113 protein-coding genes and 1 pseudogene (2 of these 114 only partly in view) are annotated in these 112,758 nt (G+C 64.2%); 54 read left to right on the forward strand and 60 right to left on the reverse strand.

Annotated elements, in window-relative coordinates; all coding sequences use genetic code 11:
* Positions 1-146: the 5' portion of a PadR family transcriptional regulator gene (locus ACR65K_RS00275; RefSeq protein WP_440150856.1), read on the reverse strand. It extends 199 nt beyond the left edge of the window; the window shows 146 of its 345 coding nt (coding positions 1-146); the start codon lies at positions 144-146; its stop codon lies beyond the left edge, outside the window.
* Positions 147-343: 197 nt separating this feature from the next.
* Here ACR65K_RS00275 and ACR65K_RS00280 point away from each other — a divergent pair, with 197 nt between their 5' ends.
* The 8 genes from ACR65K_RS00280 to ACR65K_RS00315 are packed head-to-tail and all read left to right on the forward strand — an operon-like array spanning position 344 to position 7,856.
* Positions 344-700 (forward strand): SPW repeat domain-containing protein, encoded by a 357-nt coding sequence (locus ACR65K_RS00280; protein WP_440150857.1) that lies wholly within the window; start codon positions 344-346, stop codon positions 698-700.
* Between the two features lie 14 nt (positions 701-714).
* Positions 715-846, forward strand: coding sequence for a hypothetical protein (locus tag ACR65K_RS00285; protein WP_440150858.1), 132 nt, complete (start codon positions 715-717; stop codon positions 844-846).
* Between the two features lie 5 nt (positions 847-851).
* Positions 852-2,192 carry a phosphoribosyltransferase family protein gene (locus ACR65K_RS00290; RefSeq protein WP_440150859.1) on the forward strand — a complete coding sequence of 447 codons (1,341 nt, stop codon included), beginning with the start codon at positions 852-854 and terminating at the stop codon, positions 2,190-2,192.
* Complete coding sequence (gene acsA / locus ACR65K_RS00295) at positions 2,189-4,039, forward strand: acetate--CoA ligase (protein ID WP_440150861.1); 1,851 nt, start codon at positions 2,189-2,191, stop codon at positions 4,037-4,039. Before ACR65K_RS00290 ends, acsA begins: the two co-directional genes overlap by 4 nt.
* A complete protein-coding gene (gene pdhA, locus ACR65K_RS00300) occupies positions 4,036-5,091 on the forward strand; it encodes a pyruvate dehydrogenase (acetyl-transferring) E1 component subunit alpha (RefSeq protein ID WP_440150862.1) in 1,056 nt (351 codons plus the stop codon). Before acsA ends, pdhA begins: the two co-directional genes overlap by 4 nt.
* On the forward strand, positions 5,088-6,080 hold the full coding sequence (locus tag ACR65K_RS00305; protein ID WP_056328992.1) for an alpha-ketoacid dehydrogenase subunit beta: 993 nt from the start codon (positions 5,088-5,090) through the stop codon (positions 6,078-6,080). The genes pdhA and ACR65K_RS00305 overlap by 4 nt, the downstream gene beginning before the upstream one ends.
* A complete protein-coding gene (locus ACR65K_RS00310; RefSeq protein ID WP_440150863.1) occupies positions 6,073-7,584 on the forward strand; it encodes a dihydrolipoamide acetyltransferase family protein in 1,512 nt (503 codons plus the stop codon). The genes ACR65K_RS00305 and ACR65K_RS00310 overlap by 8 nt, the downstream gene beginning before the upstream one ends.
* A 29-nt stretch (positions 7,585-7,613) precedes the next feature.
* Positions 7,614-7,856, forward strand: coding sequence for an acyl carrier protein (locus tag ACR65K_RS00315; RefSeq protein WP_440150864.1), 243 nt, complete (start codon positions 7,614-7,616; stop codon positions 7,854-7,856).
* 9 nt (positions 7,857-7,865) lie between these two features.
* Here the strand turns inward: ACR65K_RS00315 and ACR65K_RS00320 are convergent, their stop codons facing one another.
* The 7 genes from ACR65K_RS00320 to ACR65K_RS00350 form a co-directional block, all read right to left on the reverse strand.
* Positions 7,866-9,155, reverse strand: a complete 1,290-nt coding sequence (locus ACR65K_RS00320; RefSeq protein WP_440150866.1) for an MFS transporter — start codon at positions 9,153-9,155, stop codon at positions 7,866-7,868.
* Between the two features lie 142 nt (positions 9,156-9,297).
* On the reverse strand, positions 9,298-10,698 hold the full coding sequence (locus ACR65K_RS00325; RefSeq protein ID WP_440150867.1) for an MBL fold metallo-hydrolase: 1,401 nt from the start codon (positions 10,696-10,698) through the stop codon (positions 9,298-9,300).
* A gap of 111 nt (positions 10,699-10,809) precedes the next feature.
* Complete coding sequence (gene trxA / locus ACR65K_RS00330; protein WP_440150868.1) at positions 10,810-11,172, reverse strand: thioredoxin; 363 nt, start codon at positions 11,170-11,172, stop codon at positions 10,810-10,812.
* A gap of 42 nt (positions 11,173-11,214) precedes the next feature.
* Positions 11,215-11,511 (reverse strand): rhodanese-like domain-containing protein, encoded by a 297-nt coding sequence (locus ACR65K_RS00335; protein WP_440150869.1) that lies wholly within the window; start codon positions 11,509-11,511, stop codon positions 11,215-11,217.
* Positions 11,512-11,558: 47 nt separating this feature from the next.
* Entirely contained in the window at positions 11,559-11,900 is a 342-nt protein-coding gene (locus tag ACR65K_RS00340) for a rhodanese-like domain-containing protein (RefSeq protein ID WP_440150870.1), read from the reverse strand.
* 21 nt (positions 11,901-11,921) lie between these two features.
* The gene (locus ACR65K_RS00345; protein WP_440150871.1) at positions 11,922-12,680 is read right to left on the reverse strand and encodes a sulfite exporter TauE/SafE family protein; all 759 of its coding nucleotides are present in this window, start codon (positions 12,678-12,680) and stop codon (positions 11,922-11,924) included.
* The gene (locus tag ACR65K_RS00350; RefSeq protein ID WP_440150872.1) at positions 12,677-13,294 is read right to left on the reverse strand and encodes a rhodanese-like domain-containing protein; all 618 of its coding nucleotides are present in this window, start codon (positions 13,292-13,294) and stop codon (positions 12,677-12,679) included. The genes ACR65K_RS00345 and ACR65K_RS00350 overlap by 4 nt, the downstream gene beginning before the upstream one ends.
* A gap of 125 nt (positions 13,295-13,419) precedes the next feature.
* Here ACR65K_RS00350 and ACR65K_RS00355 point away from each other — a divergent pair, with 125 nt between their 5' ends.
* The 5 genes from ACR65K_RS00355 (at position 13,420) to ACR65K_RS00375 (ending at position 16,445) form a co-directional block, all read left to right on the forward strand.
* Positions 13,420-13,677 carry a metal-sensitive transcriptional regulator gene (locus tag ACR65K_RS00355; protein WP_306630159.1) on the forward strand — a complete coding sequence of 86 codons (258 nt, stop codon included), beginning with the start codon at positions 13,420-13,422 and terminating at the stop codon, positions 13,675-13,677.
* Positions 13,678-13,722: 45 nt separating this feature from the next.
* Positions 13,723-14,139, forward strand: coding sequence for a DUF302 domain-containing protein (locus tag ACR65K_RS00360; protein WP_440150873.1), 417 nt, complete (start codon positions 13,723-13,725; stop codon positions 14,137-14,139).
* 112 nt (positions 14,140-14,251) lie between these two features.
* Entirely contained in the window at positions 14,252-14,860 is a 609-nt protein-coding gene (locus tag ACR65K_RS00365; RefSeq protein ID WP_440150874.1) for a flavodoxin family protein, read from the forward strand.
* A 37-nt stretch (positions 14,861-14,897) separates the two neighbouring features.
* Positions 14,898-15,572 (forward strand): haloacid dehalogenase type II, encoded by a 675-nt coding sequence (locus ACR65K_RS00370; protein WP_440150875.1) that lies wholly within the window; start codon positions 14,898-14,900, stop codon positions 15,570-15,572.
* A 45-nt stretch (positions 15,573-15,617) separates the two neighbouring features.
* Complete coding sequence (locus tag ACR65K_RS00375; RefSeq protein ID WP_440150876.1) at positions 15,618-16,445, forward strand: alpha/beta fold hydrolase; 828 nt, start codon at positions 15,618-15,620, stop codon at positions 16,443-16,445.
* Here ACR65K_RS00375 and ACR65K_RS00380 read toward each other — a convergent pair.
* Complete coding sequence (locus ACR65K_RS00380) at positions 16,432-17,175, reverse strand: CDP-alcohol phosphatidyltransferase family protein (RefSeq protein ID WP_440150877.1); 744 nt, start codon at positions 17,173-17,175, stop codon at positions 16,432-16,434. The genes ACR65K_RS00375 and ACR65K_RS00380 overlap by 14 nt on opposite strands.
* A 42-nt stretch (positions 17,176-17,217) precedes the next feature.
* Positions 17,218-17,646: a hypothetical protein gene (locus ACR65K_RS00385; protein ID WP_440150878.1), complete on the reverse strand. Its 429-nt coding sequence runs from the start codon at positions 17,644-17,646 to the stop codon at positions 17,218-17,220.
* Between the two features lie 146 nt (positions 17,647-17,792).
* Here ACR65K_RS00385 and ACR65K_RS00390 point away from each other — a divergent pair, with 146 nt between their 5' ends.
* Positions 17,793-18,338 carry a YceI family protein gene (locus ACR65K_RS00390; protein ID WP_056329028.1) on the forward strand — a complete coding sequence of 182 codons (546 nt, stop codon included), beginning with the start codon at positions 17,793-17,795 and terminating at the stop codon, positions 18,336-18,338.
* 21 nt (positions 18,339-18,359) lie between these two features.
* Positions 18,360-19,721 carry a phenylacetate--CoA ligase family protein gene (locus tag ACR65K_RS00395; RefSeq protein ID WP_440150879.1) on the forward strand — a complete coding sequence of 454 codons (1,362 nt, stop codon included), beginning with the start codon at positions 18,360-18,362 and terminating at the stop codon, positions 19,719-19,721.
* Between the two features lie 9 nt (positions 19,722-19,730).
* Here ACR65K_RS00395 and ACR65K_RS00400 read toward each other — a convergent pair whose 3' ends face one another.
* The 5 genes from ACR65K_RS00400 to ACR65K_RS00420 all read right to left on the reverse strand — a co-directional run bounded on the left by ACR65K_RS00400 (position 19,731) and on the right by ACR65K_RS00420 (position 25,204).
* Complete coding sequence (locus ACR65K_RS00400) at positions 19,731-20,945, reverse strand: sensor histidine kinase (RefSeq protein ID WP_440150880.1); 1,215 nt, start codon at positions 20,943-20,945, stop codon at positions 19,731-19,733.
* A gap of 140 nt (positions 20,946-21,085) precedes the next feature.
* A complete protein-coding gene (locus ACR65K_RS00405; protein WP_440150881.1) occupies positions 21,086-22,198 on the reverse strand; it encodes an FAD-dependent monooxygenase in 1,113 nt (370 codons plus the stop codon).
* Between the two features lie 66 nt (positions 22,199-22,264).
* Positions 22,265-22,957 carry a potassium channel family protein gene (locus ACR65K_RS00410; protein ID WP_440150882.1) on the reverse strand — a complete coding sequence of 231 codons (693 nt, stop codon included), beginning with the start codon at positions 22,955-22,957 and terminating at the stop codon, positions 22,265-22,267.
* The gene (locus ACR65K_RS00415) at positions 22,950-24,326 is read right to left on the reverse strand and encodes a TrkH family potassium uptake protein (protein WP_440151450.1); all 1,377 of its coding nucleotides are present in this window, start codon (positions 24,324-24,326) and stop codon (positions 22,950-22,952) included. Before ACR65K_RS00415 ends, ACR65K_RS00410 begins: the two co-directional genes overlap by 8 nt.
* A 131-nt stretch (positions 24,327-24,457) precedes the next feature.
* Complete coding sequence (locus ACR65K_RS00420; protein ID WP_440150884.1) at positions 24,458-25,204, reverse strand: ABC transporter permease; 747 nt, start codon at positions 25,202-25,204, stop codon at positions 24,458-24,460.
* Positions 25,205-25,374: 170 nt separating this feature from the next.
* On the opposite strand from ACR65K_RS00420, the gene ACR65K_RS00425 reads away from it, so the two are divergent.
* Positions 25,375-25,944: a hypothetical protein gene (locus ACR65K_RS00425; RefSeq protein WP_440150885.1), complete on the forward strand. Its 570-nt coding sequence runs from the start codon at positions 25,375-25,377 to the stop codon at positions 25,942-25,944.
* Positions 25,945-26,031: 87 nt separating this feature from the next.
* Here the strand turns inward: ACR65K_RS00425 and ACR65K_RS00430 are convergent, their stop codons facing one another.
* Positions 26,032-26,232: a DUF2795 domain-containing protein gene (locus ACR65K_RS00430; protein WP_440150886.1), complete on the reverse strand. Its 201-nt coding sequence runs from the start codon at positions 26,230-26,232 to the stop codon at positions 26,032-26,034.
* A 144-nt stretch (positions 26,233-26,376) separates the two neighbouring features.
* Here ACR65K_RS00430 and ACR65K_RS00435 point away from each other — a divergent pair, with 144 nt between their 5' ends.
* From ACR65K_RS00435 to ACR65K_RS00445, 3 genes are all read left to right on the forward strand, one after another.
* On the forward strand, positions 26,377-28,950 hold the full coding sequence (locus ACR65K_RS00435; RefSeq protein WP_440150887.1) for a DUF4118 domain-containing protein: 2,574 nt from the start codon (positions 26,377-26,379) through the stop codon (positions 28,948-28,950).
* Positions 28,947-29,630 carry a response regulator gene (locus ACR65K_RS00440; protein WP_440150888.1) on the forward strand — a complete coding sequence of 228 codons (684 nt, stop codon included), beginning with the start codon at positions 28,947-28,949 and terminating at the stop codon, positions 29,628-29,630. Before ACR65K_RS00435 ends, ACR65K_RS00440 begins: the two co-directional genes overlap by 4 nt.
* A 141-nt stretch (positions 29,631-29,771) precedes the next feature.
* Positions 29,772-31,748: an APC family permease gene (locus tag ACR65K_RS00445; protein WP_440150889.1), complete on the forward strand. Its 1,977-nt coding sequence runs from the start codon at positions 29,772-29,774 to the stop codon at positions 31,746-31,748.
* On the opposite strand, the gene ACR65K_RS00450 is transcribed toward ACR65K_RS00445, so the two are convergent.
* Positions 31,717-32,157 (reverse strand): hypothetical protein, encoded by a 441-nt coding sequence (locus tag ACR65K_RS00450; protein ID WP_440150890.1) that lies wholly within the window; start codon positions 32,155-32,157, stop codon positions 31,717-31,719. The two genes, ACR65K_RS00445 and ACR65K_RS00450, sit on opposite strands and share 32 nt — an antisense overlap.
* 156 nt (positions 32,158-32,313) lie before the next feature.
* Here ACR65K_RS00450 and ACR65K_RS00455 point away from each other — a divergent pair, with 156 nt between their 5' ends.
* A complete protein-coding gene (locus ACR65K_RS00455) occupies positions 32,314-32,832 on the forward strand; it encodes a GNAT family N-acetyltransferase (protein ID WP_440150891.1) in 519 nt (172 codons plus the stop codon).
* A gap of 39 nt (positions 32,833-32,871) precedes the next feature.
* Here the strand turns inward: ACR65K_RS00455 and ACR65K_RS00460 are convergent, their stop codons facing one another.
* The 5 genes from ACR65K_RS00460 to ACR65K_RS00480 form a co-directional block, all read right to left on the reverse strand.
* Positions 32,872-33,102, reverse strand: coding sequence for a hypothetical protein (locus ACR65K_RS00460; RefSeq protein ID WP_440150892.1), 231 nt, complete (start codon positions 33,100-33,102; stop codon positions 32,872-32,874).
* Positions 33,103-33,253: 151 nt separating this feature from the next.
* Complete coding sequence (locus ACR65K_RS00465) at positions 33,254-33,898, reverse strand: copper resistance CopC family protein (RefSeq protein ID WP_440150894.1); 645 nt, start codon at positions 33,896-33,898, stop codon at positions 33,254-33,256.
* Between the two features lie 121 nt (positions 33,899-34,019).
* Positions 34,020-34,625 (reverse strand): hypothetical protein, encoded by a 606-nt coding sequence (locus ACR65K_RS00470; RefSeq protein WP_440150896.1) that lies wholly within the window; start codon positions 34,623-34,625, stop codon positions 34,020-34,022.
* Positions 34,626-34,666: 41 nt separating this feature from the next.
* The gene (locus tag ACR65K_RS00475; RefSeq protein ID WP_440150898.1) at positions 34,667-35,044 is read right to left on the reverse strand and encodes an ArsR/SmtB family transcription factor; all 378 of its coding nucleotides are present in this window, start codon (positions 35,042-35,044) and stop codon (positions 34,667-34,669) included.
* Positions 35,004-36,293 carry an MFS transporter gene (locus ACR65K_RS00480; RefSeq protein ID WP_440150899.1) on the reverse strand — a complete coding sequence of 430 codons (1,290 nt, stop codon included), beginning with the start codon at positions 36,291-36,293 and terminating at the stop codon, positions 35,004-35,006. The genes ACR65K_RS00475 and ACR65K_RS00480 overlap by 41 nt, the downstream gene beginning before the upstream one ends.
* A 58-nt stretch (positions 36,294-36,351) precedes the next feature.
* On the opposite strand from ACR65K_RS00480, the gene ACR65K_RS00485 reads away from it, so the two are divergent.
* Positions 36,352-36,840, forward strand: a complete 489-nt coding sequence (locus ACR65K_RS00485) for a peptidase (RefSeq protein ID WP_440150900.1) — start codon at positions 36,352-36,354, stop codon at positions 36,838-36,840.
* A gap of 121 nt (positions 36,841-36,961) precedes the next feature.
* Positions 36,962-37,297, forward strand: a complete 336-nt coding sequence (locus ACR65K_RS00490; protein ID WP_440150901.1) for a hypothetical protein — start codon at positions 36,962-36,964, stop codon at positions 37,295-37,297.
* 56 nt (positions 37,298-37,353) lie between these two features.
* Here ACR65K_RS00490 and map read toward each other — a convergent pair whose 3' ends face one another.
* The 4 genes from map to arsB form a co-directional block, all read right to left on the reverse strand.
* Positions 37,354-38,130 carry a type I methionyl aminopeptidase gene (gene map / locus ACR65K_RS00495; RefSeq protein WP_440150902.1) on the reverse strand — a complete coding sequence of 259 codons (777 nt, stop codon included), beginning with the start codon at positions 38,128-38,130 and terminating at the stop codon, positions 37,354-37,356.
* A 157-nt stretch (positions 38,131-38,287) separates the two neighbouring features.
* Complete coding sequence (locus ACR65K_RS00500; RefSeq protein ID WP_440150903.1) at positions 38,288-38,710, reverse strand: arsenate-mycothiol transferase ArsC; 423 nt, start codon at positions 38,708-38,710, stop codon at positions 38,288-38,290.
* Complete coding sequence (locus tag ACR65K_RS00505) at positions 38,707-40,113, reverse strand: FAD-dependent oxidoreductase (protein ID WP_440150904.1); 1,407 nt, start codon at positions 40,111-40,113, stop codon at positions 38,707-38,709. The genes ACR65K_RS00500 and ACR65K_RS00505 overlap by 4 nt, the downstream gene beginning before the upstream one ends.
* The gene (gene arsB, locus ACR65K_RS00510) at positions 40,106-41,203 is read right to left on the reverse strand and encodes an ACR3 family arsenite efflux transporter (protein ID WP_440150905.1); all 1,098 of its coding nucleotides are present in this window, start codon (positions 41,201-41,203) and stop codon (positions 40,106-40,108) included. The genes ACR65K_RS00505 and arsB overlap by 8 nt, the downstream gene beginning before the upstream one ends.
* A gap of 119 nt (positions 41,204-41,322) precedes the next feature.
* On the opposite strand from arsB, the gene ACR65K_RS00515 reads away from it, so the two are divergent.
* Positions 41,323-41,673: an ArsR/SmtB family transcription factor gene (locus ACR65K_RS00515; protein WP_440150906.1), complete on the forward strand. Its 351-nt coding sequence runs from the start codon at positions 41,323-41,325 to the stop codon at positions 41,671-41,673.
* A 12-nt stretch (positions 41,674-41,685) separates the two neighbouring features.
* Here the strand turns inward: ACR65K_RS00515 and arsA are convergent, their stop codons facing one another.
* Positions 41,686-43,449, reverse strand: a complete 1,764-nt coding sequence (arsA, locus tag ACR65K_RS00520) for an arsenical pump-driving ATPase (RefSeq protein WP_440150907.1) — start codon at positions 43,447-43,449, stop codon at positions 41,686-41,688.
* Between the two features lie 136 nt (positions 43,450-43,585).
* On the opposite strand from arsA, the gene ACR65K_RS00525 reads away from it, so the two are divergent.
* Positions 43,586-44,143: a DinB family protein gene (locus ACR65K_RS00525; RefSeq protein WP_440150908.1), complete on the forward strand. Its 558-nt coding sequence runs from the start codon at positions 43,586-43,588 to the stop codon at positions 44,141-44,143.
* A gap of 62 nt (positions 44,144-44,205) precedes the next feature.
* On the opposite strand, the gene ACR65K_RS00530 is transcribed toward ACR65K_RS00525, so the two are convergent.
* From ACR65K_RS00530 to ACR65K_RS00545, 4 genes are all read right to left on the reverse strand, one after another.
* Positions 44,206-44,499: a hypothetical protein gene (locus tag ACR65K_RS00530; RefSeq protein ID WP_440150909.1), complete on the reverse strand. Its 294-nt coding sequence runs from the start codon at positions 44,497-44,499 to the stop codon at positions 44,206-44,208.
* Between the two features lie 236 nt (positions 44,500-44,735).
* A complete protein-coding gene (locus ACR65K_RS00535; protein ID WP_440150911.1) occupies positions 44,736-45,566 on the reverse strand; it encodes an oxidoreductase in 831 nt (276 codons plus the stop codon).
* Between the two features lie 48 nt (positions 45,567-45,614).
* Complete coding sequence (locus ACR65K_RS00540) at positions 45,615-46,643, reverse strand: aldo/keto reductase (RefSeq protein WP_440150912.1); 1,029 nt, start codon at positions 46,641-46,643, stop codon at positions 45,615-45,617.
* 28 nt (positions 46,644-46,671) lie between these two features.
* Positions 46,672-47,553, reverse strand: coding sequence for an aldo/keto reductase (locus ACR65K_RS00545; protein ID WP_440150913.1), 882 nt, complete (start codon positions 47,551-47,553; stop codon positions 46,672-46,674).
* Between the two features lie 87 nt (positions 47,554-47,640).
* Between ACR65K_RS00545 and ACR65K_RS00550 the strand changes: the two genes are divergently transcribed.
* Positions 47,641-48,525: a helix-turn-helix transcriptional regulator gene (locus ACR65K_RS00550; RefSeq protein WP_440150914.1), complete on the forward strand. Its 885-nt coding sequence runs from the start codon at positions 47,641-47,643 to the stop codon at positions 48,523-48,525.
* Between the two features lie 87 nt (positions 48,526-48,612).
* Here the strand turns inward: ACR65K_RS00550 and ACR65K_RS00555 are convergent, their stop codons facing one another.
* The 10 genes from ACR65K_RS00555 to ACR65K_RS00600 form a co-directional block, all read right to left on the reverse strand.
* Positions 48,613-49,584 carry a hypothetical protein gene (locus ACR65K_RS00555; RefSeq protein WP_440150915.1) on the reverse strand — a complete coding sequence of 324 codons (972 nt, stop codon included), beginning with the start codon at positions 49,582-49,584 and terminating at the stop codon, positions 48,613-48,615.
* A 694-nt stretch (positions 49,585-50,278) separates the two neighbouring features.
* Positions 50,279-50,911 carry an RAD23 family protein gene (locus ACR65K_RS00560; protein WP_440150916.1) on the reverse strand — a complete coding sequence of 211 codons (633 nt, stop codon included), beginning with the start codon at positions 50,909-50,911 and terminating at the stop codon, positions 50,279-50,281.
* Positions 50,912-50,956: 45 nt separating this feature from the next.
* Entirely contained in the window at positions 50,957-51,652 is a 696-nt protein-coding gene (locus ACR65K_RS00565) for a sortase domain-containing protein (RefSeq protein ID WP_440150917.1), read from the reverse strand.
* Positions 51,653-51,675: 23 nt separating this feature from the next.
* Positions 51,676-52,440 carry an LPXTG cell wall anchor domain-containing protein gene (locus ACR65K_RS00570; protein ID WP_440150918.1) on the reverse strand — a complete coding sequence of 255 codons (765 nt, stop codon included), beginning with the start codon at positions 52,438-52,440 and terminating at the stop codon, positions 51,676-51,678.
* 240 nt (positions 52,441-52,680) lie between these two features.
* Positions 52,681-53,145, reverse strand: a complete 465-nt coding sequence (locus ACR65K_RS00575) for a hypothetical protein (RefSeq protein WP_440150919.1) — start codon at positions 53,143-53,145, stop codon at positions 52,681-52,683.
* A gap of 277 nt (positions 53,146-53,422) precedes the next feature.
* Positions 53,423-56,038 carry an AMP-binding protein gene (locus tag ACR65K_RS00580; protein WP_440150920.1) on the reverse strand — a complete coding sequence of 872 codons (2,616 nt, stop codon included), beginning with the start codon at positions 56,036-56,038 and terminating at the stop codon, positions 53,423-53,425.
* Between the two features lie 86 nt (positions 56,039-56,124).
* Positions 56,125-58,191 (reverse strand): CBM96 family carbohydrate-binding protein, encoded by a 2,067-nt coding sequence (locus ACR65K_RS00585; protein WP_440150922.1) that lies wholly within the window; start codon positions 58,189-58,191, stop codon positions 56,125-56,127.
* Positions 58,192-58,373: 182 nt separating this feature from the next.
* Positions 58,374-59,390, reverse strand: coding sequence for a hypothetical protein (locus ACR65K_RS00590; protein ID WP_440150923.1), 1,017 nt, complete (start codon positions 59,388-59,390; stop codon positions 58,374-58,376).
* A gap of 682 nt (positions 59,391-60,072) precedes the next feature.
* A complete protein-coding gene (locus ACR65K_RS00595; RefSeq protein WP_440150924.1) occupies positions 60,073-60,321 on the reverse strand; it encodes a hypothetical protein in 249 nt (82 codons plus the stop codon).
* A gap of 111 nt (positions 60,322-60,432) precedes the next feature.
* The gene (locus tag ACR65K_RS00600; protein WP_440150925.1) at positions 60,433-60,999 is read right to left on the reverse strand and encodes an ABC transporter substrate-binding protein; all 567 of its coding nucleotides are present in this window, start codon (positions 60,997-60,999) and stop codon (positions 60,433-60,435) included.
* A gap of 775 nt (positions 61,000-61,774) precedes the next feature.
* Here ACR65K_RS00600 and ACR65K_RS00605 point away from each other — a divergent pair.
* From ACR65K_RS00605 to galU, 13 genes are all read left to right on the forward strand, one after another.
* Positions 61,775-62,305: a hypothetical protein gene (locus ACR65K_RS00605; protein ID WP_440150926.1), complete on the forward strand. Its 531-nt coding sequence runs from the start codon at positions 61,775-61,777 to the stop codon at positions 62,303-62,305.
* A 412-nt stretch (positions 62,306-62,717) separates the two neighbouring features.
* Positions 62,718-63,722, forward strand: coding sequence for a 1,2-phenylacetyl-CoA epoxidase subunit PaaA (gene paaA, locus ACR65K_RS00610; RefSeq protein WP_307088261.1), 1,005 nt, complete (start codon positions 62,718-62,720; stop codon positions 63,720-63,722).
* The gene (gene paaB / locus ACR65K_RS00615; protein WP_056329133.1) at positions 63,719-64,099 is read left to right on the forward strand and encodes a 1,2-phenylacetyl-CoA epoxidase subunit PaaB; all 381 of its coding nucleotides are present in this window, start codon (positions 63,719-63,721) and stop codon (positions 64,097-64,099) included. The genes paaA and paaB overlap by 4 nt, the downstream gene beginning before the upstream one ends.
* Positions 64,096-65,019: a 1,2-phenylacetyl-CoA epoxidase subunit PaaC gene (paaC, locus tag ACR65K_RS00620; RefSeq protein WP_440150927.1), complete on the forward strand. Its 924-nt coding sequence runs from the start codon at positions 64,096-64,098 to the stop codon at positions 65,017-65,019. Before paaB ends, paaC begins: the two co-directional genes overlap by 4 nt.
* Positions 65,020-65,024: 5 nt before the next feature.
* Positions 65,025-65,546: a 1,2-phenylacetyl-CoA epoxidase subunit PaaD gene (paaD, locus tag ACR65K_RS00625; RefSeq protein ID WP_440151451.1), complete on the forward strand. Its 522-nt coding sequence runs from the start codon at positions 65,025-65,027 to the stop codon at positions 65,544-65,546.
* 9 nt (positions 65,547-65,555) lie between these two features.
* The gene (gene paaE, locus ACR65K_RS00630) at positions 65,556-66,782 is read left to right on the forward strand and encodes a 1,2-phenylacetyl-CoA epoxidase subunit PaaE (protein ID WP_440150928.1); all 1,227 of its coding nucleotides are present in this window, start codon (positions 65,556-65,558) and stop codon (positions 66,780-66,782) included.
* 35 nt (positions 66,783-66,817) lie between these two features.
* Positions 66,818-67,603 carry an enoyl-CoA hydratase/isomerase family protein gene (locus tag ACR65K_RS00635; RefSeq protein WP_440150929.1) on the forward strand — a complete coding sequence of 262 codons (786 nt, stop codon included), beginning with the start codon at positions 66,818-66,820 and terminating at the stop codon, positions 67,601-67,603.
* Between the two features lie 164 nt (positions 67,604-67,767).
* Positions 67,768-68,334: a hypothetical protein gene (locus tag ACR65K_RS00640; RefSeq protein WP_440150930.1), complete on the forward strand. Its 567-nt coding sequence runs from the start codon at positions 67,768-67,770 to the stop codon at positions 68,332-68,334.
* 11 nt (positions 68,335-68,345) lie between these two features.
* Complete coding sequence (locus ACR65K_RS00645; RefSeq protein WP_440150931.1) at positions 68,346-68,627, forward strand: PqqD family protein; 282 nt, start codon at positions 68,346-68,348, stop codon at positions 68,625-68,627.
* Between the two features lie 226 nt (positions 68,628-68,853).
* Positions 68,854-69,852 carry a PqqD family protein gene (locus ACR65K_RS00650; RefSeq protein WP_440150932.1) on the forward strand — a complete coding sequence of 333 codons (999 nt, stop codon included), beginning with the start codon at positions 68,854-68,856 and terminating at the stop codon, positions 69,850-69,852.
* 45 nt (positions 69,853-69,897) lie between these two features.
* Complete coding sequence (locus ACR65K_RS00655; protein WP_440150933.1) at positions 69,898-71,469, forward strand: tyrosine-protein kinase domain-containing protein; 1,572 nt, start codon at positions 69,898-69,900, stop codon at positions 71,467-71,469.
* Positions 71,470-71,476: 7 nt separating this feature from the next.
* On the forward strand, positions 71,477-72,379 hold the full coding sequence (locus ACR65K_RS00660) for a nucleotidyltransferase family protein (RefSeq protein ID WP_440150935.1): 903 nt from the start codon (positions 71,477-71,479) through the stop codon (positions 72,377-72,379).
* A 115-nt stretch (positions 72,380-72,494) separates the two neighbouring features.
* Positions 72,495-73,385: a UTP--glucose-1-phosphate uridylyltransferase GalU gene (gene galU, locus ACR65K_RS00665; protein WP_440150936.1), complete on the forward strand. Its 891-nt coding sequence runs from the start codon at positions 72,495-72,497 to the stop codon at positions 73,383-73,385.
* A gap of 10 nt (positions 73,386-73,395) precedes the next feature.
* Here galU and ACR65K_RS00670 read toward each other — a convergent pair whose 3' ends face one another.
* The 7 genes from ACR65K_RS00670 to ACR65K_RS00700 form a co-directional block, all read right to left on the reverse strand.
* Positions 73,396-73,806 (reverse strand): VanZ family protein, encoded by a 411-nt coding sequence (locus ACR65K_RS00670; protein ID WP_440150937.1) that lies wholly within the window; start codon positions 73,804-73,806, stop codon positions 73,396-73,398.
* A 372-nt stretch (positions 73,807-74,178) separates the two neighbouring features.
* Entirely contained in the window at positions 74,179-74,778 is a 600-nt protein-coding gene (locus ACR65K_RS00675) for an LPXTG cell wall anchor domain-containing protein (protein ID WP_440150938.1), read from the reverse strand.
* A gap of 179 nt (positions 74,779-74,957) precedes the next feature.
* Positions 74,958-76,841 (reverse strand): DUF4012 domain-containing protein, encoded by a 1,884-nt coding sequence (locus ACR65K_RS00680; protein ID WP_440150939.1) that lies wholly within the window; start codon positions 76,839-76,841, stop codon positions 74,958-74,960.
* A 22-nt stretch (positions 76,842-76,863) separates the two neighbouring features.
* Entirely contained in the window at positions 76,864-78,354 is a 1,491-nt protein-coding gene (locus tag ACR65K_RS00685) for a sugar transferase (RefSeq protein WP_440150941.1), read from the reverse strand.
* A 9-nt stretch (positions 78,355-78,363) separates the two neighbouring features.
* Complete coding sequence (locus tag ACR65K_RS00690; protein WP_440150942.1) at positions 78,364-79,338, reverse strand: GDP-L-fucose synthase family protein; 975 nt, start codon at positions 79,336-79,338, stop codon at positions 78,364-78,366.
* The gene (gmd, locus tag ACR65K_RS00695) at positions 79,338-80,366 is read right to left on the reverse strand and encodes a GDP-mannose 4,6-dehydratase (RefSeq protein WP_440150943.1); all 1,029 of its coding nucleotides are present in this window, start codon (positions 80,364-80,366) and stop codon (positions 79,338-79,340) included. Before gmd ends, ACR65K_RS00690 begins: the two co-directional genes overlap by 1 nt.
* 38 nt (positions 80,367-80,404) lie before the next feature.
* Positions 80,405-81,703, reverse strand: coding sequence for a glycosyltransferase family 4 protein (locus ACR65K_RS00700; protein WP_440150944.1), 1,299 nt, complete (start codon positions 81,701-81,703; stop codon positions 80,405-80,407).
* A 589-nt stretch (positions 81,704-82,292) separates the two neighbouring features.
* Here ACR65K_RS00700 and ACR65K_RS00705 point away from each other — a divergent pair.
* Both ACR65K_RS00705 and ACR65K_RS00710 read left to right on the forward strand, forming a co-directional pair.
* Complete coding sequence (locus ACR65K_RS00705) at positions 82,293-83,393, forward strand: glycosyltransferase (RefSeq protein WP_440150945.1); 1,101 nt, start codon at positions 82,293-82,295, stop codon at positions 83,391-83,393.
* A 53-nt stretch (positions 83,394-83,446) separates the two neighbouring features.
* Positions 83,447-84,682: an oligosaccharide flippase family protein gene (locus ACR65K_RS00710; protein WP_440150946.1), complete on the forward strand. Its 1,236-nt coding sequence runs from the start codon at positions 83,447-83,449 to the stop codon at positions 84,680-84,682.
* A 528-nt stretch (positions 84,683-85,210) separates the two neighbouring features.
* On the opposite strand, the gene ACR65K_RS00715 is transcribed toward ACR65K_RS00710, so the two are convergent.
* Positions 85,211-85,375, reverse strand: a complete 165-nt coding sequence (locus ACR65K_RS00715; RefSeq protein ID WP_440150947.1) for a hypothetical protein — start codon at positions 85,373-85,375, stop codon at positions 85,211-85,213.
* A gap of 60 nt (positions 85,376-85,435) precedes the next feature.
* Here ACR65K_RS00715 and ACR65K_RS00720 point away from each other — a divergent pair, with 60 nt between their 5' ends.
* Positions 85,436-85,579 (forward strand): hypothetical protein, encoded by a 144-nt coding sequence (locus ACR65K_RS00720; RefSeq protein ID WP_440151452.1) that lies wholly within the window; start codon positions 85,436-85,438, stop codon positions 85,577-85,579.
* 184 nt (positions 85,580-85,763) lie between these two features.
* On the opposite strand, the gene ACR65K_RS00725 is transcribed toward ACR65K_RS00720, so the two are convergent.
* From ACR65K_RS00725 to ACR65K_RS00735, 3 genes are read right to left on the reverse strand one after another with little or no spacing between them, the layout of a single operon-like run.
* Positions 85,764-86,231, reverse strand: a complete 468-nt coding sequence (locus ACR65K_RS00725; protein ID WP_440150948.1) for an FAD synthase family protein — start codon at positions 86,229-86,231, stop codon at positions 85,764-85,766.
* A gap of 56 nt (positions 86,232-86,287) precedes the next feature.
* Positions 86,288-87,133 carry a LicD family protein gene (locus ACR65K_RS00730; RefSeq protein ID WP_440150949.1) on the reverse strand — a complete coding sequence of 282 codons (846 nt, stop codon included), beginning with the start codon at positions 87,131-87,133 and terminating at the stop codon, positions 86,288-86,290.
* Positions 87,134-87,193: 60 nt separating this feature from the next.
* A complete protein-coding gene (locus ACR65K_RS00735; protein ID WP_440150950.1) occupies positions 87,194-88,684 on the reverse strand; it encodes a tyrosine-protein kinase domain-containing protein in 1,491 nt (496 codons plus the stop codon).
* A gap of 452 nt (positions 88,685-89,136) precedes the next feature.
* On the opposite strand from ACR65K_RS00735, the gene ACR65K_RS00740 reads away from it, so the two are divergent.
* The 7 genes and pseudogenes from ACR65K_RS00740 (at position 89,137) to ACR65K_RS00770 (ending at position 97,144) form a co-directional block, all read left to right on the forward strand.
* Positions 89,137-89,964 (forward strand): MBL fold metallo-hydrolase, encoded by an 828-nt coding sequence (locus ACR65K_RS00740; protein WP_440150951.1) that lies wholly within the window; start codon positions 89,137-89,139, stop codon positions 89,962-89,964.
* Between the two features lie 16 nt (positions 89,965-89,980).
* Positions 89,981-90,650, forward strand: a pseudogene (locus ACR65K_RS00745) (DDE-type integrase/transposase/recombinase); the annotation flags it as partial.
* A gap of 344 nt (positions 90,651-90,994) precedes the next feature.
* Positions 90,995-91,141 (forward strand): hypothetical protein, encoded by a 147-nt coding sequence (locus ACR65K_RS00750; RefSeq protein WP_440150952.1) that lies wholly within the window; start codon positions 90,995-90,997, stop codon positions 91,139-91,141.
* Positions 91,142-91,496: 355 nt separating this feature from the next.
* Positions 91,497-92,780 carry a MinD/ParA family ATP-binding protein gene (locus tag ACR65K_RS00755; protein WP_440150953.1) on the forward strand — a complete coding sequence of 428 codons (1,284 nt, stop codon included), beginning with the start codon at positions 91,497-91,499 and terminating at the stop codon, positions 92,778-92,780.
* 171 nt (positions 92,781-92,951) lie between these two features.
* On the forward strand, positions 92,952-95,012 hold the full coding sequence (locus ACR65K_RS00760; protein WP_440150954.1) for an acyltransferase family protein: 2,061 nt from the start codon (positions 92,952-92,954) through the stop codon (positions 95,010-95,012).
* A 122-nt stretch (positions 95,013-95,134) separates the two neighbouring features.
* The gene (locus ACR65K_RS00765) at positions 95,135-96,604 is read left to right on the forward strand and encodes a hypothetical protein (RefSeq protein WP_440150955.1); all 1,470 of its coding nucleotides are present in this window, start codon (positions 95,135-95,137) and stop codon (positions 96,602-96,604) included.
* A gap of 288 nt (positions 96,605-96,892) precedes the next feature.
* Complete coding sequence (locus ACR65K_RS00770) at positions 96,893-97,144, forward strand: hypothetical protein (RefSeq protein WP_440150956.1); 252 nt, start codon at positions 96,893-96,895, stop codon at positions 97,142-97,144.
* A gap of 66 nt (positions 97,145-97,210) precedes the next feature.
* Here ACR65K_RS00770 and ACR65K_RS00775 read toward each other — a convergent pair whose 3' ends face one another.
* From ACR65K_RS00775 to ACR65K_RS00790, 4 genes are read right to left on the reverse strand one after another with little or no spacing between them, the layout of a single operon-like run.
* Positions 97,211-98,386: an alpha-hydroxy acid oxidase gene (locus ACR65K_RS00775; protein WP_440150957.1), complete on the reverse strand. Its 1,176-nt coding sequence runs from the start codon at positions 98,384-98,386 to the stop codon at positions 97,211-97,213.
* A 23-nt stretch (positions 98,387-98,409) separates the two neighbouring features.
* Positions 98,410-99,174: an amino acid ABC transporter ATP-binding protein gene (locus tag ACR65K_RS00780; RefSeq protein ID WP_440150958.1), complete on the reverse strand. Its 765-nt coding sequence runs from the start codon at positions 99,172-99,174 to the stop codon at positions 98,410-98,412.
* Positions 99,171-100,133 carry an amino acid ABC transporter permease gene (locus ACR65K_RS00785; RefSeq protein WP_440150959.1) on the reverse strand — a complete coding sequence of 321 codons (963 nt, stop codon included), beginning with the start codon at positions 100,131-100,133 and terminating at the stop codon, positions 99,171-99,173. The genes ACR65K_RS00780 and ACR65K_RS00785 overlap by 4 nt, the downstream gene beginning before the upstream one ends.
* A gap of 4 nt (positions 100,134-100,137) precedes the next feature.
* Positions 100,138-100,968 carry an ABC transporter substrate-binding protein gene (locus ACR65K_RS00790; protein WP_440150961.1) on the reverse strand — a complete coding sequence of 277 codons (831 nt, stop codon included), beginning with the start codon at positions 100,966-100,968 and terminating at the stop codon, positions 100,138-100,140.
* A 284-nt stretch (positions 100,969-101,252) separates the two neighbouring features.
* Here ACR65K_RS00790 and ACR65K_RS00795 point away from each other — a divergent pair, with 284 nt between their 5' ends.
* Both ACR65K_RS00795 and mscL read left to right on the forward strand, forming a co-directional pair.
* Positions 101,253-101,954 (forward strand): GntR family transcriptional regulator, encoded by a 702-nt coding sequence (locus tag ACR65K_RS00795; protein ID WP_440150963.1) that lies wholly within the window; start codon positions 101,253-101,255, stop codon positions 101,952-101,954.
* A 434-nt stretch (positions 101,955-102,388) separates the two neighbouring features.
* On the forward strand, positions 102,389-102,796 hold the full coding sequence (mscL, locus tag ACR65K_RS00800; RefSeq protein WP_440150965.1) for a large conductance mechanosensitive channel protein MscL: 408 nt from the start codon (positions 102,389-102,391) through the stop codon (positions 102,794-102,796).
* A gap of 88 nt (positions 102,797-102,884) precedes the next feature.
* On the opposite strand, the gene ACR65K_RS00805 is transcribed toward mscL, so the two are convergent.
* Positions 102,885-104,162, reverse strand: a complete 1,278-nt coding sequence (locus ACR65K_RS00805) for a glycoside hydrolase family 26 protein (protein ID WP_440150966.1) — start codon at positions 104,160-104,162, stop codon at positions 102,885-102,887.
* A gap of 322 nt (positions 104,163-104,484) precedes the next feature.
* Here ACR65K_RS00805 and ACR65K_RS00810 point away from each other — a divergent pair, with 322 nt between their 5' ends.
* The 4 genes from ACR65K_RS00810 (at position 104,485) to ACR65K_RS00825 (ending at position 109,626) form a co-directional block, all read left to right on the forward strand.
* Positions 104,485-105,723, forward strand: a complete 1,239-nt coding sequence (locus ACR65K_RS00810) for a DUF1611 domain-containing protein (RefSeq protein ID WP_440150967.1) — start codon at positions 104,485-104,487, stop codon at positions 105,721-105,723.
* The gene (locus ACR65K_RS00815; protein WP_440150969.1) at positions 105,717-107,501 is read left to right on the forward strand and encodes an ABC transporter ATP-binding protein; all 1,785 of its coding nucleotides are present in this window, start codon (positions 105,717-105,719) and stop codon (positions 107,499-107,501) included. Before ACR65K_RS00810 ends, ACR65K_RS00815 begins: the two co-directional genes overlap by 7 nt.
* Positions 107,501-108,619 carry a CapA family protein gene (locus ACR65K_RS00820; RefSeq protein WP_440150970.1) on the forward strand — a complete coding sequence of 373 codons (1,119 nt, stop codon included), beginning with the start codon at positions 107,501-107,503 and terminating at the stop codon, positions 108,617-108,619. The genes ACR65K_RS00815 and ACR65K_RS00820 overlap by 1 nt, the downstream gene beginning before the upstream one ends.
* 161 nt (positions 108,620-108,780) lie before the next feature.
* Positions 108,781-109,626 (forward strand): alpha/beta hydrolase, encoded by an 846-nt coding sequence (locus ACR65K_RS00825; RefSeq protein ID WP_440150971.1) that lies wholly within the window; start codon positions 108,781-108,783, stop codon positions 109,624-109,626.
* 61 nt (positions 109,627-109,687) lie between these two features.
* On the opposite strand, the gene ACR65K_RS00830 is transcribed toward ACR65K_RS00825, so the two are convergent.
* From ACR65K_RS00830 to ACR65K_RS00840, 3 genes are all read right to left on the reverse strand, one after another.
* Positions 109,688-110,632 carry a DMT family transporter gene (locus tag ACR65K_RS00830; RefSeq protein WP_440150972.1) on the reverse strand — a complete coding sequence of 315 codons (945 nt, stop codon included), beginning with the start codon at positions 110,630-110,632 and terminating at the stop codon, positions 109,688-109,690.
* Positions 110,633-110,661: 29 nt separating this feature from the next.
* Positions 110,662-111,165, reverse strand: a complete 504-nt coding sequence (locus ACR65K_RS00835; RefSeq protein WP_440150973.1) for an anthrone oxygenase family protein — start codon at positions 111,163-111,165, stop codon at positions 110,662-110,664.
* Between the two features lie 110 nt (positions 111,166-111,275).
* Positions 111,276-112,758 carry the 3' portion of a sensor histidine kinase gene (locus ACR65K_RS00840; protein ID WP_440150974.1) on the reverse strand. Its footprint extends 110 nt past the window's final position, so the window shows 1,483 of its 1,593 coding nt (coding positions 111-1,593); the start codon falls outside the window, past its right edge; it ends in the stop codon at positions 111,276-111,278.

Here is a 112,758-nt window from a genome sequence, read left to right on the forward strand (position 1 = left end):
TACACAGTTCCCTCAGCGATGTCAGTAAAGCCCTGCTCCCGCAGCCGGGCCGTAATTTCGTAACCGTATGCCGGCTGCGCGGCGAGGATGGCGAGGACGATGCCCTCCAGCGTGCCCTTGAGCATTTCGGTCATTTGCTTGCCCATCGGGGGCTCCTTGACTACTCAGTAATGCTGACTACCACTACATAGTAACACTGAGTACCTGAAGCGCAATGCCCGCCTAGGTCTTTCTGCCCTAGAAGGTGGTGTGCCGGAAGCGTTGACTGGGATTGCGGGCGGTGAACGCCCTCCCGGGACGGAAAGCGCAAGGCTGCCTGCCCGGAACCGAAAGGAAAACCCAAGTGAAAAAGTGGTATCGGTGGCAGGACTACGTAACGGTTGCCGCCGGTCTCTTCACCGCCATCGCGGTCCTGTGGACACGGCAGCAGAATATGTCCACCACCTTCATGCTCCTCTTCGGCGGACTCCTGATCATCAGCGGCGTCATCAACCTGGCCATGCCCGGAACACCGGCCATGGAATACGTCCAGGCTGCCCTTGCCGCCCTGCTGATCCTCTCCCCGTGGATCGGCTCCTACACCGGCGCCACCGGCGCTGCATGGACATCCTGGATTGCGGGCGCAGTTGCGCTGGTGGTCACCGCCGTGGCCATTAAGCCCAGCACGGATGCCCATCACAACCTCCGCATGTCGCACTAGCGGAGGTATCCGCCATGACCGAGGTGCTGCACCATGAAGCAGGGTTCGGAACCGTGCTTGTTGAAGCTGACGACCGTCCGGCCGCACGTGCAGCACTGGAGGCCATGGCGGCACTCTTCCCGGACCAGACCATCGCCGGCGGGTGACGGTGATGGCTGCCTTTCATGACAGGTCCGACGCCGGGCGGCGGCTGGGCAAGCGGCTTGCCGGCCTGCGCGGCCGGGACATTGTGGTGCTGGGCCTGCCCCGCGGCGGCGTCCCCGTGGCATTCGAGGTGGCCAAGGCCCTAGGGGCGCCACTGGATGTGATCGTGGTGCGGAAACTGGGCGTCCCGTTCCAGCCCGAGGTGGCAATGGGAGCCATCGGGGAAGGCGGCGTCCGGGTCCTGGATCCGCGCACCATCTCCATGGCCCGGATTTCCCAGGAGGACCTGGAACAGGTGGAACGGCAGGAGCGGGCACTGCTGGAAAGCAGGGTGGAGCGGTTCCGCCAGGGGCGCCGGCGGCTTGACCTCGCCGGACGCACCGTGGTGATCGTGGACGACGGCATCGCCACCGGGTCCACCGCCAGGGTTGCCTGCCAGGTGGCCCGGCAGCTCGGGGCGGCCAAAGTGATCCTTGCCGTTCCTGTTGCTCCCGCGCGCGCCATCGTGGAACTCAAGGAACCGGACGACGTCGTGTGCCTGCTCTCGCCCCAGGACTTCAAGGCCGTGGGCTACTACTACCACGACTTCTCGCCCACGGACGATAGCGAGGTGGTGCAGCTGCTGGATGCCGCCGTGCCCCCACCGCACCACCGCGGCGAGGAAAGCCTCAACGGCAGCCTGGCAGACGACGTCGACATCCCGGCGGGCGCTGTTGTCCTGCGTGGCAGCCTGTACCTGCCGGCAAGGTGCGACGGTACCGTCCTTTTCGCGCACGGCAGCGGCAGCAGCCGGCACAGCCCCCGCAACCGCTTTGTGGCCTCGGTCCTGCACGGGGCGGGCCTGGGCACGCTGCTCCTTGACCTGCTCACGCCCGAAGAGGAGGTCAACCGGGCCAACGTGTTTGATATCGGCCTGTTGGCGCAGCGGCTTTCCTCCGCGACCCACTGGCTCGAAGCGCGGCATGACGGGTCCGCCGGCCGGATCGGCTACTTCGGTGCCAGCACCGGAGCCGGCGCCGCGCTGTGGGCCGCAGCCGAGCCCGGTGCCGAGGTGGCCGCCGTCGTCTCCCGCGGCGGCCGGCCGGACCTGGCCGGGCCGCGGCTCGCCGCCGTGAAGGCCCCAACGCTCTTGATTGTCGGGGGCGCCGACGACCAGGTGCTGGCCCTGAACCGCCAGGCCATGGCAGCCATGCAGGCCCCCACCCGGCTGGAGATCATCCCCGGTGCCACCCACCTCTTCGAGGAACCCGGCACCCTGGCCATGGCGGCGAGCCTGGCCGCTGACTGGTTCCGGCAGTACCTCCTGCCATCCCCGGTGGGACGGTCCAGGCCGGAGGCCAGGGAATGAACCCGGCAAACACGGGCGCCCGAGTGGAGGGGTCCACGCGCTGGCCGGCCATCAGCAAGAATGTGGCCGCCTTCCCGGTCCAGCCGAACATGCCTGATTACGACGCCGCCCGGCGCGGCTTCAGCTGGGACCAGGCGCGGCAGGCGCTGGCAGGGCTGCCCGGCGGCCGGGGACTGAACATCGCCTATGAGGCCGTGGACCGGCATGTGGCGGAAGGCCGGGGCGGCAAGGAAGCCCTGCGCTTCGTGGGGGCCGACGGCGGCACCCGGTCCCTGAGCTATGCCGACCTTGCCGGCCGGAGCGGCAGGTTCGCAGCCATGCTCAAGGGTCTTGGGGTGGGGCGCGGCGAGCGGGTCTTCTCACTCCTGGGCCGCAGCCCGGAACTGTACGCAGCCGTCCTGGGCACTTTCAAGAACGGCAGCGTCTTCTGCCCGCTGTTCTCCGCCTTCGGCCCCGAACCGGTACGGCAGCGGCTGCACCTCGGGGACGGCCGGGTGCTGGTGACCACCAAGGCGCTCTACCGCAAAAAGGTGGCGCCGGTACGTGACTCCCTTCCCGGACTCCGCCACATCCTGCTGGTGGACGCGGACGGCCGCCCCGAGCCGGAAACCCTTGACCTGGCCGAACTCCTGGCCCAGGCGGACCCCAGCGGGGAGATCGCCGATACCCAACCCGGGGACATGGCCCTGCTGCACTTCACCAGCGGCACCACGGGCACACCCAAGGGCGCCATCCACGTCCATGACGCCGTCACCGCCCACTACACCACGGGCCGCTTGGCCCTGGACCTGCACCCTGACGACATTTACTGGTGTACCGCCGACCCCGGGTGGGTCACCGGCACGTCCTACGGCATCATCGCCCCGCTGGTGCACGGGGTCACCGCCATCGTGGATGAGGAGGAGTTGGACGCCGACCGCTGGTACCGCATCCTCGCGGAGCAGCATGTCACGGTCTGGTACACGGCCCCCACGGCCCTGCGGATGCTCATGAAGGCCGGCGCGGAAAGAGCCGCCGGCCATGACCTGTCGGCGCTGCGCTTCATCGCCAGCGTGGGGGAGCCGCTGAACCCGGAAGCGGTGGTGTGGGGCCGGGACGTCCTGGGCCTGCCGGTGCACGACAACTGGTGGCAGACCGAGACCGGCGGCATCATGATCGCCAACTATCCCGCCATGGATATCCGCCCCGGCTCCATGGGCCGGCCGCTGCCCGGGATCGAGGCGGCCCTGGTGGCCCGCGACGCCGACGGCAAACCCGTCATCAGGGACGGCCAGGCCGTCCTGGTCACCGGGCCTGACACCATGGGCGAGCTGGCGCTGCGCCCCGGCTGGCCGTCCATGTTCCGCGGCTACCTCAACGAGGAGGAGCGCTACCGGCGCTGCTTCGCCGGCGGCTGGTACCTCACCGGGGACCTGGCAAAGCGCGACGGCGACGGCTACTTCTGGTTCGTCGGCCGCGGCGACGACGTGATCAAGTCCTCCGGCCACCTGATCGGCCCCTTCGAAGTGGAGAGCTGCCTGATGGAGCATCCTGCAGTGGCCGAAGCCGGCGTGATCGGGGTGCCGGACCCCGTGGCCGGCGAGCTGGTCAAAGCGTTCGTGGAACTCAAGCCCGGGAACGAGCCCACCGAGCAGCTGCAACTGGACATCATCGGGTTCGCGCGCAAACGGCTGGGCGCCGCCGTGGCGCCCCGCCTGCTGGACTTCACCACCACCCTGCCCAAGACACGCAGCGGCAAGATCCTGCGGCGGCTCCTGAAATCGCGTGAACTGGGGCTGCCCGAAGGCGACACCTCAACGCTGGAATCCCCGGCAGGACCCGCCGTGACACTGATGGACCGGCCATGAGCACCCTGAGGGGCCAGACGGTCCCGGACCCGGAGCACGCCCTGCACCTCCTGCGGCAGATGCTGCGGGTGCGCCGGCTCGAGGAAAAATGCATCGAGCTGTACAGCGCCGCCAAGATCCGCGGTTTCCTGCATGTCTACATCGGCGAGGAGGCCGTGGCTGCCGGGGTGATGGAAACCCTGGCGCCGGAGGACGCGGTGGTGGCCACCTACCGTGAACACGGCCATGCCCTCCTGCGCGGCGTCTCGGCAGGGGCCATCCTCGCCGAAATGTACGGTCACGCCGAGGGCTGCTGCCGCGGCCGCGGCGGCTCCATGCATCTCTTCGACGCCGCCACCCGCTTCTACGGCGGAAACGCCATCGTGGCAGGCGGGCTGCCGCTCGCCGTCGGCCTGGCGCTCGCGGACCGGATGGCCGGACGCCAGCGGGTGACCGTCTGCTTCTTCGGCGAAGGGGCCGTGGCCGAAGGCGAGTTCCACGAAAGCATGAACCTGGCCGCGCTGTGGCAGCTGCCGGTGCTGTTCTGCTGCGAAAACAACCTGTACGCCATGGGCACCGCGCTGGGCCGCTCCGAGTCGCAGACGGACATCGCCCTCAAGGCCGCCGGGTATGAGATCTCCGCCTGGGCGGTGGACGGCATGGACGTGTTCGCTGTCGAGGAAGCCGCCCGCCGCGCGGTGGACGCTGTCCGCTCCGGCGGCGGCCCTCACTTCCTGGAACTGCGCACATACCGGTTCCGCGCCCACTCCATGTTCGATCCGGAGCTGTACCGGGAGAAATCCGAGGTGTCCCGGTGGATGGAGCGGGACCCCATCAGCCTGCTGCGGGGGACCATGCAGGCGGCGGGGCAGCTGCCCGAGGGGGCCTGGGCTGCGCTCACGGCCGACGTGGACGCGGAGATCAGCACCGCGGTGGGATTCGCCGAGAACGGGACGCCCGAACCGGTGTCCGAACTCACCCGGTTCGTCTACAGCGACCGGACCGATGACAGCAGCACAGGCAACGGGGCCACCGGCGGCGGCCAGGCAGGGAAAGGCGGGGCGGCAGGATGAAAACCACCTACCGGGAAGCCATGCGCGCGGGCCTCCGCGACGCCATGCAGCGCGACGAACGGGTGTTCCTCATGGGGGAGGACGTGGGCAGGTACGGCGGCAGCTTTGCGGTCAGCCTGGGACTTCTGGAGGAGTTCGGTCCGGAGCGGATCCGTGACACCCCGCTCTCGGAGTCCGGGTTCGTGGGCGCAGGAATCGGCGCTGCGCTGGGCGGGATGCGTCCCGTCGTCGAAATCATGACCGTCAACTTCAGCCTGCTGGCGCTGGACCAGATCATCAACAACGCCGCCACCCTGCTGCACATGTCCGGTGGCCAGTTCAACGTGCCCATCGTCATCCGGATGACCACCGGTGCGGGCCGGCAGCTGGGCGCCCAGCACTCGCACAGCCTGGAGGGCTGGTACGCGCACATTCCAGGGCTGCGCATCCTGGCGCCGGCCACGCTGGCCGACGCCCGCGGCATGCTGTGGACCGCACTGCAGGACCCCGACCCGGTGCTGATTTTCGAACACGGCTCGCTGTACAACGTGGCCGGGGAGCTCGACGACGAGGCCGGGGCCGTGGACATCGACAAGGCAGCGCTCCGGCGGCGGGCAGACGGCCACGGGGACACCCTGACGCTCATCACCTACGGCGGCACCCTGCCCATGGTGCTGGAGGCCGCGGACCAGCTGGCCGGGCAAGGCATCGACGCCGACGTCATTGACCTCCGCACCCTCCGCCCGCTGGATGCGCATACCGTTATGGACAGCGTAGCCAGGACGCACCGGGCAGTTGTGGTGGACGAGGGCTGGCGCAGCGGCAGCATCTCTGCCGAGATCTCGGCCAGGATCTGCGAGCAGGCCTTCTTCGACCTCGATGCCCCCGTGGAACGCGTGTGCAGCCTGGAAGTACCCGTCCCGTACGCCAAACACCTGGAGGACGCCGCGCTGCCGTCCGTGGCGCGGGTCATGGCCGCAGCGCGAAGGGCCGTGGGGGCCAATGGCTGAGCTCCGGATGCCGTCCCTGGGCGCCGACATGGAGCACGGCAAAGTGGTGGAGTGGCTGGTCAAGCCCGGGGACTACATCCACAAAGGCGACCTGGTGGCGGCCGTGGACACCGACAAGACCGTCATGGACATCGAGTCGTTCCAGGAAGGCGTGGTGGCCGAGTTCCTGGTGGACATCGGCGACACCGTGGACGTGGGCACCCCCATCGCCCGGATCACCGCCACCCCCGCCGAACTCCCGCCACCCCCGCTCACTTCCGGCACCATTTCCCCCAACGCCCGCTCACCTTTGACAGCTAAAGAGCCAACGCCCGCTCACCCGCGCGGGGAGGCCGCGCCGGCCGGGCACGGCGCAAAAGTCCCGCCGCCCGTGCGGCACCTTGCGCACACGCTGGGGGTCGACGTCGGACGCATCAGCGGCACCGGCACGGACGGCGAGGTGACCAGGGCCGACGTTGAACGCGCCGCGGCAGCGTCCGTCACCAAAGCACCGGATGCTCCACCAGTGGCTGCCGACGCGCCGGCTGCACCGGCGGCCGCACCCGCGGCGGCTGAAACCCACCGCGTCCGGTCGTCCCCGCTGGCCCGGCGGCTGGCCGCAGAGCTCGGCGTCGAGCTGCAGGCAATCACGGGGACAGGGCCGGGCGGTGCAGTCACTGAGGAAGACGTGCTCGCCGCCGTTCCACCCAGGGGCCGGGCAGCCAAGGAACGGCCACCCGAGGAACACGGCGCGGAAAAGCCCGCGGAAGCACCGCCGTCGGAAACCCAACAGCCGGAAGCCCGGCCCGTGCCCCTGGCGGAGGCACCAGGGCGGAAACAGCCGACGGCGGACGGTGGCAAGGCGGAAAGCCTGCGGCAGGCGATCGGCGCGCTGATGTCCCGCTCCAAGAAGGAGATCCCGCACTACTACCTGTCCACCACCCTTGACCTGGCGGCCGCGATGGCGTGGATGCAGGCCGCGAACCAGCAGCGGCCCGTGTCATCGCGCTTGGTTCCGTCCGCCCTGCTGCTGAAGGCCACCGCGGTTGCGGCGAAGGAGGTGCCGGACATGAACGGCTTCTTCACCAAAGGCACGTTCCAGCCCAGCAGCAGCGTGCACCTGGGCGTGGCAGTGGCCCTGCGGCACGGCGGCCTGGTGGCGCCGGCCCTGCACGACGCCGACACGCTGACGCTCGAGGAGCTCATGGTCCAGCTCCGCGACCTGGTGGGCCGGGCCAGGGCGGGCCGGCTGCAGCGCTCCGAGATGGCTGATCCCACCATCACCGTGACCAACCTGGGCGATCTGGGGGTGGAAAGCGTGTACGGGGTGATCTACCCGCCCCAGGTGGCCATGGTGGGCTTCGGCAAGATCCTGGAGCAGCCGTGGGCGCACAACGGAATGCTCGGCATCCGGCACGCCGCCATCGCCACGCTGTCCGCGGACCACCGGGTGAGTGACGGGCTGCGCGGGGGACGCTTCCTTGCACGCATCGACGAACTGCTGCAGGCGCCGGAGAAGTTGTGAGCTGACGTACCAGTGAGTGAGGAGGAGCCGTGAACGAACAGGATGCGCGCCAGGCGGTGGAGGCGGCGATCGGCAAGGTGGCGCCCGACGTCGAGCCGCAGGACCTGGAAGACAGCGCGCGCCTGCGCCAGGACCTGGAACTGGACTCACTGGACTTCCTCCGCCTGGTGGAAGTCATCGCGGAGTCGACGGGGGTGGACATCCCGGAAGCGGACTACCCGGCCGTGGTCACCGTGGGCGGGCTGGTCACGTACGTCGCCGGGCACGGCTAAAGCATCCCGTCAGCCCGCGGCGTGGTCGTTCCCCCGCATCCGGACGGCGACCACCACGCCGGATGCTGCGGTGAGCACCGCGACGGCGGCGATGGCGGCGGGGATGCCGTACAGGTCGGCGAGGACGCCGGACAGGAGGGCACCGACGGCGAATCCGCCGTCGCGCCACAGCCGGTACACCCCAACGGAGCGCGCCCGCCAGACCGGGTGGGCGACATCGCCGACAGCGGCCAGCAGGGTGGGGTAGACCATGGCGGTTCCCAGGCCCAGCACGACGGCGGCGGCGAGCCAGGGCCCAAAGTTGTGGGCTGAGGCGGTGATGGCCAGGGCCACGGCCTGGACCAGCATGCCGGCCGCGATGAACCATTTCCGGCCCCACCGGTCTGATGCGGCGCCGGTGACCAGCTGGGCCGCGCCCCAGGCGGCGGGGTAGGCGGCGGCCAGGATGCCGATCTGGCCAAGGCTCAACCCCGCACCGGCGAACAGGACGGGGAAGAGGCCCCAGGCCAGGCCGTCATTGAGGTTGTTGACCAGGCCGGCCTGGCTGGCTGCTGAGAGGGAGCGGTCCTTGAAGCTGGTGAGGGTGAAAACCTGGCCCGTGGTGAGCCCGGCGTGGGCGCTGCCGTGGGCGCTGCCGTGGGCGCCGGCGTGCTGGAAGGCCTCCGTCCTGGCGTGGTGGTGGGTTTCCTTTACGGCCAGGACCGTCAGTCCCAGGCCGAGGGCGATGTAGGCGGCGCCCAGCAGGAACGGGGCCGGGCGGAGGCCATAGGCGGTGGCCAGATAGCCGGTGGCCAGCGCGGTGACGGCAACCCCCAGGTAACCCGCGGCCTCGTTGAAGCCCATGGCCAGCCCGCGCTGCCGGGGGCCCACGAGGTCCATCTTCATGATCACGGCCGTGGACCAGGTGAGGCCCTGGCTGATGCCCAGCAGCACGTTGGCCGCAACGATCCAGCCCCAGGACGGACCGAAAATGAGCATGAGGGGGACGGGTACCGCGGCCAGCCAGCCCGCCACGAGGACGGGTTTGCGGCCGTAGCGGTCGGAGAGCGTGCCGGCAAAGTAGTTCATGGCGGCCTTGGACAGGCCGAAGGCGAGGATGTACGTCAGCGCACCGGTGTACAGGTCCAGGTGGAATGTCTGGGATGCGAGCAGGGGTAGGACGGTGCGTTCCTGTCCCAGGGTGCCGCCCACCAGAGCGTTAACGGCCACCAGCAGCATGAACTGCGCCAGGTTCTGCCGCAGGCCCAGCACTGCGCCGGCTGAACCGGCGGTTCCGGAGGCAATGGTGCTGGGTCGCATTGGTGTCTCTATCGCTAGGCATGAAGGTGGCCCGGGCGCGTGGGGGCGCGCCCGGGCCGGGGCCGGAAGCGCGGGGGACGCATCCGGACCGGAACCCGGGCGGGAGGGGGGTCCTGCCCGGGTGGTCTTGGGGTCGCTGTGCTTAGGCGGCAGGGACGCTGTTCCGCCAGGCGTTCCAGGCGGCGTAGCTGCCGTCGAGTTCGACGACGTCGTACCCGGCCCGGCGCAGGGCGCTGGCGGCTACGGAGTTGCGTACGCCGGACTGGCAGTAGGTCACGATGGGTCCGCCAACCGGCAGCTCATCCAGGTGCCACATGAGGCGGCCGCCGCTGAGCTGGTACGAGCCCGGGACGTGTCCGGCCTTGTGCTCGGTCTTGTTGCGGACATCCAGGACCATGGCTGCGTCGAAGCCTTCGAGTTCCTCGGGCTGGATCAGCTTGGGGGTGAAGGTGGGCAGTCCCTCGACGCTGGTCAGGTAGCCGGCCACGTTGTCGATGCCCACGCGGACCAGGTGGTCCCACATGTCCTGGGCCTGCTCCTGGTCCTTGGCCAGCAGTACCAGCGGGTTCTTGTCCGTCTCCGGGTTGACCACCCAGGCGCCGTAGCTGGCAACGGACTTGCCGGCCGGAACGTTCAGGGACCGGACTACAGTGCCTTCGTGGACGGCGCTGTTGGAGCGGGTGTCGATGAAGGTCAGGGTGTCTTCTGCCAGCCCCTCAGCCACGACGGCGGCGTCCAGTTCCTGCAGCGGTTCACGCTCGCCCATCACGTCCGGGCCAACGCGGTTTTCGCGCTTCATCCGGCCGAAGTAGGCGTGGGCGTCGGGCTGGCCGTCGAGGAGTTCGTCGATGAAGCCCTGCTCATCATTAGCGGCGAGGTAGGGGCCCCACCAGGCGTAGAGGCGTTCGTAGCCCACCGTGGAGGACGGGATGGCACCCAGTGCCTTGCCGCAGGCGCTGCCGGCGCCATGCGCGGGGTGGACCTGGACGTAGTCCGGCAGGGTGAGGAACTTGTCCCGCAGGCTGGCAAAGAGCTGTTTAGCTCCCACGAAGCGGGTGTCCACTCCGCCGGCTGCTTCGTCCAGCAGGTCGGGCCGGCCCAGGTCGCCCGAGAAGACGAAGTCTCCGGAGAGCAGGTAGCCGGGCTGGTCACTGAAGGCGCCGTCGGTTACCAGGAAGGACAGGTGCTCGGGAGTGTGCCCTGGGGTGTGGACCGCCTTGATGCTGATGTTGCCCAAGGTGATGGTGTCGCCGTCGTACAGCCGCTCGCCGTCGAACTCATACTGCCAGTCGGGCCCGCCTTCGCCGGAAACGTAGATCTTGGCGCCGGTGGCGGCGGCCAGTTCGCGGGTGCCGGAGAGGTAGTCGGCGTGGATGTGGGTCTCGGTGACGGCAGTGATCTTCATGCCGTTCCTGGCTGCAAGGTCCTGGTAGACGGCGATGTCGCGGCGGCCGTCCACCACAATGGCTTCGCCCTTGGCCTGGCAGCCGATCAGGTAGCTGGCCTGCGCGAGGTCTTCGTCGTAAATGCGCTCAATAAGCATCTAGTGCTCTCCTTCGGTTGAAAGGGGGTGGGAGGTTTGTTCTGAATCCAGTATAGATACCCCGGGGGGTATACCGCAACGAGGGAGCTGCGACTGTTTTAGCCCTATGGGTCAGGCGTGCTGGTGTCCGGCTTCGGCCCGGAGTGTGGCCATGTCCAGGTTCTTGACTGCCTGGATGACTTCCTCCAGGCCGGTGGCGTTGAGCGCGCCGGGCTGGGAGAAGACGAGGGTCTTGTCCTTGAAGGCCATCAACGTGGGGATGGACGTGATGTTTGCGGCGGCGGCGAGGGCCTGTTCGGCTTCGGTGTCCACTTTGGCGAATGTGATGTCAGGGTGCCGTTCGGCGGCGGCGCCGTAGGTGGGTGCGAACATGCGGCAGGGGCCGCACCATGCTGCCCAGAAGTCAACGAAGACGATGTCGTTGGCCTCCAGGGTCTGGGCGAAGGATTGGTTGGTGATGTCGATGGTTGCCATGGTCTGTCGTGTCCTTTCGGGCCGGTTTTGGTACGGCAGGGATTAGGTGGTGGGGAGTCCGGCGCGGGTCCAGGCGGTCATGCCGCCGGCCATGGTGTCCGCCTTGTAGCCGACGCCGTTCAGGGCATCGGCGACGGCGGCGCTGCGGTTGCCGCTGCGGCAGACAGCGATGACGGGGACGGCCGGGTCCAGCTCGCCCAAGCGGGCCTGCAGCTGGCCCATGGGGATGTGCAGGGCACCCGGGATCATGCCTTCGGCGACTTCGAAGTCCTCGCGGACGTCGAGGATCCGGGCAGTGTTGCGGCGGTGGTCGGCTTCGGTGATGGTGATTTCAGCCATGGTGGTTCTCCTTTGAAATGGTTTGTGGCTGGTGGGGTGGAGCTGGGTCAGCGGACTGGTTCGCCGGCTTGACGCCAGGCGGCCATGCCGCCGCGGATCGAGTAGGCGTCGTAGCCCTTGGCTGCGAGAAGCCGTGCTGCCGAGGCGGACCGTACTCCGGAGGCGCAGATGGCGATGACCGGCCGGGTTTTCTGGATGCCGGCGGTGCTGGCCTGCAGCCGGTCCAGGGGCATGTGCTTGGCTTGCGGCGCCCGGCCGGTCCGCCACTCCTGGGCTGACCTGACGTCGATGAGGGTGGCGCCGGAACCCATGAGTTCCTTGGCCTGTGCCACGGATATGGTCTTGTAGGGCTTGCTGAAGGCCTTCTTGAGGGAGTCGAGAAGTCCCATGGTGATCTCCTGTTGGGTGGGTCAGGCGGTGACCGTGCCGGCGGTGACCCACGCCGCGACGGCGAAGATGAGTACCGCGAACGAAATGCGGATGTGCTTGTCGTGCAGGCGGCGGGCAAACCGGGCGGCAACCACGGATCCCACAATGGCCGGCACTGCGAACGCCAGGGTGGTGGCCCAGTCGATGGTGTAGCCCGCTGCGTGGGCGCTGAACCCGGCGGCGGAGTTGACCACGATGATTGCCAGGGATGTTCCAACGGCCTGCTTCATGCGCAGGCCCAGGAAGATGGTCAGCGCGGGGGTGATGAGGAAGCCCCCGCCCACGCCGAGCAGTCCGGTGAGAAACCCGACGAGCAGTCCAACGCCTACGGCCTTGGGGGCGCAGGACCGGAACGCCCGGTGTGGCCCGGTGCTGCAGGACCCCTCGGTTTCGCGGGTCTTCATGAGCATCCTGATGCCGGCGGCCACCATGATCACGGCGAATGCCAGCATCAGGATGTTCGGGTCCAACAGCTTGCCCACCGCTGCACCGGCCCAGGCTGCCGGAATCCCGGCGCTCCCGACCAGCGCGATCACGGGCCAGTTCAGGCCCTCCCGGACCCGGGGAAGCAGGGCTGCCAGGGAGGATATCCCCACCACCAGCAGCGACGTGGGAATGGCCTGGGCGGGGCTCATGCCTACCCCGTACACCAGGGCCGGAACGGCGATGATGGACCCGCCGCCGCCCACGACACCCAGGACGATGCCGACGACGAGCCCCAGGCCCAGGGCCGGAATCATGCCGCGGCGCCCTCTTCAGCTGAGGGGAGCGGCAGCTGCAGGATGGCGCTTTCGCGGGTGGGCTCCTTGGCAGCCTTGTTCCACGGCATGGCCGAGAGGGCCTTGCCCATGGCGCACGTGTTGGTGGCGGCCGAGAACGTCAGCCCGGTGCCGATGGCGCCGGCCAGCATGCGGACCTTGGGGGAGACGAACTTGCCGCCCGCCAGGCCCAGCATCACCAGGGAGCCTGCGGCCAGGCGGACCTGGCGCTCCAGGTCCCAGCGGTCCTTGCCCTTGACCACGTCGCCGCCGGCGGCAGCGAAGCCGGGAACCCCGCCGGTGAGGACGTAGGCGGTGTCGAGGCCAACGGTGGCCATGCGCTGGCGGGCCTGCTCGGCACGGACGCCGGACTGGCAGACCAGGACCACGCGGGAGCCCAGCCGGGCAGCGAGCTCGTCGGTGTGCTCGGAGAGCAGCGGAAGCGGCACGTTGTAGGAGCCGCGGATGTGCATGGATTCGAATTCGGCGGCGGAACGTACGTCGATCACCACGAGGTCCTGGTGCTCAGTGAACCAGGACTGCAGGGTCTCAGGGGCGAGTGCGGTCGCGGCGGGCGCCTTGGAAGGGGAAGTCATTGGTGGCCTCTCGGAAGGGGGCGGGTTGGATACCCCACCGAGTATTACAGATACCCCCAGGGGTAGTCAAAACACCCATGGGGGTATATAGTTGGAGGCAAGCCTTTCACCATTGGAGACCCCTTATGGAACTGAACCCCACCGAACTGACCCCCGTGATCAACCGCCTTAAGCGCGCGCAAGGCCAACTCGCCGCCGTCACCCGCATGCTTGAGGAAGGCCGCGACTGCAAGGATGTCGTCACCCAACTGGCGGCCGTATCCAAGGCTCTTGACCGCGCCGGCTTTGCCATCATCGCCACCGGGCTGGAGCAGTGCATCACGCAGAAGGACCAAAGCATGGACCGGAAGGACCTGGAGAAGCTTTTCCTCTCCCTCGCCTAATCAACCGCCCAAGCAGCGGACCGTCGAGCAACTCCGAGGAGCATCATGACCTACACCCTGGCCACCACCGTCTCCCTGCCCTGGGCCGAAGCAGTGGACCGCACCCGTGAGGCCCTTGCGGCGCAGGGCTTCGGGATCCTGACGGAGATCAATGTCCGTTCCACCTTCGAAGCCAAGCTTGGCGCCGAAGCCGCGGACGCCGTCGGGGATTATGTCATCCTGGGTGCGTGCAATCCGGCCCTCGCCAGCCGCGCCCTCGCCGCTGAGCCGGAGATGGGGGCATTGCTGCCCTGCAACGTAGTGGTGCGCCGAAAGGCCGACGCCAACGAGACCACCGTCGAGGCCATCGACCCCCAGGCGATGGTCCAGCTCAGCAGCGCTGCCGCGGTCAAAGAAGTAGCGGACGACGCCGGCACGCGGCTTCGGAAGGCCCTCGCCAGTCTTGGGGGATCGGCCGAGTAAGACGTCACGGGTAGTTCCCTGCCGCCAGTGGGCGGTAGTGCCCGCAGCAGCTATGTGATCTACTGCTAAGTAGCCTGACTATCTGTTGCAGCCATCAAGGGAGCTTCCGCCGATGTCCGAACTGTCCGCTCTTGCCCTCGTTTGCACCCTGACCCCTTCCCCGGAGCCCTCCAGCAGTGAGCTGATGGCACAGCACATCCTGGATGAGCTGGAAGGCCAGGGGGTCGCCACGGAGTCTTTGCGGATCGTGGACTATGACGTGAAGCGCGGCGTGCAGGTGGACATGGGCAACGGCGACCAGTGGCCAACCATCCGCGAGCGGATCCTGGCGGCGGACATCCTGGTCCTGTCCACCCCCATCTGGATGGGCCACCCCTGCAGCGTTGCCCAGCAGGTCATGGAGCGCCTGGATGCCGACCTGTCCGAAACGGACGACGACGGCCGGCCCGTCATGTACGGAAAAGTGGCCACGGTAGCCGTGGTGGGCAACGAGGACGGGGCGCACAAGGTCATCGCCGACATGATGCAGGGCCTGAACGACGTCGGCTTCAGCCTGCCGGCGCAGGGTGGCACCTACTGGGTGGGCGAGGCCATGCAGACCGTGGACTTCAAGGACCTTGACCAGGTACCGGACCCGGTGGCCTCCACCAATGCCGGGCTGGCCCGCAACGCCGTGCACCTGGCCCGCCTGCTGCGCTCCAGCCAGTACCCCGCCAAGTAGCGCCCTAAGTCCGCATCCGGAACAGGAAGGGAAGCCCATGCCCACCCAACCGCTGGTTATTGTTTTCGACGTCAACGAGACCCTGTCGGACATGGCCCCGCTCGGCGAAGCATTCGCGCAGATCGGGGCGCCCCGGGAACTGGCCAGACTCTGGTTCGCCACCCTGCTGCGGGACGGCTTCGCCCTCACGGCCAGCGGCGATAACGAAGCCTTCGCGGCCATCGGCGCCGAAGCCCTCCGCACCCTGCTGGCAGCCGAAGGGATCTCCGGGAACCTGGATGCCGCCGTCGAACGGATCATGACGGCCATGCAGAACCTTTCACTCCACCCGGACGTCCCGGACGGAGTGCATGCCCTGGCCGCCGCCGGGCACCGGCTGATCACCCTGACCAACGGGGCGGCAGCCAACACCAACAAACTGTTTGCAGCCGGCGGCATCAGGGAGCACTTTGAGCTGCTCCTGTCCGTGGAGGACGCCCCCGCGTGGAAGCCGGGCCGCGCCGCCTATGAGTACGCTGCAGCATCGGCCCAAGCGGAGCCGTCAAACATGCTCCTGGTCGCCGTGCACCCCTGGGACATCCACGGAGCAGCAAGGGCCGGGCTCCGGACTGCCTGGCTGAACAGGACCGGCGCGCGCTACCCGTCCTACTTCCAGGCCCCGGACATCACCATCAGCGCGCTGACGGAACTGCCCGCGGTACTCGCGGCGTAGGCACGCCACTGACAGCGCACATCCCATCGGAAACGGAGACCACCCATGGCAGTACAGACCGTTGAGCGCCGCACCGTTGACGTGGATGGCGTTCCGCTGTCCTGCCTCACCGCCGGAGACGAAGCCGCCCCGCCGCTGATCCTGCTGCACGGCACGTTCTGGAGCCGCGTGTGGCAGCCCGTCCTGCCGGCACTGGCCACCCAAAGCCGCTGCTACGCCCTGGACTTTCCGGGGTTCGGCCGCAGCGGGGGAGAACTGGACGTTGGGCAGGCCACCGTCCCGGCCCTGGCGCAGACAGTGCTTCGGGCCGCGGACGCCCTGGGGATCGGGCAGTTCGACGTTGCCGCGCATGACATCGGCGGTGGCGTGGCACAGCAGCTCGCCGCCACCAGCGGAAGAATCCGGAAGATGGTGCTGATGAACGCCGTCATGTTCGACTCCTGGCCGGTGCCCGCCGTCGAACGCTTCAAGGACCCCGAGGTGCGCCGGAACACGACGGAGGAGGATCTCCTCGCCGCGCGCCGCAAATCCACCCAGGCCTGCGCGCTGCGGACCCTGACTGAGGACGAGCTGGAGGATTATCTTTCTCCCTGGCAGTCTCCGGCGAGGGCCCGGTCCTGGATGGCCATGGCTGCGGCGGCTGATGCGCGCTACACCCTGGACCTGGTGCCGGCCCTCAAGGAGGCGGCCATTCCCACGCGCCTGGTCTGGGGCCGTGACGACGACTTCCAAAAGATTGAGTTCGCCCGCCGCTACGTGAAAGAGATCCCCAACGCGGACCTGGTGGAGGTGGACGGCAAGCACATCCCCACCGAGGATTCACCGGACGCTGTGGCCGATGCCATGCTGGGCCACCTGGCTAACGCGCGGTAGGTCCGGTCCGGGCCAGGCCGGCGTCCAGCAGCCCCGAACGGTGAAGCGCTTCCAACTGGACCACATCCCGTGTGAAGGAGAACGTGAGCAGGGCAAGCGCCACCGCCGGGAAGGCGGCGGCCAGCGGCATGCCGGGGAGAAGCGCCACCAGCAGCGCCAGCGGTTGGAAGGCGCCTATTGCCTTGCGGGAAAAACTGGGCGGCAACGCAGCGCGCAGGTGGGGCCGGAAGAACCCGGCCGCCACGAACGCGTAGTACATGCCCCCGATCGCCACGGTCCAGGGCCCCGCCACCGGGGCGGCCGCGACGGACAACACCAGCACCAGGGCGGCGTCGGTGGCGGCATCGAAGCGTGCCCCCGCCGGCGAAGCTGTTCCTGTCCGCCGCGCCACCGCTCCGTCCACCCCGTCCAGAAGGAAGGCAATGCCGCCCAGGACCGGCAGGAGGAGTTCCGTGCCGCGGCCGGTGAACAGTTGCGGAACCGCCACCACGGCGCAGAGCGCCACCAGGACGGCGCGCAGCAGGGTGACGCGGTCTGCCGGAGTGGAGAAGCGCGGGATGCGCCGCAGGACAGAGCCGACGGCGCCCGCGGTCACCAGGGCGCCTGCGCACACGCCTGCCAGCTGGGGAACCAAGCCGGAGGCGGACAGGGACGACAGCCAGAGGGCCGCCAGGATGTAGGCGGCAAGGGTGGCTGCGGCGTCGGGCATCGCCCGGTCAGCTGCGCTCATCTGCCGCCTCCACCCGCATGGCAGCAACGGCTGCGGTGATCATCACGGCCGGCGGCGTTTCGCCGGGAAGCTGCTGCCGGCGTCGGGCCTTCCCCTGCGGCCGGCGCGGACCAGGCCGGCGAGCGCCAGCAGGGTCCCGGCTCCCTCAGCAACGGCGCTGAGGGTTTTGGAGAAGAACCAGACGGGGTCGTACATGGCCGGGATCGGCCCGATGGCCGGGATGTCCACCAGAGCATAGAGCACGACGGCGGCGAACGCGCTGAGTGCCACAGCCAAAGCCAGTGCATAGGCGGCGCGGCTGCCCCGCACCAGCACCCAGATCCCGGCCACCACGGCGGCGGCCGCTTCAAGGAGGAACAGGGTGCCCTGGCTGACGGTGCCCGGCTGCGCGTCCCGGTAACCCGGGGCCAGGAAGAGATGGACGCCGGCATCGATGAACAGCGCCAGTGCGGTCAATAGTCGTAGTGCCACGCCTATGTATACGCCGGAAGTTCCCTCCCGGTTCACCCGGCCCCCTTATATCTGCGGGTTTTATGGGGAATATTTAGGGGCATCCGTAATCTTTGCGCCTGTAGCGGGCAGCGAAGCCTGCGGCCCTACGAGTAAGGAGAATGACAATGACCCTTCCCAAGGAACTCACGCCAGGAACATGGCTCCTGGACATGTCGCACAGCGAGATCGGCTTCAGCGTCCGCCATGCCGGAATCAGCAAGGTGCGCGGCCGCTTCACCGAGGCCAGCGCCGAGGCCCGGGTGGGGCATTCCCTGGAAGAGTCCTCGGTCCACGCCACGGTGTCCACTGCCAGTTTTGACTCCGGGGACCGCAACCGCGATGCACACGTGAAGGGTGCGGATTTCTTCGACGTCGAGCAGTATCCGGAGATGACGTTCCGCGGCACCCACATCGAAGGGGACGGCGAGGAATACACCCTGACAGGGGACCTGACCATCAAGGGCGTCACCCGTCCCGTGGAGCTCGAGGTGGAGTTCACCGGTGTTGCCGTGGACCCCTTCGGCGCCACCCGGGCCGGCTTTTCCGCCGAGGCTGAAATCAGCCGCAAGGAATTCGGGCTGACCTGGAACGCGGCCCTTGAAGCGGGCGGCGTGCTGGTCAGCGACAAGGTGAAGATCACCCTGGAGGCAGCGCTGGTCAAACAGGGCTGACAGGCCATTAGGCGGCGCACCATGGATCTCCGCCTTGTCTCCCATGTGCTGTTCCTGCGGGCCGCGTTGCGGAGGCGGGACCGCTGGGACGCTGCCCGGATCGCAGCCCATCAGGACCACGCCCTGAAGGAGCTGCGCCGGGCCGCCTACGCCGGTTCGGAGTTCTACCGCCGCCATCACGCGGGCCTGCATGACGCTCCGCTGGATCAGCTGCCGCCGGTGACCAAAGCCGACCTGATGGCGCATTTCGACGAGGCCATCACCACCCCGGACCTGACGCTGGCGGCACTGGAGGAGCATCTGCGGTCCCTGGCCGGGAGCGGCGGGGATCCCGGCCGGCCGTGGCGGGGCCGGTGGTGGGCGGCGGCGACGGCCGGGACCACCGGCCGCCGCGGGATCTTTGTCTGGAACCGCGCGGAGTGGGCTGCCGTGCTGGCCTCGTACGCCCGCGCGAATGACTGGGCCGGACTCTACGCCCGGCTGGCCCTGCCGCTGAAGGTTGCCCTGGTCAGCTCGCGCGTACCCACCCACCAGTCGGCCGTCGTCGGTGCATCCGTGCGCTCCGGGGTGATCCCCACCCTCCGCCTGGACGTAACCGCTCCCATGGATGAAAACGTCGCCGCGCTGAACCGGTTCCAGCCCAGGATCCTCGTCGGCTACGCCTCAGCCCTCAAACCCCTCGCCGCAGAACAGCAGGCGGGGCGGTTGCACATCGCGCCGCAGGGGGTCATGTCAGCCTCCGAAGTGCTCAGCCCCCACACCGCATCAGAACTGGAAGCGGCATGGGGAAGCGCCCCGTTCGACGTCTACGCCGCCACCGAAACGGCCGGAATCGCATCCCCCTGCGCCTACCGGAACCGGCACGTTTACGAGGACCTCGTGATTATCGAGCCCGTGGACCAGGCAGGCAACCCGGTCCCCGCCGGGACAACCGGGGCCAGGCTCCTGGTCACCGTCCTGTTCTCGCGCACCCTGCCGTTGATCAGGTACGAGATGTCCGACACCGTAAGGCTGGACGGCAGGGGCTGCCCCTGCGGACGCTCCTTCACGTTGATGGAAGACATTGAAGGGCGCATCGAGGACGTCCTGCACCTGCCCGGCAGGACAGGTACCGTCAGCGTGCACCCCATCGTCTTCCACGATGTCCTGGACCAGGCCGCCATCGCAGGCTGGCAGGTAATCCAGGTACCCACCGGGCTGCGGGTACTGCTGGCAGGACTCACGCCCGGGCAATCGGTGGAAGGAGTCCGGGCGGCAGTGGCAGGCGCCCTCCTCGCCGCCGGCGCGCTGGACATCAGCGTGGACGTTCAGGTGGTGGCGCGGCTTGAACGGACTGCCCTGGGGAAGGCGCCCTTCGTCCGTGCCCTGAAGGACCAGCCCTGAGGTGTTCCGTCAGCTGTTGGCACCCAGGTGGATGGTGACCATGGTGCCGTCCCCGGGCACCGGTCCGATGTCGAGCCGTCCTCCGCTCGCGGCGGCGATCCGGGCAGCGGTGGCCAGGCCCAGGCCCGTGCCTGGCGGGTCGTCCTCCCGGTGCAGGCGGACCAGGGGGTCCAGGACGCGTTTCCGGTCTGCTTCGCTGATGCCTTTGCCGTTGTCGATCACCCGCAGGGTTGTTCCGTCCTCTGCACGGTGGCCGGTGATGTGGATAACGGGAGGAGCGCCGGGCCGGCTGTAGGTGATGGCATTGTGGACCAGGTTCTGCAGCAGCACGCGCATCTGGACGGGATCTGCCGTGAAGGCCAGGTCGCCGCATTCAATCGAGGCGCCGTACTCTTCGATGCTGGCCGCCAGGTCCTGCGTTACGTCCCGGACCAGGTCCGGCAGGGAAAGGCAGGTTGGCCGGATGTCCCCGCCGATGGTGGCGTAGGACAGGACATCACTGACCATGGACAGCATGCGCTGGCCGGAATTGGCCACCACGTCCAGGTACTCCGCGATCTGGCGGTCCTCCAGCGCTTCGGCATCGTCCCGGGCCAGTTCAACGTAGCCCAGGACGGAGGTGAGCGGGTTGCGGAGGTCATGGCTGATTCGGCCGGCGAACTCTGCCAGCAGCGTGTTGCTCCGCTGGGCCTCGGCCAGCGCATCGGCCAGCTGGCGGGCGCGGTGCTCAAGCTGCAGGGCCTCGACGATTTCGGCGGCGAGGATTTCCAGGCCCTTGAGCTGCCGGTCGCTCAGCTGCCCGGTTTCCCTTGCACCCGCGCAGAGCGTGCCCAGGACAAAGCCGTCCTCGGCCACCAGTGGGATGGACGCGTAGAACCTGACCTCGCCCCGCCGGCCGTCCACATAGGGGTTGTTGCTGTAGCGCGGATCAAGGGAGGCGTCTTCCAGGACAGTGGGGGTCCCGTTGAGGAAGCCCACGGCGCACATCGAATCTTCCCGGGAACACAGGTAGGGTTCCATGCCCGCCGTTGCCACCTGGTACTGCAGGTTCTCGGTGATGATGTTGATCGCGGTGACCGGTTGGTCGCACAGCGTCCTGGCCAGTTCCACCAGGTTCTGCAGCCGCTGGGAGGGAATCGGGACGGCGATGTCCAAACCCGGCCCGGGCGTGGGGAGTCCGGTCCTGGCCAGGACGGCGTCCCTGGCCAGCTCTTTCACCGTCACCGCGGGAGGCCTGAAGGTGCGGGGAAAGCGCTGCCGGCGATGGTGATGTCCTGGCTGCGGATGGGGTGCTCACACATCGCACCATCATGGCAGATCCGGGCCGCCGGGCGTTGATGCCGCGAAGGTTTCCGGCGAAGCGATCATCCCGGGAGCAGACGGACGGCGAGGTTCCGGACGGTGAGGCCGGCACGGGAAGCGGGAACGAGTAAGGCCGCTCCGAGCTGGTACCCGCGCTGGCGCGAGGCCACCAGCTTGCGGTGGCGGGTTTCGTACCGGTGGAACGCCGCGGTGGGGTCGCCGCGGCTTGCTCCCAACTCCTCCGCCAGGGTGGCGGCGCCCACCATGGCCATGCTGGAACCATCCCCGAACAGGGACACGCAGGAGGCTGCATCGCCCAGCAGGACCACCCGCCCGCGGGACCAGCCCGGCAGCCGCACCTGGCTGACGGCATCGAAGTAGAGGTCCGGCGCGTTGCGTACCTGGCCGGCCAGGTGGGGCAACTCCGGCACAGGCCAAACGTGCCGGGCATACGCGTTTACCACGATCTCCCTTTGGGCCTCCGGGTCCCGGTACCCGGCGCCGGGATGCTTTGGTCCCCGGAAGATGAATCCGGCACCGGCAGTTCCACGGACGGGGTGGATGGTCAGCGACAAGCCTGGCTGGTTGTACATGAGGACCGTGGCGGGGCCGGCCGCCGGCCGCCCGAGGGAGAGCGTGGCAATGTACAGGCCAAGCGGGCGGACAAAGTCTGCCTCCCGGCCAAAGGCCAGCCTGCGGACGGTGGAGTGCACTCCGTCGGCGCCCACCACCAGGTGGAACCGCCGCGGCGCTGAGCGTTCGAACGCAACGTCCACGCCGCCGTCGTCCGCCTCCAGCGCGGTGACTGAATCCCCAAACAGGAACTCGGTGCCGTCCGCGGCTGCCTCGCAGAGGACCGCCGCGAGGTCTGCCCGCGGTACCTCCACGTCGTCCCCGCGGGGACGGCCAAGCCGGAGCGGGCCGATCCTGCGCCCGGACGGGGTCACGAAGGTCAGTCCCGGCGCCCGGGTGGCGGCCGCCTGCAGGCGGGGGAGGACACCCATGCGCCGCGCGATGCCGGTGGCGTCTCCGTGGACGTCCACCGGGTTGCCGCTGGACCGCAGGCCGCCGGACCGTTCCACCAGGGTCGGTGCGAATCCATGCCGGGCCAGCCAGAACGCCAGGGTGGGTCCGGCAATGCCTGCCCCGCAAATCAGAACCGTAGGCTGAGCCACCCCCTCAGGGTAGTGCACCGGCCCCGCGGACTACAGGGCTTCGATCGCCGCCCGTCTGCACCCGGCCTACAGCATCGTGCTGAACCGCTCAGCAAGGTTCTTGGGGCCCTGCACGATGATCTGGTCGTCGTCGTAAAGGACGGTTTGTGCAGTGGTGTGCTGCCAAGTCGAGCCGGGCCTCTTGACGGCGACGATGGTGATTCCGTACTGGTCCCGCAGGCCCAGCACGCCCAGGGGCCGGTTCCTCGCCTCGGACGGCGGCTGGGTGCGGATCATGACAAAGTCATCTTCGAATTCCACGTAGTCAAGGATGGAACCACGCACCAGGTGCGCCACCCGCTTGCCCATGTCATGCTCGGGACGGATGACGTTTTCGACGCCCAGCTGGACCAGGATTTCGGCGTGGGGTTCGCTGATGGCCTTGGCCCAGATCTGCGGGTGCTTGAAGGTCAGCAGCCGGGAGGTGGTGAGGATGCTGGCCTCCAGGTCGGTGCCGATGCCCACCACGGCGCGGTCGAATTCGTGGACGGACAGCTGGCGCAGCACCTCCTCCTTGGTGGAATCGGCGCGCACCACATGTGTCAGCCTGCCGTTGTAGGACTGGACAATGTCCTCGTCGCTGTCGATGCCCAGCACTTCGGTGCCCTGGGCTTCCAGCTCCAGCGCCAGCGCGCCGCCGAAGCGGCCCAGGCCGATGACGACCACGGAGTCCGCCTGCGCCACGCGCCCGGCTTTCCGGGTGAACATGTCCTTAACCAATGAGGGGCCTTTCCTTGGGGTATTCGTACATAATGGGCCTGCTGCGCACCGCCAGTGCCGTGCCGAGCGTGACCGGACCCAGGCGGCCGATGAACATCAGCAGGATCAGGACCACCTGGCCGGACGGCGGCATGGCCGCGGTGATGCCCGTGGACATCCCCACCGTCGCGAATGCGGAGACCACCTCGAAGAGGATCCGTTCCTGCCCGAAATCGGTGATCAGCATCAGGAACATGGTGGCGGCGGTGACCACGGCGATGGCGAGCAGCACCACGGTGATGGCCTGCCGGTGCACGGCCCGGGAGAGCCGCTTGCCGAAGATGTTGACGGCGGTGCCGCCGCGCAGTTCGGTCGACAGGATGAAGAACAGCACTGCGAAGGTGGTGATCTTCAGGCCGCCAGCGGTACCGGCCGGGCCGGCACCGATGAACATCAGGATGTCCATGCCCATCCAGGAAACCGGGTGCATCTGGCCAATGTCCACGGTGTTGAAGCCGGCGGTGCGGGTGATGACGGACTGGAAAAAGCCGTTCATGAGCCGTTCGCCCGGGGCCAGCCCGTCGAGGGTTGCGCTGTTGGCCCATTCGACGGCGGTCAGGAAGGCCGTGCCGAGCACCAGGAGCAGGGCCGTGCCCACCAGCACCAGTTTGGTGTTCATGCTCCAGAAGACGGGCCGCCGGTACTGCCGCCGCAGCTCAAACAGCACCGGGAAGCCAAGGCCGCCAATGATCACGCCGGCAGCGATCGGCAGGAGGACCCACGGGTCGCCCGCGAAACCCATCAGGTTGTCCGTGTAGAGAGCGAATCCGGCATTGTTGAAGGCGGAGACGGCATGGAAGACGCCATGCCAGATGGCCTCCCCGGGAGGATAGCCGTAACCCGCCAGGAACCGCAGGGTGAGGATTCCGGCCAGGGTTCCCTCCACAATGAAGGTGATCAGGAAGACGCCCACCAGGACCCGGTGGACGTCGCCGAAGCCCACGCTTTTGGTTTCCGCAGCCGCCAGCATCCGCGAACGCAGGCCCAGCCTTCTTGCCGCGAACACGCCCAGGAGCGTGCCGAAGGACATCACGCCAAAGCCGCCTATTTGGATCAGCACAAGGATGACGGCCTGCCCGAACCCTGTCCAGAACACGGGCGTGTCCACGGTGATCAGCCCGGTGACACAGACCGCCGAAGTGGCCGTGAACAGGGCTTCCAGGAGGGAGGCGGCGCCGGCTCCGGCCTTGGCCGCCGGCAGCATCAAGAGTCCCGTTCCTCCTCCGATGGCCAGCGCGAAACCCAGGACAATCAGCTGGGCGGGGTGGCGGGGCGCGGCCCGGCGCACCAGGTGCGGCAGGCCGCGCAGCCAGGAGGCGGCGCCGGTCATGGCGTTGCTGCCGCTTGACGGCGGGCCCGGCTTATTCTTCCGGCGGGGCGATGGGGTGCCGCGCTGGTAAGCCTTCAGATGCATAGCGGCCACGGTACCACCGCGGAACGCCGTGGCGTGTCGTCAACGACCTACAGCGGCACGGGCCGCACCCTCACGTTGCCCAGCGAGCGGATGAGCGCGACGGCGGTGATGGACCCGGCCGCCATGATCGAAGCCAGCACCACCACCTGGAACCGGCCGGCCTCCAGGGGCGAGGCGCCGCCGAAGATCGCGCCCACGAACGCGCCGGGCAGGGTGACCAGGCCGGTGGTCTTGGTCTGGTCCGTGGACGGGATCAGGGCCGAATGCACCGCCTGCCGGGCCTGGACCAGGGTTGCCTGCCGGGGCGTCGCGCCCAGCGCCAGCCAGCCCTCCACCTGGTCCCACTGCTCCACCACGGCTTCAAAGAAGCGGCGCCCGGCGAGGGTGGCGATGGTCATGGAGTTGCCGATCACGATTCCGCCCACGGCCAGCAGGTACCGCGGCGCGGACTCGATGGCGCCCGTACCAAAGACGACGGCGAGGGTCACCAGGATGCCGGCAGCCATGGTCGCGGCCACCAGGGCAAAGCGCCGCCAGGACCAGGTGAGCCGCCGCGTAGCCGTCACGGAAGCGACGCTGAACATGACCAGCAGGGCCGCCCCCACCCAGAGCGGGCTGCTGATGACGCCGCCCAGCACCAGGCTGATGGCAGCGAGCTGGGCAGCCCCGCGGAGGATGGCCAGGGCAGGGGAGAGGTACGGCGGCGTCCGCGCCGCCCGGAGGATGCCAACCGTAAGTGCCGCCAGGATGGCGACGGCCACGAGGGTGGGGAGCAGGGCGGAAAGGGAAGGCATGCCGCCAGCGTAGCGCTGCCGCAAATCAGCCGGGGGCTTGCTGCCGCGACAAAAATGGACATGTTTGGTAAGGCTAGCCTAAGCATCTAAGCTAATTTGGAATTAGGTCACATTTTGCTTGCTTAATCACCCATGCACTCACTACCAAAGGAGTCCCATGCCCCCCCGAGATGCTCAAACAGGATGCCCCTGCCCGTTCCACCGCTGCCCACCCTGCCGCTGTCCAGCCCGGGACAGGCACCGCATCCGACGCCCCGGCCGGCCGCGCACTCGCCGTCTTACGCATCCTGCTTGGTGCGATTCTCCTCTGGGCGTTCGTGGATAAAACGCTTGGGTTCGGGTTCGCTACGCCCGCCGCCAAGAGCTGGTTGGCCGGGGGATCGCCCACTGCCGGTTACCTCGGCAGCCTGAAAGGATCACTTGCTCCGGCCTTCCAGCCGCTCGCCGGCAACCCGGCCGTTGATGTCGCGTTCATGCTCGGCCTCCTCCTCGTCGGAGCAGCACTCGCGCTGGGAATCGCCCTCCGCGCAGCCGCCGTTGGGGGCAGCATCCTGATGCTCCTCATGTGGCTCAGTGCCCTGCCCATCAAGACCAACCCTGTCCTGGATGAGCACGTCATCTATGCCTCGGCCATGATCGCCCTCGCTGCAGTGGGCGCAGGCCGGGTATGGGGCCTTGGCCGGCAGTGGGCGGCGCTCCTCAAGGCCGCCCCCGCACCGGTGCGTGCCGCACTCGCATAAGGAGTCCCTGCCGGCTTCGCTTCGCCGGGGAGGAGCTTATTGTGTCCCTCCCCGGCGAACTGTTTTAAGACTGACGTTGCAGGGGTCTTAGGATTTGCTGTCCGAAATCGCGGAGCTTACCGCCGTCGGGCTGTCGTATTCCCGGTCGGGGAGTGCCTCGAGGGCCTCCATGACATTGCTGTCGGCGCCGGAGTCCTTTGCGCGGGACAGCAGGTCGTCGCGCTTCGCGGGGTAGTCGATGCCGCCCAGAAACTTCTGGATCTGGATGGGGTTGGGGGTCTCTGCCATGGTGCCGGGTTTCCTTTCGGTGTACCTGCTCTGATCGCCGTGGCCCACCACGTCCGGGCCGCGGTGGACCTATCGTAGCCCTGCCGACGGGTCGGTGCACGGGGTGAGTTGGTCCGGCAGGCCGGAGGGGATAAGACTGTGGTTATGGCACGTGGAACGCTTCGGATCTTCCTGGGTGCGGCGGCAGGAACCGGCACCACGTACTCCATGCTGCGGGAAGCGCACCGCCTTGCGGCCTGCGGCAGGAACGTCGCCGTCGGCATTGCAGCGGACCACGGCAGGCAGGAGACCAGACAGCTTCTTGACGGGCTCGACGTTGTGCCGCCGCGCCTCCTGACGGACGTCCACGGGGCAGAGGTACCAGAGCTCGACGTTGAGGCCGTGCTGGCCCGGAAGCCGGAAGTGGCCGTCGTCGACGAATACGCGCACGTCAACACCGAAGGCAGCACTAATGAACGCCGTTGGCAGGACATCGAGGACCTTCTGGCGGCCGGAACCGACGTGCTTACCACCCTGGCCGTCCAGCACCTGGCCTCGCTGAAGGACGTTGTCACCGCGATCACCGACCAGCCGGGGGAGGGCGCGGTCCCGGATGCTGTGGTGCGGCGTGCCGACCATATGGAGCTGGTGGACATATCACCGGAACTGCTGCGCCAAAGGGTGGCTGACGGAAAGGTATTCCCGAAGGAAAGGATCGACGCGGCCCTAGCCGGCGACTATCGCCTGGGCAGCCTCATTGCCCTCCGTGAGATCGCCTTGATCTGGTTGGCCGACCGGGTGGATGAAGGCCTCGCGGATTACCGGGCAAGCCAAGGCATCACCGCTACCTGGCCCGCCCGTGAGCGGATCGTCGTGGGACTTAGCGGGGGCCCGGAAGGGGAACTGCTGATCCGGCGCGCGTCCCGCATCCTGTCCAGAGTCCGCGGCGGGGACCTGCTGGCCGTCCATGTGCGGCGGGCCGAGGGTCGCAGCGCAGGCCCGGGCCGTTTGCTGGACGCGCAGCGGCAGTTGGTCACCGACCTCGGCGGAACCTCCCACACGGTTTCCGGCGAGGAACCTGCAGCATCACTCCTGGAGTTTGCCCGGAGCGTCAACGCCACGCAAATAGTCATCGGTGCTTCGCCCGGACGCGTCTGGAACCGGGTTTTTGGCGCCGGTACAGGCGCAAAAGTGGTCCGCGGTTCGGGTGATATCGACGTGCACATCGTGTCCCATCAGCAGGGCGGACCTGGATTGCCGGAGCCGGCGCACGCCGCGCTCAGCCGCAGGCGCACCGCTGTCGGTTTCGTCCTCGCCGTACTCCTTCCGGTCCTGCTGACACTGCTGCTGTCCGTCAGCCCGGAACTGAACCTGGCCACGCATGCGCTGGTCCACCTGACCGGGGTGATGGCGGTGGCGTTCATCGGCGGCCTGTGGCCGGCGGTACTCGCGGCGGTCCTGGGTTCGCTGCTGCTCAATTACTTCCAGACGGACCCGGTGGGAACCTTCAACATCAGTGACCCCCAGAACGTGTTCGCGCTGTTGGTCTTCCTGAGCGCTGCTGTGGCTGTGTCGCTGGTGGTGGGACTGTCCGCCAGGCGCGCCCGGGAGGCGGCACGTGCACGCGCGGAAGCCGCCACCCTCGCTGACCTCGCCCATGATGCCCTGCTCGCCGACGACACCGTCGCGGCGTTCATGGACAAGGTCCGGGAGACCTTCCAGGTCAGGTCCGCTGGGCTCTTTACTACCTCCGGGAACGGGGAGGCCGCATGGGCACTCCAGGCCTTTTCGGGTGACGCTCCGCCTCCCTTCCCGGATGCTGCAGCCTTGACCGACAGCGTGGAACTGCCCGATGCCGGGACCGCGCTGGTCCTCTCCGGGCGGATCCTCACGGCCGGTGACCGGCTCCTCCTGGCCGCCCACGGGGCCCATCTCCTGCTGCTGCGCCAACGCCATGCCCTTCAGCGGACGCTGCAGAGCACCACGAAACTGGCCGAGGGCAACAGCGTCCGTACCGCCATCCTGCGTGCCGTCAGCCATGACCTGCGGACCCCGCTGGCGGGGATAAAGCTGGCCGTTACGGCGCTCCGGCGGCAAGGCCGCAGACTGCCGGCAGAGGTGCAGGCCGAGATGCTCGAAACCATCGAGTCCTACACCGAGCGCCTGGACGCGCTGATCTCCAACCTCCTGGACATGTCCCGGATCTCCAGCGGTTCGGCCGCTCCGCTGACCGCCCCGGTCACGTGGGGCGACGCGGTCGAAGACGCCCTGCGCGGCCTGCCGGCGGACCGCGTCCGGGTTGACCTCGCCCCCAACATTTCCGCCGTGCAGGCTGATCTGGGAATGCTGGAGCGGGTCATCGCCAACATCGTCGAGAATGCCCTGAAATACGCGCCGTCGTCCGATGTTGCCATCGTGGGTGTCCCTGGCGGATCCCACGCAGCGGACGACGGCGGCACCCCCTTCGGCGAGTTGCGCATCGTCGATCACGGGCAGGGCGTGCCCGCTGCCGCCGTCGAGGGCATGTTCCAGCCCTTCCAGCGCCTCGATGACGCGCCCGATGGCCTCGGCATGGGGCTTGGCCTCGCCGTCGCGAAAGGCTTCACCGAGGCCATGGGCGGCCAGCTGCTGGCAGAGCCCACCCCCGGCGGAGGATTGACGATGATTATCCGCCTGCCCCTTTCGGCCGGACCGGCCGTGGCGAACGTACCCGGGAAAGAAGGCACCAGCACCTCGTGAGGACCGTACTGATCGTTGACGACGAACCGCAGCTCCTGCGCGCCCTCCAGGTCAACCTGGAAGCGGAAGGCTACCGGGTGCTCACTGCCCTGGACGGGATGACCGCACTGAAGTACGCCGAGGCCGGCCACCCGGACGCCATGGTGCTGGACCTGGGCCTGCCGGACATCAACGGCGTGGACGTGATCACCAGGATCCGCCGCACCAGCGGTATGCCCATCATCGTGCTGTCAGCCCGGCACGGATCCGTGGACAAGGTCCGGGCCCTGGACGCCGGCGCGGATGACTACGTGACCAAACCGTTCGGCCTGGACGAACTCCTGGCGCGGCTGCGGGTGGCCGGCCGGCGGGCCGGGACGCCGGAAGTGGCGGACACTGCGCTTGCAGTGGACGTGGGGGATTTCGAGGTGGACCTGGCGAAGCGGAAGGTGACCCGTGCGGGGGAACAGGTCCGCCTCACCCCGCGCGAGTGGGCCATCCTGGAACTGCTGGTGCGCAATCCCGGGCGGCTCATCACGCAGCAGCAGATGCTCCGGAAGGTATGGGGTGCCGGCTACGACACCGAGACCCACTACCTGCGCGTCTACATGGGCCAACTGCGGCGCAAACTGGAGGCAGACCCGGCCCGGCCGCGGCACCTGCTGACGGAAGCCGGTATGGGGTACCGCTTCGAACCGTGACGCGCCGCGGAAGGGCCTGCCCGCCGTCGTAAATCACGCGTAAAGGATTCGTCAATAAAGTCCCTTTTCACAGGTCAGCAGTTTTTGCCGGTGCTAGCTTCGCAGTGGTCGCGCTGCATCGGGCAGCGCGGAAAGGCAAAGATGACCACGTTGAGCAGGCCCCCCGCGGATCCTTCCGCGCCCCATCCGCACGGCAGGAGGGCACTCCAGGACTGGCTGCTGTTTGGGCTGCAGGACAGCAAGGGTGCCCACCAAGGCCCGGGAGGCGTGCCCACCCAGCACGAGAAGAAACATTCCTGGTGGCAGGTCATGTGCCTCACCGGTGTGGACTACTTCTCCACACTCGGCTACCAGCCGGCCATCGCGGCACTGGCGGCCGGGGTCATCTCCCCGCTGGCCACCCTGGTGCTGGTGGCGGTGACCCTTTTGGGCGCCCTGCCGGTATACAGGAGGGTTGCCGGTGAGAGCCCCCGCGGTGAAGGGTCCATTGCCATGCTGGAGCGGCTGCTGCCCCGTTGGGGAGGCAAGCTCCTGGTGCTGGTCCTCCTCGGGTTCGCCGCCACCGACTTCATGATCACCATGACCCTTTCGGCAGCCGACGCCACCGCCCACCTCATCGGCAACCCTGTCGCCCCCGGCTGGCTCCAGAACCAGAACGTCCCCGTCACGCTCTTCCTGCTGGCCCTACTGGCGGCGGTGTTCCTGCGCGGCTTCAAGGAAGCCATCGGTGTCGCCGTGGTCCTGGTGGTCCTCTACCTGGGCCTGAACGCGGTGGTGGTGGTTGCCACCCTCACCCAGGTCCTCACCCATCCCGCAGCCATGGGCGACTGGTGGACCAACTTATGGGTATCCCATGGAAACCCGCTGATGGCCGTGGCCATCGCCCTGCTCGTGTTCCCCAAACTGGCGCTGGGCCTGTCGGGCTTCGAGACCGGCGTCGCCGTGATGCCGCAGGTCCGCGGAGATGTGGACGATACGGAAGAAAACCCCGCCGGCCGCATCCGGGGTGCCCGGCGCATGCTCACCACCGCCGCGGTGATCATGAGCGTCTTCCTGCTGACCACCAGCTTCATCACTGTTGTCCTCATCCCGGAGCAGGAGTTCCAGCCCGGCGGCCAGGCGAACGGCCGTGCCCTGGCCTACCTGGCGCACGAGTACCTCGGCGTCGGGTTCGGCAGCGTCTATGACATCAGCACCATCGGCATCCTCTGGTTCGCCGGCGCCTCCGCCATGGCCGGCCTGCTTAACCTGGTTCCCCGGTACCTGCCGCGCTACGGCATGGCGCCGGCCTGGGCCAAGGCGGTCCGGCCCCTGGTGCTCGTCTTCACGCTGATCGGCTTCCTGATCACCTTCATCTTCAACGCCGACGTCGACGCCCAGGGCGGTGCGTATGCCACCGGCGTCCTGGTGCTGATGACCTCCGCGGCCGTCGCCGTCACGCTGTCGGCGCGCCGGCGCGGGCAGCGGAACCTCACGCTGGGTTTCGGCGCCATCTCGGTGGTATTCGCCTACACTACGGTGGCCAACATCTTCGAACGCCCGGAAGGCATCCGGATTGCCACCGTGTTCATCCTGGGCATCATCGTCATCTCACTGCTGTCCAGGGTCCGGCGTTCCTTTGAACTGCACGCCACCCGGGTGCACCTGGACCAACAGGCCCTGGAGTTCATGTCCAGCACCCTCGACGGGCCCATCACCATCATCGCGCACGAGCCCCTGCGGCTGTCCCCGGAGGCATACCGGGACAAACTCGAATCAGCCATCGAGGTCAGCCACCTCCCGCTCGCCGGTGACGCCCTGTTCCTCGAGGTCGTCGTGGACGACTCCTCGGACTTCGAAACCGAGCTGCATGTCCGCGGCGTGAACCGCCACGGCTACCACATCCTCGAAGTCCACGGGCCGGTGGTCCCCAACACCATCGCCTCCGTGCTGTTGCACATCAGGGACGTCACGGGGTTGATGCCCCACATCTACTTCCGGTGGACGGAGGGCAACCCCATCACCAACCTCGTCCGGTTCCTGTTCCTGGGCGAGGGCGAAATCGCGCCCGTGACCAGGGAGGTGCTGCGCGAGGCCGTGCCGGATGTCACCCAGCGTCCATGGGTCCACGTGGGCTGACGGGAGGGCCCGCCGTTCGCCGTTCTTTGTCCTCCCGTCCCGCCACGTGCGGCACCGAGGCCGCAACGCGGGCGGCGTCCGCGAGGCTTGACGGGAGGTGCACGCGGAAGGCGGCCCCGGCGTCGTCCTCCCAAACGCCCGCGGCCAGCACCACTACATGCACCATGTCACCGTAGGAATCGTTGCAGGCGAGGATGTCACCGGGGACTTTGTGCCCGGGTGAACCGGGTGACGGCCAGGGCTGGAAGATGACCCACCAGCCCTCGCCGTCCTCGTCGGGGAAGAGGTAACCCGCAGCCGGATGAAGGGCGCGGCCGTTCAGTCCGCGGCCGCCGTAGCCCTCCACCGCCCCGGCCGCCGCGGCGAACCTGACCCTGCCCCGGTCTTCGGGCACCTCATCCCACTGCATCTGCGCTCCCTGCCTCAACACACACTGGCTATGCTCAATCAAAGGGCCGTGCCGGCGGAACCGGGGCGGCAGGGGCGTTTTAATGACGGATTCTTTACACCCCGCCTCCGTGGCTGGCGGACAAAGGGCGCGTGCTCCGGCACCATAATGGGACCCATGCAAAACCCCGTCACCATCCGTCCCATGTGCCCGGAGGACTGGGACGCGGTCCACGCCATTTACGCCGCCGGCATCGCCACGGGGGAGGCCACCTTCGAGAGCGAGCCACCTACCTGGGAAGCGTTCGACGGCGGGCGGTTGCCCGGGCACCGGCTGATCGCCGAGGACGCGGGCCGGGTTTTGGGGTGGGCCGCGGTATCGTCCGTGTCTTCCCGGGAGGTTTACCGGGGCGTCGTGGAGCACTCCATCTACGTTGCGCCGGAAACGCACGGACGGGGCGTGGGCCGGCTCCTCCTGAACGCCCTCATCGACTCCACCGAAGCCGCAGGAATCTGGACCATCCAGTCCAGCATCTTCCCGGAGAACACGGCAAGCCTTGCCCTGCACCAGCGCCTCGGTTTCCGGGTGGTGGGAACCAGGGAACGGATTGCCAGGATCAGCCACGGCCCCAAGGCAGGCCACTGGCAGGACACCCTGCTCCTGGAACGCCGCAGCAAGGTGGCCGGAACGGAATAGGTGGACCGGCGGCTGGCCCCGCTGCTCACAGCGAAGGTGTCACCCGGTCGTCGGCTCTTCATCGTTGGCGACAGCCTCGATCCAATCGACGGCCTCGTCGGACAGTTGCGGGCCATCCAATGTCTCGACAGCCCAGTCAGCATCGGCCGTGCCGCCGGTAGCTGCCTTGATGTCGGAGATGACGTGCGGCGGCAGCGGTTCGCCATTGTGGGCGATGAGCCAGCCGCGTGTTTCCCCAGGGATCAGCGGCCACCACTCACGTATGTTCATCGATGCAGTGTTGCACCGGTGATGTCGCGTGTATAGATCCGCCTGGATCGTCAGCAGGGCCCGGGCGTGAAGTCGCGGTTTTCAGGACCGTGAAGAATCAAAGGCCCGTCCGGAAGCTGACGCTCCGGACGGGCCCCGTGGTTCTGTGTGTCTAGTCGGACTTGCTTGCCGCCGCTTTCGTGCGGCGGCCGATCAGGTAGGCGCCCACGGCCACGAGGACCAGCAGAACGGCCCCGAGCCCGATGAACAGGCCGGCATTGTCAGCGCTCTGCGCTGCGGCGGGCGTTGCAGCCTGAGCTTCCGGAGTCGTTGCGGCAGCAGCTGCCGGCGCCGAGGCGGGAGCCGACGATTCCTGGTGGGTCCCGGCCCCTTCAGAGTGTCCGGTTCCTTCGGAAGCGCCTGCTTCTTCGGGGGCGTAGGTGAAGCTGAAGGTCCCGTCGATGGGATGGCCGTCGGCCGAGACCGCGCGCCATTCCACCGTGTGCTTGCCGGGATGGTCGATGTCCGCGTCCGTGCTGAGGGTGTTGCCGTCAACGGTGGGCTCACCGGCGCTGACCACATGCCCGTCAGGGGCGGTGACCTTGATGCTGTTCGATCCCGGCAGCCGGGTGTCCGGGGCGTTGCTCAGGGTGATGGAGACCTTGCCGGGGTTGGTGGTGATGGTTTGCCCGTTGGCGGGGCTGCTGGAGGCGAGTGCATCGTGTGCCTGGGCCGGGGCAGTGCCGGCAACGGCGGACAGGGCAAGGAGGGCAGCCAATGCGCCGGCGGTGCGGGCGCGGCGGAATGAGGATTTCACGTGCAGGGTGTCCTTTCGGGACAGCCTGAAGCACCGGCGTGGTGCGGTCAGGCAAAGAAAGACTAAATGACTGGCAGCGGTTGGGACCGCGGCATCACAGGGTGGCGGAGGCCGGCAGTCCCTAAGCAACCGGCGGGCCGCGGAGGGCGGGAATCCGCAGGCACGGGTGCAGCCGCGGGAAGAACGAAACCCTGGGTGCCGCCGGGGGAGCCCACAGCGGCAGGACCTTGACGCGCAGGATCACGGCGACGGGCGCGAACCAGGCCAGCATCCGCCACAGCGCCGATTCCCCGCGGGCCAGCAGCAGGGCGGTCAGCGCCACGGCCAGGATATGGGCCCCGGTCATGGCCGGTTCGGGGAGCGCCGGGACGTGCAGGGCCGTGAGCCCCGTCCCTGCTGTGGCGCAGCCTGGGACGGTTTGGGCTTGATGGTGTCCGTAGGCTGCGATGCCCGCTGACATGCAGTGTTCGGCGGTTTGGGGAAGGGTGTTGAACGCCTCATGCAGGGCCAGCTGCCCAAGAGTCAGTGCTGCGGTGATGGAGCCGGGACCCAGCCGCCGCCGGGCCAGGACTGTGACCGGGAGCAGAACCAGGACGGCCAGCAGCCCCAGCACGGAAGGAGCGGGCAGGAGCCCGCCCGCGGCGGTGTGCGCGGCAGCCGCGAGTCCCAGGATCAGGCCGGTGACGGTGAGGGCGCGCGGCAGGGTCAGGGGTGCCTGAGTGGGCATGCTCCTGCCTTCCTGCGTTGGCCCGCCTGGGATGCGGGGGGTTAGTCGTGGGTCGGTTCGCCGGTGAGGCGGTGGTCCGCGTGGTTGATCGTTTCCCGGATCAGGCGGACCAGGTGCCCGTCGTGCAGGGAGTAAATGATGTGCCGGCCGTTCCTGTGGGTGTCCACCAGGCCGCTGAGCCGCAGCTTGGCCAGGTGCTGGCTGACCACGGTCCGGGGCACGGTGGAGGCCTGCGCCAGTTCCGTGACGGACTTGGGCCCGTCAGCGAGCTGCCACAGCAGGTGCAGCCGGGTGGGTTCGGCCAGCATCCGCAGGGTCCCGGCGGCCGTTTCCAGCAGCTGGGGTCCGGGAGCTACCTGGTGGACCAGCGAAGGCGCGTCAGGCGCGGGGCCGGTGGCGTGCTGTGGCTGGCTGCCCATCCCCTTGCTCCCTGCTCTCGGTCGGTCCGGCCGCCCGGTCAATGTGCCGCGGCCATGACAGGAAAGCTCCTGCCGTCCCTATCATTGCAAGAATCAGCAGCACCAGCGAAGCCGGACCCAAACCGGCGGCCGCCCCGGCGATGCCGGCCACTGGGTAGCTGATGATGTAGCAGGCATGCGAGAGGGAAAACTGGGCAGTGAAAACGTAGGGCCGGGTTTCCTCCGTGGACGCCTCCCGCAGCAGCCGTGCGGAAGGGGTCAGGATGGTGGAGTTGCCGGCGCCGAGCACGAACCACAGCACCAGCAGCCACCACCACGTCGAATCCCCGGCGGGGAGGAACAGCAGCACGGCAGCCCCGGCCAGGGCCAACGGGATCACGGCGGCACCGGTAAGCATCACCGTCCGGTCGCCCAGCCGCTCCAGGATCCGCGGCGCGGACAGGGCCACCACCATGGACCCGACGCCGAAACAGGCAAGTGCCAGGGCCAGGTCAGTGTCCGGTCGGTGCAGGACCTGCCGGACCACCACCACGCTGTTCACCAGCACCAGCGCGGTGGGGGCGGAGACCACCAGGTTCAACGCGAGCAAGGAGCGCAGTTTCCGGTTCCGCCAGAAGATCCGGGTGCCCAGGGTGGTGCGGTGCCAGAGCGAGGACGCCCCGCCCTGCTGGACGGGGGCGGTGGCCGGCAGAACCGTCAGGACCACCATCAGCGCCGAGAACAGGAAGCCGCCCACCGTTCCGAGGAACAGGTTGTTGTAGCTGAGGACGGTCAGCAGCAGCGCGGCGATGGCCGGGCTTACCAGTGCTTCCATGTCGTAGGCCAGGCGGGAGAGGGAGAGTGCCCGGGTGTAGTCCTTCTCGTCCTTGAGGACGGCCGGGATCAGCGACTGGAACGCGGGCGTAAACGTGGCCGAGGCTGACTGCAGCAGGAAGATCACCACGTAGATCTGCCAAGTCTCGGTGATGAACGGCAGGCACAGCGCCATCCCGGCCCGGATCAGGTCCGCGCCGATCAGCACCGGCTTCTTGGGCAGCCGTGCCACCACGGCGTTGATCACGGGCGCGAATCCGACGTACGCGAACATCTTGATGGTCAGGGCCGTGCCCAGGACCGCTCCGGCATCCTTCCCGGCCAGGTCGAACGCCAGCAAACCCAGCGCCACGGTCAGCAGCCCCGTACCCAGCAGCGCCACCACCTGCGCGGCAAACAACCGCCGGTACGTGGTATCCCGAAGAACCGAAAGCATGCCTGACCCCTCCAAGTGCAAATGTGCGTAGCTATGCACATAACCCTATCCTTGAATGATGGGCAGCAAAACCTGGATGGACACCAAAACGGCAAGAGACAGTATCGAAGCGCGGGTACCGGGCCAGGGCAGCTTCACGGTCACTGGCGAAGCGGCGCGGATGATTGAGGTCTTCGGCGGGCTGCTGCACTGCTACCAGGGCGCCGGAGGCTGCCGGAAGCAGGGGTTGTACTTCTCGCGGACAGAGCCCCGAAAATACCTGCGCTGCAAGCTCGCCGCTCCCAGCAGTCCGGAGGACACCGGGGCAGGCGAAACCGATCAGGCCGGATGGGAGAACGTGGCCATCAGCGTCAGCCATGAGCTGGCACCGAAACTGGACGGCGCCGTCCTGGACTTCGGCACCTACAACAAGATGCAGCGCTTCGTCTGGCTGGCCATGCCGGCGGTCAAGGGACCGTCATGCACCTGCCTGCGTTCCCTCGGTGCTCCCGCCGGGAAGCGATCTCCCTGTTTGGATGACCAGGGCCTCGGCCTTGCTGATCTCTGACCACGGCCTTTCAGGTGCAGCCACCCTGCCATGCCGCCCGGTCCTACACTGGATCCATGATGTCCGGGGTCCGTTACCAGGGGCCTTAGATGAACCTCCCCGAGATGTTCCTGGGCGCCTGTTGTCCGCCCTTGCCGCGCTGGTTCTCCTGCTGCTGGTGCGCAGGGAACGCCGGGCCGGCGTCGTGGCCACCGCGGCAGCCGCGGCGTTCCTGATGCCCATCCTGTGGAATTCCATCCTGAACTGGACCGGAGCCATTGGCATGTTTTCCCACGACCTCCCGTTCCCGCCGTTTCCGGTCAGCTGGCAGGATACGGGAACAGGTGTCTTCACCTTTGCCGGCACGGCTCTGGCCCTGATGACCGGGCCCTGCAGCCGCGATACGCCCCGCAGCGTTGCGGCAACAGCAGCGGTGACGGCGGTCGCCGCCCTCATCGTGGACGTCTACCTCTACTGAACCGGCTTTACTGAAACCCGCCCACAAAACTCCCTGCCGCTAAACCTGGCCCGACGCTACTTTTGCGTCGGCAGCGTCAGAATCTCGGCGCCGTCGGCCGTAATGGCGATGGTGTGCTCCGTGTGCGCCGTCCTGCAGCCGGTGGCGCTCCTTAGCGTCCACCCGTCGTCGTCCGTTACCAGCTCGTCGGTGTCCGCCATGATCCATGGCTCGAGTGCCAGCAGCAGCCCGGGCCGCAGCTTGAAGCCGCGGCCGGGCCGGCCGGTGTTGGGCACGTGCGGGTCCTGGTGCATGGTGGAGCCGATGCCGTGGCCGCCGAACTGCGTGTTGACCGGGTACCCGGCGTCGATGAGGACGCGGCCGATGGCGTAGGACACGTCCCCGATCTTGGCGTTCGGCCCGGCCGCGGCGATCCCGGCGGCCAGGGCGCGTTCGGTCGCCTCGATCATCGCCACGCTCTCCGCCGGCTGTGAGTCGCCCACGATGAAGCTGATGGCGGCGTCCGCGGCAATGCCGTTCTTGACGACGGCGAGGTCCAGGGTCAGCAGGTCGCCGTCGGCCAGGGCATAGTTGTGGGGCAGCCCGTGCAGCACGGCATCGTTGACGCCGGTGCAGATGTAGTGGCCGAAGGGGCCGCGGCCGAAGGAGGGCGCATAGTCCACGTAGCAGGATTCGGCCCCGGCCTCCGTGATCATCTCCTTGGTCCACTGGTCGATGTCCAGGAGGTTGGTGCCCACCGTGGCGCGGGTCTTCATGGCCTGCAGGATGTCAGCCACCAGGGCGCCGGTCTCCCGGGCGCGGGCCACTTCGGAGGGGTTGAGGATCTCGATCACGGGGGCGCCCCTTCGTGTGCGGCCATTAACTATGCGCCCCATCCTATTGGCCCGGCAACGAACAGCGGCAAGAGCCGAAGCGGAATCTTTCAGCCGGTACGGCGCCCGTCGCCCAGGCGGCGGCCAAGGTCCGGGACGGCGCACGGGCCGGCATAGCTCAGCTCCCGGTGAGCTCCGCATACAGCTTCTGGACGCGGGCCTTGATGTCGTCCCGCACCAGCCGCATGCGCTCCATGCCCTCGATGCCGCGGCTGGAGGGCTCATCCGTATCCCAGACCTCAAACCGGATGCCCTCGGGAGCCTGGACTTTCGCCTCCGTGCCCAGGACGATGACTGCGTCCACGCTGTTCAGCACGTCATCGGTGATGGGTTTGGGGTGTTCACCGGTGATGTCGATGCCGATTTCAGCCAAGGACTCCACGGATTGGCCGTTCAGTGACTTGCCCGGGCTGGTACCTGCCGAGTGCACGGTAACCGTTCCGTTGGCCAGCTGGTTCATGAGTCCGGCGGCGAGTTGGGATTTGCCGCCGTTCTTGCTGCAGACGAACAGGACGCTGGGGGTCTTCGGTGCCGTGCTCATGCGTCACCGGAGCGGCCGTGGGCCAGGCCCGTGGGGAAGCCGATGAGCACCGGCTCGGGGGTGCCGCAGCAGCCGCCGGAGGTTTCTGCCACGAAGCCTGCAGACGCTGCCGCGGGGACGTCACAGCTGGTGCCGATGTCAGAGGAGCAGACGCCGGTCTCCGGCAGTTCGAGCTGCACCGAGTCCGCTGCCTCGCGGTCCCCGGCCAGGGCGGCCGCGACGGAGCGGACCTGTTCGTAGCCGGTGGCCAGCAGGAAGGTGGGCGCCCGGCCGTAGGACTTCATCCCCACGATGTAGAAGTCCTGTTCCGGGTGGGAGAGCATTGCAGCGCCGTGCGGTTCCACCGTGCCGCAGGAGTGGAATTCCGGGTCGATCAGGGGCCCGAGCTCACGCGGGGCCTCCACGCCGGGGTCCAGTTCCAGCCGGAGCTCCTGGAGGATCTTCAGGTCCGGACGGAATCCGGTGGCCGGAACCACCACGTCGGCGCGGAGGGTCCGGCCGTCCGTGGCCGTCAGCGTGACGCCGGCATCAGCGGTCGCGAGGGAGGCGATACCGAAACCGGTGTGAAGTTCCACGGTGCCGGACTTGACGAGGGCGCGGAGCCGGCTGCCCAGCTGGCCCCGGGCGGCGAGCCCGTCGGCGTCGCCGCCGCCGTAGACCTTCGCCGGGGACGCGCCGCGGATGGCCCACACGATCTTCGTTCCGGGCTCCCCGGCTGCGAGGTCGGCGAGGTTGAGCAGGGTGTTGGCGGCGGAGTGTCCCGCGCCCACAACGACGGCGGTCTGCCGGGCAAACGCTGCCCGCTCCCGGCCCAGCACGTCCGGCAGCGGGGAAGAGATGTGGGCGGCGGCGGCAGCTTCACCGATGGCCGGCAGCCCCGAGGTTCCGAGCGGATTGGGCGTGGACCAGGTGCCGGAGGCGTCGATGACCGCGGCCGCCTGGTAGTCGCGGACGTCGCCGTCGGCGTGTTCAACACGGACCAGGAAGGGCGTGCTGTTCCGGTTCCGGCTGTGGGTCTTGTCCATGCCCTGCCGGGTCACCGCAAGCACGCGGGCGCCCGTCTGGAGGCGGGACGCGATGGCGGGCACGCTGGCGAGTGGGGTGAGGTACTGGTCGATGAGGTCCCCGCCGGTGGGCAGCTCCGCCGGCCCGGGTGCTGTCCAGCCCGCTTGGGCGAGCAGGCGGACGGCGGCGGCGTCGGTGTTGTACTGCCACGGGGAAAAGAGCCGGATGTGCCGCCACTGCTCGATCGCCGCGGCGGGTGCCGGGCCGGCTTCAAAGATCAGCGGTTCCAGGCCCCGTTCAAGCAGGTGCGCCGCCGCGGCGAGGCCGATGGGGCCTGCGCCGATGACAGCTACGGGAAGGGTGTTGGTTGCAGCCACGATGTCCTCTGTTTCATCCATTGGCGTGGGTGGGGGTGAAAAAGCGTGTCCGGGCCCACAGTGCCGCGTACACCAGGGCAACGAGGGCTGGGACTTCGATCAAGGGTCCGACGACGCCGGCCAGGGCTTGGCCGGAGGTGACGCCGAAGGTGCCGATCGCCACAGCGATGGCGAGTTCGAAGTTGTTGCCGGCGGCCGTGAAAGCCAGTGTGGTGGTTTTCGCGTAGCCAAGGCCCAGCCATTTTCCGATCACCATGCCGGCACCGAAAACCACCACGAAGTAGACCAGCAGCGGCAGCGCGATCCGGGCCACATCCAGCGGCCGGGAAGTGATGGTGCCGCCCTGCAGCGCGAAGAGCAGGGTGATGGTGAAGAGCAGGCCGTAGAGCGCCCAGGGGCCGAGCTTCGGCAGGAAAGCGCCTTCGTACCAGTCGCGGCCTTTGGTCTTTTCCCCGATGGTGCGGGTCAGGAAGCCGGCCAGCAGGGGGATTCCCAGGAACACCAGCACGGAGGCGGTGATGGACCAGAAGGAGAAGTCCGCGCTGGTGGTGGGCAGCCCGAGCCAGGACGGCAGGAGTTGGAGGTAGAACCAGCCCAGGGCGCCGAACGCGAGGACCTGGAAGACGGAGTTGATGGCCACCAGTACGGCCGCGGCTTCCCGGTCGCCGCAGGCAAGGTCGTTCCAGATCATCACCATGGCGATGCAGCGGGCCAGGCCCACGATAATGAGGCCGGTGCGGTATTCCGGGAGGTCGGGAATGAAGATCCAGGCCAGCGCGAACATGAACGCCGGGGCCAGGACCCAGTTCAGTACCAGCGACGTGATCATGAGTTTGCGGTCACCGATCACCCGGTGCGTCTGGTCGTAGCGGACCTTCGCGAGCACCGGGTACATCATCACCAGCAGGCCTATGGCGATCGGCAGCGACACATCGCCGATTTTGACGGCTTCGAGCGTGGTGTTCAGTCCCGGGATCACGTTGCCCAGCAGCAGTCCCAGCGCCATGGCGGCGATGATCCACACCGGCAGGAAGCGGTCCAGGGTGGAGAGCTTGCCGACGGCGGCAGCCTCACCGTCAAGGCGGGCGGATGGGTCAGTCTGGGTGCTCACGGGGCTCCTGTGCTGCTGGTCGTTGCCCAGGCTTGAATGCCTGGGGAAACATTGATATTCGTCGATATGAAGTATTGGCAACTATATCGATGATTGTCAATCCATGTGCATAATGGATCATGACTTCCCTGCAAACGGTCGAGCCCGCCGTCGTCGACGCCTGCTGCGCTCCATCCGGCCACGCTGCACTCGATGCGGAGGAAGCCCAGCGCACGGCCCTTGTGTTCAAGGCGCTGGCCGATCCCAACAGGCTGCGGCTGCTCTCGATTGTCAAGGGCGCCGGAGGCGGCGAGGCGTGTGTCTGCGATCTGACCGAGCCGCTGGACCTGAGCCAGCCCACGGTGTCCCACCACCTGAAGATCCTGGTGGACGCCGGCCTGCTCCACCGCGAAAAGCGCGGCACCTGGGCCTATTACTCCCTGGTCCCCGGCGCGATCGAACGGACGGCCGGCCTCCTGGCGTCCCTGTAAACCCGGCGACTGTCAGGCGGGCTGGGAACTGTAGGCCGTCAGGGCGGACAGTTTTTCTTCGCCAATGGGTTCGTCGGGAAGCAGTGGAATGAGGGCCACCCGGTCCGCCAGTTGGTACACCTGTGAAATCTGTTCAAGCTCACTGGCTGCGCGCGCCTGCAGAAATGGTGTCTGCGGGTGTGCGGCGGCGATCGAGTTGTTAATCACCCAGGCCCAGGGATGAATCCCGGCCCGTTCCAGATCGTCCTGCAGCTCCTTGGCTTCGAGGACCGGTGTGGTTTCGGCCAGGGTCACCAGGACCACCTTGGTCTGCGCCGGATCCTGCAGCCGCATGAGGGGCGTCACGAAGCCCATGGTGTTGCCTACCTGGCGGGCGATTTCGCGGTGGTAGGAACCTGTGGCGTCCAGGAGCAGCAGGGTGTGCCCGGTGGGTGCGGTGTCAATCACCACGAAGTGCCGGCGCGATTCCTGGACCACTTTGGAGAACTGCCGGAAGACCGCCACCTCGTCGGTGCACGGGGACATCAGGTCCTCGGCCAGGGCAGCGCGGCCTTCATCGTCCATGTTCCTGCCCTTGGTGTCCATGACATGGGCCCGGTACTCGCGGATGGCTGACTCGGGATCGATGCGTGAGACGGTGAGGCCGGGGACAGAGCCGTGGAGCGTCTCGGTCAGGTGCGCGGCCGGATCGGTTGTGGTGAGGTGGACGTCATGCCCGCGCCTGGCCAGGGCTATGGCGACGGCGGCAGCAACAGTTGTTTTGCCCACGCCGCCTTTTCCCATACACATCACCAGGCCGCGGCCATCGCGCTCCACCTCGTCAACGAGCGCGGCCAGCGGGGCATCTTCCGCACCTGGAGCCGGCGCTGCAGGTGGCTGCCGTGGGGCGGCAGGGGCGGTGGTGAACAGGGAGTCGAGCGCGGGAATCCCCACCATGTTCCCCGGCTTCAGCTCCAGGACGTCACGCGGAAGGCCGGCCACTGTGCGCGGAATCGCAGCGAGGGCCGCGGCCTCCCGGGCGCGGAGTGATTTCGCCAAGTCCTCATCGCCGGCCGCGTCCGGCAGCACCCCGTTGACCACCACGTACCCGCTGCCTATCCCGATCTGGTTGAGCTCCAGGTAGGTCCGCTCGATCTCGGCCAGCGAAGACGTCTGGGCCCGGCTCACCAGCACCAGCCGCGTGCGGGCCGGGTCCGTGAGGGCCTGCACTGCCTTGGCGTAGACCTGCTTGTGCTTCTCGAGGCCGGAGAGGGGTCCCAGGCAGGAGGGATCGCCAGTGCCGGCCGCCAGGAAGTCCGTCCATGAACCAGGCAGCTGCAGCAGCCGGATGGTGTGGCCGGTCGGGGCCGTGTCGAAGACGATGTGATCGTACTCGCCATAGCTGCTGTCATCAGCCAGCAGGCTGGTGAACTCATCGAAGGACGCGATCTCCGTGGTGCAGGAACCGGAGAGGCTCTCCGCGATCCCGGCCAGCTCCGCATCCGGCAGGACGCCCCGGGCGGGTCCGATGATCCGCTCCCGGTAGGCTTCGGCTGCCTGCTCGGGGTCGATTTCCAGCGCCCGGAGCCCCGGCACGCCGCTGATCTGGGTGACGGTGTTGCCGATGGTCTGGCCGAACACCTGGCCCACGTTCGAGGCGGGGTCGGTGCTGACCAGGAGGACGTGTTTTCCCGTCCCGGCAAGGGTGAGCGCCGTTGCACACGCCACCGACGTCTTGCCCACGCCGCCCTTGCCTGTGAAGAAGAGGAACCGGGGCGCATCCTGGAGGAACTTCATGGGCCTCATGCTATCGATAGCCGTCGATGTATGGCAGGGCCTTTTGGACTGCGGATCCTGCGCCTGCGAGCCCGCGGTGAGGAACGGCGAGCCTATGATGTGGAGACCGGCTGGTACCGATGGACGGGAGGCTCCGATGGCACCCGACAGTGATCCCGTGAAGGCGGACCTGCTGTGGATCGCGGAGGACCTCCGGAATATCGTGTCCAGCGCCCGCAGCGGCGAACTGGACATGCCCTCCAACGGAACGCGGTGGACCAACCGGCAACTGCTCTTCCACATGGCCCTCGGACAGAACATCGCACTGGCGGGGATACCGCTCCTGGGCCTGTTCTCCCGCCTGCCTCCGCCGGCCTCCCGGTACTGGAGCAAGCTCCTGGACTCCTGCGCACGTCCCTACAACTGGGTGAACTGGGCCGGGAGCGCCGCCGGGGGCCGCGTTCTCAAGCAGCAGGCCGTGACGGGAATGATGGACCGGACCACGCGGATCATCGTCAACTGGTACAGCCACGCGGACAACCAGGCACTCGCCCGCGGCATGACGATGCCCGTCCGCTGGGACCCGTATTTCCTGCCCTGGATGAGCCGCCGGGACATTCTGGAGTGGGCGCCCAAGCATTACCGCCACCACCGGGCACAGCTTAGCCTGACCACACTGCCGTCTCTGCCCCCACTCAAGTCCCCTCCCAACTAGGTAGCGCCAAGTGTCGTTCTGGGGCTCCAAAACGACACTTCGCGCTACCTAGTTGGCCTGGCTCACGGGGCGGACGGGTCGTCCCAGTTGATACCGATGGAACGGCCGCGGGCAAAGTGGGCGTTCGCGATGTCATTGACTTCGCGAAGGCTCTTCCCCGGGTACGCCAGCCGGATCCATTCGTAGTCCCACTCCTGCATGGCCCGTACGCGCCCGGCCTGCTTCGCGGCGCGCACGTGGGCTGTCAGCTCATCCCCGCCGAGGACCTGGCGGGGCGGCGCCATGACGGGTTGCGGCTTGGGCGGCGGCACCCTGGCCGGACGTGGTGGGGCCTTGGCTGTGTGCACGAGTGCCACGGTCAGCGCCACCACGCCCGCGGCAATCAGGAGGACTCACCAGTACTGGATGATGAGGGCAATGACGATGAGGGCGAAGAACGGGGCACACCCGAGGGTGCCGCCGCCCTTGCTGCGTGAACGAGGCCGTTTTGCTGCCATGGTGCGGTATCCAACTTGTCTCGACATGTTGACGGAACAAGTCCACTCTCGCACCGGGTTCGCGCCGTGTCATGAGTATTTAGTACTCAGTTGGGTCAGTCCGTGAAATCGGTGCCCGTGCTCAGCTCCTGCCACTGCTCCAGCTCCGCGCGCTGGGCGTCGGCCACCTTACCGAAGGCACCGAAAGCGTCCGTGCCCAGGACCAGCAGGCCCGGCGGGTTGGGGGATTGGACGACGGCGATGATCGCCCGGGCTGCCTTGTCCGGGTCGCCGGGCTGGTTGCCGTGCGCGGTGTCGTGTTCCTTGCGGCGCTTGCCGGCCGTGTCCGCGTAGTCGTCGATCGGCGTCGCGGACTGGGTGAGCGAGCGGCCCGCGAAGTCGGTCCGGAAGCCGCCGGGTTCGATGGCGGTGACGTTGATGCCCAGCGGCTTCAGTTCGTTGCGCAGCGATCCGGACATGCCTTCCAGCGCCGCCTTGGTGGCCGCGTAGTAGCCCGAGCCGGCCGGCGTGATCCGGGCGCCGATGGAGGAGATGTTCAGGATGGAGCCCGCCTTGTTGGCGCGCATGCCCGGCAAAACTGCCTTGATCATGTCCACCGCCCCGAAAAAGTTCGTGTCGAACAGCCGCCGGATGTCGCCGTCGTCCGCTTCCTCCACGGCGGCGCGGTAGCCGTAGCCGGCGTTGTTGACCAGCACGTCGATGCTGCCGAACTTCTCCTCCGCGGCCTTCACCGCCGCGCTGATCTGCGCCTTGTCGTTGACGTCCAGGGGGAGCGCCAGCGCGGTGTCCGGGAAGCCGGCCACGATGTCCTGCAGCGTTTCCACCTTCCGGGCGGTGACGACGGCGTTGTGCCCGGACGCGAGCACGGCTTCGGCCAGTGCCCGGCCAAGTCCGGTGGAGCAGCCGGTGATGAGCCACGTTGCCATGGGTTTCCTTTCATAAGGGGGATGGGGAAATAAGGTGCGGTCCGGCGCTTAAGCCCGGTGCCGCCGTCGTGCCTGGGCGGTGAGTTCGTGGGCGCCGTAGCTGTTGTCGTCAGGGTTGACGGTGACGCCGGGGGCCACCAGTTGGTCGATGCGGTCCAGCACCTCGTGGCCCAGCTTGGTGTCGGCGGCCGGCAGGTAGGACTCCAACTGCTCCATGGTGCGCGGGCCCACGATGGCCGAGGTGACGCCGGGGTGGTTGATCACGAACGCGATGGCCAGCTCAATCATCGTCACGCCGGCCCACTCGGCCACCTGGGCCAGCTCCTCCACGATGTCCAGCTTGCGCTGGTTGGCGGGCTGGGCCATGTCGAACCGCGCACTGGGCCGGGCGCTCGAGGTGGGCCGGGACGCGGAGTCCTTCCGCCACCGGCCGGAGAGCCAGCCGCCGGCCAGCGGGCTGTAGGTCAGGGTGCCCATCCCGTGCCGCTGCACCGTGGGAAGCACGTCCTCCTCGATGCCGCGGGTCAGGATGGAATAGGGCGGCTGCTCGCTGACGAAACGTTCCAGATTCCGTTCCCGCGAGGCCCACTGCGCCTCCACGATCTGCGAACCGGAGTAGGACGACGAGCCGAGGTAGCGGACCTTGCCCTGGCGGACCAGATCGGTGAGGGCGCCCAGGGTCTCCTCCACGTCTGTGTCCGGGCTGGGCCGGTGCACCTGGTAGAGGTCGATGTGGTCGGTGTTCAGCCGGCGCAGCGAGTCCTCCACGGCGCGCATGATCCAGCGGCGGGATCCGCCGCGCCGGTTTGGGTCCTTCTCGTCCATGGGCATGAAGAACTTGGTTGCCAGGAAGACGTCGTCGCGCCTTCCCTGCAGTGCCTCCCCGACGATCTCCTCCGAGGCCCCGCCGGAGTAGACGTCCGCGGTGTCGATGAAGTTGATGCCGGCGTCCAGCGCGCGGTGGATGATGCGGGTGGCGTCGGCCCGGTCATTGTTGCCCCACGGGCCGAACATCATCGCACCGAGGCAGAGGGGGCTGACCTGCACACCGGTGCGGCCGAGCGGACGGTATTCCATGCTGGTTCCTTGTCTCTAAGAGGCGGTTCTAGGCTTCGGGGATGACCATGGCGAACCGCTCGGGGCGGGCCACATCCGGGTCCGGGCCGCTGCGGACGTTGGTGTCCAGGGCGTCGATTGCCGCGAGTTCGGCCGCGGAAAGCTCGAAGTCGAACACGGCGAAGTTCTCCGCGATGCGTGCCGGGTTGGTGGACTTGGGGATGGCGGAGCGGCCCTGCTGCAGGTGCCAGCGCAGCATCACCTGGGCGGGAGTCTTGCCGTGTGCCTGCGCGACGGCGGCAATCGCCGGGTCCCGCATGACGTTCTTCCGGTTCTCGCCCCAGCCCGGGTAGAACGTGATGCCGCCGATCGGGGACCATGCCTGGGTGAGGATGCCGTACCCGGCGTCGGCCGCCTGGACGTTCCGCTGGGCGAAGTACGGGTGCAGCTCGATTTGGTTCACGGCCGGAACCACGGACGTTTCCGCCAGCAGCTGCGTGAGGTGGTGCGGCAGAAAGTTACTGACGCCGATGGCCCGCACGCGTCCGTCCTTGAGCAGGGTCTCCAAGGCCTCGTAGGCGGCGATGGTCTTTTCGAACCGGTCCGGGGCGGGCTGGTGCAGGATGAGCAGGTCCAGCTGATCCACACCCAGCTTGCCGGCCGACTTGGCCCAGGCATGCAGCGCCTCGTCGTAGCCGTAGTCGCTGACCCACACCTTCGTCTCGATGAACACCTCGGAACGGTCCAGGCCGGAGCGGCGGATGCCTTCGCCCACCTCCCGCTCGTTGCCGTACGCGGCGGCGGTGTCGATGTGCCGGTAGCCCACCTCCAGCGCTGTCTGGACTGCCGCCGTCGTCTCCTCCGGAGGACTTTGGAAGACGCCCAGGCCGAGCGCGGGCATGGTGATGCCGTTGTTGAGTTTGAGTTCCATGCTCTTCACGCTATTCGGGTATGGAGGTTTGTGGGAGGGACTGCCAGTCCCTCCTTCGGCGCCGGCTCGGCGCGTAGCGTGGGGGCCATGACCAACAGCGATGACGTCCGGAAGTTCCTGACTTCCCGCCGCGCCCGGCTCACGCCCGAGGATGCCGGGCTGCCCGCGTACGGCGGCAACCGGCGGGTGGCTGGGCTACGGCGCGAGGAGGTGGCGATGCTCGCCGGGATGAGCATCGATTACTACATCCGGCTGGAGCGCGGGAACCTGTCCGGCGCCTCGGACAGCGTCCTGGAGGCGCTGGCCCGGGCTTTGCAATTGGACGACGCCGAGACTGCCCACCTGTTCGATCTGGCCCGCGCGTCCACGGCTGCGCCGCGGGTGCGGCGGAGGCGGAGTCCGCAGACGGTGCGGCCCAGCGTGCAGCGGGTCATCGATGCGATCACCGCGGCGCCGGCCTGGGTCCGCAACGACCGCGGCGATGTCCTGGCGTCCAATGAGCTGGGCCGGGCCCTGTACCTGGACATGATGGCCGACGGCGGCACCCCGCCCAACAGCGCACGCTTCACTTTCCTGAGCCCCAAGTCGCGGGAGTTCTTCGCCGACTGGGAGCGCGCGGCGGACGATATTGTTGCTGTTTTGCGGTCCACCGCCGGAAAGAACCCGTACGACAAGGACCTCTCGGACCTGATCGGGGAGCTTTCCACGCGCAGCGAGGAGTTCCGCACCCGCTGGGCTCGGCACGACGTGAAGTACCACCGTGCCGGCCGCAAACGGCTCCACCATTCGATCGTGGGGGACCTGGACCTGACCTATGAGGCGCTGGAGCTCCCCGCCGATCCTGGGCTACGGATCAACATCTACACTGCCGAGCCCGGCTCGCCGTCAGAGGACGCGCTGAAGGTCCTGGCCAGCTGGGCCGCCACGCAGGGCACTGTGGCCGGGGCTCCGGTTCAGGAGAAGACCACCTGAGCCACGTTCCGTGACAGGCAATTGCATTTTCGCTGCGCATGTTCCTTACCGCTACCTAAATAACGGGTGCGATAAGGAAGACGCGCGTCACAGCGGCTTTTGCGCGTCGAAAATGGCAGAGCGCGTACGACGGCGGCCCACACCGGCCGCTGCCAGCTTGTCTTCCAGCCTTCTCGACTTCAGGTCGGCCCAGTCCCACCGCACTACGTTGATGCCTAGGGCACGGATCCGGTTCTCGCGCTGCTTTTCCGCCACAACGGCCTGGGACGCGGTCTGGCCCTTGAGGAACTCGGGCTTGAGGTACTTCTCCTCGCCATCGAATTCGCCAACCACCCTCGACTCCTTCCAGTAGAAGTCGGTGTAGCCCACCAGCCCGGCGGCGTCGGAAAACCGGTGTTGAAGGACCGGGGAGTCGAAGCCGGCAACATGGATCAGTGCGCGGCTCCAGGATTCGCCTGCCGACCCCGATGCGGGATCGGCAAACGCAATAGCCGACCGGATCCTGCGGCCAGCAGCGGCGGAGTAGATCGACCCGATCCCGCCCTCCAGGTCGGTCTTGGTCAGCGCGGGCAGACGCCGGACCAGGTCCCGCCGGAGCACATGGTCCAGCGGCGCGATGGCTTCGGTAAAGGGAATGAACGCGGCCAGGTCAAGGACAGTGCGGATGCGATCGGTGACCAGGAGGCCCTCCACCGTGACCACCGCTAAGCCAGTCCGCGCCGCGAAGTGGCGGCTGACTCCGGCACGTGACCTTCCGCCGTCGTTCTTCCAAGTGAGTGCCTGGACCGGGTGGTGAAGGCCGATGGTGGGGATTCCCAGGACGCTGGCCGCGGAGTGCCGGGCGAATACGGTTGGCTTCTCGAATGTTTCCGCGGCGGCCTGGATGCGGAGTCGGTACTGCTCCCATGGCTTCAACCCCCTCCACGTCGGTCCATCAACATAGACGCCGTGCCGGACTCGGACCAGTGCGCCGGCCTTCACCCGCTTGGCGAGCTCATTCGGCACCAGACCGTACAGGTTGCGGTCGCGGGACAACAAGAGGCGTGGAATGTCTGGCATATACCTAAGCTGGCTGACAGCCGTCCCTGCCGGTACCGGCACTCCCCGCTATGTGGAAATGTGGCTGCGACCTCGTTGAATTTCCCGATGCGCATATTCCACGACGCCCCCAAAATATGGCCTGCGCAAATGGTTTTTAGTGTCGAAAATGTCTTTCCGCACCGGTTTGTGCCGCCCCGTGTTGAAGCCGGCCAGGGTCTGGTCAACGGGGCAGCCAGCAAAACTCCGTACTGACGCTCATCACACAACGGCGCTACCTTTTTGTCATGGAACGCATGGACCTAAAGGGCGCGGCTTTGTGCTGTACCGGGCACCGCACAAAACGGCTGTAGACCCGGACACGGGTGAGCTGTTAACTGACATGCTGGTTATCGTCGTCCCCGATGACGCTGATCCGGGAGTCGCGCCTGGGTGAGATTGCACGCGACGAACTGGAGGAGATCCTCATTGACGCTTGCGCGGCACGGGCACCGAAAAAGTTGGTTGCGGAGTTCTTCGCGGCACGCTAAGCGCTCCGTGGCGGGCTGGGCATGAATGTACGACGGCGGCGGGCTAAGTCCCGGAGGTGAATAAGTCCCTGAGTTGGGCGGCTATGGCTGTGGCTGAGACGTGGTGGGTTTGGCCGTCGAGGACGCTGCCGCGCCGGTAGTTACCGGCCCCGGAGGCCCGGGAGCATGCAGTTCCGGGGGAGGGGCTAGTGGTGCTCCACCCAGCAGGCCAGGATGGTGGTGGAGAGCTGGTAGGCCAGGGCGTTCCGGGTGATGCTTTCCGGTCCCAAAGTGGCGGGCAAATTGGAGGCGTCCACCTTCAGCACGAAGCTGTCCTTCTGGAACACGGTGGACCCATCGGTAGTTTCGTAGGCCGGGAAACCGAGGTTAGCCAGGCCTTGGATGGGTGCAGCGCCCTTGGCCAAGGCCTGCATCGCATCGAAGTATTTCAGTGCCGATACCTTGTCCGAGGCCTCCTGGACGGAGACGACCAACGCTCCTTCGGCCAGGTGGTAGGTGCAGGTGAAGGTGCTGTCTGCCCAGCTATTGATCGTGTGCGGGTCCGAGCCCAGGTCCAGGATGGACCGCAGCCTCTCCTTTGGCTGGTCACCGCAGACCATCAGGGCGGCGGCACTGGGCCCCTCCGCAGTCGCGCCGCGTGACGGGGACTGCTCTCCGTGATGTCCGCCGTGGTGGCTACCTTCAGGCGACGCTGCCGGCGGGGCCGCCTCCGTCGAAACGTCCGGCGCCGCGGTGACGGATCCCGCCGCTGTTGCACAACCGGAAAGCAGCAGAGCGGACAAGGCCACGGAGGCCAGTAAAGGCTTTTGCTGTTTCATGGCGCATCCAATTCTGCCGGCGCCTGGTCAGGGGCGCTGCGGGTGTCAGGCTTTGAGTTTGGCGTAGATAACGTAGTTGTCGTCAAAGAGTCCGGTGGCGGGGTCGTAGCCATCGCAGGTGATCAGCCGGAGTTCGGCTCCCGGGGTGTTGCCGTAGACCTCGAGGGTAGGGAACTCGTTTTTCGGATACAGGGCGCCGTGGTCAACGCTGAACACGGCGATGCTGCCGTCTGTCCTCGAAACGCTGATCTCGGCGCCGGGAGCGAGCTTGCGGAGGTCCGCGAAGACACCCTTGTGGCCTCCGAGGGCATTGACGTGGCCCAACATCACTGAGGGGCCGCGTTCGCCGGGGGTCGGAGAGCCGCTGTACCAGCCCGCGGGGGCTCCGTTGCCGTTGTCCTGCGGGACTTGAAGGGAGCCGTTGTCCTCCAGTCCCAGGTGGAGGAGGTCCGTCCGGACCCCGATCGATGCAATGCTCAGGGTCACGGGAGCGGAGGCGCCAAGCACTGCCGGCTGCTGCGGCCCAGCCGGGACTTCTGCTGCAGCGGGAGGCGCCGGGGGCGCAACCGGGGGCGTGACCGCGGGGGAAGCCGGCGGTGAGGTGGAAGCGGAGGGTGCCGGTCCGTCGTCGGCCGTTGTAGCCTGCCCGGCGGCGCAACCGGCCAGGGAAAGCGCGAGCAGGACCCCGGCCACCGCGGAGGCCCCGGGACCTCCGCGGTGGCCGAAATTCCTGGATGTCACAGACTTGATCCGTTCAGCCCTGGCTAGGCTGCGGCGTTGCGGCGGCGGACGGCGTAGGCGCCGCCTGCGAGGGCCACCAGGGCCAGTCCTCCGCCGATGGCGAGGGCTCCGGTGTCGGTGCCGGTTTCGGTGGCAACGCCGGTGTTAGCGCCGCCGGCCGGCATCTTCATCTGGCCGGCGGTAAGAGTCCCGCACAGTGCCGGCGAGGTTGCGGCCAGTGGCAGGGTGGGGGCGAGGTCGCTCTTTGCGGCCTGGCCTGCTGCGCTGAGGGTGGCGGGGTCAAGGCCGTGCACCACAACCACTGCGGTGCCGGCTTCGAGTGCTGCCTTGGTGTCGGCGTTCAGTTCGAACGTGCGGTCAACCGTGTAGGAGGCGCCCTGTCCGCCGACCTTCAGGTCCAGGCCTGCTGCGGGGCTGGTGTCGCCGCTGGTTGAGAGCGTGGTGACGATGCCACCGTAGGACGGCGCTCCTTCTGTGGTGGAGACAACCATGTCGCCGTCCTTGTCCGCTGAAGGGTCGGGGCATGTGCCCTTGGCGCCGCCGTGGATGTGCTGGACGTGCGGGTACGGGGCGTCCATGAAGGTTGCGGGCATGCCCGAGACTTTCAGGACGACGTGGGCCTGGTTGCCCTTGACATCCAGGGTGATGGTGCCTGAGCCTTTGCTGCCGTTGATCTGCTTCAACGTGGACTGGTAAGAGCCATCGGCAGCCATTGCAGGGGAACCGGACAGGGCAAGAGCGGCAAGGGCAAGGGTGGGGACTGCCATAAAGCGAAGTGACTTATTCATAGGAAAATCTCCTCATACACGTCCGTGTGATGTTGGCGTCCCCAGAGAGGAGACAACAGTGCTTCGCAGCGCATCAAAGAGCGGATGGGTCGGGGAGTGGCCTAATTCACTTTTTCCATGTTCCGGGCCTGCTCTTTCGCAGCAGACTGAGCTGGCTCATTGGGCTTTGGTGGTTCGTGGGGCCCTGCGAAGGGAAGTCACCATTTCCGGTCCTCCTGCTGCCTCCGCAGGGCGAAGCTCCTACATCCGGCCGGAAGCCAGGTCTGCATCCACGTTCGGATCCGTGCTGCTGCTTTCCGGGGACGTGAGTGACGGCGGCGGCTCTTTCTTTGACGCCTGCATGGAGCGCCACACTGCTGCCCCGCCTGCCAGGGCCGCCAGTGCGCCGATCCACCACAACATCCTGCCCGCCCGCCGGGGAGCCTGGGCCGGGGCAGCATTAGGTCCCACCCGCCTCAACCGTTCCTGAACCCGGGGAGTGTAGGTCTCCACGCCGCCGGCGAGTTCGTCTGCCAGGCGGCGCAAAAGCGACTGGAGGCGCGGGGAAGCGGTCTCAATGCCGGTATCCAGTCCTGCCACCGCTCGCTGGAGCGCCGCCTGTACCCCGGGCGTGGCCCATTCCCGGCCCCTGGCCAGCTGGTTAATGAGGTTCTCGGAAAGACGGTGGGCGTGCTCGGTCTCGGTGAGTGGTTCTGCAGTGCGCATGGATGTCTCCTTTGAGCGATGGATGACCACAGCGTACGGCCTGCACAAACGTGGAGAAAGGGTCTTTTGGAACTAGGAAGTCAGCTGCCAGGCGTAACCGGCTGCGGCTGCGTAAAGGGCAGCGGGTGGAGAGCTGGCGGCGGCTGGGGTAGGCGTTCGCGGTCTCAAACGAACACCTTCGCCGCCAGCTCTCGTAACGAGACTACGGTCTTTAACTGCCCGGCCGCCCCCGTATTCGGTACGCGTTTTTTAAAACCGGGATACCCGCCCCTAACGTCTAAGACCGCTGCGCAGCCGCCGGTTCAACAGTGCCCCGCGAAGGTGACCGCCGCTTTAACCACCGTTCCGCCAGGCCCATGGCCCGCGTGGCCGCAGCCCAGTAGAGGACGCCGCAGGCCAGGGATGCCAGCACGGCCAGGCCCTTGTCTAGGGGGTTGTCGGAATCAAACAGCGGGTACACCAGCCAGTGCGTGACGTAGATGTACAGCGACGCGCTCGCCAGCAGCGCCGTGACCCGGTGAAGCCCGCGCGGTACCCGCAGCGTGGGCAGCCACAGCAAAATGAGGCACCCCGCAAGGATGGTGCCGCTGCGGTATGGATCGTCAAACGACGCCGGAGCCACCAGGACAGCAAGAACCGTAACGGCCCATCTCTGCCACAAGGTACGGGAGGCGGCGGCCGCCCAGCCCAGCCCGAACAGCCACAGCACCGGCCCCTGGCCCGGGTAACGGCTCTCCACCAGGCCAAAAAGCAGGGGCAGATCCACGGCCACCAGGGCCATGCCGAACGCCCAGGGCCAGCGGCGCAGCAGACGGTCAACGGCCGGTACCGCCAGCACCAGGGCCAGCCCGATCAGGATGTGGACCAGGACCTCCACGAACCAGAACCGCGAGTAATCACTCCACCCCTCCGGCCCCACCAGCGCGTTCAGCAGGAACACGTTGTGCAGGGCGTACTTGTCCGTCACGGCGAACGCGAGCGCAATCACCGCAACGGATGGCACCACGATCCGCGCGATGCTGCGCAGGTGCCGCCGGAACCGCTCCGCACGCGCCCCGGACAGCTGGAAACGGGCAAAGTTGTAGCCTGCCACCGCCATCAGCACGTGCGCGGTGCCCTGCCAGTGGAAGAACCCGATGTGCGTGGAGACGATCGCGATGATGGCCACCGCGCGCAGCACAATCCCCGTCTCCATCGGGGCGAACAGCCGGCGGCGGACACGGCGCACCAGAGTGCCGGAAGGCGCAGCTTTCCCGGAAGGCTCGACGGCGGCACCCGCCACGTGCGGCGCAGGCGTCAGTTCGCAGACCGGCATCAGGTGCCAGCCTTCGGGAATGTAGCCGAGGGCACGCTCCAGCCGGACGGACGCCGCCACGTAGGACAGCGAATCGCCACCCAGGGAGACGAACGAATCGGTCCCGGCGACGCTGTCCACCTCCAGCACCTCCGCGAAGATGCGCCGCACGTCGGTGGAACCTGCGTCCGGATCCTCGGCCGGGCCGCCGTCGTCCTCTTCTCCTCCACAGGCGAGGGCGGCGACGGCGGGATAATCCGGCTTTCCGTTACCCAGGCGGGGGATGGCTTCCACGGGGTGAAGTTCGACGGCGGCGCGGGGCAGGCCCAGGTCCTGGGCGAGGGTTTTGGCGATCAGGGCCAGGTCGTGGTCGCCTTCCACTGCGGCCACCACAGCGTCGTCGGAGCCTGCGGCGGCCGCGGTCACCCCGAGGTCCGCCAGCAGCCGCTCCACCTGGCCCAGATCCACGCGGAGCCCCACGATCTTCACGAACCTGCTGCGCCTGCCCACAATTTCATAAAGCCCGTCAAGACCAACACGGGCCAGGTCGCCGGTGCGGAGTTCGGTGACCGTCCGCCCCAGGCTGAGGTCCTCGGGCCGCTCGGCGTAGCCCAGCATCACGTTGGGGCCGGAATAGACCAGCTCGGAGGCGTCCAGGCCGGGCACGGGCTCAAGCCGGAAGGACCCGCCCGGGATCGGCACGCCGATGGCCTGCGGATTCTGCATTGCCTGGTCCGGCGGCAGATAGGCCATGCGGGCGGTGGCCTCGGTCTGCCCGTACATGACGAACAGGTCCCACCCCTGCCGCCGGCCCTGTTCGGCGTAGGAGCGCACGCGGTCCGGGGCGAGCCGTCCGCCGGCCTGGGTGATGTACCGCAGGCTGGGCACATCCATGTCCTCGAAGCCCACGCGGTCCAGGAGGTCGAAGGTGTAGGGCACCGCCGCGAAGGAGGTCACGTGTTCGGTGCGGACCAGGTCCCAGAAGCACGGGTCCACCACCGAGAGGTCCGTCAGCGCCAGGGACGCGCCGGCCAGGAGGTGGCTGTTGACCACGCTCATCCCGTAGCAGTAGGAGAGGGGGAGCGTGGTGGCCGCCTTGTCAGAGGGGCGGAGCTGCAGGTACTCGGCGATCGCGGCGGCGTTGGCCTGGATGCTGTCGGCGGAAAGGCGCACCAGTTTGGGTGACCCCGTGGATCCCGACGTGCTGAGAAGCAGCGCCAGTTCCGGGTGAAGTTCATGGCGGGTGGCTTCGCGCCTGACGTCCAGGACCGCTTCATTGCCCGACGCGCGGACCACAAGGTCCGGCTCATAGGCCGCCAGCAGCGCCTCGGCAGCTGAGCCGCCGCCAGTAGGCAGGATCAGCAGCGGGTTGCCGGAGGACAGTGCGGCCAGGTAGGCCACCAGGGCCGGGAGCGTGTTCCCGGCCTCCAGCGCGACAAGGCGGCGGCCGGGCCCGAACGCGCGGGCCATGTCCTCCACCTGCCGCGCCAGTTCCCGGTAAGTCAGGGACTGGCCCGGGGTGCTGACAGCCACACGGTCGCCGAAGCGCGCCAGGTGGGCGGCGAACGGTACTCCGGCGAGCTTTGTCTCTAAGGTCACCGGAGCACTTTAGAAGGTAAACCTAACCTAACTCAAATGGATGTTTAGCATCGGTGACGAATTCCGCTGCGTGATTTCCGTGTGAACTACCTCAGGGTGAGCACCAGCTTGGGTGCCAGCGTGCTGCCCGCCTCCTTGGAGTTGAGGTCCAGGCCGTCGCTGCTGCCGGAGTCCAAGCCCAGCGAGAGCTGCTGGCCGAGTTCACTGGTAAGGCCGCTGACCGTGAGCGGAATGCTGTAACCGGTGTTGATCGTTGTGGGGCCAAGAGTGCCAAGGGCAGTGGTGCCCAGTGCCGGACGGTTGTTGTAGGTCATCCCGCTCTCGGTCCAGGTGTCGTCAGCGACCAGCTTGATGTTCTGCTTGCCCGTCGACGCGTTTCCGGCGCTCTGCAGTTGCAGCGTTGCACTTTCCAGTGTCCTGCCCGCATAGGCCGTCAGGTCGAACTTCAGATAGCTGTATTCCACCGGGCTGTAGTTGTCCACCCGCAGGACGGTGCTGGTGCCATAAGCCGTTCCCGTCGCCCCGCTGGAGACATAGGTGTCGGCGGTGGCTGTGAGCGTGACGGTCTCCGGTGTGCCGCCGCTTGGGGCGGGGGCCGTGCTGAAGGTCCACACCTTGTCGGACGCCAGCGGATTTCCGGCGGCGTCCTTCACCCCACCGGAACCGCCCCTGATCGTCGCGGTGTATGTGGTGCCCGCTGCCAGGTCAGCATCCGGGTTCAAGGTCGCAAGCTTGTCAGTGCTGTTGTAGGTCACGGTGGCCGGCACCGTCGTGGTCCCTGCCGTCAGCGTGAACGTGCCGGACGTGACCGTTGACGGATCGATCGCTTCCGAGAAGGACGCTGTGGCATCCGCCGTCACCGCAACCCCGGCAGCGCCGGAGGCCGGAGTTGAACCGGTCACCGTGGGAGCGGTTGTATCAATACCGCTGCTGTCGTAAAAGTGCCAGTACCGGCTTGTGGCGTTGACGTCCGCGATCACCAGCAGCCCGCTGTTGGCCGTACCCCGCGCGGCGCTGTTGAGATTTTGCTTTGTGGACGTGACGTTATGGACGTACTGGTCCGAGTCCACGATGCGTGCGGTCTTTGCAGTGGTGAAGTTGATGTTGTCCAGCGGTGTGGACTTCTCATAGATGGCGCCGCCGGAGCTGGAGCAGGCCCCGGCATTCGTGGTGCCATCAGGCTTGGGATAGGTGGCGAAGGTACGGAGCATTTGCGTGCTCTCGTCAATGAGGACGATCACCCGGTTGGGGCACTCGGACACAGTAGCGATCGGGTGTGCCGTCCACGAGGTGCCGTTCAGCGCCAGCACCTGGATGAGCGGCTCAGAGGCCGTGATGAACGACGTTTTGACGGCGGCGAATACCCGGCCGCCCGACGAGTCCAGCCACTTCAGGTTCATGTGGTCATCACTGCTTCGCTGCCCCGACACCGCCGCGACAGGATCGGTCCAGGCCGTGTTCGGCGCTCCGTCCACGTGGTAGCTCCAGTACATTCCGTCGGTGGCGTCCCCCACCTGCCGGCTCCACATCAGGCCCATCTTGTTTCCGTCGAAGGCGATCACAGCAGACGTATCATCCACGGACACGTTGCTCAACGCCGCAGGATGCGTGAACGGGGTCCCCCACGTCTTGCCGTCGGTGGCGGTGACGTTGAGGTAGATCTGGTTCCCCTGCTGCCAGGTGGCCCATACCCGGCCCGTCGAGTCCTTGTCGATGGTCAGGACCTCGACTTTGGAATTGTTGATCTGTGAAGAACTGAGCAGGGAGTACGTTTTCTTACCCGGGTCGTAGCTGTAACGCCGCATGGTTGTTGGGAAATTAGGCTCAGCCGGCAGGCCGTCGTTGACGAAGCGGTAGCTGGCAACATTCAACGTCGCCCCGTCCCACAACACATCATGATGCGTGTTCGCCCGGGCATCAGTCACCACGCCTGTATCCACCCAGGAGCTCGTCGCGGGATTGAACCGGAAGATATGGAATTTTGAGGTGGCCGCGTCCCACAGGTTTCCCCACCAGAGCCCGTCATTGAACCACAAACCGCTCGTCGCCCGCTTTGTGCCCGTTGGCGACGCGGTCCCCGCATGCGAGGGGCCCTCCACTCCAACATCACCCGGATCTGCCGAGGCTGAAACCGGTACCGCCAGGGTGCTCAAGGCAAGCAGTACCGCCGTCAACAACGCAGGTAGCCGCAGAGCCCGTAACCGGCCGAGAGGTAGAGCTGCCTTGTACGCCAGGTGCATCATGGACCGATGGTAAGGGCCGCTGACAGTTCACCACCCGAGTAACAGGTACCTACTTCTCCACAGGTAAGACACCTGCTAGCGGGCTCCTGCGCTCAGTTGGCCACGATGAACGGAACGACGGTCACGCCGGAGTTGGTGGACCCCAGCTTGTCGTCCCGGCATGACGTCCGCAGGTGCAGCTTATGGACGCCGTTGGCCAGGGTGCGGGTGTCGATCGAGACGGGGCCCGCCCCGGAAGGATCGGGCCCGTAAGCGCCTGCAGAATCCCACAAGACGATCCCGGGGTTGGCCGGAACGGCATGGAAGTCCGGGTCGATGGAGATAAACGAATGGGTCGCCGGGCGGGAGCCGTCGCCGTGGGAGGCCAGGTCCGCCAAGGGAGACCAGATGCCCGAGACCGGCCCGTCCGGAAGGGGAACGCGGAGCGCCGCCTCGCAGTACCCGGCGTGCGTGTACCAGCCCTTGCCCCGCAGGAACGCATCCCTTGAGACGTCGGACGCGGACTTGCCGTTTTGTATGTTCAGCTGCCAGTTGAAGTTGGTCCGCATGCTGTTGCCGTCCGGCTCCTCGACGAATCCGCGGAAACGGACCTCCTGCAGGCCCGAATGGTTGAACGCCGAAATTGGCCACGAGAAGGTCAGCCAGCGCTCGCAGGTTCCGGTGCACGTGAAGTCGCCGGTGCCGGAGCCGGCCGGGCCGGGGCAGCTGAAGTCCTGCGCCGAGGCCCGCAGGTAGCACTTCTGGACGGTAGTTTCCCTGTCGGCGGTCTTGAACACCATCGCCACGTAATCGGCTGTTCCCGGGTTGTCGTGGAGGATCATCCGGACATTCACGGTGACGTTGCCCGAACTGATCGTTTCGCGTTCCGGGATGCACGCCCCCATATGGGCATGGCCGGTGTTGGTGATGGGGTTGTTGGCCTGGTCGGTGTCCGGCATCCACCACGACTGGGTGTCCACGAACTGCCGGGTCTCCTGGTACACCGTGCCGTCGGCGGGAGGTGCCCCGATGCACAGTCCGGCCGCAGCCTTGGCGGTGCCGGAGCCGAGTGCGGGCATTACGGTGCAGGCCAGCACAACAGCAAATATGAGTGCAAGGAAACGTCTCATGCCCATTCATCCGCCGGTGTCTGTTGATTCGGGAATGCTGCGAGTGCGCTGTGGCTGTCGCCGGCGTTCGAAGCGCCGGACCGTGAGTATTCGCGTAAAGGCCCACCTGGGGCCCGGTCAGTATATGACGGGCATGAGATGGCAGACCAGAGTGCCTGGGTGTATTACGACGGCGGGGCGGACCTGCCGCGAGACGTGACGGACGTGGGATGCTCGTCTATGCCTGAGCGGATGGGAGGCAGCGCATTCTATGCGCGTGGAGACTTCATTCGGTATCTGGTCCGGAGGCTCGTAGTTTATAACCCCAGTACCCGCTTCAGGGCACTAGAAAAGGGACGCGAGAACCTCCGGCTGCCCCTTTTGGGGATCTCAGACTCTGGCCCCGCTGAAAGAAGCTGGTTCAGGGTTTCCCCCAGAATCTCGACCTCCACTCCATTCAGGAGGGGGATGTCGTGGATGAATGCCTCCAGCTCGGAGGCATCCGCTCTTCCTCCATTGGAGCGGTACTGATGCCAGAGATCTTCCACGGAAAAGATCGCCTGACTCGATTAGGGTCAGTGCTGCTGGGCGAGGATCGGAATAGATCATGTCGGCCTCCCGGAAAGCATCTGCCGAACGCTTGATCCGCAGCCCTTCATGTCGCCAGTCGGGGGTGCGCATCATGCGCCCTTCTGCGTGAGTCTTATGAAGAGCTGAGCCCTTCAGTTTCTGCTTTCGCTCGGTGCTGCAGTGCACGCCCCAGAATGATCGCCAGACTGGTCACACAGACGATGACCAGAACTAGGCCTGTTGCCACGAAGAAGATGTCGGCCCCTGTCCAGCCTTCCCGCACCGACCACCGCAGGGTTGGAATTAACAGGCATAGGCCGAGGATGAAGCCGTACCAAGGAAGGATCCAGCCCTCGTGGCCGGCAGACGACGTTGTGCTCATTCTTCCACCTTCCAAAGGGACATCCTGGACCGGCGAGACGGGTGGCCGCGGAAGGAGCCACCCGTCTCGTTCAGCAACTGGGGGAGTCAAAGCCAGCGGCCGAATTTTGTGTTACAGACCAAGCAGCCGGTTCAGCAGGGCTCCCAAGCCGCTCAGGTTGTTGCCGTCCAGCAGTCCGGCAACCGCACACAGCAGGTTGCCGAGCAGATTACCCGGACCAGGCTGCGCCGTGATGTTAAGGACCACTTGATTCAGGTCGACGACCAGGCCCAGCACATTCAGGTGCAGCGGGCCAAGGACCAGGTTCAGGATGTCGCAAGCTGGCTGATTCGCTGTCGCGGATTGAACTGTGGTTGTGATTGTCTTGTTGACAGTTTCGGTGGCGCCGCCGGTCGCTGCCGTTGCCGTTCCCACTAGCTGTCCGGTCACCTGTAGAGCGCCGTTCACAACTTTGAACGAAGTCGGAGTAAATGATCCAGTAAAGCTACCCACCGTGGCACCCGTGGCGTCAATGAGCGGCAGATTTGTGATTGTCCCCGTTGCAGAGGCCAGTTGTTGCGCTTGGGTGGCCGCGGTAGGCGCTGCCGGCGCGGCGGCCGAAGAAGGTGCCGCGACGCCGAAGAGCATGGCGCCGGACAAGGCAATAGTGGTGGCTGATGCCATAAGTCGTGTTCGCATCTCAGGTGTTCCTTTCAGCGCCATCCATTGGCGCATGAACCCCCGGTGCCCCGCCCCCAAAGCTAGAACTCCGGCGGAACTGTTTGATTGCTGGTTATGGGCCCTCTGTTGGACCCCTGCTGGCATTGTGACTTGAGTCACTGCTATGCCGCACTCCCAAAATATTAGTAAGTATGCTGAGCAGTCAACCCCAGGGCTGAAATAAAGTGCCTTGAAAAACTCAAGGTCTTCGGGCGTTCTTCTGCTCCCACGGACGCAGAGCGTAGGCGCCTGGTTGGGCCGGGCTGCTGTCAGGGGCTCATATTAAGGCTGAGGCGACTCAGGGAACGGGTACAAAGGGTAGCCAAATACCTAACCCCCCCTCTAACCCCCCTGCTTGGTACCGCACCTGTCTCGCACTGGGGGTGCAGGCCTAAAATATTCCTACGGGGACATCGATTCGGAAGGCGTGTACGTAGCCTTGTCGCCTTCTACCGAGGGCATTTACATCGCTGTCGGCTGGGAGTCGGCGAATTCAGAGTTGAAGTAGTTGCACTCCACCAAAACTTAGCCGGAACGGACTTAAATTTCGCAGGCGAGAACAGCATCCGATGACGTAGCTGGCGACTCGCCCTTTGAAAGGCGCAGCTCAACTGGGTCCTGCGGCCGGGTGGCCTTCGGGCAGTTTGAAGAACCTCCCGAAGCACACACGGACCGGCGAAAGCCGAATCCGCAATTTCCTGTTTTTTCCTGCCATCGGCACCCTGTGCCGTTGGCATTTGCAGAAAGTCCAAAAATGAAGCTCTCACTCCGCCGCGTCCTGACACTGTTCGCGGCAATGCTGTTCGCCCTCGCAACGGGTATGGCAGCGGCACAGGCAACCACGAACTTCGATAACGCTCCTAATGGAGCGCACTATGCAAAGGGTGCTGGCGAGCCCATCTGTACCGTCAATAGCACTACGCAGACGGTGACATGCACAAGCACGGCAATTGAAGGCGTCGGAAATACCAACGCGACGCTAACACTCGCAGTGACCAACCGGATCAGTGGCGTTTGCCACAACCCGGGCACTAATGACAAGGTCGTCGACCCATTCTCTAAGTCAGTAACAGAGACGAATTCGACGGGACTCACGCCCAGCAAGAATGGGCGCCTCCTGGTGCCGGCCAAGAGTACGACTGGTACGAGCACCGCCGACTTCGAGGAAACGTTCACGTGCCCCAACCCCAATTGGACACCTGAAGTTACCAGCAACGTCCTCAGCTACCAGTACTCCCTGACCTTCGCCGGGTTCCAGGAGCCGGCAATTCTGATCAACGGTTAGTCGACCTCAGTCTGTTGGTGAGGGCAAAACCCTAATCAGCTCCCTCCAAGGCGGTGCTCTAGCACAGCGGACCGCACTGGGCCCCGGAGAATCATTTCTCCGGGGCCCACCTATGTTCGCGACCAGCGATGGGAGCGGGCCTTTCAGGAAGAGGCGCCAGGGGTGAGCGGGCGTCGCGGGAAGAGGCGCCAGGGGTGAGCGGGCGTCGCGGGAAGAGGCGCCAGGGGTGAGCGGGCGTGGCGGGAAAAGGCGCAGGAGGTGAGCGGGCGTTGGAGGAAAACGTGCAGGAGGTGAGCGGGCGTCGCAAGGGGGAGGGGTGGTGCTTGACGGGGTCCGCCGCTCCCGCATATCCTGAACGAACGGTCGGTAAATAATTCGGCACGTCCCAGACGGTCTTTGCATAGGAGCAACCATGGCAGCGCAGAACCTGCAGTCAGTGCCCGCTGAGCTAACCCCGGAAGAAGAAGCCGCAGGCCAGGCCCACTTCGACCGCATCATCGCCGAGGACTCGCGCATCGAGCCCCGCGACTGGATGCCCGCGGCCTACCGCAAGACCCTCCTGCGCCAGGTTTCCCAGCACGCGCACTCCGAGATCATCGGCATGCAGCCGGAGGCCAACTGGATCTCCCGCGCCCCCAGCCTGAAGCGCAAGGCCATCCTCATGGCCAAGGTCCAGGACGAGGCCGGCCATGGGCTCTACCTCTACTCAGCCGCCGAAACCCTGGGCCAGAGCCGGGACAAGATGATGGACGACCTCATCGCCGGCAAGGCCCGCTACTCCAGCATCTTCAACTACCCGGCCCTGACCTGGGCGGACATGGGCGCCATCGGCTGGCTGGTGGACGGCGCAGCCATCTGCAACCAGGTCCCGCTGTGCCGCGCCTCCTACGGCCCCTACGGCCGCGCCATGGTCCGCATCTGCAAGGAAGAGTCCTTCCACCAGCGCCAGGGCTTCGAGATCCTCCTTGAACTTTCCAACGGCACCCCCGAGCAGAAGCAGATGGCCCAGGACGCCGTCAACCGCTGGTACGCCCCGGCCCTGATGATGTTCGGCCCGCCGGATGACGATTCGCCCAACTCCAAGCAGTCCATGGCCTGGAACATCAAGCGCTTCAGCAATGACGAGCTCCGCAGCCGCTTCGTGGGCATGATGGTGGAGCAGGTCAGGGTCCTGGGCCTCACCCTCCCCGATGACCAGGTCCGCTTCAACGAGGACACCAGGAAGTGGGAGCACGGCCCCCTCGACTGGCACGAGTTCCAGGAAGTCCTGGCCGGCCGCGGTCCCTGCAACGCCCAGCGCCTTGAGCGCCGGAGGGAGGCGCACGACGACGGCGCCTGGGTCCGCGAGGCAGCGGCGGCTTACGCAGCAAAACAGGCAGCAAAAGAGTCAATGACGACGAAGGAATACGCAGCATGAGCCCGCACGGCAACCCGGACGCCCCCGCAAGCGCCGCCACCGAAATCAACCGCGAAGCCCCCAAGGCATCCCCGGCCCCGCAGGAGCACCATGACAGGAGCGCGTGGGGCCTCTGGGAGGTCTTCGTCCGGTCCAGCCGCGGGCTGAGCCACGTCCACGCCGGATCCCTGCACGCCCCGGATGCGGCCATGGCCCTGCGGAACGCACGGGACCTCTACACCCGCCGCAACGAGGGCGTGTCCATCTGGGTTGTCCCGGCGGACGCCATCGCCGCCAGCGATCCCGACTCCAAGGGCTCCTTCTTCGAGTCCCCGCAGGGCAAGGACTACCGGCACGCCACGTACTACACCAAGAGCGAAGGGGTAAAGCACCTGTGAGCACCGCCCACACGAACCCCAAAACAACAGGCCACGGCGACATCTCCACCGGCGTGGCCGGCGGGGACAGCAACGCCTCCGCCACCCGTATCACCCCCGGCAACGCCCTGCGCCCGGAGGACATCGCGCTGGAGGTCCGCACCGGCCTGGTAAAGCCGTCGGAGGACATCGCCGAATACGCACTCCGCCTGGGCGATGACGCCCTGATCCTCGCCCAGCGCCTGGGCCACTGGATCTCCCGCGCCCCCGAGCTGGAGGAGGACATCGCCCTGGGCAACATCGCCCTGGACCAGCTGGGCCACGCCCGCAGCTTCCTCACCTACGCCGGTGCAGGAATGACCAACGACGACGGCTCGGCCAAGTCAGAGGATGACCTGGCCTACTTCCGCCGCGAGCACGAGTTCCGCTCCGTCCAGCTGTTCGAGCAGCCCAACGGCGACTTCGCGGCCACCATCGCCCGCCAGTTCGTGGTGAGCAACTACCAGTATTTGCTGTATGGCCGGCTCACCGGATCCACGGACGAGACCTTGGCCGCCATCGCCGCCAAGGCCGTGAAGGAAGTGGACTACCACCGGGACCACAGCGCCCAGTGGGTCCTCCGCCTGGCCGGCGGCACCGAAGAGTCACGGAAACGGATGATCCACGGCCTGCGGACCATGTGGCCGTACGTCGGCGAACTGTTCCGGGACGATGACCTGACGCAGCGCCTCGCCGAGGCGGGTGCCGCCGTCGCGCCTTCCTCATTGAAGGAAGACTTTGACCGCCTGGCCGGTGAAATCCTCACGGAGGCTGAGCTGGAAGTCCCGGACGTGCCCGCAGCCCCGGGCGGCGGCCGGTACGGCAAGCACTCGGAGCACCTGGGCTACATCCTCGCGGAAATGCAGGTGCTGGCCCGAGAGCATCCCGGAGCCAGCTGGTGACCGAAATGTACATCTCGGACTTCGAAACACGTGCCCGCACGCCGCAGCAGGATGCGTGGGACATCGCGGCCACCGTCTGCGACCCGGAGATCCCCGTGCTCACCATCGCTGACCTGGGCATCCTGCGCAACGTGGAGGTGGCAGACAACAAAGTCACCGTCACCATCACGCCCACGTACTCGGGCTGCCCGGCCATGGACGCCATCCGCGACGACCTTTACACCGCCTTCAAGAAGGAAGGCTACGAGGATGTGCACGTCGACTTGGTCCTGGCCCCGGCCTGGACCACTGACTGGATGACGGAGGCCGGAAAGCAGAAGCTGCAGGAGTACGGCATCGCCCCGCCCACCGGGAACAGCAGGGCCGGCGGCCACTCCGGCCCCATCAGGCTGAGCCTGGCCGTGAAGTGCCCGCAGTGCAGCAGCCTCAACACCAAGGAACTCACCCGCTTCGGTTCCACGTCCTGCAAGGCGCTGTATGTGTGCCAGGACTGCAAGGAACCGTTCGACTACTTCAAAGTCCTGTAAGGAACCGCCATGCCTGTTGTCCGCCAGACCGCCGCCGAAGAGGCTGAGGTGACCGGCCGCCGTCGTCCGTCCTTCCACACCCTCGCCGTGAAGGAGGTGCGCCGGCTTACCGACGATGCCATCGAGGTCAGCTTCCATGTGCCGGCGGAGCTCGCCGGCAAGTTCGACTACCTGCCCGGCCAGTACGTGGCCCTGCGCACCACGCTCCCGGATGAGACCGGCGAGCCCAAGGAGATCCGCCGCAGCTACTCCATCTGTGCCGAGCCGCGCAGCTTTGCGGACGGCACCAGCGAGATCCGCGTGGCCATCAAGAAGGACCTGGGCGGGCTGTTCTCCACGTGGGCCAACGCCGAGCTGAAGGCCGGCGACACCCTGGACGTGATGAGCCCCATGGGCGCGTTCGTGTCCAAGCACGGCCGCGACGGCGTGGCCGTGGACCAGAACGTCATGAACTCCATGAACCACCCGGAGGACCTGGCGGGGGAGGCGGGGAACTTCGTGGCCATCGCCGCGGGGTCCGGCATCACCCCGGTGATCGCCATCGCCAGGACGCTGCTGGCCGCCAACCCGGACACCCGGTTCGACCTGATCTACGCCAACAAGGCCGCCATGGACGTGATGTTCCTGGAGGAGCTGGCGGACCTGAAGGACAAGTACCCGCAGCGGCTGGCCATCCACCACGTGCTCTCCCGCGAGCAGCGGATCGCGCCGCTGCTGAGCGGCCGGATCGATGCGGAGAAGCTGCAGCAGCTGCTGGGCACCGCCCTGCACGCGGACGATGTGGATGAGTGGTTCCTGTGCGGGCCGTTCGAGCTGGTGCAGCTGTGCCGGGACACCTTGGCCGAGCGCGGGGTGAAGCCGGAGAACGTCCGGTTCGAGCTGTTCACGTCCGGCAAACCGGACCGCCCGGAGGGCCAGGCCGGCCGTCCCGTGGTGGTGGACGAGTCCAAGGAGACGTACAAGATCACGTTCAAGCTGGATGGCCTGCAGGGCGAGGTGGCCAGCCCCACCCACGCCCGCGAGTCCATCCTGAACGCGGCGCTGCGGGTGCGCCCGGACGTGCCGTTCGCGTGCGCCGGGGGAGTGTGCGGCACCTGCCGGGCCAAGGTGGTCACCGGCAGCGTGACCATGGACGAGAACTACGCGCTGGAGCAGGATGAGCTGGACAGGGGCTATGTCCTGACCTGCCAGAGCCACCCCACCAGCAAGGAAGTCACGGTCGACTTCGACGTCTAAGCCTTACCCCTTGTCCGTCTGAACATAGGAGTTCCATGATTTCCCTTTCCATCACCAACTGTGTTGCAGAAGTCGTCCTTGACGCGCCCCACAAGCTGAACTCGCTGGATGAGCAGGCGCTGCGGGATTTAACCCAGGCGTACGACGACGCTGCTGCCGCCGCCTCACGCGGTGAGGTGCGGGCGCTGCTGCTGAGGGGAGAGGGCCGGGCCTTCTGCGCGGGCCGTGACATCGCGGGGGTCACCCCGGAGAACGACGACGCCGCGGCGTACCTGGGCGGACTGGTGGAGCCGCTGCTGAAGAAGATGGCCGCCTTCCCGGCACCGACCTTCGCTGCCGCGCAGGGTGCGTGCCTGGGCGTGGGGCTGGGGCTGCTGCTGGCCACGGACGTGGTGTACGTGGCGGAGAACGCGAAGTTCGGTTCGCCGTTCGCCAAGCTGGGGGCCACGCTGGATTCGGGCGGGCATTGGTACTTCACGGAGCGGCTGGGCATGCACCGGACGCTGGACCTGATCTACACGGCGGACCTGATCTCGGGCGCCGAGGCAGTGGCGCAGGGGATGTTCAGCCGCGCCATGCCGGCCGACTCGTTGCTGAATACGACGCGCGCCATCGTGGAGCGGGTTGCCGCGGGCGCCACCGAGGCGTTCGTTGCCTCCAAGGAGCTGGTGGCGCACATCCGCGACCAGCGCCTGGGCCTGTGGGAGGCCATGCAGGAGGAAAACGAGGAGCAGGCACGGCTCTGCAAAACAGACGATTACGCGGAGGGGTTCCGGGCTTTCCAGGAGAAGCGTGAGCCGAAATTCACGGGCGGCCACTGACCTTCATCAAGGCACTTGCAGAATTCTTGATCTAAATTTGCAAGGTCATTGCAGAAAACTTAATTCGCGTTCGCAAGAGTAGGCGCAACCGGACAAAACCGGTTGATGTGCGCTGCCGGTCTCAAGTAGGCAGACCCATCTAGAAACTAACTCTGGGGGCACAATTGTCTGAGGTTTTGAATGCGGATGTCGATGGCAAGGAAGAGGGCGGCTTCAGCCGTCGGAGGGTAGTCGCTGGCGTTGCTTGGTCGCTGCCGGTTATCGCTACGGCCATCGCGGCGCCGGCTGCTGCGGCATCCGGAGTCGCTGCTGCGGCCGCCATTGACGGTGCACTGTCTACGTACACCATTCCTGAACTGTCTGCTCCAGGGCAAGGACACAACGCGAAGGGTCCCACAGGATTTCACATTACGAATAGTGGAAGCCAAATCACGGGCAGCATTACTGGGCTCATCCGCATTGAACCCATTCCAGCAGCCACCGGTGACCCAGGTGTGGGTGTGCAGTCTCTGACAAACACCACACTGACTTCCCCCAGCTTGAGCGCGAGCAACGTCTTCACTGGCACTTTCACTATTCCGGGCATGGCCAGCAACACAACTTTCCGCGTAGGAACCAACTTTTACTACAAAGGTAAGAAGACGCAGCTTCGAAATTTCCTCATGTCCGTGACGCTGACCTATCCGGACGGCAGATTCGAGACCATTTCCGCTGACATCAACCTCATTTAGGATCCCGGCAAATGGTCTGGAAACGTGGCGGCTTCGTCGCTGAAGTCTGCACTGAACCACGGGCCCGCGTTGCACTGCTGCACCTCGATGCAACCCAGCCGGTAGTTTTGGAGGGGCCAGCTGCGGTCATTTGGGACCTGATTGATGGCCAGCGGAGCGAGCAGGACATCCTCGCTGAGCTTGAGGCCACCTTCGAAGACCAATCAGGACAGATGCAGGCGCAGGTTGAAGACTTCCTGGCAAGCCTCGAAGCGCAGCGCCTGATCGAGGCTGCCCGCGGCGTTTCCCACTAACGGCATGACGTCCCCGGGAATCAGTGGAAGCGCGCGCTTGGCGTGGCAGCAGCGCCTGTTCGATGAGTTGGCACAAGGCGGTGACCTGCTGTGCTTGAAGGTGCTGGGGCAGCGGTTTGTGATCCGTTGGGGCCGTGGGGTCACATGGCAGCAGCGGACATCAATGAGCTTGGCCTGGGCGCGTTGCATCAGCGCCAGCCTTGAGCGGCTGCTGCCGCCTGAGCCGATGGAACCCACTGTTGGCAGTCCTTTTACGGTCTCAGTCACCTGCGCGTCCATAAAGTACGGCGACGGCACCTTCCATATTGAGGCCGCGTCCTTTGAGGAGCTTGCCGAGAACCTCACGTCACGGCTCACCGTGTCCGCGATACTGGCCAACGCCGGTGAACTAACCATGCTCCACGCCTGCGGGGTGGCGGATCCTGCTACAGGGGCCGTCGTGGCACTGGTGGCAAAGTCGGGAACAGGAAAGACCACCGCAGCTTCGGTGCTCGCCAGGACCTACGGCTATGTCACCGATGAGACGGTGGCCATTGCCTGGGACGGCTCCGTGGTTCCCTACCCCAAGCCCTTATCGGTCAAGCAGGGGGCCGGCGCACCTAAACGTCAGGCGGGGCCGGATGAGTTTGGACTTCAGCCGGCCCCGGCCATGCCCTTCATCCAGTCCATCGTGCTCTTGAACCGCGTCCAGGGGGCGCGTCCGGGGGCACCGGTGCTGGAACGGGTACCGCTGGCCGACGCCATTCTCGCGCTGATCCCTGAATCGTCCTCGCAGGCAGAATTCGTGGATCCGCTGCAGTCGCTGTGCCGCCTCATCGAGAGTGTCGGGGGAGTGTGGCAGGTGACCTATTCGGAAGCAGCCGACCTCCCGGCCGTCCTGGAGCCCCTGTTCCGGTTGCAGCCCCTGTCAGGGACAGAGTGGGAAGCCGCTGCACCGACAGTTGCCCAACGAGAACCTATTCCGGCTGGCAGCATCCAGCGCAGGGCCCCAAAAGATGCCGTCAAAATTGGCGGCGACCTGCTCGTCATGCTGGACAACGAAATAGTGCGCCTGAGCGGGATCGGTCCAGCGCTCTGGGAAGCCTGCTCCGGGCCGACCGGGCTGGGCCAAGTCACCGAACACATCGCGAAGCTGCATGGCGAACCTGAAGGTTATCGGGCCGCCGTCGCCATAGCCGTAGAGCAGCTCATCGCCAAGTCGGTATTAGAACGCGGCAAAAACTGAACCGCCTTCAAGGCACATATATAGACCTGAATTTGAGGAACCACTATGAGCACAACAACCACGCCGCCGGAAGCGTCCCCGGGCCTGGACCTGGCCGACTACCTGAACGTCCTGCGGGTGTACTGGAAAGCAATCGTCGCCTTCACCTTGCTGGCTACCTTGGCAGCCGCCGGATGGACCGTTCTGCAGCCAAAGATCTATTCCTCCGATTCCAGCGGCATAGTGGTCACTCCGGGCTCGGACAACGTCAGCCTGGCCTTGGCCGGCGACAGCCTGGCCAAGGCCAAGGTCAAGAACTACGAGTCCGTGGCAAAATCGCGGCTCGTCGCGGACCGGGTCATCCAATCCCTAGGCCTGAAAACCACCGCCGATGCACTCCTCGGGAGCATCAGTGTGAAGGTACCGCTGGACACTGCCGAGATCAGGGTCACCGCACAGTCAACTGATCCCGCAACTGCGCAGCGGGTGGCGGATGCATGGGTCAACGGCCTCGCCGCCCAGGTGGAGGCCATTGAGACCGCGCCCCCCGCCGACTCAGCCGGACAGCCCAGCGCTGTGGCAACGCCCGACGCCGGGTCGCAGGCGAATGCAGCGACGGCCGTCCGGGTACTCCCGTTGGGTAAAGCTGTCCTCCCTGCCAGCCCCACGTCGCCCAACACCAAACTCAACCTGGCGTTGGGCGCCCTCGTCGGGTTGGCCCTCGGCGTGGCGTATGCGCTGATCCGCCGGCACCTGGACCGGCGGATTCGAAAGGCTGCGGACATCGAACGGCTGTTCGGCGTTCCCGTGATCGGTACCCTCCCTGTCGACCACCGGTTGGATGAGAAGAGCACCATCGTGGACGCGGGTACCGCCGCAGAGCTTCATGACGCTGGCGGGGCCATGGCCGAAGCCCTCCGCGAGCTGCGCACCAACATCAGTTTCCTTGACGTCGACCAGCCGCCACGGATCATCGTGGTCACCAGCTCCCTCCAGGCAGAGGGTAAGTCCACGGTGACGGCCAATCTGGCGGTCACCATGGCGGCAGCGGGTGAAAACGTGGTGGTGGTCGACGGCGACCTCCGCCGGCCCACGCTGGTGGACGTCTTCAATCTCGTGCCGGGAGTAGGGGTCACCGATGTGCTCACGGGCACCGCCGAGCTCGCTGATGTCCTCCAGCCTTGGGGTGCGTTGCCCAACCTCTCAGTCCTGGGATCGGGCCGCATCCCACCGAATCCCAGCGAGCTGCTGGGTTCCCGTGCCATGAAGAACATGCTCACCACCTTGGCCAAGGATGCTGTGGTCCTGATCGACGCACCGCCGCTTCTTCCCGTGACGGATGCCGCGGTCCTCTCGCGCGCCGCCGATGGCGCCATTCTCGTGATTCGCTCTGGCAGGACCACCCAGGAGCAGCTGGACCAGTCCCTGGGGAACCTTGAGAAAGTCAAGGGGCGGGTCCTAGGCGCCGTTCTCAACTACGTTCCCATCAAGGGAACCGATGCATACTCCTACTACGGAACATATACCTCCGCGACCGCCCCGTCCTCTGCAGAACCTGAGCCCGTCGACGATTGGCAGGACGCGGACACGCATGACGCGCTGGAGGCCGTCCCCGGCGGCCGTAGGGCCAGGATCTAGGCGTCCCATGACTTCCACTGGCCGCGAAACCCAACTCAGGATCCCGGAGGGCGTGCTCCTCGGCCACGCCCTCGCGGCACGTCTGGCGGACAGCCTCGGCCTCAGGGTCTTCTTCATCAAGGGACCAGCAAGCGTCATGCAGGGGCTGCGTCAAGCCAAGATATCGGCAGACGTGGATGTCTTCGTGGATCCCTTCAGGTTGAATGAGTTGCTGGCGGGCCTCCATGAACGCGGCTGGCGTGACCGTCCCGTTGATCCGGACACCAAGACGTTCCCAAAGCACTCCGTCACCGTTCACCACCCCGAATGGCCTTGCTGCATTGACGTCCACTTCCGCTTTCCAGGAATGGAAGAACCAGCCGGCAGCTGCTTCGAGGTTCTGTGGGTGCACACCGTGCACATGGAACTCGCAGGACAGGGGCTAAGAGTCCCCTCGAAGGCTCTGGGGATCTTGTTTCTGGCTTTGCACGCCTTGCGGTCGCCGGAGCTGCCTGCTTGCCGCCAGGAGCTTGAGTACCTCGCCGGCCTCATACGGCTGGAATCTCGGGCGGTAGAGCTCCTGGAGCTCGCAACGGCCACGGGTTCACTGGCAGCCGTCCGGCCCTTCCTTAAGGATCTACTGCCCGAAACCATAGGCCCGGAGTGGCCGCAACCCTCCCAGGAGTGGGTCAACCGCCTCGCTGCACGGGAACCTGGGAGCGCGCGGCTCATTGCCATTGTTCAGGCTCCCTGGAGGGACAAGCCAAGGATGGTGTGGCGGGCGCTCTTTCCGCGCGCCGAAATCCTCCTGAGCGGGAACATCTATGCGGACATGTCTTTCTCAGGACGACTGAATCAGCATCGCGCCAGATGGGCGCGGTTCTTCCGCGCAGTCCCGAGCCTCGTCCGGGACCTTCGTCACCTCCAATGAGGTGGTCCCGGTGCGGCTGTGAATGGGTCAAATGGGTATGTTCCGCTGCCGATCCGGCCCTCCGGGATCCGCCTCCGATTGCCGGTCCCCGCATCAAATTTGTTAAGGTTCAGCTATGACTAAGGGGAAAGCTATTACCAAAGCCGTCATTCCTGCTGCCGGATTGGGGACACGCTTCCTGCCCGCCACCAAGGCAATGCCGAAGGAAATGTTGCCGGTGGTCGACCGCCCGGCCATCCAGTATGTGGTGGAGGAAGCGGTTGATGCCGGCCTCACGGACCTGCTGATGATCACCGGCCGCAACAAGCGCGCCTTGGAGGACCACTTCGACCGCGAGCCCGGCCTGGAAGCCGCGCTCGAAGCTAAAGGGGACAAGGACAAGCTGGGGATGGTGGAGTACGCCTCCAACCTGGGCCCCATCCACTACGTCCGCCAGGGCGAGGCCAAGGGCCTCGGCCACGCTGTGCTGTGCGCCCAGCAGCACGTGGGTGACGAGCCCTTCGCCGTCCTGCTGGGTGACGACCTCATCGACGAGGCCGAGACCCTGCTGAGCACCATGATGGAGGTGCAGCAGAAGACCGGTGGTTCGGTGATCGCGCTGATCGAGGTTGATCCGTCGCAGATCAGCGCCTACGGCTGCGCTGACATTACGGCTGTGGAGGGCGAGGACTACGTCCGCGTCAACAGCATGGTGGAGAAGCCGGCCGTCGGCGAGGCTCCGTCCAACCTTGCCGTGATCGGCCGCTACGTGCTGCACCACTCCGTGTTCGGCGTCCTGGAGAACACCGAGCCGGGCCGCGGCAACGAGATCCAGTTGACGGACGCCCTGCAGACCCTTGCCGCCGGCGAGGGCGAGGGCTCCGGCGTGTACGGTGTGGTCTTCAAGGGCCGCCGCTACGATACCGGCGACAAGCTGAGCTACCTCAAGGCCGTTATCACCCTCGCGTCCGAGCGGGTTGAGTTCGGTGAGGATCTGAAGTCCTGGATGAAGAACTTCGTCGGCTAGTTCTAATATTTTACTGCTTCTTGGAGGCCCGTTGCCGGAAGGCGGCGGGCCTCTTCTGTGTCTGGACTGCGAGGGTCGCCAGGAGGGCTCCTATAATGGCTCCTGACGTGTTTGTCACGATATCTGACGGGCTTGCAAAGCGGTCGTGAAGAAACAGGAGCTGGCCCAGCTCGATACAGCCGGAAATTAGCAATCCGAATGCTCCGATTTGCCACCATCGTTGTTCTGAAAACGAGAGTGCGCCAACAAAACCCACCGGGACAAAGAGGACGACGTTGGCGACGGCTTCGACAAATTGGTAATTGAACCAGCCAGGGATGCCGTGGCCGTGAAGAAAATGCAGGACCGCGGTGAGCTGTCCTGAAATAGGCTGATCTACGGGCGATGGCCAATATGCGACGAGCGCCAGGGGAATAAGCATGCCTGCTAGTGCTGTGCGCCAGAGCCGATGGTTCTGGAGGAGGCTCAAATGGACCTCAGGAGGCCCGTAGGAGGGCGAAGGCAGCGGTCCCCAAGGCGGAGGCGGCAAGGAAGAGGAGTATCAGGTACTGCAGCATCTGCGGCCGGGGGAGTGGGATGAAAAAGTCGTACTCTCGTGGTGCCCTGCGCCAATGTCTCCCCATAGCCCTAATAGTTACCACAAATCGGACGGTGATTAGGCCGGAGGAAGCCAACGTTGCGGAAACCCACAGCCCGCCGGTGGTTGAGCTTGTCGAAACCCAAAAGCAAAAGGTGGGTGCATCTCCGTTTCCGGAGATGCACCCACCTTCGTTGGTGCTAGGAGGCGTTGCGGTTAGGCAGCAGCCTCTGCCTTGGCACGGCGGCGGACCACCACTACGGAGGTTGCGCCTGCGGCGAGAGCGCCTGCGCCAACCAAGGTCCAGAGAACCAGGCCGGAGTCGGCACCAGTGTTGGCCAGCCCGCCCGTGTTGGCCAACGGAGCACCGGCAGCGTTGCCACCGGTGTTCGCCAGGGAAGCAGCCACCGTTACCGTAACCGGGCCAACGGTCACGCCGGACTGGGTGCCGGTTGCGGTGATGGAGTAGGTGCCGGCTTCGCTAATGGCAAGGGGCAGAGCTACTGCACCCTGAGCATCAGCCGTAGCGGACAGTTCCTGAGCCTCGGCGACAACGGCGATGCGTGCGGCAACCGCACGGTTACCAACGCCAGCGCCATTGGATGCAGGAGCTTGGCCGGGTGTAACGCGGATGATCAGTGGTTCGCCGGCGCGGAAGCCCTGCCCGCGGAAGACGAATGTTTCACCAGGGCCAACAACACCATCCGAAACGGCAGCCTGCGGCGGAAGTGCCGGGTAGGTGGCGGCCATGGCGGGAGCCGAGCCGATAAGTGCAATGGAACCTGCAAGTGCGAGTGCAGCAAGAGTCTTCTTCATGTGTGTCCCCCCGGAGACGTTTAAGTTTTGATACCCGATATGGGGAATTGTCCCCTCCGCACGAGACCGTGTGCAGAACTACGGATAGATATCCCAAAAAAGACGGTACCACCTGCTCTTGGTTGTGAGCAATCTCAATCCACTCGGTTTACATAGTGTTAACGCGATAGACGCGGGCCCTAACCGCAGGGTGCGTTTTTAGTGGGCAGAGTCACTTCTTTTACAGGTTGGACGGTGGGCGTGACAACCAAGTCAGGTTCCGTGTGCTGCACAATTTTCCCGAACCTGAAGTCGACGGTTTTGCTTTCACCTGGGGCGAGTTGCTGAGCAACAACTCCCACCGGCCTGTTCGCGTGAAGGTATGGGGCAAAGGGGATCTTTTGTCCGTCGATCATCGCTGATTCCACGTTGGCCTGAACCGGGCCGTACGCAATGATGTTTGTTTGCACCGTCCCCGGAGCCACGCCGAAAGCGCCTCCACCGGTGACATACGGCGGCAAAGCCTTTTCAGCGTTAGCGGGTGCGGTGTTCGTGCTGGTGACGCGGACAGTGGTGTGCTCGTATCCATCTGCCGGGCACTCTTTGACGAGTTGGACTCTCCGCTTGACGTAGTAATCCATTTTGGCACCGGTACCGTCGTTGAAGTACACCCCAAACTGGGCAGGCGAGACACTTGGTCCCGATACGGAGCCGCTCAACGGATATTTCGAGATCACCGATTGCTCGGAAGAATCGGCCGACCAGACAAGGACTCGCCCTTCTTGGGCCCCTTGGGTGATGCCGGTAATTAACCCCTTGGCTTCGCCCTTACCGCTGGAGAGGGCCGAAAAAATCTCCTTCGCCACACCAGCAAAATATGCGTCCTGCAATTCGGGTTGTCGGATTTTCGCATAGACATCTGAGAGCAGAGTGGGCACGACATTGTTTCCTGTGAGTTCCGTCGGCAGCCCGGCTGCTTTCACAGATGCGAGTTCCGGTCCGTTCATCGGAACGGGACCCGTTGCTTTCAGAATATAACTCAGAACGATGGGATCTATGGAGAGGACTCCGTCGACTCGTTGTCCAGTCTTTTGCTCCCACATGGCGCGCACGGTGCTCGCGGCCGTCGGGAAGTCGGGCGTGAGGTTCACGTCCTGTATATATTTGCCGAGACGGGTTGAATAGATCTGCTGCTGCTGTGGATCAACGGGCAAGGTTGGAGCCATGATTCCAACATCGCTGGCGCTGCTCTGCTTCCCGAGCTCAAGTTTCCCATTGTCGAGAGTCAAAACTGCTAACGCTCCCGGTATTCCTCCCGACGCGCGAGCTTCCGCATTGTTTTGGATCATGACCAAATAGTTTCGAGGTGCTTCTGCGCCCAGCATCCGAGGAGTGATGCTGGCTGCGTCTGATGCTGAAGTCAGCGTCTCCGATGCCTGCCGCAATTCTCCTCTCACGTCCTTCAACGGCTTGGCAATTTCGTCGAGCAATTGACTTGCGTCAATCGCTTCAAGTCTGTCTGAGGAGATACGTATTGCGTAGGTCGACGAAGCTAACGTCGGAGCTGCGGCCTTTATAGGTTCTAAGCTGCTTCCTGAACTGCTCGGCATCAATGAATCCCAGTTGAGCGATTCGTAGACATGTACCAGAGGAACCAATCCAAGGTTTGTCACATCGTCGGCAGACCTGGCGACTTCGGTCACGGCCCTGAGGTTGAGACCGAGCCCCGGTAACCCAGATGCAAGCGTCCACAACGGGTCCTCGGCGGCTTCCCGGGCGGCAGCCGTGTGTTGGGTCATAGCTTGGACGAAACCGCTCGCCCGTAAGGAATCTCGGTCCAACAGTGAGCTTTTAAGTTCTGATGCAAGTGGAACAACAGGTTCCAATTCTGATTTGATCACATTTGCTTTATAGGTCAGCCAGAATCCGGCAAGCGCGCCTACCATGATCATCGTCGCTGCTGCGACAAAAATCTTGACCGTCAGCTTTCGTCTCTCCGGTCCACCTTTACGAAGCTTCTCTAAAGATTTACGTTGCGGGCTATTTGTTGCTTCCATATGCTCTTTCGATTTGGCTGCAATCACTGGGAATGCAATTGGAAGAAAGCTAGACCGCGCCGGTGCTAGCGAAAACAGCTTTGAATGTTTTGAGGAGGATGACGATATCCCCCATAAGGGACCAGTTTTCTACATAGTAAAGATCCAGACGAATGCTTTCTTCCCAGCTGAGGTTTGAGCGTCCGCTGACCTGCCATAGCCCGCTCATACCTGGACTGACGTAAAGTCTGCGGTGAGCAGCGTCATCGTAGAGAGCTACTTCACCTTCTCTTTGAGGTCTCGGGCCTACTAGGCTCATGCTGCCCATGACTACATTCAGCAATTGTGGAAGCTCATCAAGTGAGTACTTGCGAAGTAGGCGACCTAAGCTAGTAACACGGGAGTCATTTTCAACTTTAAAGAGCGGTTTATCACCTGCGCCCTGCTGCTTTAGCAACTGCTGGAGTTCGGCGTCGGCGTTGACCTTCATGGACCGAAACTTAAGCATGTTGAACGTGCTGCCACCAAGGCCTATACGTTCTTGCTTGTAAAAAACTGGTCCCGGGCTGGTCACCTTCACCAGTAGGGCCAAAACTATGAACACAGGCGACAGAACCAGGACCAACAGGCCCGCTCCAAAAACGTCGAATGTGCGCTTCGCCACTTTTTTACCACCAGTGAGTTTTGGCGTTGAGACGTGGATGAGCGGGAGCCCGGCCACGGGCTGAGTATGGATCCTGGGCCCCGCAACGTCGGTAAGTGCAGGAGCGAGAATCATCCCCACGTCTCGTGCAGCCAATTCCCAACCGAGTCTCCGTAGGTCCTCCGGGCTCAGGTTCACACCAGCCGAAATTGCAACTGAATCAACGTTCGTTTCCTCGATGACCTGAAGGATTCCTTCTACGTCACTGTCTGTGCCGGTGACGGGCACACCGAGGTGAGCGGCTATCGCGGCTGTGGCGTGAGCCGAACCTGGAAGGTGAGCCGCAACCGGCTGATATCCCGCTGAGGGCGCGGTCCTTAGTGAACGTACCAGATGTGAGACAGCCAGCGGCCCTCCTATGATCAGTATCCGGGAAGTGCTTTTTCCCCTTGATCTCTCCACGGAAAGGTGCTGACGCACTAACCAGCGTGCTGCTAATAGCCCAATCACCCCGGCCGGGAAGGCTAATCCGACGAATCCACGAGCCACATCCACACGCAGGGCGTAGGAAATAATTGCAACTGAGCCGAATAGCCAGCCGGAGGCGGCCATTACCCTCTTGTATTCATCTGAACCGGATCCCAGAATCCTAGGTTCACGTGATCCCCAAGTGCCAAGAAATAGCCACCAAGCAATACTCAAGACGGCCGCCAATAGTAGATAGTCCAGATCTTTGGAATTATCATTTGGCAATTCTGAAAATCCAAAACGGACCCCGTATGCACCAGCGACGGCCCAAGCCACTACAAATGCATCAATCAGTCTGATCCGACGAGCGTATCGGCGCCGCCATTCTTGGGGACCACGTTGGAGACTAGCCGCTAACCCTGCATTTGGCTTCTTTGTCGCCCCACGCATGTGTGACACCTACCCCCTGACGTCGGTGGAGTTGGAGCGGTACCACTCGACGGTGGATTTGATGCCGTCAACCAGGCTGATTTTTGGATGCCAACCGGAATCTTTCAATAGGGATACGTCTAGCAGCTTCCGAGGAGTTCCATCTGGTTTCGTCGTGTCCCATTCGATGTCTCCTTTGTAGCCAACGGCCTCGGCAACCACGGAAGCAAGCTCCTTAATGGTCAGGTCAGTGCCTGTACCAACGTTAACCTGGGAGGAACCATCATAATGTTCGAGAAGATGAAGACATGCAGCGGCCATATCATCTACGTGAAGGAATTCACGTCGGGGAGAACCAGACCCCCAGTTTGAGACAGAAGGTGCCCCTGACAGCGCCGCCGCATCGAAACGTCGGATCAGAGCCGGAAGCACATGCGAACCTGTTGGTGAGAAGTTGTCACCGGGGCCGTAGAGGTTAGTCGGCATCGCAGAGATCCAAGGTACGCCGTACTGCTTACGAACAGATTGCACATGCATTATGCCTGCGATTTTTGCTATGGCATAAGCATCGTTTGTCGGTTCAAGATGTCCAGTCAGGAGTGATTCTTCTTTTATGGGTTGTTCGGCATACTTTGGATAAATACAGGACGAGCCAAGGAATAATAGGCGCTCAACTCCATGCTCAAGCGCAGCGTCCAAGACATTGACCTGTATCCTCAGATTCTCGCTCAGGAAATCTACGGGATAGGAGTTGTTTGCTAAAATTCCCCCCACTTTTGCCGCAGCCAAAACAACATAACGGGGCTTGGTTCTTGCGAAGTATGAGAAGACTTGTTCGCGATTTCTTAGGTCAAGCTCTCCTGAAGTTTGTCCTATCAGTTTCGTGAATCCAGCGGCGACAAGATTCCGCCAAACGGCAGAACCTACGAGGCCCCTGTGCCCTGCGACGTAGAAGACGGAGTCGCGATCCAAGGGTCTATGAGCAAAGTCGAAATCAGCTTGCACTAGCTTTCCCAGCTTTCGAGCTTGACAGAGTCGATCCAGTGTTGTCCGGAATGACGTAGGGCTTCAATGTCCGCGTCAACCATGATCCGCGCAAGCTCGGGGGTGTGCACTGAGGCCTTCCAACCAAGCTTTTCCTGTGCCTTGGTCGCATCGCCCACCAAGGCATCGACTTCCGTGGGCCGGAGGTATCTTTCATCAAACCGCACGTGGTTTTCCCAATTCAAGCCCGCGTGTTCGAATGCAATTTGGAGGAAGTCTCGCACTGTGTAGTTTCCTCCAGTCGCGAGAACGAAGTCTTCCGGCGTGTCAGCCTGAAGCATGCGCCACATGCCCTCAACATATTCCGCGGCATATCCCCAGTCCCGAACTGCGTCGAGGTTGCCCATGTAGAGCAAGTCCTGTTTTCCCGCCTTGATTGCTGCCACAGCGCGAGTGATTTTGCGAGTAACGAACGTCTCTCCGCGGCGTGGAGACTCATGATTGAAAAGGATGCCGTTGACTGCAAATAACCCGTATGCTTCTCGGTAATTTCTTGTGATCCAGTAGCTATATACCTTGGCAGCCCCGTACGGCGACCGAGGGTAGAAGGGGGTATCTTCGCTTTGCGGAGGGGGAGTGGCGCCAAACATTTCGGATGACGAGGCTTGATAGAACTTGGTCTCGATTCCAGCGAGACGGACTGCCTCCAGGAGACGAATGGTTCCGACACCCGTAGTGTCGCCTGTGTGTTCGGGTTCATCGAAGGAAACACGCACATGCGATTGCGCGGCCAAGTTGTAAACCTCATGTGGCTTAATGTCGGCCAAGAGAGTCACGAGTCTCGCGCCGTCACTAAGGTCGCCGTAATGTAGGAAGAGTTTTGCCTTGGGATCATGTGGATCCACGTATAGATGGTCGATCCGTGCCGTGTTGAAAGTGGATGCTCGCCTGATTAGGCCGTGCACCTCATAACCCTTCCCGAGCAACAGCTCAGCCAAGTACGACCCGTCTTGGCCAGTGATACCGGTGATCAGTGCGCGTTTAGTCATTTTGCCCCCCAATGGTGCGAAAGATAAAAAAGCACGGCCTAAAGGCCGCGCGGCGATGCCAAACTTTGGATGAACTCATCATAGTGGTCCAGGGCTACCTGCTCGGACAGTACGTCTCGGCGGAAACGTTGTCCTGCTGCGCCCAGTTTGCTCGCAAGATCCGGATTGGTTCCAAGCATTTCTGATGCCTGAAGCAACGCCAGAGGATCGGCGGCATCCACTCGCAGTCCCCCCTCCGCTGCCGCTAATTCTTGAGCAGTGACGCTGGCGGCATCCGTGGCGGCAATCACGGGTACACCTGAGTCGAAGTACGAGGTGAGCTTGCTGGGGACAGACATGTCCGTAACGCCGGGAAGCTCGTTTACGAGTAGTACGTCGGCAGCGCCCATTGCTTTTTGGAACTCATCCCCCGGAAGTGGAGCGACGAAGGAAAGATTGCTGACACCATCAGCCAATTTTTCGAGCATGTCCCGCTGGTTACCGTCGCCCATCAAAACGAAGCGAACCTGACTATCATGCTCTCCCGCTAGGCGAGCCGCATTCACTACGTTTTCTAAGCCTTGCTTCTTACCCATGTTGCCAGCGTGAAGGACGATGATGTCATCGGGCCCCCACTTGAGACTCTTCCGGACGGCCTCCTTGTCAAAGTCGGGAGTGGGCGGAAGGTGGGTCCAATTGCGTACAACGTGAACTTTCTCGGGCGTTAGTGCCAGGCCCTCCATCAAGTACTTTCGGAACCGGTCATGTATAGCCACGACCGCATCCGCGCGACCTAAAATGCCAGCCTCAAGTCGCTTTGCTAACCTTGAGGACGTGTTTGACGAAGGTCCGGTCTCGACAACGCCGCGGCTATAGAGATCCTGGACCCACATCACTAGAGAGCTACGACGGTGTAGTAGCCGGCACCGGATTGCGGCCAAACCCGTGGAAAAGAGCGCAGGGCTGACGCATAGGACCACATCTGGACGTCCCCAGCCTGTGAGTATCACTCGTATTCCGAAACTCAGTTCCATATGGAGGCGATTAACGAAAGTCGGCACGCGAGGGATGTAGTGGCGCAGACGCTTGACCTGAACGCCATTCAGAACCGACGCTTGGGACCAGCCATCGTACCCTTCTGCGCGTCGCCACTCTGGGTAGTGCGGATACCCGGTCACAACCGTCACGGCGTAACCCTTGCGAGCCAGGCCCTCCGCCAGGCTAGTTGTGTAAGGGGCATTTCCGCTGGGTTCGGGTGAGTAGTGTAGGCCAAGTATCGTAACGCGGAGATTGGGTTTGTTCACGGATGCAACAATAGTGGTCGACCAGAACTGAACTGAAGTGGGGGCACATGGCATCGGCAGATGGCGCAGGGACCAATGATCTGACTAGGGTTATCGACCTCTCACAAGCGCCCGGAGAGCGAGCCGCGTGGGACAGGCCGCGCATTGTGATCTATTCGTGGGCCATAGCAGAGCTGCTCTTCGTAACGAATCCATTGCAAATAAGTTCAAGTCTGCGCGTCAAAGTTCTGCGATTCTTCGGGGCTGAGATCGGTGACGGGGTCATCTTCAGGCCGCGCACACGCGTCAAGTTTCCCTGGAAATTGCGTATAGGGCATCGCTCTTGGATTGGTGAGGGGGTTTGGTTCCACAATCAAGCTCTTGTCCAAGTTGGCAATGACGTGGTTATCTCGCAAGAGACCATGATCACCACTGGCAGTCACGCCCATCGTCGAGATATGGCTCTATTGACAAGTCCGGTGACCATAAGTGATGGAGTTTGGCTTACTTCTAGATGCTTTGTTTTAGGCGGGACGCGTATAGGAAAGTCAGCACTCGTTACTCCAATGACCGTCGTAAATGGTGAAATAGACGGAAACTCAATTGTGACGGGTAATCCAGCAAAAATTGTTGGGCAGCGTTTCCCCTCTCCAAGTAGCGCGCAATGAAGATTGCTCACATAGTCACATATGTTTCGGAGGACGGTGCTTTTGGAGGTCCTGTAGCCGTTGCGCTGGGTCAGCTTGCTGAGCTGGCGCGGATGGGGCACGACGTCGAGTTGCTAGCCGGATGGGACGGAAAGGCCAAGTTATCCGCACCAGGTGTAAAGGTCACGCTGTTCAAGGCTCGCAGATTCAGCAGGACGAGCTTCAGCGGTCTTTGGGCTCCAGGGTTGGCAACGGCTGCTCGCTCCCGCGCCAGGGAGGGTTTTCGGCTACACCTACATATGGCAAGAGATCTTGTAATGATACCGGCGGCACTGACTGTACTAACCACCACTAGGCCTGTAATTCAGACGCACGGGATGGTGATGCCCGATCAACGCTTCGTAGCACGGGCGTTAGATATGGTGCTTATGAAACCAATCCTTCGCCGAGCCCGGTGTCTACTTGCCCTTACTTCCGCCGAGGCGGACGGCATCAAGTCGATTGCTGGTTCACACGTGCCAATTCAGATGATCTCGAATGGTGTTCGTGTCCCCATGGCCACCCCTGTCAACAGACGACGTAATGAAGTGGTATTCTTAGCGCGTTTACATCCAAGGAAGCGTGTTTTAGTTTTTGCTCAGATGGCTAAAATTCTCCATAAGCGTGGCATTGATGCTCAGTTTTCCGTTGTTGGGCCTGATGAGGGCGATCTTCCACTCCTTGAAGAGTTTATCGAGGAATCTGCACTCGGCAATTACTTGCGCTACGATGGCGTAATTCCGCCCGGGCATTCCGTTCAACGGCTTAAGGGGGCTGGGGTATATGTGCTTCCCAGCGTTGGAGAAGTCTATCCGATGACCGTCCTTGAGGCCTTAGCTGCCGGTACCCCTGTAGTCACTACAAGGAAATCTGGAATAGCGCCGCACTTGTCTTCCTTGGAGGCTGCTCTCCTTACTGGAGAAACGGCTGACGAGCTTGCAGACGCAGTGGAGAAGATACTCATGGATGATTCACTTCGTGAACGACTAATTGAGAATGGCTACCGCGGAATAAAGACCACATTCAGCATTGAAGCGGTTGCAAACCGATTGCTTACTCTCTACAGCTGCAACGAGTAGAGCTGGCCTTGACGATAGTTGGCGGACAGCGTGCTCGTGGGCGACGCAGAAAGATGCAGACTGAGGGTGGCTGGGGAGGCCGGAGAAAGCGAGCAGGAGACTTCCTCTGGGCTTTAGCTGGGCGAGGCGGCGCGGCTGCACTTCAGGCTCTCACCCTGGTCCTTCTTGCGCGATTTTCCAATCCCGCAGATTTTGGACTAACAATGGGTGTTCAAGGAGTCCTGCTCACGGCAGCTTACTTTCTTGGCTTTGGACTTGGACCTTACGTAATCGTTGAGCAAGCGAAGGCCCGTTACTCGGAAGTCGTGGGTGGAATCACTTACGTCAATAACCGAACCAGCGCATTCTCGGGAATTGCTTGTTTTGTTGGGTTAGTTATCGCTGGCATTTTCAACAGTGAGATCTTCATGCTGTTGCCGCTAGCCGTTGCGATGCTCGCTATGAGGAATTCTGCCGTCATTGAGGGTATCGCTCTCGCGAATGGCCGAGTTCGTATTTTCGGCGCCAGCCTCCTCTTGCGAAGGCTAGCTCAAGCCCTGATATTTGTCATCCTTTCCATTGCTGGAATGCATGCCATGATCGCATACAGTATTGCATACGCAGCATCGGAAAGTTTGATTAATTTCTTTCTTAGGAAAGTCATCGGCAGCCCTACAGTTCCGGCGACAAAACCAAAGTTCAATCAAGTCATTCGGAGTGCACTGCCATATTGGGTAGAAACAGTGGCGGTTCAATTTCGTGGACTGGACGTATCGTCGGTTGGCCTTGCCGCCGGTGCGGCGGTGGGAGGTATCTACGCCGTCCCAGCCAGGTTGAGCTCAGCAATTCTGATGATTCCGTCCACATTCGCCAATCTCATCCTTCCCAAGATTGCCGCCGGGAACCGCAAGGTTTTCCTGCGTGTGGCGGGGCTTTCCTTGCCGGTCATCCTCATCGTGTGGTCGGTCCTCGCTGGGCTAGTAATCTACACCGAACCAATCTTGGCCGTGCTGCTGGGCCCGACGTACGTATCTGCGTCAGCGCCGGTTCAGATTTTCTGCATCGGCTTTGCGGTTCTTACGTGCATCACTATCGTCAACGCGATGGTCCAGGGTATCGGTCTAGCTCAGCATGTAGCCTGGACAAGTATGGTTGGATCTGTACTTGCCGTCGTGTGTGCTGGACTTGGCGCCAGCCTGTTGGGCGCCCAGGGAGCCAGCTGGGGCTTTTCACTTGGGGTGTCCATCCAACTCGTACTATTGTGTGCTAGCTCCGCCCGAGGGGTCATGAAGTATCTGACGCGCAAATAATGAGTTGAGCGATGACCGCAGTTTCTGGGGTCACTGCCGGCCGCGGCCGTCCACACTTTCCAAAAAATTGGACTGTGACCGTAAATTATCCGCGTTCAGGAGCGGAGCTTTCGGCGGCAAGGTCACGGTGTCGTTGTCTTCGCCGTTGTCTGGAAGGCGCCGGCGGTGGCGATTAGCTCAGTCTGCATACGTCGCGCATTCGTTCCACGCGCTTCTGCGCTTTTCGGCGCGTTCGGATATCACGCTGCCCGCCCTAGCGTCCGATTAATTACGGCGTTAGCATTGACGGCTCTCGTGGTTGATGGGAAATTGAGTTCGTGTCGTTGAAGGCAAGGGGGCCCTTGGCCCTGCTGCGATGAGTTGACTAGCACCCAAACCTGTAAAACGATCACGAGCTTTGATCGAGCCTACCGGGGTCGCAGCCGGCGTTGCCACCATCCACTCTCCCAGCAGGTTGAGGGCCGCCGCGGCCGGTCATCGACAAGGCTTGGGCCCACCGCATGCTCCAGCTGCGCGGCGGCGACACCCTCAGCTGCCGGGCCGTCCCGCCTGGAGGACGTATTCACCCTTGACGATCGGACCGGGACCCTGCAGGCCGTCTGGCAGGTCAAGGAACAGCTCCGGGTCCTCCTGCGCACCGGCTCCCCGGACGGCGCCGCGGCCGCGTAAAACAAACTCGAGCAACTCGTCCAAAAGCCGGAGACCAACAGGCTCTACCGCACTGTCTGCCGGTGGTGGAAAGAGATCGAGGCACTGATCATTACAGGCCTCGACGAGGTCGAGGCGAACAACACCGCCATCAAGAACATCAAGCGTACGTCGCGCGGCTACCCCCAATGCTGCCAGCTACAAGTCCGGTATTCTCTTTTAGAATTGCCGCACCGACGGCGAGCATGACACTCATTCCAGGGATCCAGTTCCCTACGAACCGCGAAGAGCCAAATTAACAGGACACCCGGCGACGACAGCCGTCCTAGAACTAGGCCTTCTGCCAAGCGGAAATGCTCCGCTTGGCCACGTCTCTCTGATGTCGGTATTGACGGGATTCTGCATCATGACGGACGACGCAGGCACGAAGACGTCAGGAAAGTTCCTTAACTATCTGTCCAATGCTATCCAACGTCCGTTTAAGCTCGTCGACATGTCGCTCATCAAAGGCGCTAAGGACACGCTTCAATTCTGTTGTTGAGATTCCATCTGTCCGTGTTAAGTAAACGACTTCAACTTTGTCGCTGAAATGATTGAACTTACCATTCCAGTCATCGCCCATCCCAAAAATGGACGCACCAAATCGTTCAAAGTCGGCTCGCTTCTGCTCCCACGTGCACTCAGGAAAGGCCTCATCAACAAACTTTATTGAGCTAACAATGTCAATTCGCTGATTAAAAGGCACAACGGGGCGTTTGCCCTTAACTGCATTGAATTCGTCTGTTGACACTCCGACTACGAGCCGATCACCCAGGCCTCGCAGCCTTCGCAAGATGTTTAGATGTCCAATGTGGAACAAGTCAAAGGTTCCATAGGTAATTACAGTCTTTACCAAAACCACCTCCGGGGCTTTTTGCGATAATTTTCAAAGCCAAAGTAGCGACTGCTCAGGTGAAGCTAAGCCACTCCTTCGTCTGGCATGCGTAGAGAAATAGAGAGGATTCCATGACGGCTACCACGCTTATTCACGGGTGGCAGTTCGTGATAGTCGCCATAAAGTCTTGTCAGGTATTGGTCGGCGTGGCCAAACCCGGGGACGCTAACGCTTTCGAAAGAATAACCGGTGAGTTCTTGAGTCCAGGAAGACTTTATGCATTCGCGCTTGTAGCCGTAGGAGCCTGCTACTGTAACGCACTCCTCGGTGGTGATGCCGTTAAATTGCTGCATCTGCCGCTCGAAGAGGCGGACTAGGGATCGCTTTGGTACGAGTCCGGCAGCGGCGCTAACCAATTTCAATACGACTCGTAGAATAGGCGGGCAATCAGCGCCAACAGAGTAACCCGAGATGTCCAACATCACTCGTTTCAGAATGTACGCCGACATCGAGTGGGCGAGGCGGCGGACACGAGAGTCAGGCCTTGCGTCAAAAGGAAAAATATCTACAAATATCCCTTGATGGCAGGCAACGTTCGCGGAGGCTGCCTCAACTAGCTTTGTGCCTTGGAGGCGTATCTTGGCCATTGGCAGACCGAATGCAGGGTCAGTATGCCAGGTTTGCAGGAAGTAGTCCTCGCCAAGATCATTTTTTGCACATGCCACGAAACGTTCATAGTCTGAGCGCAGCATTCCCAAATCAATATCGTCATCCCACGGAATGAAACCTTTGTGGCGGACTGCACCCAATAAGGTTCCAGCTATGGCGAAATAATTGATGCCATTAGATCGACAAATTCTTTCAATCTCCACGAGAATAGAAAGTTGTTTCTCGTGAAGCGCCTTTAGTTCACCATCTGTGATTCCCAAAGATTTTCCCCCAATCACTTAGGCTGTTTCAAACACCCATTCGACGCATCCGCGGTCCGTCTACTCCGAGAGGCGCTGCGGAAACTTAGCTGCCCGTCGCGACTCTGTCCGCGATTCCCAGTCCTGTCTATCGCTCAGTTCATCTAGCATTCGGTTAGGAGATACGCCGATATTTCTACCGACATTCGTGGATTGAGGGCCGCCGGACTTCGTGTAGTAGCTGTAAGCGTAGGCGTCAGGCCCCTTCGTCGGAAGAAGGTTAAGAACAACTCCCAAGACGTTGGCGTTTACTAGGTCGAGTGCTCGGAAAGATTTTTCGAGGTCGTGATGTTTGATCCTTCGTGAACCAACCACCATCATGACTCCTCCGACATGCTGCGATAGTACCGCTGCATCTGTCACCGGAAGGAGCGGGGGAGCGTCAATGATTACCGAGTCAAATACCTGCTCCAGATTTTCGATTAGAAGGCGCATTTGGGTCGAACCTAATAACTCGCTGGGGTTTGGTGGAATCTGGCCAGAGGCGAGCACAAACAGATTGTCTTCGCCCCAAGGTTGCAGTACGTCATGTACATCAACTGCGCCGATAAGTGCAGTGGTCAGGCCCACGTTCCTGTCGATTCCGAGATATTCTCCCACGACCGGCCGTCGTAAGTCGGCGTCTATAAGGCATACAGATTGACCAGCTTGAGCCAAGGCAATAGCGAGATTGGTTGCGGTGGTACTCTTGCCTTCACCCGGAAGGGAGGAGGTGACGAGAACTGACTTTGCATTTTCCGTTACATTTGCGAATTGGAGATTAGTCCTAAGTTGCCGGAACGACTCGGCGCGTGGACTTTGCTGATTGGTCTGGGTCAGCAAAGGGTTTTTTGAGGCGCTTGAATCAAAAGCAATTCCGCCGAGGATCGGCGCATCAGTGCTTTTCCTCAAGTCAGCCTCGCCTTGTACGCGGTAGTCCAGCAAGCCCCGGAGCAAGGAGACGCCGATTCCGACCGCTAGGCCAGCCAGTAGCCCTAGGATGAGGTTCAGTCGCGTGTTCGGGGAAGAGGGTGCAGTTGGCGCAACGGCGGGCGAAACGATCGACAGGCTTACTGGTGATTCGCCACCATTCTTTGGACGTTCCAGGTTTTCGACCGTGCGCATGAAGCTGTCGGCAACGGCTTGGGCCGTCGCCGAGGCGCGGACCGGGGAGGAGTCGACAACCGAGATCTTTATCAAGACGGTATTCAAATCGCTCGTTGCTTTGACGCGCTGAGCTAGTTCTTCTGGGGTGCCTGTTAGGCCAAGGGTTTCAATCACAGGTTGTAGTACGACCGGAGTTGTAGCCGTTTGAACGTAGGACTGAACTCTCGCTTGGGTGAACGTGTTCCCCTGCTGCAGTTCCTGTACCGACCCAGAGTTTTGGATTGCCACAAAAAGCTGCGTGTCAGACGTATATGTCGGCTTTGAAATTATTGATATAAGTCCCCCTACTAGGAGTCCAGCCAAAATGGAGGCAATGAGGAGGATCCAGTGCCGGCGAATGACGCGAAGGTATTCTTGTAGGTCCAAGTTGGGTCCCCCTAGTTTAAAGAGCGCTTAGAGCGCTCGATACATCCGCAGCTCAGGTGCGCGATTCACGTGCGCTTCCTAATCATTCTAGCGGTGCTGGCCTGCGCTTCACGCCCGTGTCAGAAGCCCTCATCGCCTGTGGGGCGAGCGTTAGGTCCAGGTGGCTATCTTCGTGAACTCCCTAGATCCGCTTCGGCGCCCTCGCGGCCATAGGTGTAAGCCCTCTTGCGGCATGACAATCAAAGAACAATGTCGATAACTGCCTGAGGGCCGAAACCTCTTTTCTCGTTTCAGATGCCGACGTCGGTAGGAGCAGGAACGGCACTGCCGCGCTCTGCTTGCGGGAGAATCCGCGGCCGCACCGCCGTGTTCCTCTGGAGTGGGAAGACGCGGTGGGTACAATCGGGGACCAAGAGAAACGCACACTGCTCTGCCGGAGGTACGGAGAATCAATGTCGGAATGGCTCGAGGTCGGCACGGACAATTATGTACTGGTCACGGAAGGATCTCTGCTGAACACGGGCTTGATCATGGGCTTCGAGCGGGCCATGGTCATCGACACCGGATGTGGTCCACGGCAAGGGCGCGAGATCTTGGATGCGGTCAGGGAGAAAACTGCGCTTCCGCTTGTAGTCGTCAATACTCACGCGCACTATGACCATTTCTTCGGCAATGCTGTCTTTGCCCAAGCTGGCGTCACGGAGTTCTGGGCGCATCAAAACTGTGCAACCGAGATTGAATTGCGCGGTGATGTACAACGCCGACACGTTGGGACGCTTGAACCTGAAATGTCGGCGGCTGTGGGGGACAACGTTGAACTCGTGGTTCCCAATGCCATCGTCAGGGACCAGCCTGTCCTGGTGGACCTTGGTGGACTGACAGCAACCCTGTTCTATCTGGGCCGCGGACACACTGACGGTGACCTTCTAGTGGGAACGTCCACGACCCTTTATGTCGGTGACCTCGTGGAGCAGGGGGCGCACCCTTCATTTGAGGACTCCTACCCTGTGGAGTGGGCGGACGCGCTTCGGCACGTCTCCGCGTTGCGTCACCGGTACGAATTCCTGATCCCCGGTCACGGCAAGCCGTGCGGTGACGAGTTTGTAATGACTATGGCCAACACCATGACGACCGCCGTCCGCCAAGCTCGTCAGTCCATCCACGACACCCCCAACGACGCCACTAAAGCCATCCCTGTGTTGCCGTATGGGCCCGAACAGTCCCGCTGGTTTATAAAACGGTTGCAGGAGACCCGACGGGAAGCCGGCCGCAGTTCGTAGGGGCAGGTAATCGGATGACCAAGGCGCCACCCTGCCCGTCCGTAAGTCGGCCTCGCAGCGCTATGAACACAACAACGCCGGGGACCTCGTTCACGTGGACATCAAGAAGCTTGGGCGTATTCCCGATGGCGGCGGGCACCGCGCCTTGGGTCGGGCGGTGGGCCGTAGAAACTACAGGGCCGGGACGGGTACCCGTACCTCCACCACGCCGTCGATGACCACTCACGGCTTGCTTACTCGGAAATCCTCGGCGACGAAAAGAAGGAGACCGCTGCCGCTTTCTCGATCGGCGCGGCAGCGTTCTTCGCCGCGTACGGCATCGCCGTCAAGGCCGCGTAGTGACTGACAACGGATCCTGCTACCGCTCCTAGGCCTGGGCAGCTGCCCTGGGCCCACACTTCAAGCACCGACGTACCCGCCGCTACCGGCCTCGGACCAACGGCAAGGTATAACGTTTCACCGCTCCCTCACCGTAAAACGGGCCTACGCCCCGGCCCTACAAATCAGAAACCGAACGGGCCGCCACCTACGACTAGTGGCTCCACCACTACAACCACCACAGAACCCATACCGGCTCAGTGAGATTTCACCTAGCAGACACTAATCCGCCCTGGCGGACGGCGCCGCCGTCACCGGCATCATCTCCGTTGTCCCCGCCGGGCCCGAACAAACCCTCATGGACCTAGGTGCCCTGACCAACCGGCTTGCCGGCGACAAAATCAAGGAAGCCTCGTAACAATACGACCTCCTTGAGGAAATCTTGAGGTTCGATTGCTATGCACTTCCGCGCTCGTCGAGGCGGGAATCTATGTCTTTGGTACTGGCGCAGAAGCACCCGCAGGCAAAAGATAAGGCTACTTTCCTATGTTCTTGCTCGTTTTTCTCCAGGCGCACAATTGTTTTCGCCGTGGTGACGTTCGGAAGGTGACGGTCCAGAGGCTTGAGTCCCACCTTCGATGTGACTTGTCAATCAATTTGTCACCTGCTTAGGTCAAAGGCGATGGGATCACTTTGACCAACGGAGGCTGTTGTGGCTTTTTCTGACTACGTCCTGGCGCTCAGCGCGCTGCTGGGCACCCTGCTGGTTCCCTTCGCTGTCCTATACCAGATGCTGCGGTTCAAGCGCCGCACACTCCGGATCCCCGTCCGGCCCGCACCCCGAGGTAACCAACGCTGACCATGCCGTACGTCGATATCAACCCCCATAAAAGCCGTCCCAAATGGGTGGGCTACACCATTCTTGCCGTTCTCCTAGTCCTAACCGTTGCAGTTGTTTCAACCGCCCTCATCCATCACTGAGCTGCGCCGATGACCGCCGGATACCGGGCAGGAGCTCCTGCCGGACCCCCTAGACTTACTGATTGAACCAGTGCCGCAGACCCGTTTGCCGAAACGTCCGGGGGACAAACATGCCAGATCCGGCGGATCAGAATGCAGGCGCCCAAGCAGAGGATGCAGGGCAGCCGCAGCTGCGCCGACGCCGCGACCTTCGTCGTGCCGACGGCTCAGTTCAGGATGCCAGGACAGGAACCATGCCAGCAGTAACCCCTTCCCCTTCCAGTTCAAACGACGCCGGCCAGCCGCTCACGCGCCGCACCTCCTGGGCGGAAGCGGCTGCGGCAGCCGACGCCACCAAACCGTCCCGCGCACCGTCGCCTGCAAGTCCCGCTACAGGCCAGGCTGTGCCACCTGCCAGGCAGCCTGCCGCTGATCCTGGCGTGCCGTCGATCGCTTCTATGCCCTCCGCCGAGACGTCTCTTGAGCCGCCCGCCGCGGAAGCTGAGGCGACTCCCGAAGCTGCCGTGCCGCTGTCGGACGTTCCCTCCCTAACGCCGTCGTTCCGCCGGAGCCGGCCCACTGTTGCGGATGCGATCGCCGAGAGCCCCATGCCGGACTTCATCAGCTCGCCGGGACTGTTCGTCAAGGAGCAGAAGCCCCGTCCGAGGGGTGGTATCCGCGGTGCCCTGTACAACCTGACCGGGGGCGCCTGGAACCTGGGCCCCGGACCCAAGCAGCGCCAGGAGGACGAGCTAGCCCGCCGGATCTCGCGCCAACTCCAGGGCAGCTATAACACCGCAATCCTGAGCCTGAAGGGCGGCATCGGCAAGACCTCCACCACGGTTGGAGTGGGCCTGACTCTGGCTGAATACCGGGGAGATGCGCCCTGCGCCATCGACGCCAACCCGGACTCCGGAGACCTGGTGGAGCGTGCCTTGGGCGAGGGTATCTACCAGCAGGCCAGCCCGCGGACCATCACGGACCTACTGGAGAACCTCGAGTCCATCGACTCCCTGACGGCGCTGGCCCGGTACATGCACCACGCGGGCCGCCTGCATCTGATCGCGGGGGAGCAGGACCCGGAGGTCTCCGACTCGCTGACGGCCGAGGAGTACCTGCGGATCCGCAAGCTCATCTCCAGCTACTACTCCGTGGCGCTGACCGACTGCGGCACGGGCGTGACCCACAACGCGATGAGCGGGATCCTGCAGTCGGCAGACAACCTGGTGATCGCCGCCGGTTACGCGGTGTCGGGTGCCAAGCGCGCCCGCAGCACCCTGCACTGGCTGGCGAGCCACGGCTATGAGGACCTGGCCCGCAACGCCATCGTGGTGATCACAGACAAGGACGAGGTGTCCTCCCGGGTGGACAAGGACGCGATCGAGGAGCACCTGTCCGGGATCTGCCGCGAACTCATCGCCGTGCCGCATGACCGCGGCGTGGCCGACGGCGATCTGGTGACCCTTGACGTGCTCAAGCCTGAGACGCGGAGGGCCTACAAAGAGATTGCCGCCGCCATCGTGGACGGTTACCGGTAACCGCACCGAGTAGATTTCTCCTCTCGTTTCTTCAACAGCTGACGAGGGGACTTGACCAGTCTTATTGTTGTCAAATCGTGCTTATCAAAAGCCGCGGGAATCTGCGTGTCTGGCTGCGCGTAGAATGACGGAGTTGCTGGGGTCTCACGTGGGGGAATTTTGTCGCAGTCGATGCTTGCCAAAAAGAGCGCATTAAAATCTGACGGGCTGGAGAAGCCAGCTGCAAGACGATCCGACATACAGGGCCTTCGGGCTATTGCCGTCGCTGTTGTCGTCCTGTTCCACGCGGGACTGGCGTTCCCAGGCGGGTTCGTTGGAGTTGACGTTTTCTTCGTCATTTCCGGGTTTGTTATCACTGGAATGCTGGTCCGAGAGTTCGATTCCACAACAACCATCGATTTTCCGAAGTTCTTCGGGCGGCGTTTCAGGAGACTCACACCGGCCCTTGCACTGGTACTTCTGGCAACACTGGTTGGGTCCGCGCTCCTACAGTCGCCCCTAGGAGAACAGACGGTGACGGCGGCCACGGCAATCGGAGGAATGGCACTCGCGGCCAATGCTGTGATTTTCCGAACCACTGGCGGGTACTTCGAGCCTGCGGCTGGGACGAATCCACTACTTCATATTTGGTCTCTATCCGTTGAAGAGCAGTTCTATGTGGTCTTCCCGTTCATTCTCTTCGGTGTTCTAGTTCTAGCCCATCGATTTGCCCGAGGACGCTGGCCTGCCGTCGTTTGTCTGGCAATCGTGACTCTTATGTCAGCCGCTATAACCATGCTGGTTGCCGACGGTTGGACCCCTCCGATCCACCCATTCCTGACCAGCTACTACAGCCCACTGACACGGGCATGGGAGTTTGGGGTGGGAGCACTCATCGCGATCGTTCCCGCGCTAAGCCGACCTCGATCACGGATCCTCGCAATGATGGCTTCCATCGGCGGCCTTGTGATCCTCGCAACGGCCATGTGGGCGATCAATGAGTCCATACCTTTTCCCGGTCCGGCTACGCTACTCCCTGTTATCGGGACCGCACTGCTTCTCTATTCTGGCGGCTACTCAGAGAACCCATTTAACCGACTTCTAGGATCGAAACCATTCGTGTTCCTGGGCAACATATCGTACTCGTGGTATTTGTGGCACTGGCCAGCGATAGTCTTCGCATCGATCCCCTTTCACGACCACCCTGTTGCCAAAGCCATCGCCGCATTCCTGGCCCTCCTACCCGCTTTGGCCTCCTACTACTGGGTTGAGCAGCCAATCCGCAAAATGAATGGCCTCTCAAAACTGCGCTTCCTACGATTAGCGGCATTTATAGTCGCACCCGCACTCATGATCTCCGGGATCGTGATAGTTGCGGCCGACAAAGGCTGGGGCATGGAGAAGGTGCAATCTATTCAGGCGCTTCACCCGGGATGGTCGAAATGCATGTCATTCGCCACGATGGACAACGGCCCTTCCGAGAACCCAACTTACGCAGGTTGCCAATGGAACGAAGGTGCCGCAGGCCGTCCTGTATTTCTCGTCGGTGACTCGAACGCGAGCCAGTTCAGTGGCCCATTGATCACCGCGGCCGCTGACGCGGCTAGCCCCTTTTCCATGCGAACAGCCGGCGGTTGCCCTTTCATGGATGTTTACGTGCAACGGGGAGAAACTTTCTCCGGCCCCGACCAATTATGCCGCGACTATTACGAGTCAACGCTGTCATGGTTGGAGAGGGAAGAAGACGGCATCGTCGTCATTTCAAGTACGGAGGGATATTGGTTCGAAGAAAACATGTCGATAGGCCGCACCCAGACTTCCATCAACGCATCCAGTGCGGCCAGATCTCAAGCCCTTGAAGGTGGCCTGGGTCAGACGGTGGCGGCGCTTCACGCTGCCGGACACGAAGTCCTACTCGTCCAGGCGCTCCCCCATCCCACCTTCGCCGGCTATAGTCATGTTCCTGGCCGCTGTTCCGTGATTGCCCTGGTCGCAAGCAGTTGCGAGCTGACGGTTCCGAAATCGGAAATAGAAGCAATTCAAAGGCCTGCCCGATCTGCTATTGAGCATGTGGCTACTACAAGCGGAGCCCAAGTGCTTGACTTGCGTGAACTATTCTGCGACGACAGCCGCTGCTCCCTTAATAGGGATGGAGAACTGCTGTACCAAGATGCTCTCCACATCACCGTCGAAGCTAGTCGAGCTCTGACACCAAACTTCGCCGCTGCGTTGAAGGCAGCAACGAGTCGCTGAGAAAGTGTCAAGATGCCGCCGCTCTCCATTAGCGGAGAGTGGCGGCATTAGTGGGGGGAAACTACAGGGGTCAGTAAGACCCGTCTTATGGGCCTCTTCGGGCCACGGTAGAATTCTGGCTCATGGGGACATTCTTGAAAAACATGCTAGCGCGCAAGCTTGATAGGCAGGCGCCGTTCCTGGCGACAGTGACCGGGATCGCGCTGGCGTTTGTCGTCCCCATCATCATCGCGATGATGACACCCGAGAGCCTTTACGGCGAAGAGTGGGGAGTCATCGCGTCCTGCGTCATTGGAGGACTGATGGTCGCTTTTGTCACGGGCTCCGCCCAGCGGCGGCCCTTTCAGATGGTGACGTGGGTCTTCATCTACGTATTCCTGGGGATAGCTCCGTTGGTGCAAATTCGGATGAACGTGGATCCGAGCACCACGAGAGGCCTCCAGGATTCGCTCTTCGGCGACGCGTCGCTGATCGTCCTAGCTGCCGCCGCGGCCACTATCGTTGGGGTCTTCTTGGCCCGGCCCTCTGGACAGCAAGAGGACCAGGCAGAGGTTCAGCTGCGGAGGAGTACCGTACGCGCTTACCTCTTGTCCCTGGTCAGCCTCGCACTGTTCGCTTACTACGCCTCGAAAGTCGGGCCGGCCAACCTGTTCGCCAGTAGGGCGGATCTGCAAACGATCCGTGAACTTGTCTGGCCGGATAAGACAGTGAACGCCGTCATTGGCGCCGGGTCTTCCATGGGCCTGCTCGTCTCAATGATCTCCCTGATCCACCTCCGGCAACAACAAAAGGTGGATGGTGCAAGGCGGGCGTTCTTCTTCCCGCTGGTTGTATTCGTTGCCTTGGTCGTCTGCGTGAACCCCATCAGTACGCCCCGTTATATCTTCGGCACAGCAGCCCTGGCATTGCTCGCGGCAACTGGGCTTTACCGGACCCTTGCCCGGTTCCGCCTAGTCACCCTCGCGTTCGTCGCTTCGCTGATCTTCGTCTTCCCGATCCTGGATGCTTTCCGCAACTCGTTGTCCGAGGTCTCCGTGGACACGTCTGCTCTTGACTCCCTACTGTCGGGAGACTTCGATGCCTTCGCTCAGATCGTGAACACCGTGGAGTATGTGCAGCGCAACGGGATCACCAACGGCAACCAGCTCATGGGCGTAATCTTCTTCTGGGTGCCTAGAAGTTTTTGGCCTGACAAGGCTGTGGACACCGGGACCTTGCTCGCCAACATGAAGGGCTACTGGTTCACGAACCTCTCCGCGCCACTCCCGGCTGAACTGTTCATCAATGGTGGGTGGGCCGCGCTCATCGTCGGCATGCTGGTGTTTGGCTTCGCAATCCGCCGCTGGGACTCCAGCATGAACCGAATGATCACCAAAGGCCAGGCCCCGTCCATCCTGGGCTGCATCATGCCGTTCTACATGCTGATTCTCCTGCGTGGCTCGCTGCTTCAAGCCGTGGCATACATGGCCGTTATCCTTGCGTCTGCGGCGTTCGTGGCGCCTCGCAAAGTCCGCGACGCCCCGCGTCCAACCTGTCGCTCAGGGCGAGCGGACTCGGGGCTCCAGTATGCCAAAGCTATGGCCCGCCGCTAGACGGCTGCTGCCGGGAGGGCCGCGAGGATGCGCCGCGCCCAGTATTCATATCCGGCCTGCGTCAGGTGCGCGCCGTCAGTGCCCACAAACATATCGGCGTTGCCGTTGTTCGCCAGTGCCCGGCCTTGATCTCAGGACACCAGCCGGCAGCAGGTCGCTCCTGCCGCCGCGCCGGCCCCAATGGTCACGCCGTGACATTTTGTGCCCTTCAAAAAGAGGCAGACAACCAGATGCTGGCTGCCGGTACCAGTGTCCGGCGCCAAGCGTGCCCGGAGTACCCTGCTCTGGTTGCAAGCCCACGGCTACGAGGACCTGGCCCGCAACGCGATCGTGGTGATCACGGACAAGGACGAGGTGTCATCCCGGGTGGACAACGACGCGATCGAGGAGCACCTGGCAGGGATCTGCCGCGAACTCATCGCCGTGCCGCACGACCGGAGCGTGGCCGACGGTGATCTGGTGACCCTTGACGTGCTCAAGCCTGAGACTCGGCGGGCGTACAAGGAGATTGCCGCCGCGATCGTGGACGGGTACCGGTAGTACGCAGAACTGCCCGCCTCATAGTTGAGGCGGGCAGTTAGAGCATGTATTTGTCCTGGTGCTGTCCTAGACGAATACGCTCTCGGCAGGCGCGGGCTGGGCCTGCGTTGCGAAGATGTTGTTGTCCAGGCCTGCTACCGATGATTTGCCCACAAACCCCATGGCCCCCTTGAGCTCCTCCTGGAGGATGGAGAACACCCGGTCCACGGCCGGCTCACCGCCCGTCGCCAGGGCATAGGCGAACGGCCGTCCGGCCAGCGTCGCCTTGGCACCCAAAGCGACTGCCTTGACGATGTCGTGGCCACGCCGCACGCCGCCATCGAGATAGATCTCCGCCCGTCCGCCAACTGCCTCGACAATGGACGGCAGCACGTCGATGGTGGCGGGCTGGGAGTCGAACTGCCGGCCGCCGTGGTTGGAGACGAAAATGCCGTCCGCCCCCTCATCCACGGCCCGGGCCGCGTCCTCGGCGTCCATGATGCCCTTGATCACCAGGTTGCCCTTCCACTCGGAACGGAGCCTGGCGAAGTCCTCCCAGCTGGCGCCCGGGTTCTTGTTGGACGCCATCCAGTTGTTCATCTCGTCCATGCGCAGCGGGCGGCCGTTGATCTGGTAGTTGCCGTAGGTCATCTTCCGGCCGGTAAGCCACCGCCACAGCCAGGCTGGGCGCGTGGCGGCGTTGAAGTAGTCCGCCACCGGCGGGCGCGGCGGCATGGACAGGCCATGGTGCAAGTCCCGTTCCCGCTTGCTGGAAGACCCCACATCGCCCGCCACCACCAGCGTCTCAACCCCCACAGCCCGTGCCCGGTTGATGTAGCTGGCGGTTTCCGCGGGATCCTTCCAGAAGGCGATCTGCGCCCACAGATTGTTCGGCGCCACCTTGGCCACCTCTTCCAGCGAGCAGCCGGCCCAGGCGCTGTGGATGAAGATCGACCCCGCCCTGACCGCGGCCCTGGCGACGGCAGGATCCGAACCCGGGTGGAAGATGGTGAGCATTCCCATGGGTGCCACCATCAGCGGCATCGCCAGGGAATGGCCCAGCACGGTGGTGGAGGTATTCAGGCCCCGAAGGTCCACCATGGACCGCTGGCGCAGCATCAGGGCATCGAAACGGTCTTCGTTGGCGCGCATGGTGGTCTCGTCCAGCGCGCCGCCCTCCAAATAGTCCGAGATCATTTTCGGAAGCTGCTTGCGGGAGGCTTTGCGGTAGTCCTCAACGCTGACAATCCATTTGTTTTTCAAGAGTCCTGCTCCAATGTGAAGGTCTAAATTACTTTCGCCAGGAATTGTTTGGTGCGCTCATGCCGTGGGTCGCTCAGGACTGTCCGGGGGTCGCCCTGCTCCACGATGCCGCCGCCGTCCATGAAGATCAGGTGGTCGCCGACTTCCCGGGCGAAGCCGATCTCGTGGGTGACTACGATCATGGTCATTCCGGCGTCGGCGAGCTTGCGCATCACGTCCAGCACCTCACCCACTAGCTCCGGGTCCAGGGCCGATGTGGGCTCATCGAACAGCATCAGCCGCGGCTCCATGGCCAGCGCCCTGGCGATCGCCACGCGCTGCTGCTGGCCGCCGGAAAGCGACGCAGGATAGGCGTGGACCTTCTCGGAGAGCCCCACCCGCTCCAGGAGGATCCGGGCCCGGTCCTGAACGGCCTTGCGGTTCTCCTTCCTCACCCTGACCGGCGCCTCGCAGATGTTCTCCAGCACCGTCATGTGCGGGAAAAGGTTGAAGCTCTGGAAGACCATGCCGATGTTCTCGCGCATTTTCGCCGCCTCGGCGTTGTTCTGCGCGTGCAGCCGGCCTTTCCTGATCTTCACCCCAACCGGCTGTCCCTCCACAAGGATGTACCCGCCGTCGAGCGTTTCCAGCTGGTTGATGCAGCGCAGGAACGTCGACTTGCCGGAGCCTGACGGCCCGATGATGCACGTAACGCTGCCCTTGGGGATAGTGAGGTCAATGCCCTTGAGGACCTCCAGGTCGCCGAAGCTCTTAGTGACTCCCTGTGCTTCGATCATCACGTTGGTCATGGCCGGGCCTCCAGTGGTGGGGTGGGGGAGTTCACGGCCTTGGCTTTGCGGGGCCGCCGGGTGCTGCGTCCTGAGGTGCTTCCGCCCCGGTTGAAGTGCTTTTCAATGAAGTACTGCCCCAGGCTCAGGATGCTGGTGACCAGCAGGTACCACATGCTTGCAGCGATCAGCAGCGGAATGGTCTTGAAGTTGGCGCTGTAGACCAGCTGCGCAGAGTAGAGCAGCTCGGGGAAGGCCAGGACGCTCACCAGGGAGGTGGTCTTCAGCATGGAGATGGTCTGGTTGCCCGTTGGCGGGATGATGATCTTCATCGCCTGCGGCAGTACGATCCGGGAAAGGATGGCGAACCGCCGCATTCCGAGTGCGGTGGCCGCTTCCGTCTGCCCGCGGTTGACGCTCAGGAGCCCGGCGCGGACGATCTCCGACATGTAGGCGCCTTCATTCAGGCCCAAGCCCAGGATTGCGGCCATGAACGGGGTGATGAGCACGTTGGCGTCCACCGAGAAGAACTCGGGTCCAAACGGGACACCCACCGCAATCCGTGGGTAGATGGCGGCGATGAAGCCCCAGAAGAGGAGCTGGACGAACACCGGCACCCCGCGGAAGAGCCAGACCAGGAATGCGGCAGTCCCGGCGACGATCGCGTTGGGCGCGAGCCTGGCCAGCGCCAGCAGGACGCCGACGACGATTCCCACGGCCATGGAGATGGCGGTCAGTCCCAGCGTGCGGAGTAGGCCGGTGAACAACCTTTCCGAGGTGAACCATGCGAACACCACGTTCCACTCGAAGCGGGGATTGGTGATCAGGGAGTAACTGACCAGGAAGATCGCGAAGAGGACGATCGCCGCCGTTAGCCACAACCCTCCGTGGCGCTGGTGGGGACGGCCCTGGAGAAGCTGGCGGTCCAGCCCGTCCCCGGCTGGTGCCTTGGCGTCAGGCTGCGTGGCTGTGTTGGCCATGTGGCTACTGCGCTTTGTTGAAGGCGAAGTCAGAGATTGCACCGCTGCCTACACCCCACTTGTCGAGGATTTCCTTGTACTTCCCGCTCTTGGCAAGGGACTCCATGCCGAGCTGGATGGCCTTCTCCAGGCCGGCGCCCTTCTTGAAGCCGATGCTGACGGGGGAGACGTCCTTCTCGCCCAGCAGTTCGATCTGGCCGCCCTGCTTGATGGCGTAGCCCAGGGTAGGTCCGTCGATGTAGACGGCATCGATCCGGCCGGCGGTCAGCGCAAGGTTGGGGGCCTGCATGTCCGGGTAGGTCATGGCCTCAATGGCTGGATTGCCCGCGGCCGTGCAGGCCTGGGACAGGGCGGGGAGGCGCTTGAGGTCCTGGAAGGAACCCTTCAGGACGCCCACTCGCTTGCCACAGAGTGAGTCCACCGAGAGGTGCTGGGGGTTGCCGGGAGCCACGCCGATGCCACTGCCTGACTGGTAGTAGTCGACGAAATCGAGCACTTTCATGCGTTCGGTTGAGGGCGACATCTGGGATACGGCCATGTCGAACTTTCCGGCCGCAATGCCGGGGATGATGCCGTCGAAGGGGCCGCTCTTGACCTCCGTTTTCAGGCCCAGCGTCTGCCCCAGGGCGATGGCAATCTCGGGGTCCACACCTTGAACGGTGGTTCCGTCCGCGGCCATGAAGTGCAGCGGCGGGGAGCTCTGGCTCATGGTGACGGTCAGGGTTCCCTTGTCCCGTGCGTCATTGGGGAGGGCTGCCGCGGCTGCGTCGTCGACTTTGACGGCCTGCGCGGAACCGGTTGATTTCGGGGCCTCGGATTGGGCTGAACTGGTCATTTCCGGATTGGAGCAGCCGGAGAGAAGCACGCTCGCCATGGAAACGGCGGCGACGGTTACCAACATCGATCGAAACTGAATCATCTACACGCCTTCGGATTGGGGGAGGAGGGGTGATGGGAGAGCTGTGTTACAGATCACTTCGCTGTCCGGTATCATGTACCGTACATCATGCACGATTTTCTGCAAACACCCTTTCTGCGTTGTTTGGTTTGTGACGGGGCGCTGGTGAAAGTAGTGCTGAGGCTCCATTCGACTGACCGAAATTCACATAGGATTCCGAAATGAACGCCGCTTCGCCTGAAGAAGAAGTCCTGATCCCCGGCCGGCCCATGCTGGTGGACCAGGTGTTTGAGGCCATCCTGTCCCTGTTGCTGGACGACAAGATCTCCACCGGATCACCGTTGAGCATTGACGGACTGGCCAAGCGCTTCAAGGTGTCCTCAACCCCCGTGCGGGAGGCGCTGGCCCGCCTGGAAACCACCGGCATGGTCAGGCGCGAAGCCCTGCGCGGATACAAGGTGGCGCCGGAACCCACGGCCAGCGACATCGCCGCGCTGCTGACCTCGCGGCAGATTCTTGAACCTGCCTGCACCAACATTGCCGCCGCCAACTCGACGGACGAGTTGGTGGCGGACCTGGAAGGGTTCCACCGCGATCTTGAGGCGTCCCGCCGGGGCGGTGACACCTTTGCCGGCTACCGCGCTTACTGGAAGGCTGACGAGAACTTTCACCGGCGGATCGTGGAGGCCACGGACAACGAGTTCCTCCTACGGGCCTACTCCTCCATCGAGGGAAGTATCCAGCGGTTCCGGCTCATGGTCCACAACGACATGAGCGGCGACCACACTGTGCAGGAACACCACGCCATCATTGAGGCCATCAAAGCGCGCGACCCGGAGGCGGCTACGGCGGCAATGAACCGGCATATCGAGGGCATCAAATCCCGTTCGCTGAGCCTCTCGAAGTTCGGGCAGCAGGACTGAAGTCTGCTCCGCCTGCTTCGCGCCGATTGGCGCGCGGCAGCCGTGGCGCCCAGCGATTGCAACCCAGGTGCCGCCGTCGTAAGTCTGCCCCGACCCAACTGCCGTGTTGGTGCTTTTTGCTGCGTCCTCATGAATGGTGCGGTCTGCTGGGAACAGCAGAAGTGCGGCGCCAGGTCATACCGGAGCGCGCAGAGCCGATTATGCTCGGACCTTGGAGATGCATGATGCTCCGGCGAAGCCGCCGAAAGGCCGGATCCGGGCTATCCGGACCACCACTCCCGTCAGGACCAGAACATCCCCTCTGCAGGAACCCAAGGTCCCCGCAGAGGTGAGACCGACCTCATGCCTCGGGCGCCGGCAGGCGCTGGGTAACTCCCCTCGAAACTTTCCCCAAAGTAACCGATACGGCATCCGCGTGGGGTAGTTTGATCGCTATGTTGACCGGATTCAAGAATTTCATCATGAAGGGCAACGTCGTAGACCTTGCCGTCGCCGTCGTGATTGGTGCCGCCTTCGGTGCCGTAGTCACGGCCCTAGTCCAAAGCGTTCTCATGCCGTTCATCGCGGCCTTGGTCGGATCTCCGAACTTCGATAGCTTCGCCGTCGTGACCCTCAACGGAAACGACATCAAATTCGGTGTCCTGCTCACGGCAATTGTTAACTTCGTGCTCGTGGCGGCAGCCATTTACTTCGTCATCGTCGTGCCCATGAACCATATGGTCGAGCGCCGCAACCGGCGCCTCGGCATCAGCCCGGACGTCAAGGAAGAAGCGGCCGAAGACCCCCAGATTGCCCTGCTCACGGAAATCCGGGATTCCCTACAGCAACACCGCAGGCCCTAATCAAGTCGGCGGACCCACCCCCTAAAGAAATCCGCGGTCAGGGCTGAACCGCGGCCCAAATGGCTTCGGCACGGCGTGAAGCCGATGCCTAGGAACCTGCTGGGCGGCAGTCGGTCCCGGCCCCATAGTGCAGCCAGTCCGGCAGGGCTGCGGTGAACGCGTCCCGAATGGCGGGAGTGTTGGTGACCGTCCAGTCGACGCGGCCGTCGACTTCAACCTCCTCCTTGTCCCACTCGAACCAGTTGATCATTTTGAGGTTGGGGAACTGAGTGTGGGTTTGGGCGCTGTACACCTGTTTCCACCAGGTGCTCTTGATGTCCGCCTCGTGCGCACCACCCGCGGCGGGGTTGAACAGGCCGGCTGTCTCCGGGATGGCCACGGGTTTGGTGTGGTCTTTGCCGTACACGCCGTAGAAATCGGGCAGCAGGCTGTCATCGCCGTTGGCACCCACGTAGTTCCCCGTCAGTTGGTCGGCGAACTTGTTGGCCTCCGGGATCTCGTTTTCGCCCCAGGGGTATTTGGCGCCCCAGTGGTACAGCGACATCCCCACCCAGTCCACCGCCTGGTCACCCGGGTAATACGGGGCGTAAGGATCGTCCGCCATGGTGAGGGCGCCGTCGTGATCCGTGTCCAGGGCCGCGACATCCGCGGTGCCTGCCTCCGCCTCGAACCGGCCGCCGGCAAAGGGGTATCCGCCCGCATAGTTGGGCGCCCACATCATGGCCGAGCCCGGCGCGCCCTTGTGGACGGCGTCCGCCACCTGCGTGAACACCGCTTTGTACTCCACCGGCCGCTGCGACCAGGGATACCAGGACCCGTTCATCTCATGCGCAAGACGGACGATGACCGGAACACCTTGGCCGTTGATGGACGCCAAATCCTTCACCAGGCCGCCCACAATATCGGGTGTGACGGCGGCCAGGCCCAGCTTGGGTTCCAGGGTCAGCAGCATCATCTGCCCGTCTGCCCGGATCTGGGCTGCGGCCTGCTGCAGGTGGGTCCGGTCCTGGACGGTGTAGGGGAAGTCGGCGAAGGACACGCTGACGGCCGGCTTACGGCCAAGGTCAGCCGCGTACCGGGACAGCGGTTTGGCGTCCAGGTTCAGGTTCACACCGAACAGGGCGCCCGACGGCGGGACCAGGCTGTTCCGGTCCGTCACCTCACAGACGGGCGTGGCGGCGGCGCTTTGGTTCGCCGCTGATTCCTGGCTGGCCCGGTCACGGTCAGCCAGGCCGCCAGAGATGCTGGCGGCTCCCAGCCCGAGCGCGACTACCGCCACGCCAATGGGAAGGGCCCAGTCCTTCGCACGGCCCAGCACCATCTCACGAGGGCTGGCGTTGTTCACGGCGGAGCGATTTTCGGGCAAGGCGGACCCCCTGTTGGCCTGCGGTTTTGTTCCTATCGTAGACGGAATGAACGCCGGTGATGGACTGCTGGCTACCCTGCTGGTTCCCTTTGGTGGTCTCCGGGGCACCGCACACTCCTGGTCCCGCGGTCCCGTAAATCGCTCCAGTGCGTGCCGTGCGCAGCGGCTGGCCGCAGGGACTAACCCGTGGTACGACCGCGAGTGGTCACCCACGCCGGTTACTTGCGTGCGCGAAATTGCATGCACCCAAGTAATACCTAACCCGAATTTCGAGTACCCCGCACCCTGTCCGGTGATATTTTCCCCAATTAGCGTGCCAGTCATGAGTTCAGATCGAAGGGTGTGGGTCAAGCCGTTGAGCCCGGATCGGGTGGCGAAGGCCAAATCTGCTTTTACAACCCGCCGCGTAGTTCCGGAGAGGATAGCCTCCCTGGTCTCCGGCGCAGTGCGGCCCCGCTCCGGTGACCTGGTGCTTGCCCGCATCGTGCAACTGGGCCACCATCGCCACATCGAGCAGCCGAACGGCCGGCGTGCAGTGTTGCATGATGACGACGAGGTCATCGTGACGTATGGCGACCGGTATGCCACAGACCAGTTCGAATCCCGTGTGCCGGCCACCCTCGGGGAAACGCAATTAGTGGCTTCAGGAGGAATTGCCTCTGAGGTAATTAGCCGTAGCCTGGCCGTTCGCCGGGCTACTGAAATCGAGCCAGTGGGCCTCCTCGGTGACGCCAAGGGGCGGCCATTGAACATTCAGGATTTTTCTTTGCCGCCAGTTTCGCCCCAAGTTCCGCGTCCCCGAACGGTTGCAGTCATTGGCACAGCGATGAATTCGGGCAAGACAACCACGGTCCACTGCCTGGTCAATGGTTTGAGTAGGGCTGGAATCGCCGTGGGAGCCACGAAAGCCACGGGTACAGGGTCTGGAAACGACTATTGGTGCATGCTCGACGCCGGCGCTCACCTGATGCTCGATTTCACGGACGTCGGACTCGCGTCCACTTACCGTCAACCAATGGAGGTGGTGGAGACAAAATTTGCCGAGCTCGTCAACCACCTGACCGCTTCGGGCGCTGCCCTCAATCTGGTGGAAATCGCCGACGGTATCTACCAGGACGAAACCTCCCGCCTACTGGAGGCGAATGTTTTCAGGAACATGGTGGACGCGATAATTTTTGCCGCTCCGGATTCAATGGGTGCGGTCGCAGGTGTTACGCACCTGCAGAAACTTGGACATACAGTCCTCGCTGTGACGGGCCTTCTGACCCGGTCTCCTTTGGCCATCCGGGAAGCCTCAGCCGTGACCGGGCTGCCGGTGCTGACGCGGGAAGAACTCACCGAACCCAATACGGCGGCGTCCCTCCTCGGCATCCAGGACATCCTCGAAGCGGCCCAGGCAGGCAAAGCTGAACCTGCAGTTGAAGTGGAACCGGTGCCTGCAACGAGTGATGTCATCATTGGTCCCTTCACCGCATCACCTGACCGTCAGCCACGGCCCAGGCCAGGGTTCTTCGGGTTTCCAAGGCCCAGCACCTCGGCGGGAGGTGCGGACGCATGGTGAGCGCGGTGGCCGGGAAGGACAGGCTCTACCGAATTCCCGTTACCGTCTACGCCAAGGTCATAGCTATCGGTCTCGGGCAGGTTGCCACCCTCATCGCCTACATCCTCCTGCTGCGGTTGATCGTGGACGGACTGGCGCCTGCCACGGTCGGTGCTGCTGCGGACCTGCAATGGCGGTGGGCCGTGGCCCAGGCAGGTCTCCTTGGCGTCGTGGCCTTGCTGCACGGGTGGCTTCGTGCCGCCGGTTTCAATGTCGCCGAGGTTGCAGGCTACGAAGTTGTCCGGGTGCTGAGGATGAAGATGTATGGGCACCTGCAAGGCATGACGCCCCGGCAATTTCAGAACCGGGCCCGCGGGGGTCTGCTGCTGCGTTTTCTGGGTGACCTTTCCATGACGAGGATGTGGGTCAGCCGCGGCGTGCTGGGCGGAATAATTGCCGCATTGGTTTTGTGTGGCGCTTTGGCAGTCCTGTTCTATTTCAGTTTTTGGATGTCCCTGGCCATCGTTGTGACAGTGTGCGCAGGTGCCGCCGCTTCCTTCGTCGCCGGCCAGCGCATGCGGCAGGCGACACGCGTCATGCGGCGGCGCCGTTCGCTGGTGATGAGCAACATCGATGAACAACTCAATGCCCAGCCGGTCGCTCAGGTTTTCGGACGGTCGGCGGGCGAGTACAGCCGCCTGTCACACCAAAACGACGAGCTGACCCGGGCACTGATACGGGTTGCACGGTTGCGCGGCTACCTTCGCGGCGTCTCAACCGCATTTGCGCTGCTTGCACTGGGCGCCGTCCTCACTGCCGGCCTTTTTGAGGTCCGGCAGGGGACGGCCACCATCGGTACTGTCGTGGGCTTCGTCGTCGTCACCCGACAGCTTTCCAGCCCGGTCCGTACCTTGGGGCTAGCCCACGACTACTGGCACCGGGCCCAGGTCTCCGTGGGCAAAATCAGGGAATATCTGCGCAGTTCCACCCGGGACCTCGACAGCGGAGGCCATGGTCCGCTCAAGGTTCGAAAAGGATCAATCAACTTCATGTCCGTGTCGGTTAACGGCGCGTTGCAGGAGGTCAACCTGCAGGTTGCGCCTGGTGAGGTGGTCGCAATCACCGGGGACGGAGGCAGCGGGAAGTCGACCCTGCTGGGCCTTGTTTCCCGGACCATTGAGCCGGATGTCGGATGCCTCCTCATCGACGGGCAGATGCTGAGCAAGACCGCGCTGCGCTCGGCCGCCCGCTGGATCGGGGCAATGGGGCCCGAGCTGCCGCTAATGCGAGGGTCGATGTGGCGCAATCTGACGTACGCTGCCCCCCAGGCCACTGAGGAGGAGGTGCAGCGCGTCCTGGCCGCCACCGGGCTGGACGATATGCTGCTGGACCTTCCCTACGGCCTGCAAACCTGGATCACAGAAGGAGGGCTGAACCTGGCTTACAGCCAGCGGCAGAGGATAGCTCTGGGCAGGGCTTTGATGGGGAACCCGCCCATCCTGCTCCTGGACGAGCCGACCCTTGGCCTCGACCCTGCTGCGAAGGCAACCTTGGCCGCCACGTTGGCCAGATACGACGGCACGGTACTGATGGCCACCCAGGATCCCCAGGAAATCGCCCTGGCAGACAAGGTTGTTGTCCTTCAGAAGGGAGCCGTGGTGGAGGTCATGTCCGGCGAAGAGTACCGGGACAGGGCCTGGATAGAGGCGAACCTGGCCGCGCCGGTAGAACAGGCGCCGCCAGGCGAGGCTGTCGCCGGGGATCAGCGGCTGCACGGCACCCCGGAAAGCGGTGTGTGATGCACCCCAAGACACGCGACCGTGTTCTCATCGTCACCGCGCTGGCTGTCGCAATGGCCGGAACTGGGGCATTGGCGGCAAATTACGGCGCAAAGGAAACCCCGAAAGTTGCGTCAATAGAACTGGCGGCGGGACTCCGTGCAGAAGAGCACATGTCCATCCAGTTCCTCGGCGACACCATGCTGGGCGACGGCGTTACCCCGCTGCCGGATCCTCCCGGTTATGACGCCGCGGTGGCGGGGGTCCTTCCGTTGATCGACGGTGATCTTGTCATTGCCAATGCGGAAGGTCCCATGACCTACACCAACGAGCCAATGAACCGTGGCAAACAGTTTTCGTACCATGCGGACCCCAGGGCGGCCTGGGCACTTTCCAAAGCGGGCATCGATGCAATTGGCCTGGGCAACAACCACTCCATGGACATGGGAGTTACTGGACTTGAGGACACCATAAACCTTGCGACCAACGCCGCGATGACTACCTTTGGAGCCGGCCACAACTTAGCCGAAGCTGAGCGCCCCCTGATCTGGCATAGCGATATGGGAACCGTCGGCGTCGTGGCACTCGGTGAGAACTTTGGTAAGGCAACACGAGCCGACGAGGTGACGCCCGGAACAGTTGTATTCAGTCCCGAGACCGTTCAAAGGGGGTACGACCTGGCGCGGGCTGCTGGTGCCGACTGGGTGGTTGCGTACGTTCACTGGGGCGACAATTACACTGACACTTTGCAGGCGCAACGGTACTGGGCTCAGGTCATGGTTGATGCTGGTTACGATTTGATTGTCGGTACAGGTCCTCATATCGCCGACAAAATCGAATTCATCAAAGATGTGCCTGTCGTATACAGCCTGGGTAATTTTGTATTTGGAACGCCGGGGCGCTTCGCGGCTTACGGGAAGCAAGGTATCGGGATAGCACTCAGCGTGGAACTGACTCGTGGCGCCCCAGCCCAATTGGCGGTGAGATGCCTTGTGACAGATAACTTCCTCACCGGATTCTTTACGCAGCCCTGCTCGCCACCCCAAATGGTGAGCGCAATTCCGCTGGTCCACCCTGCCTTGCAGATTCAGGGAGATGTGGCCAGAATGCCGTGCCGCTGTTTTGAGCCGCCAGAGTGATGGGCCCCCGTCGTCAACGGCAACGGCAACGGCAATGGCACAGTGGACAGGGGTTCATAATTCTGGCGGGCCTTCTCTGCGTGCTCCCCTTCGTTACTTCCTGTACTGACGCCACGGAAGGAACGCCTGAAAAATCGGTGGCGTCCAAGCAAGGAGAAGAAATGGGAAGCTCCAGCGCCACCAGTACTCAAGCCAAACTGATCCAAGCGGGCGGGAAGGGCGACTTCACTTTCAACGCACAGGGACCACTTCAAGATCAGCCGATCCGCGTCTGGTACAAGGCTCCCGACGATCCGTCCGCGGCCCAGATTTTGATCGTAATGACCGGGGCCCACCGCGACGGTGAGTCTTACCGTGCGGATTGGCTGCCGTTGATTGAGAGCAGCAACACGTTGCTGCTTGTACTGGAGTTTTCCAGGGATGACTACCCCGGCGCAGCCTCTTACAACCAGGGCAACATCCTCGATGCTAAAGGCAACATCAACCCACCTGAAGCCTGGACTTTCAATGTGGTTGAAGACCTCTTCCAAGCCGTGGTCCGTGACACGAACAGCAAAGCCGACAGATATGCCCTCTTTGGCCATTCAGCGGGAGGCCAATTCGTGCACCGCTTCATGGAGTTCACGCAAAAAAACCATGTGAGCGTTGCAGTGGCGGCAAACGCGGGCTGGTATACCATGCCCGATCAGAGCATCGATTATCCCTACGGATTGAAGAACGCGCCGCTTTCGTCAAAGGAGTTGCGGGACGCTTTTTCCAGGCCATTGGTCATTCTCCTGGGAGCTGATGACGTAGACCCCAAGGACCCCCTGCTTCAGCGTGACCGCCAGACAGATGAACAGGGAGACAACAGACTCACCCGCGGATTGGCGTTTTATGAAGCATCGCGGAAGGCGGCCCGCGAAGGGGACAAGTTCAAATGGGCTTTAACGGTGGTACCGGGAGCTGCGCATGACCACAAACAAATGGCTGCAGCAGCAGCGCCGCTGCTGCTCGGTGCCAAATAGCCCAGAGTGTCGCTCTCGCCCGCGGTCTCAGCAACTAACGACGTTCGGCAGACTGCGGGCCTCAGGTTTCGAGGTCTCCTGGACGGGATTGGGGGTCATCATGCCTCACTGCGGCGTGCGGTTTCACCGTCGCCAGCAGGATGACTCCAGCGACGGCGGTGGCTCCTGAGAGCAGGAACAGGACGATCGCCAGCGGCGGCGCTGCATCGGCCTCGCCGAGGATGGTGATGCCGATCGCGACGGCAACCAGGGGGTCGATGACGGTCAGGCCGGCCACCACGAGTTCGGGGGAGCCCCGGGTGTGGGCGTTCTGGACCAGGAAGCTGCCGCCCAGGGCGGCAATGAGCAACCCCGCCAGGCACGTCAGGGACAGCCACTCGAAGTCGCCCTGGAACAGCCGGGCGATGACGGTCTTGGCCAGGGCCGCGACGAACCCGAACAGGATCCCCGCTCCGGCCGTGAAGACCACCGCATGCGAGAGGTGGCGCCACAAGAGATAGGCCACGGCCACGCAGGCCAGGACCACGGCAAGCACGATCAGGATGGTCACCAGGTGCCAGTCGCTGATCTCCACGTCCTCCGCGGACAGCGCCGCCACGGCAACGAACACACCTACGCCGCCCACGCATAACGCGACCGCGGTGAGGGCCCGGCGCCCCGGGGACCTGCGGGTCATCCGCGCTGTGGCCAGCGTGGTGACCACCAGCGCAATTGCGCCGATGGGCTGCACCACGATCAGGGGCGAGAACCGCAGGCTGGTGAGCTGGAGGAGGATCGCTGCCCCCAGCATCGCCGTCCCGGCCAGCCACACCGGTTTCCGCATCAGGGCGTGAAGGCGCCCGCCGCCCATGCTGCCCGCCGCACGCCCTGCTGCAGCCGGCTGGTCTCCCACGGCCCGGTGCTGAAACAACGTTCCCAAGGCGAGCAGGACCGCGCCGGCCGCGGCGATGGGAATCCCCAGCCAGTGGTAGGACGTCAGTGCGGACACGGCCGCAGCCTGGATCATGATCAGACCTTACCCGCACCCGGGTGGCGTCACCGGCTCTTGAGCCGGATGGTCCGGGCACGGTGGAGGGCGGTCAGCGCAACGGCACTGGCTGCGAGGCGTACGGCGTGGACGTTATACCAACGCCTTAACAAGGGTTCCCGTTGGTCCTCGGCCAGCGGTTCCCGGCTGAAGAACAGCTTGGGGTTGAGCGAGCGGAGGACGTAAACGGTAGCGGCTGCCCCTATGACGGAACTGGCGGCCGCTACCATCAGCCAGGTCCTGGTGGTCTGATCGTGCCATCCTGCCGCGAGGGCGCCGACGGCGGCCGGGGCATTGATCGGAGCGAGCGGTGCGTAATAGCGCCCCGGGCTGCCCGCCCCGAAGGGGGACCGTGGGAGCTCTTTGCTTGCCTCGGAGGCCGCGACGCGATGCGGCATTTTGACCAGTAGCTCATACAGGTTTCCAAAGAACCAGTGCGCATGGCTGAATTCCGCAGCGTCAAGGAGCCGATCGGTGAGCAGATCGCGGCGCGGCGAGGAAGTCTGTCCCATGCCCACAATGTACTCCCCGTAAACCTGAAAAGGCCCCCGTCCCCGGCGTCCCGGGGCAGAAGCCTTCAGCGGCTACGCGGAGATGGTCATCCGGAAACGGGGCTTCGATATCAGGCGTTGGACTCCACGGATTCCTTGTCCGCAGCCGCGCGTGGGAGGGTCAGCAATACGGTGGTTCCCTTTCCGGGGCTACTGGAAAGGCTGATGGTTCCGTTGTGGTTTTCGATAATGGATTTGGTGATGGCCAGTCCAAGGCCGGCACCTGGAATGGTGGAGGAGTGTACGTTGGCGGCGCGGAAGAACCGGGTGAACGCCTTGGACTGTTCTTCCTCCGTCATGCCCACACCGGTATCAGTGACGTGGCAGTAGAGCGTGTGGTCTCTGGCGCCGGCGGAGATGGTGATGGACCCGCCGTCGGGGGTGTATTTGATGGCGTTGGATACCAGGTTGTCGATGGCCTGGCCGATACGATCGGGGTCTAAATTCCCCATGAGCTCGGTGCCCGGTTCCAGATCGAGTGTGAGGGTGATGCCCGCAGCGCCGGCCCGGGGACTGGCGGCTTCGACGCTGTGGGTCAGGATTTCGGCGAGGTCTGCCGGGCGGGGATTGGTGCTCAGGGCGTCGGTGGCGGTGGCAAGCAGGTCATCGACCAGGCCCAGGAGCCGCTGGGTGTTGCGGCGGATCACGGTGAGGTAGTCCTCCAGGTCAGGATCCAGGTCCTCGTCCAGGGCCAGGGCCAGGTAGCCAAGGATTGAGGTCAGCGGGGTCCGCAGCTCGTGGGAGACGCTGGAAACGAACTGGTCCTTGACCGCGAGTGCTTCCACCAGGGCTGTGACATCGGTGAAGGCCATCACCGCGCCGCGCCGTTGCCCGTCAGGGCCTTTTATGAGGCGGCAGGTGGCGGAATAGGCGCGCTGGCTGGTGCCGCAGCCGATCCACAGTAGCTCGTCCGTGAAGGCCTCCCCCCTGGCAGCCCGGAGGCGGGGGATTTGTTCCAGCGGGAGGGGAGTGGCACGGTCCGGCCCGTAAATAGTGATCTGCGACGGGTTCTTTGCCAGCTCGTCTTTTTGGACGGCCCGGGTGACGTGGCTGGTGTACTGGTGGTTGGTCAGGATGGTTTCGCCCTGGGGACCGACCGCCGATACGGCGACGCTGACGGTGTCCAGGACGGTGCCGAGCAGCTGCTCACGGTCCTGGCTGGTGCTCAGCAACTCCCGCACCTCGGTTTCCCGTTGTTCCAGGGAGCGCCGTTGGAACGAGATGACGTTGAAGGTGCCGTACGTGGTTAGGGCTACGGCTCCCAGGATGACGGGGAGCAGGACGACGCGGATGAAGTCCGCCCGGTCGAAGCCTGTGCCGAGGATGATTGGTGGGAGGACCGCGCTGAGGACTGTTGCCATCACGGCGGCGATGACGCCGCTGCGGTGCCGGCCGGCGGCAAGCCAGACCACCGGAAACACGAGGAGATAGCCCAGCACCGTCAGGTACTGGCCGCCGGCTTCCCGGGTTACACCCACAGCCAGGCAATCCAGGAAAGGAATGACCAGTGCCGCCCGCGCGGGAAGTCGTTGCCAGGGAACGATGGCGCAGGCG

Source organism: Arthrobacter sp. SAFR-179 (assembly GCF_059414945.1).

Bases quoted from the DNA above. Each gene is read 5' to 3' on its own strand.
- ACR65K_RS00285 (WP_440150858.1), top strand. From the start codon at position 715: ATGACCGAGGTGCTGCACCATGAAGCAGGGTTCGGAACCGTGCTTGTT.
- ACR65K_RS00290 (WP_440150859.1), top strand. From the start codon at position 852: ATGGCTGCCTTTCATGACAGGTCCGACGCCGGGCGGCGGCTGGGCAAG.
- acsA (WP_440150861.1), top strand. From the start codon at position 2,189: ATGAACCCGGCAAACACGGGCGCCCGAGTGGAGGGGTCCACGCGCTGG.
- pdhA (WP_440150862.1), top strand. From the start codon at position 4,036: ATGAGCACCCTGAGGGGCCAGACGGTCCCGGACCCGGAGCACGCCCTG.
- ACR65K_RS00305 (WP_056328992.1), top strand. From the start codon at position 5,088: ATGAAAACCACCTACCGGGAAGCCATGCGCGCGGGCCTCCGCGACGCC.
- ACR65K_RS00310 (WP_440150863.1), top strand. From the start codon at position 6,073: ATGGCTGAGCTCCGGATGCCGTCCCTGGGCGCCGACATGGAGCACGGC.
- ACR65K_RS00320 (WP_440150866.1), bottom strand. From the start codon at position 9,155: ATGCGACCCAGCACCATTGCCTCCGGAACCGCCGGTTCAGCCGGCGCA.
- ACR65K_RS00325 (WP_440150867.1), bottom strand. From the start codon at position 10,698: ATGCTTATTGAGCGCATTTACGACGAAGACCTCGCGCAGGCCAGCTAC.
- trxA (WP_440150868.1), bottom strand. From the start codon at position 11,172: ATGGCAACCATCGACATCACCAACCAATCCTTCGCCCAGACCCTGGAG.
- ACR65K_RS00335 (WP_440150869.1), bottom strand. From the start codon at position 11,511: ATGGCTGAAATCACCATCACCGAAGCCGACCACCGCCGCAACACTGCC.
- ACR65K_RS00340 (WP_440150870.1), bottom strand. From the start codon at position 11,900: ATGGGACTTCTCGACTCCCTCAAGAAGGCCTTCAGCAAGCCCTACAAG.
- ACR65K_RS00345 (WP_440150871.1), bottom strand. From the start codon at position 12,680: ATGATTCCGGCCCTGGGCCTGGGGCTCGTCGTCGGCATCGTCCTGGGT.
- ACR65K_RS00350 (WP_440150872.1), bottom strand. From the start codon at position 13,294: ATGACTTCCCCTTCCAAGGCGCCCGCCGCGACCGCACTCGCCCCTGAG.
- ACR65K_RS00355 (WP_306630159.1), top strand. From the start codon at position 13,420: ATGGAACTGAACCCCACCGAACTGACCCCCGTGATCAACCGCCTTAAG.
- ACR65K_RS00360 (WP_440150873.1), top strand. From the start codon at position 13,723: ATGACCTACACCCTGGCCACCACCGTCTCCCTGCCCTGGGCCGAAGCA.
- ACR65K_RS00365 (WP_440150874.1), top strand. From the start codon at position 14,252: ATGTCCGAACTGTCCGCTCTTGCCCTCGTTTGCACCCTGACCCCTTCC.
- ACR65K_RS00370 (WP_440150875.1), top strand. From the start codon at position 14,898: ATGCCCACCCAACCGCTGGTTATTGTTTTCGACGTCAACGAGACCCTG.
- ACR65K_RS00375 (WP_440150876.1), top strand. From the start codon at position 15,618: ATGGCAGTACAGACCGTTGAGCGCCGCACCGTTGACGTGGATGGCGTT.
- ACR65K_RS00380 (WP_440150877.1), bottom strand. From the start codon at position 17,175: ATGAGCGCAGCTGACCGGGCGATGCCCGACGCCGCAGCCACCCTTGCC.
- ACR65K_RS00390 (WP_056329028.1), top strand. From the start codon at position 17,793: ATGACCCTTCCCAAGGAACTCACGCCAGGAACATGGCTCCTGGACATG.
- ACR65K_RS00395 (WP_440150879.1), top strand. From the start codon at position 18,360: ATGGATCTCCGCCTTGTCTCCCATGTGCTGTTCCTGCGGGCCGCGTTG.
- ACR65K_RS00415 (WP_440151450.1), bottom strand. From the start codon at position 24,326: ATGACCGGCGCCGCCTCCTGGCTGCGCGGCCTGCCGCACCTGGTGCGC.
- ACR65K_RS00420 (WP_440150884.1), bottom strand. From the start codon at position 25,204: ATGCCTTCCCTTTCCGCCCTGCTCCCCACCCTCGTGGCCGTCGCCATC.
- ACR65K_RS00425 (WP_440150885.1), top strand. From the start codon at position 25,375: ATGCTCAAACAGGATGCCCCTGCCCGTTCCACCGCTGCCCACCCTGCC.
- ACR65K_RS00430 (WP_440150886.1), bottom strand. From the start codon at position 26,232: ATGGCAGAGACCCCCAACCCCATCCAGATCCAGAAGTTTCTGGGCGGC.
- ACR65K_RS00435 (WP_440150887.1), top strand. From the start codon at position 26,377: ATGGCACGTGGAACGCTTCGGATCTTCCTGGGTGCGGCGGCAGGAACC.
- ACR65K_RS00445 (WP_440150889.1), top strand. From the start codon at position 29,772: ATGACCACGTTGAGCAGGCCCCCCGCGGATCCTTCCGCGCCCCATCCG.
- ACR65K_RS00450 (WP_440150890.1), bottom strand. From the start codon at position 32,157: ATGCAGTGGGATGAGGTGCCCGAAGACCGGGGCAGGGTCAGGTTCGCC.
- ACR65K_RS00455 (WP_440150891.1), top strand. From the start codon at position 32,314: ATGCAAAACCCCGTCACCATCCGTCCCATGTGCCCGGAGGACTGGGAC.
- ACR65K_RS00460 (WP_440150892.1), bottom strand. From the start codon at position 33,102: ATGAACATACGTGAGTGGTGGCCGCTGATCCCTGGGGAAACACGCGGC.
- ACR65K_RS00470 (WP_440150896.1), bottom strand. From the start codon at position 34,625: ATGCCCACTCAGGCACCCCTGACCCTGCCGCGCGCCCTCACCGTCACC.
- ACR65K_RS00475 (WP_440150898.1), bottom strand. From the start codon at position 35,044: ATGGGCAGCCAGCCACAGCACGCCACCGGCCCCGCGCCTGACGCGCCT.
- ACR65K_RS00480 (WP_440150899.1), bottom strand. From the start codon at position 36,293: ATGCTTTCGGTTCTTCGGGATACCACGTACCGGCGGTTGTTTGCCGCG.
- ACR65K_RS00485 (WP_440150900.1), top strand. From the start codon at position 36,352: ATGGGCAGCAAAACCTGGATGGACACCAAAACGGCAAGAGACAGTATC.
- ACR65K_RS00500 (WP_440150903.1), bottom strand. From the start codon at position 38,710: ATGAGCACGGCACCGAAGACCCCCAGCGTCCTGTTCGTCTGCAGCAAG.
- ACR65K_RS00505 (WP_440150904.1), bottom strand. From the start codon at position 40,113: ATGGATGAAACAGAGGACATCGTGGCTGCAACCAACACCCTTCCCGTA.
- ACR65K_RS00515 (WP_440150906.1), top strand. From the start codon at position 41,323: ATGACTTCCCTGCAAACGGTCGAGCCCGCCGTCGTCGACGCCTGCTGC.
- arsA (WP_440150907.1), bottom strand. From the start codon at position 43,449: ATGAAGTTCCTCCAGGATGCGCCCCGGTTCCTCTTCTTCACAGGCAAG.
- ACR65K_RS00525 (WP_440150908.1), top strand. From the start codon at position 43,586: ATGGCACCCGACAGTGATCCCGTGAAGGCGGACCTGCTGTGGATCGCG.
- ACR65K_RS00535 (WP_440150911.1), bottom strand. From the start codon at position 45,566: ATGGCAACGTGGCTCATCACCGGCTGCTCCACCGGACTTGGCCGGGCA.
- ACR65K_RS00540 (WP_440150912.1), bottom strand. From the start codon at position 46,643: ATGGAATACCGTCCGCTCGGCCGCACCGGTGTGCAGGTCAGCCCCCTC.
- ACR65K_RS00545 (WP_440150913.1), bottom strand. From the start codon at position 47,553: ATGGAACTCAAACTCAACAACGGCATCACCATGCCCGCGCTCGGCCTG.
- ACR65K_RS00550 (WP_440150914.1), top strand. From the start codon at position 47,641: ATGACCAACAGCGATGACGTCCGGAAGTTCCTGACTTCCCGCCGCGCC.
- ACR65K_RS00555 (WP_440150915.1), bottom strand. From the start codon at position 49,584: ATGCCAGACATTCCACGCCTCTTGTTGTCCCGCGACCGCAACCTGTAC.
- ACR65K_RS00560 (WP_440150916.1), bottom strand. From the start codon at position 50,911: ATGAAACAGCAAAAGCCTTTACTGGCCTCCGTGGCCTTGTCCGCTCTG.
- ACR65K_RS00570 (WP_440150918.1), bottom strand. From the start codon at position 52,440: ATGAATAAGTCACTTCGCTTTATGGCAGTCCCCACCCTTGCCCTTGCC.
- ACR65K_RS00575 (WP_440150919.1), bottom strand. From the start codon at position 53,145: ATGCGCACTGCAGAACCACTCACCGAGACCGAGCACGCCCACCGTCTT.
- ACR65K_RS00590 (WP_440150923.1), bottom strand. From the start codon at position 59,390: ATGAGACGTTTCCTTGCACTCATATTTGCTGTTGTGCTGGCCTGCACC.
- ACR65K_RS00595 (WP_440150924.1), bottom strand. From the start codon at position 60,321: ATGAGCACAACGTCGTCTGCCGGCCACGAGGGCTGGATCCTTCCTTGG.
- ACR65K_RS00600 (WP_440150925.1), bottom strand. From the start codon at position 60,999: ATGCGAACACGACTTATGGCATCAGCCACCACTATTGCCTTGTCCGGC.
- ACR65K_RS00605 (WP_440150926.1), top strand. From the start codon at position 61,775: ATGAAGCTCTCACTCCGCCGCGTCCTGACACTGTTCGCGGCAATGCTG.
- paaA (WP_307088261.1), top strand. From the start codon at position 62,718: ATGGCAGCGCAGAACCTGCAGTCAGTGCCCGCTGAGCTAACCCCGGAA.
- paaB (WP_056329133.1), top strand. From the start codon at position 63,719: ATGAGCCCGCACGGCAACCCGGACGCCCCCGCAAGCGCCGCCACCGAA.
- paaD (WP_440151451.1), top strand. From the start codon at position 65,025: ATGTACATCTCGGACTTCGAAACACGTGCCCGCACGCCGCAGCAGGAT.
- paaE (WP_440150928.1), top strand. From the start codon at position 65,556: ATGCCTGTTGTCCGCCAGACCGCCGCCGAAGAGGCTGAGGTGACCGGC.
- ACR65K_RS00635 (WP_440150929.1), top strand. From the start codon at position 66,818: ATGATTTCCCTTTCCATCACCAACTGTGTTGCAGAAGTCGTCCTTGAC.
- ACR65K_RS00645 (WP_440150931.1), top strand. From the start codon at position 68,346: ATGGTCTGGAAACGTGGCGGCTTCGTCGCTGAAGTCTGCACTGAACCA.
- ACR65K_RS00650 (WP_440150932.1), top strand. From the start codon at position 68,854: ATGGAACCCACTGTTGGCAGTCCTTTTACGGTCTCAGTCACCTGCGCG.
- ACR65K_RS00655 (WP_440150933.1), top strand. From the start codon at position 69,898: ATGAGCACAACAACCACGCCGCCGGAAGCGTCCCCGGGCCTGGACCTG.
- ACR65K_RS00660 (WP_440150935.1), top strand. From the start codon at position 71,477: ATGACTTCCACTGGCCGCGAAACCCAACTCAGGATCCCGGAGGGCGTG.
- galU (WP_440150936.1), top strand. From the start codon at position 72,495: ATGACTAAGGGGAAAGCTATTACCAAAGCCGTCATTCCTGCTGCCGGA.
- ACR65K_RS00670 (WP_440150937.1), bottom strand. From the start codon at position 73,806: ATGCTTATTCCCCTGGCGCTCGTCGCATATTGGCCATCGCCCGTAGAT.
- ACR65K_RS00675 (WP_440150938.1), bottom strand. From the start codon at position 74,778: ATGAAGAAGACTCTTGCTGCACTCGCACTTGCAGGTTCCATTGCACTT.
- ACR65K_RS00685 (WP_440150941.1), bottom strand. From the start codon at position 78,354: ATGCGTGGGGCGACAAAGAAGCCAAATGCAGGGTTAGCGGCTAGTCTC.
- gmd (WP_440150943.1), bottom strand. From the start codon at position 80,366: ATGACTAAACGCGCACTGATCACCGGTATCACTGGCCAAGACGGGTCG.
- ACR65K_RS00700 (WP_440150944.1), bottom strand. From the start codon at position 81,703: ATGCCATGTGCCCCCACTTCAGTTCAGTTCTGGTCGACCACTATTGTT.
- ACR65K_RS00705 (WP_440150945.1), top strand. From the start codon at position 82,293: ATGAAGATTGCTCACATAGTCACATATGTTTCGGAGGACGGTGCTTTT.
- ACR65K_RS00710 (WP_440150946.1), top strand. From the start codon at position 83,447: ATGCAGACTGAGGGTGGCTGGGGAGGCCGGAGAAAGCGAGCAGGAGAC.
- ACR65K_RS00740 (WP_440150951.1), top strand. From the start codon at position 89,137: ATGTCGGAATGGCTCGAGGTCGGCACGGACAATTATGTACTGGTCACG.
- ACR65K_RS00755 (WP_440150953.1), top strand. From the start codon at position 91,497: ATGCCAGCAGTAACCCCTTCCCCTTCCAGTTCAAACGACGCCGGCCAG.
- ACR65K_RS00760 (WP_440150954.1), top strand. From the start codon at position 92,952: ATGCTTGCCAAAAAGAGCGCATTAAAATCTGACGGGCTGGAGAAGCCA.
- ACR65K_RS00765 (WP_440150955.1), top strand. From the start codon at position 95,135: ATGGGGACATTCTTGAAAAACATGCTAGCGCGCAAGCTTGATAGGCAG.
- ACR65K_RS00780 (WP_440150958.1), bottom strand. From the start codon at position 99,174: ATGACCAACGTGATGATCGAAGCACAGGGAGTCACTAAGAGCTTCGGC.
- ACR65K_RS00785 (WP_440150959.1), bottom strand. From the start codon at position 100,133: ATGGCCAACACAGCCACGCAGCCTGACGCCAAGGCACCAGCCGGGGAC.
- ACR65K_RS00790 (WP_440150961.1), bottom strand. From the start codon at position 100,968: ATGACCAGTTCAGCCCAATCCGAGGCCCCGAAATCAACCGGTTCCGCG.
- ACR65K_RS00795 (WP_440150963.1), top strand. From the start codon at position 101,253: ATGAACGCCGCTTCGCCTGAAGAAGAAGTCCTGATCCCCGGCCGGCCC.
- mscL (WP_440150965.1), top strand. From the start codon at position 102,389: ATGTTGACCGGATTCAAGAATTTCATCATGAAGGGCAACGTCGTAGAC.
- ACR65K_RS00810 (WP_440150967.1), top strand. From the start codon at position 104,485: ATGAGTTCAGATCGAAGGGTGTGGGTCAAGCCGTTGAGCCCGGATCGG.
- ACR65K_RS00815 (WP_440150969.1), top strand. From the start codon at position 105,717: ATGGTGAGCGCGGTGGCCGGGAAGGACAGGCTCTACCGAATTCCCGTT.
- ACR65K_RS00820 (WP_440150970.1), top strand. From the start codon at position 107,501: ATGCACCCCAAGACACGCGACCGTGTTCTCATCGTCACCGCGCTGGCT.
- ACR65K_RS00825 (WP_440150971.1), top strand. From the start codon at position 108,781: ATGGGAAGCTCCAGCGCCACCAGTACTCAAGCCAAACTGATCCAAGCG.
- ACR65K_RS00830 (WP_440150972.1), bottom strand. From the start codon at position 110,632: ATGATCCAGGCTGCGGCCGTGTCCGCACTGACGTCCTACCACTGGCTG.
- ACR65K_RS00835 (WP_440150973.1), bottom strand. From the start codon at position 111,165: ATGGGACAGACTTCCTCGCCGCGCCGCGATCTGCTCACCGATCGGCTC.